Source organism: Apibacter muscae, from assembly GCF_007845595.1.
Lineage (GTDB): Bacteria > Bacteroidota > Bacteroidia > Flavobacteriales > Weeksellaceae > Apibacter > Apibacter muscae.
Map to the genome: position 1 here is coordinate 1 of NZ_SELI01000026.1, position 112,577 is coordinate 112,577.

Annotated in this window: 94 protein-coding genes, 1 tRNA gene and 1 pseudogene; 49 read left to right on the plus strand and 47 right to left on the minus strand. The window is 28.5% G+C overall.

Annotated elements, in window-relative coordinates; all coding sequences use genetic code 11:
- Nucleotides 1–292: 292 nt before the first annotated feature.
- Nucleotides 293–814 (minus strand): hypothetical protein, encoded by a 522-nt coding sequence (locus ETU10_RS10550; RefSeq protein WP_146312123.1) that lies wholly within the window; start codon nt 812–814, stop codon nt 293–295.
- Between the two features lies 1 nt (nt 815).
- Nucleotides 816–1,571, minus strand: coding sequence for a hypothetical protein (locus tag ETU10_RS10555; RefSeq protein WP_146312125.1), 756 nt, complete (start codon nt 1,569–1,571; stop codon nt 816–818).
- Nucleotides 1,572–1,824: 253 nt separating this feature from the next.
- Here ETU10_RS10555 and ETU10_RS10560 point away from each other — a divergent pair, with 253 nt between their 5' ends.
- Genes ETU10_RS10560 through ETU10_RS10570 form a run of 3 tightly spaced genes read left to right on the plus strand, consistent with a single transcriptional unit; the run spans nt 1,825 to nt 6,439 of the window.
- Nucleotides 1,825–2,571 (plus strand): hypothetical protein, encoded by a 747-nt coding sequence (locus ETU10_RS10560; RefSeq protein ID WP_146312127.1) that lies wholly within the window; start codon nt 1,825–1,827, stop codon nt 2,569–2,571.
- 12 nt (nt 2,572–2,583) lie between these two features.
- Entirely contained in the window at nt 2,584–5,538 is a 2,955-nt protein-coding gene (locus ETU10_RS10565) for a TrlF family AAA-like ATPase (protein WP_146312129.1), read from the plus strand.
- Nucleotides 5,539–5,566: 28 nt separating this feature from the next.
- The gene (locus tag ETU10_RS10570) at nt 5,567–6,439 is read left to right on the plus strand and encodes an AbiTii domain-containing protein (protein WP_146312131.1); all 873 of its coding nucleotides are present in this window, start codon (nt 5,567–5,569) and stop codon (nt 6,437–6,439) included.
- 36 nt (nt 6,440–6,475) lie between these two features.
- On the opposite strand, the pseudogene ETU10_RS11445 reads toward ETU10_RS10570, so the two are convergent.
- The 7 genes and pseudogenes from ETU10_RS11445 to rseP form a co-directional block, all read right to left on the minus strand.
- Nucleotides 6,476–7,338 (minus strand): annotated as a pseudogene (locus ETU10_RS11445) (DUF3871 family protein).
- Nucleotides 7,339–7,527: 189 nt separating this feature from the next.
- Nucleotides 7,528–8,151, minus strand: coding sequence for an AAA family ATPase (locus tag ETU10_RS10580; RefSeq protein ID WP_246118465.1), 624 nt, complete (start codon nt 8,149–8,151; stop codon nt 7,528–7,530).
- Between the two features lie 9 nt (nt 8,152–8,160).
- The gene (locus tag ETU10_RS11335; RefSeq protein WP_246118466.1) at nt 8,161–8,415 is read right to left on the minus strand and encodes a hypothetical protein; all 255 of its coding nucleotides are present in this window, start codon (nt 8,413–8,415) and stop codon (nt 8,161–8,163) included.
- Between the two features lie 490 nt (nt 8,416–8,905).
- Nucleotides 8,906–11,404: a DEAD/DEAH box helicase family protein gene (locus ETU10_RS10585; protein WP_146312133.1), complete on the minus strand. Its 2,499-nt coding sequence runs from the start codon at nt 11,402–11,404 to the stop codon at nt 8,906–8,908.
- Nucleotides 11,405–11,456: 52 nt separating this feature from the next.
- Nucleotides 11,457–12,665, minus strand: a complete 1,209-nt coding sequence (locus ETU10_RS10590; protein ID WP_146312135.1) for a site-specific integrase — start codon at nt 12,663–12,665, stop codon at nt 11,457–11,459.
- A 198-nt stretch (nt 12,666–12,863) separates the two neighbouring features.
- Nucleotides 12,864–12,937: transfer RNA gene (locus ETU10_RS10595), tRNA-Asn, on the minus strand.
- 55 nt (nt 12,938–12,992) lie between these two features.
- Complete coding sequence (gene rseP, locus ETU10_RS10600; RefSeq protein ID WP_146312137.1) at nt 12,993–14,321, minus strand: RIP metalloprotease RseP; 1,329 nt, start codon at nt 14,319–14,321, stop codon at nt 12,993–12,995.
- Nucleotides 14,322–14,446: 125 nt separating this feature from the next.
- On the opposite strand from rseP, the gene ETU10_RS10605 reads away from it, so the two are divergent.
- From ETU10_RS10605 to obgE, 4 genes are all read left to right on the plus strand, one after another.
- On the plus strand, nt 14,447–14,893 hold the full coding sequence (locus tag ETU10_RS10605) for a universal stress protein (RefSeq protein ID WP_146312139.1): 447 nt from the start codon (nt 14,447–14,449) through the stop codon (nt 14,891–14,893).
- A 58-nt stretch (nt 14,894–14,951) separates the two neighbouring features.
- On the plus strand, nt 14,952–15,494 hold the full coding sequence (gene hpt, locus ETU10_RS10610) for a hypoxanthine phosphoribosyltransferase (RefSeq protein ID WP_146312141.1): 543 nt from the start codon (nt 14,952–14,954) through the stop codon (nt 15,492–15,494).
- 10 nt (nt 15,495–15,504) lie between these two features.
- Complete coding sequence (locus ETU10_RS10615; RefSeq protein ID WP_146312143.1) at nt 15,505–16,083, plus strand: adenylate kinase; 579 nt, start codon at nt 15,505–15,507, stop codon at nt 16,081–16,083.
- Between the two features lie 84 nt (nt 16,084–16,167).
- Nucleotides 16,168–17,154, plus strand: coding sequence for a GTPase ObgE (gene obgE, locus ETU10_RS10620; RefSeq protein WP_146312145.1), 987 nt, complete (start codon nt 16,168–16,170; stop codon nt 17,152–17,154).
- Nucleotides 17,155–17,388: 234 nt separating this feature from the next.
- On the opposite strand, the gene ETU10_RS10625 is transcribed toward obgE, so the two are convergent.
- The 7 genes from ETU10_RS10625 to ETU10_RS10655 form a co-directional block, all read right to left on the minus strand.
- Nucleotides 17,389–18,741, minus strand: a complete 1,353-nt coding sequence (locus ETU10_RS10625; RefSeq protein WP_146312147.1) for a UDP-N-acetylmuramate--L-alanine ligase — start codon at nt 18,739–18,741, stop codon at nt 17,389–17,391.
- A gap of 71 nt (nt 18,742–18,812) precedes the next feature.
- The gene (locus ETU10_RS10630; RefSeq protein WP_146263230.1) at nt 18,813–19,625 is read right to left on the minus strand and encodes a lysophospholipid acyltransferase family protein; all 813 of its coding nucleotides are present in this window, start codon (nt 19,623–19,625) and stop codon (nt 18,813–18,815) included.
- A 654-nt stretch (nt 19,626–20,279) separates the two neighbouring features.
- Nucleotides 20,280–21,374, minus strand: coding sequence for an AI-2E family transporter (locus tag ETU10_RS10635; RefSeq protein WP_146312149.1), 1,095 nt, complete (start codon nt 21,372–21,374; stop codon nt 20,280–20,282).
- Nucleotides 21,375–21,383: 9 nt separating this feature from the next.
- Nucleotides 21,384–21,725: an FtsB family cell division protein gene (locus ETU10_RS10640; RefSeq protein ID WP_146263206.1), complete on the minus strand. Its 342-nt coding sequence runs from the start codon at nt 21,723–21,725 to the stop codon at nt 21,384–21,386.
- A 331-nt stretch (nt 21,726–22,056) separates the two neighbouring features.
- Nucleotides 22,057–22,983 carry a dihydroorotate oxidase gene (locus tag ETU10_RS10645; protein WP_146312272.1) on the minus strand — a complete coding sequence of 309 codons (927 nt, stop codon included), beginning with the start codon at nt 22,981–22,983 and terminating at the stop codon, nt 22,057–22,059.
- Nucleotides 22,984–23,056: 73 nt separating this feature from the next.
- Nucleotides 23,057–23,533, minus strand: coding sequence for a hypothetical protein (locus ETU10_RS10650; protein WP_146312150.1), 477 nt, complete (start codon nt 23,531–23,533; stop codon nt 23,057–23,059).
- A gap of 38 nt (nt 23,534–23,571) precedes the next feature.
- On the minus strand, nt 23,572–23,976 hold the full coding sequence (locus tag ETU10_RS10655) for a hypothetical protein (RefSeq protein ID WP_146312152.1): 405 nt from the start codon (nt 23,974–23,976) through the stop codon (nt 23,572–23,574).
- A 149-nt stretch (nt 23,977–24,125) separates the two neighbouring features.
- On the opposite strand from ETU10_RS10655, the gene typA reads away from it, so the two are divergent.
- Nucleotides 24,126–25,886, plus strand: coding sequence for a translational GTPase TypA (gene typA / locus ETU10_RS10660; RefSeq protein WP_146312154.1), 1,761 nt, complete (start codon nt 24,126–24,128; stop codon nt 25,884–25,886).
- Between the two features lie 46 nt (nt 25,887–25,932).
- Here typA and trxA read toward each other — a convergent pair whose 3' ends face one another.
- Nucleotides 25,933–26,253, minus strand: coding sequence for a thioredoxin (gene trxA, locus ETU10_RS10665; RefSeq protein ID WP_146312157.1), 321 nt, complete (start codon nt 26,251–26,253; stop codon nt 25,933–25,935).
- A gap of 417 nt (nt 26,254–26,670) precedes the next feature.
- Here trxA and lipB point away from each other — a divergent pair, with 417 nt between their 5' ends.
- The 3 genes from lipB (at nt 26,671) to ETU10_RS10680 (ending at nt 31,062) form a co-directional block, all read left to right on the plus strand.
- Nucleotides 26,671–27,381, plus strand: a complete 711-nt coding sequence (lipB, locus tag ETU10_RS10670; protein ID WP_146312159.1) for a lipoyl(octanoyl) transferase LipB — start codon at nt 26,671–26,673, stop codon at nt 27,379–27,381.
- Nucleotides 27,382–27,495: 114 nt separating this feature from the next.
- Nucleotides 27,496–29,376, plus strand: coding sequence for a DUF349 domain-containing protein (locus ETU10_RS10675; protein WP_146312161.1), 1,881 nt, complete (start codon nt 27,496–27,498; stop codon nt 29,374–29,376).
- Nucleotides 29,377–29,433: 57 nt separating this feature from the next.
- Entirely contained in the window at nt 29,434–31,062 is a 1,629-nt protein-coding gene (locus ETU10_RS10680; RefSeq protein ID WP_146312163.1) for a M1 family metallopeptidase, read from the plus strand.
- A 20-nt stretch (nt 31,063–31,082) separates the two neighbouring features.
- On the opposite strand, the gene gldD is transcribed toward ETU10_RS10680, so the two are convergent.
- The 3 genes from gldD to mutY are packed head-to-tail and all read right to left on the minus strand — an operon-like array spanning nt 31,083 to nt 33,114.
- Complete coding sequence (gldD, locus tag ETU10_RS10685; protein WP_146312165.1) at nt 31,083–31,664, minus strand: gliding motility lipoprotein GldD; 582 nt, start codon at nt 31,662–31,664, stop codon at nt 31,083–31,085.
- 41 nt (nt 31,665–31,705) lie between these two features.
- Complete coding sequence (locus tag ETU10_RS10690; protein ID WP_146312167.1) at nt 31,706–32,080, minus strand: single-stranded DNA-binding protein; 375 nt, start codon at nt 32,078–32,080, stop codon at nt 31,706–31,708.
- Between the two features lie 38 nt (nt 32,081–32,118).
- Nucleotides 32,119–33,114: an A/G-specific adenine glycosylase gene (gene mutY / locus ETU10_RS10695; RefSeq protein ID WP_185145102.1), complete on the minus strand. Its 996-nt coding sequence runs from the start codon at nt 33,112–33,114 to the stop codon at nt 32,119–32,121.
- A 97-nt stretch (nt 33,115–33,211) separates the two neighbouring features.
- On the opposite strand from mutY, the gene ETU10_RS10700 reads away from it, so the two are divergent.
- Complete coding sequence (locus tag ETU10_RS10700; RefSeq protein WP_146263195.1) at nt 33,212–33,505, plus strand: HU family DNA-binding protein; 294 nt, start codon at nt 33,212–33,214, stop codon at nt 33,503–33,505.
- Between the two features lie 274 nt (nt 33,506–33,779).
- Nucleotides 33,780–35,336, plus strand: coding sequence for an Rne/Rng family ribonuclease (locus ETU10_RS10705; RefSeq protein ID WP_146312172.1), 1,557 nt, complete (start codon nt 33,780–33,782; stop codon nt 35,334–35,336).
- Nucleotides 35,337–35,355: 19 nt separating this feature from the next.
- Here ETU10_RS10705 and ETU10_RS10710 read toward each other — a convergent pair whose 3' ends face one another.
- Nucleotides 35,356–36,393 carry an acyl-CoA reductase gene (locus ETU10_RS10710; protein ID WP_146312174.1) on the minus strand — a complete coding sequence of 346 codons (1,038 nt, stop codon included), beginning with the start codon at nt 36,391–36,393 and terminating at the stop codon, nt 35,356–35,358.
- Between the two features lie 66 nt (nt 36,394–36,459).
- Between ETU10_RS10710 and ETU10_RS10715 the strand changes: the two genes are divergently transcribed.
- The 4 genes from ETU10_RS10715 to ETU10_RS10730 all read left to right on the plus strand — a co-directional run bounded on the left by ETU10_RS10715 (nt 36,460) and on the right by ETU10_RS10730 (nt 40,199).
- Nucleotides 36,460–36,807: a 4Fe-4S dicluster domain-containing protein gene (locus ETU10_RS10715; protein WP_146293256.1), complete on the plus strand. Its 348-nt coding sequence runs from the start codon at nt 36,460–36,462 to the stop codon at nt 36,805–36,807.
- An 81-nt stretch (nt 36,808–36,888) separates the two neighbouring features.
- Nucleotides 36,889–37,953: a 3-phosphoserine/phosphohydroxythreonine transaminase gene (gene serC, locus ETU10_RS10720; protein WP_146312176.1), complete on the plus strand. Its 1,065-nt coding sequence runs from the start codon at nt 36,889–36,891 to the stop codon at nt 37,951–37,953.
- A 16-nt stretch (nt 37,954–37,969) separates the two neighbouring features.
- Entirely contained in the window at nt 37,970–38,923 is a 954-nt protein-coding gene (locus ETU10_RS10725; RefSeq protein ID WP_146263190.1) for a D-2-hydroxyacid dehydrogenase, read from the plus strand.
- A 25-nt stretch (nt 38,924–38,948) separates the two neighbouring features.
- Nucleotides 38,949–40,199 carry a DUF1015 domain-containing protein gene (locus tag ETU10_RS10730; protein WP_146312178.1) on the plus strand — a complete coding sequence of 417 codons (1,251 nt, stop codon included), beginning with the start codon at nt 38,949–38,951 and terminating at the stop codon, nt 40,197–40,199.
- 41 nt (nt 40,200–40,240) lie between these two features.
- On the opposite strand, the gene ETU10_RS10735 is transcribed toward ETU10_RS10730, so the two are convergent.
- Genes ETU10_RS10735 through ETU10_RS10745 form a run of 3 tightly spaced genes read right to left on the minus strand, consistent with a single transcriptional unit; the run spans nt 40,241 to nt 42,767 of the window.
- Nucleotides 40,241–40,858: a DUF4230 domain-containing protein gene (locus ETU10_RS10735; RefSeq protein ID WP_146312180.1), complete on the minus strand. Its 618-nt coding sequence runs from the start codon at nt 40,856–40,858 to the stop codon at nt 40,241–40,243.
- A gap of 3 nt (nt 40,859–40,861) precedes the next feature.
- Nucleotides 40,862–41,464 (minus strand): hypothetical protein, encoded by a 603-nt coding sequence (locus ETU10_RS10740; protein ID WP_146312182.1) that lies wholly within the window; start codon nt 41,462–41,464, stop codon nt 40,862–40,864.
- A 31-nt stretch (nt 41,465–41,495) separates the two neighbouring features.
- Nucleotides 41,496–42,767 carry a mechanosensitive ion channel family protein gene (locus ETU10_RS10745; RefSeq protein WP_146312184.1) on the minus strand — a complete coding sequence of 424 codons (1,272 nt, stop codon included), beginning with the start codon at nt 42,765–42,767 and terminating at the stop codon, nt 41,496–41,498.
- 387 nt (nt 42,768–43,154) lie between these two features.
- Between ETU10_RS10745 and ETU10_RS10750 the strand changes: the two genes are divergently transcribed.
- The 3 genes from ETU10_RS10750 to ETU10_RS10760 are packed head-to-tail and all read left to right on the plus strand — an operon-like array spanning nt 43,155 to nt 46,187.
- A complete protein-coding gene (locus tag ETU10_RS10750) occupies nt 43,155–43,805 on the plus strand; it encodes a DUF4290 domain-containing protein (RefSeq protein ID WP_146312186.1) in 651 nt (216 codons plus the stop codon).
- Nucleotides 43,805–45,115, plus strand: a complete 1,311-nt coding sequence (murA, locus tag ETU10_RS10755; RefSeq protein ID WP_394344708.1) for a UDP-N-acetylglucosamine 1-carboxyvinyltransferase — start codon at nt 43,805–43,807, stop codon at nt 45,113–45,115. The genes ETU10_RS10750 and murA overlap by 1 nt, the downstream gene beginning before the upstream one ends.
- Nucleotides 45,116–45,131: 16 nt before the next feature.
- Complete coding sequence (locus ETU10_RS10760) at nt 45,132–46,187, plus strand: glycosyltransferase (protein ID WP_146312190.1); 1,056 nt, start codon at nt 45,132–45,134, stop codon at nt 46,185–46,187.
- Between the two features lie 60 nt (nt 46,188–46,247).
- Here ETU10_RS10760 and gap read toward each other — a convergent pair whose 3' ends face one another.
- Both gap and pfkA read right to left on the minus strand, forming a co-directional pair.
- Nucleotides 46,248–47,258: a type I glyceraldehyde-3-phosphate dehydrogenase gene (gene gap / locus ETU10_RS10765; RefSeq protein ID WP_146263182.1), complete on the minus strand. Its 1,011-nt coding sequence runs from the start codon at nt 47,256–47,258 to the stop codon at nt 46,248–46,250.
- Nucleotides 47,259–47,290: 32 nt separating this feature from the next.
- A complete protein-coding gene (gene pfkA, locus ETU10_RS10770) occupies nt 47,291–48,286 on the minus strand; it encodes a 6-phosphofructokinase (protein ID WP_146263181.1) in 996 nt (331 codons plus the stop codon).
- A 284-nt stretch (nt 48,287–48,570) separates the two neighbouring features.
- On the opposite strand from pfkA, the gene ETU10_RS10775 reads away from it, so the two are divergent.
- Complete coding sequence (locus tag ETU10_RS10775) at nt 48,571–49,059, plus strand: YkgJ family cysteine cluster protein (RefSeq protein ID WP_146263180.1); 489 nt, start codon at nt 48,571–48,573, stop codon at nt 49,057–49,059.
- On the opposite strand, the gene ETU10_RS10780 is transcribed toward ETU10_RS10775, so the two are convergent.
- Genes ETU10_RS10780 through ETU10_RS10790 form a run of 3 tightly spaced genes read right to left on the minus strand, consistent with a single transcriptional unit; the run spans nt 49,054 to nt 52,459 of the window.
- A complete protein-coding gene (locus tag ETU10_RS10780; RefSeq protein WP_246118467.1) occupies nt 49,054–49,482 on the minus strand; it encodes a hypothetical protein in 429 nt (142 codons plus the stop codon). The genes ETU10_RS10775 and ETU10_RS10780 overlap by 6 nt on opposite strands.
- A 2-nt stretch (nt 49,483–49,484) precedes the next feature.
- Nucleotides 49,485–49,868 carry a RidA family protein gene (locus tag ETU10_RS10785; protein WP_146312194.1) on the minus strand — a complete coding sequence of 128 codons (384 nt, stop codon included), beginning with the start codon at nt 49,866–49,868 and terminating at the stop codon, nt 49,485–49,487.
- 11 nt (nt 49,869–49,879) lie between these two features.
- Entirely contained in the window at nt 49,880–52,459 is a 2,580-nt protein-coding gene (locus ETU10_RS10790; protein ID WP_146312197.1) for a putative LPS assembly protein LptD, read from the minus strand.
- A 57-nt stretch (nt 52,460–52,516) separates the two neighbouring features.
- Here ETU10_RS10790 and ETU10_RS10795 point away from each other — a divergent pair, with 57 nt between their 5' ends.
- Nucleotides 52,517–53,806: an N-acetylmuramoyl-L-alanine amidase family protein gene (locus ETU10_RS10795; protein WP_146263176.1), complete on the plus strand. Its 1,290-nt coding sequence runs from the start codon at nt 52,517–52,519 to the stop codon at nt 53,804–53,806.
- Here the strand turns inward: ETU10_RS10795 and xerD are convergent.
- A complete protein-coding gene (xerD, locus tag ETU10_RS10800) occupies nt 53,803–54,735 on the minus strand; it encodes a site-specific tyrosine recombinase XerD (protein ID WP_146312199.1) in 933 nt (310 codons plus the stop codon). The two genes, ETU10_RS10795 and xerD, sit on opposite strands and share 4 nt — an antisense overlap.
- A 267-nt stretch (nt 54,736–55,002) precedes the next feature.
- On the opposite strand from xerD, the gene ETU10_RS10805 reads away from it, so the two are divergent.
- The 12 genes from ETU10_RS10805 to asnB all read left to right on the plus strand — a co-directional run bounded on the left by ETU10_RS10805 (nt 55,003) and on the right by asnB (nt 71,614).
- Nucleotides 55,003–55,329, plus strand: a complete 327-nt coding sequence (locus ETU10_RS10805) for a nucleotide pyrophosphohydrolase (RefSeq protein WP_146263174.1) — start codon at nt 55,003–55,005, stop codon at nt 55,327–55,329.
- Nucleotides 55,326–56,519, plus strand: a complete 1,194-nt coding sequence (locus ETU10_RS10810; protein ID WP_146312201.1) for a 3-phosphoshikimate 1-carboxyvinyltransferase — start codon at nt 55,326–55,328, stop codon at nt 56,517–56,519. Before ETU10_RS10805 ends, ETU10_RS10810 begins: the two co-directional genes overlap by 4 nt.
- Before the next feature lie 21 nt (nt 56,520–56,540).
- The gene (locus tag ETU10_RS10815) at nt 56,541–57,506 is read left to right on the plus strand and encodes a glycosyltransferase family 2 protein (protein WP_146312203.1); all 966 of its coding nucleotides are present in this window, start codon (nt 56,541–56,543) and stop codon (nt 57,504–57,506) included.
- Between the two features lie 3 nt (nt 57,507–57,509).
- A complete protein-coding gene (locus ETU10_RS10820) occupies nt 57,510–58,661 on the plus strand; it encodes an EpsG family protein (protein ID WP_146312205.1) in 1,152 nt (383 codons plus the stop codon).
- Between the two features lie 2,017 nt (nt 58,662–60,678).
- Nucleotides 60,679–61,842 (plus strand): glycosyltransferase, encoded by a 1,164-nt coding sequence (locus ETU10_RS10825; protein ID WP_146312207.1) that lies wholly within the window; start codon nt 60,679–60,681, stop codon nt 61,840–61,842.
- 205 nt (nt 61,843–62,047) lie between these two features.
- The gene (locus ETU10_RS10830; RefSeq protein WP_246118468.1) at nt 62,048–63,022 is read left to right on the plus strand and encodes an MraY family glycosyltransferase; all 975 of its coding nucleotides are present in this window, start codon (nt 62,048–62,050) and stop codon (nt 63,020–63,022) included.
- The gene (locus tag ETU10_RS10835) at nt 63,015–64,124 is read left to right on the plus strand and encodes a DegT/DnrJ/EryC1/StrS family aminotransferase (RefSeq protein ID WP_146312211.1); all 1,110 of its coding nucleotides are present in this window, start codon (nt 63,015–63,017) and stop codon (nt 64,122–64,124) included. The genes ETU10_RS10830 and ETU10_RS10835 overlap by 8 nt, the downstream gene beginning before the upstream one ends.
- A 2-nt stretch (nt 64,125–64,126) precedes the next feature.
- Complete coding sequence (locus tag ETU10_RS10840) at nt 64,127–65,173, plus strand: polysaccharide biosynthesis protein (protein WP_146312213.1); 1,047 nt, start codon at nt 64,127–64,129, stop codon at nt 65,171–65,173.
- 27 nt (nt 65,174–65,200) lie between these two features.
- Nucleotides 65,201–66,007: a polysaccharide biosynthesis/export family protein gene (locus tag ETU10_RS10845; protein ID WP_146263166.1), complete on the plus strand. Its 807-nt coding sequence runs from the start codon at nt 65,201–65,203 to the stop codon at nt 66,005–66,007.
- 12 nt (nt 66,008–66,019) lie between these two features.
- Complete coding sequence (locus tag ETU10_RS10850; protein WP_146312215.1) at nt 66,020–68,533, plus strand: exopolysaccharide transport family protein; 2,514 nt, start codon at nt 66,020–66,022, stop codon at nt 68,531–68,533.
- 52 nt (nt 68,534–68,585) lie between these two features.
- Nucleotides 68,586–69,779, plus strand: coding sequence for a BaiN/RdsA family NAD(P)/FAD-dependent oxidoreductase (locus ETU10_RS10855; protein WP_317129724.1), 1,194 nt, complete (start codon nt 68,586–68,588; stop codon nt 69,777–69,779).
- Between the two features lie 173 nt (nt 69,780–69,952).
- Nucleotides 69,953–71,614, plus strand: a complete 1,662-nt coding sequence (asnB, locus tag ETU10_RS10860; RefSeq protein ID WP_146312220.1) for an asparagine synthase B — start codon at nt 69,953–69,955, stop codon at nt 71,612–71,614.
- A 113-nt stretch (nt 71,615–71,727) separates the two neighbouring features.
- Here asnB and ETU10_RS10865 read toward each other — a convergent pair whose 3' ends face one another.
- Nucleotides 71,728–72,240 (minus strand): gamma carbonic anhydrase family protein, encoded by a 513-nt coding sequence (locus tag ETU10_RS10865; RefSeq protein ID WP_146312222.1) that lies wholly within the window; start codon nt 72,238–72,240, stop codon nt 71,728–71,730.
- A gap of 77 nt (nt 72,241–72,317) precedes the next feature.
- On the opposite strand from ETU10_RS10865, the gene ETU10_RS10870 reads away from it, so the two are divergent.
- Nucleotides 72,318–73,190 carry a NifU family protein gene (locus ETU10_RS10870; protein WP_146312224.1) on the plus strand — a complete coding sequence of 291 codons (873 nt, stop codon included), beginning with the start codon at nt 72,318–72,320 and terminating at the stop codon, nt 73,188–73,190.
- Between the two features lie 46 nt (nt 73,191–73,236).
- Here ETU10_RS10870 and ETU10_RS10875 read toward each other — a convergent pair whose 3' ends face one another.
- The 3 genes from ETU10_RS10875 to ETU10_RS10885 form a co-directional block, all read right to left on the minus strand.
- Complete coding sequence (locus tag ETU10_RS10875; RefSeq protein ID WP_246118469.1) at nt 73,237–73,695, minus strand: low molecular weight protein-tyrosine-phosphatase; 459 nt, start codon at nt 73,693–73,695, stop codon at nt 73,237–73,239.
- Entirely contained in the window at nt 73,692–75,122 is a 1,431-nt protein-coding gene (gene dnaA / locus ETU10_RS10880; protein ID WP_146312226.1) for a chromosomal replication initiator protein DnaA, read from the minus strand. Before dnaA ends, ETU10_RS10875 begins: the two co-directional genes overlap by 4 nt.
- Before the next feature lie 289 nt (nt 75,123–75,411).
- Entirely contained in the window at nt 75,412–76,032 is a 621-nt protein-coding gene (locus ETU10_RS10885) for an IMPACT family protein (protein ID WP_146312228.1), read from the minus strand.
- Between the two features lie 134 nt (nt 76,033–76,166).
- Between ETU10_RS10885 and ETU10_RS10890 the strand changes: the two genes are divergently transcribed.
- Entirely contained in the window at nt 76,167–77,558 is a 1,392-nt protein-coding gene (locus ETU10_RS10890; RefSeq protein ID WP_146293278.1) for a type III PLP-dependent enzyme domain-containing protein, read from the plus strand.
- Between the two features lie 13 nt (nt 77,559–77,571).
- Complete coding sequence (cmk, locus tag ETU10_RS10895) at nt 77,572–78,255, plus strand: (d)CMP kinase (RefSeq protein WP_146263157.1); 684 nt, start codon at nt 77,572–77,574, stop codon at nt 78,253–78,255.
- Nucleotides 78,256–78,319: 64 nt separating this feature from the next.
- Here the strand turns inward: cmk and guaB are convergent, their stop codons facing one another.
- The gene (gene guaB / locus ETU10_RS10900) at nt 78,320–79,780 is read right to left on the minus strand and encodes an IMP dehydrogenase (RefSeq protein WP_146312230.1); all 1,461 of its coding nucleotides are present in this window, start codon (nt 79,778–79,780) and stop codon (nt 78,320–78,322) included.
- 223 nt (nt 79,781–80,003) lie between these two features.
- Nucleotides 80,004–81,323 (minus strand): C4-dicarboxylate transporter DctA, encoded by a 1,320-nt coding sequence (dctA, locus tag ETU10_RS10905; protein WP_146312232.1) that lies wholly within the window; start codon nt 81,321–81,323, stop codon nt 80,004–80,006.
- Between the two features lie 237 nt (nt 81,324–81,560).
- On the opposite strand from dctA, the gene ETU10_RS10910 reads away from it, so the two are divergent.
- Nucleotides 81,561–82,481, plus strand: a complete 921-nt coding sequence (locus ETU10_RS10910) for a ribonuclease Z (RefSeq protein WP_146312234.1) — start codon at nt 81,561–81,563, stop codon at nt 82,479–82,481.
- Nucleotides 82,482–82,580: 99 nt separating this feature from the next.
- Complete coding sequence (locus ETU10_RS10915) at nt 82,581–83,453, plus strand: DMT family transporter (protein ID WP_146312236.1); 873 nt, start codon at nt 82,581–82,583, stop codon at nt 83,451–83,453.
- 21 nt (nt 83,454–83,474) lie between these two features.
- On the opposite strand, the gene ETU10_RS10920 is transcribed toward ETU10_RS10915, so the two are convergent.
- The 11 genes from ETU10_RS10920 to ETU10_RS10970 form a co-directional block, all read right to left on the minus strand.
- Complete coding sequence (locus ETU10_RS10920; protein WP_221410386.1) at nt 83,475–83,999, minus strand: methylated-DNA--[protein]-cysteine S-methyltransferase; 525 nt, start codon at nt 83,997–83,999, stop codon at nt 83,475–83,477.
- Between the two features lie 79 nt (nt 84,000–84,078).
- Nucleotides 84,079–88,449 carry a DNA polymerase III subunit alpha gene (gene dnaE / locus ETU10_RS10925; RefSeq protein WP_146312240.1) on the minus strand — a complete coding sequence of 1,457 codons (4,371 nt, stop codon included), beginning with the start codon at nt 88,447–88,449 and terminating at the stop codon, nt 84,079–84,081.
- 259 nt (nt 88,450–88,708) lie between these two features.
- A complete protein-coding gene (locus ETU10_RS10930; protein ID WP_146312242.1) occupies nt 88,709–89,617 on the minus strand; it encodes a DMT family transporter in 909 nt (302 codons plus the stop codon).
- A gap of 182 nt (nt 89,618–89,799) precedes the next feature.
- On the minus strand, nt 89,800–90,519 hold the full coding sequence (locus ETU10_RS10935; protein WP_146312244.1) for a lycopene cyclase domain-containing protein: 720 nt from the start codon (nt 90,517–90,519) through the stop codon (nt 89,800–89,802).
- The gene (locus tag ETU10_RS10940; RefSeq protein WP_146312246.1) at nt 90,516–90,974 is read right to left on the minus strand and encodes a sterol desaturase family protein; all 459 of its coding nucleotides are present in this window, start codon (nt 90,972–90,974) and stop codon (nt 90,516–90,518) included. The genes ETU10_RS10935 and ETU10_RS10940 overlap by 4 nt, the downstream gene beginning before the upstream one ends.
- A gap of 1 nt (nt 90,975) precedes the next feature.
- On the minus strand, nt 90,976–91,443 hold the full coding sequence (locus tag ETU10_RS10945) for an SRPBCC family protein (protein WP_146312248.1): 468 nt from the start codon (nt 91,441–91,443) through the stop codon (nt 90,976–90,978).
- Between the two features lie 78 nt (nt 91,444–91,521).
- Entirely contained in the window at nt 91,522–92,358 is an 837-nt protein-coding gene (locus ETU10_RS10950) for a phytoene/squalene synthase family protein (RefSeq protein WP_146312250.1), read from the minus strand.
- Nucleotides 92,359–92,363: 5 nt separating this feature from the next.
- Nucleotides 92,364–93,833 carry a phytoene desaturase family protein gene (locus tag ETU10_RS10955; RefSeq protein WP_146312252.1) on the minus strand — a complete coding sequence of 490 codons (1,470 nt, stop codon included), beginning with the start codon at nt 93,831–93,833 and terminating at the stop codon, nt 92,364–92,366.
- A 317-nt stretch (nt 93,834–94,150) separates the two neighbouring features.
- Nucleotides 94,151–95,230, minus strand: coding sequence for a peptide chain release factor 1 (prfA, locus tag ETU10_RS10960; RefSeq protein ID WP_146312254.1), 1,080 nt, complete (start codon nt 95,228–95,230; stop codon nt 94,151–94,153).
- A gap of 77 nt (nt 95,231–95,307) precedes the next feature.
- Nucleotides 95,308–95,769, minus strand: a complete 462-nt coding sequence (locus tag ETU10_RS10965; RefSeq protein WP_146312256.1) for a CvpA family protein — start codon at nt 95,767–95,769, stop codon at nt 95,308–95,310.
- Between the two features lie 4 nt (nt 95,770–95,773).
- A complete protein-coding gene (locus tag ETU10_RS10970; protein WP_146312258.1) occupies nt 95,774–96,601 on the minus strand; it encodes a prephenate dehydratase in 828 nt (275 codons plus the stop codon).
- A 73-nt stretch (nt 96,602–96,674) separates the two neighbouring features.
- Here ETU10_RS10970 and ETU10_RS10975 point away from each other — a divergent pair, with 73 nt between their 5' ends.
- The 10 genes from ETU10_RS10975 to ETU10_RS11020 all read left to right on the plus strand — a co-directional run.
- Nucleotides 96,675–97,370, plus strand: a complete 696-nt coding sequence (locus ETU10_RS10975) for an ABC transporter ATP-binding protein (RefSeq protein ID WP_146263141.1) — start codon at nt 96,675–96,677, stop codon at nt 97,368–97,370.
- Nucleotides 97,371–97,798: 428 nt separating this feature from the next.
- Nucleotides 97,799–99,718 carry a type VI secretion system Vgr family protein gene (locus ETU10_RS10980; RefSeq protein ID WP_146263140.1) on the plus strand — a complete coding sequence of 640 codons (1,920 nt, stop codon included), beginning with the start codon at nt 97,799–97,801 and terminating at the stop codon, nt 99,716–99,718.
- 9 nt (nt 99,719–99,727) lie between these two features.
- Nucleotides 99,728–100,849, plus strand: a complete 1,122-nt coding sequence (locus ETU10_RS10985; protein WP_146312260.1) for a polymorphic toxin type 44 domain-containing protein — start codon at nt 99,728–99,730, stop codon at nt 100,847–100,849.
- On the plus strand, nt 100,846–101,352 hold the full coding sequence (locus tag ETU10_RS10990; RefSeq protein ID WP_146312262.1) for a hypothetical protein: 507 nt from the start codon (nt 100,846–100,848) through the stop codon (nt 101,350–101,352). Before ETU10_RS10985 ends, ETU10_RS10990 begins: the two co-directional genes overlap by 4 nt.
- Nucleotides 101,353–102,595: 1,243 nt before the next feature.
- Nucleotides 102,596–102,949 carry a hypothetical protein gene (locus ETU10_RS10995; protein WP_146312264.1) on the plus strand — a complete coding sequence of 118 codons (354 nt, stop codon included), beginning with the start codon at nt 102,596–102,598 and terminating at the stop codon, nt 102,947–102,949.
- 1,004 nt (nt 102,950–103,953) lie between these two features.
- Entirely contained in the window at nt 103,954–104,838 is an 885-nt protein-coding gene (locus tag ETU10_RS11000) for a hypothetical protein (protein ID WP_146312266.1), read from the plus strand.
- Between the two features lie 11 nt (nt 104,839–104,849).
- Complete coding sequence (locus ETU10_RS11005) at nt 104,850–109,028, plus strand: PAAR-like protein (protein ID WP_146312268.1); 4,179 nt, start codon at nt 104,850–104,852, stop codon at nt 109,026–109,028.
- A gap of 12 nt (nt 109,029–109,040) precedes the next feature.
- Entirely contained in the window at nt 109,041–110,336 is a 1,296-nt protein-coding gene (locus ETU10_RS11340; RefSeq protein ID WP_246118470.1) for a hypothetical protein, read from the plus strand.
- A gap of 21 nt (nt 110,337–110,357) precedes the next feature.
- Nucleotides 110,358–111,803, plus strand: a complete 1,446-nt coding sequence (locus tag ETU10_RS11015; RefSeq protein WP_146312270.1) for a CHAP domain-containing protein — start codon at nt 110,358–110,360, stop codon at nt 111,801–111,803.
- A 15-nt stretch (nt 111,804–111,818) separates the two neighbouring features.
- Nucleotides 111,819–112,577: hypothetical protein (locus tag ETU10_RS11020; protein ID WP_221410387.1), on the plus strand; the 759-nt coding region annotated here is incomplete at its 3' end.

The following is a 112,577-nucleotide window of genomic DNA, read 5'->3' on the forward strand; positions in this document are numbered from 1 at the left end:
TTTGTTTTCTAAAATAAGTGGGGGTGTTTTTTATAGGGACACTTACTCTCTCTGTTTTGAAGATAACTAAAATTTTTTAAAATTTTATTTTGTAATAAAATTCAGATTATTCCGAGAATAAGTTAGCTGTCATTCCAATTAATTAACTGGATAAATAAGAGAGGTAAATGGAAAGATATAATAAAGCCTGTAGTTTATCTTCAATCATTAGTAAAAATGGACAAGATACAGGGTTTACATATTATTTTATCTCTTAAAAAGTTTAATTTCCATCTATTAAGCAGATGAATCCTTATAATTTACAAGTATAATACCATTTAAAATATGCAATAAAATCTATTGTACCCAGACTATCTAATTCATATAATTTTTTATCTATTTTCCATAATTTAAAATTAGAAGTCATATATATAGTATCTTGTTCATTTTTAAATATTAACGCTGATTCATAAGGGAATCCATCACCATTTTTTTCATTCTCATATACTCTTATGTAATAAGGATTTTGTACTGATTTTAAGTTTTTTTTCAAAAATTTTTTAAGTTTTGTTTTGTTGTTGTTTTTTAGACAATAAATTGAATCTATAAAATAGCTCCCTTGCATATATTCAGGAACTTCATTTTTTAATATATGGGTTAACCACACCTTAGAATACATTCTACCATGATAACTTTTTCCTTTTTGTAAATCAGCATTATGTAATTCCACATTACAAGCAGTTTCTCTATATTCATCTTCATATGCTTCATAGTGCTTTTTATTTGGAATACAGCTAAATAATATAAAAAACAAACATATATATACTGTTTTCATTTTATTTAATAGAAAATACATCAGAAACTTTAATGTCGTTAGCTGAATAATTATTTCTTTTTGTCTCATTTAAATTCTCATTAATTTGATTTGAAAGATCTGTTGTATATACTTCTTCTTCATTGGGAAAGCCATCATTAAATGGTAATTTACTTGGATCATGTTTATTAATCATATATTGTTTTTCCTTTCTTAATAAATAATTTTCATGGTCAAGTAAATCATTATATACATGTATCATCTCATGTCCAAAAATTGCTACAGGAGAATTATATCCCATTTCTTTTGAAAGAACTCCATCTTGTATTTCTAAATGAAAACTTATTCCAATATTAGGATTAAAAAAGATTGTGTGTAAATCAGGATTATAAACACTTGATGAAAAATCAGGTAATCTCTTTATATAAACTTCTCTATATATATTTTTAATTACTTCCCTTACAATATTAACTTTCTTATCTCCAATAATAATATTTCCTGCTCCTTCATACAATTTATCCAGCACTAAATAACAATTTTTCAGAAATCCGCTGTCTATACTATTATAATTCCTGTTTGTTTCATATTCATAAAGAATTTTCTTACCATTATCAATAATCACTAAAAAGCTAATACTTTCATATACTTTTAAAGGTGCTTTTACATTTCCAGCCTTTGCTACAAGTGTAGTATATCTTCTTCCTGTTTCTCCTGGTTTTCTAGGAAGAAAACTTACAAGTATTTTATAGCTTCCATCTTCATTTTTTTCTACTTTCATAATATAAAAAAGAATTTTTTTAATTTATGATTTACCAATTAAAACTTTAGCAAAGATAAGATAAAATAAAAACAGGTAAGAAAAAAGATAAGGGATTTGTCATATTTGGCAAGTAAACTATAAAATGTAAGATATTAAATGTACACATTCCTCTAAACTTAAAAATTTATGTATATATAAATCTGAGCTTATGACTTTATATATTTAACTCTATAGTGATTTTAGTTAATATATAAGATAATTCCAGAGAAGAATGTTTATAACTTCTGAATATCTTTTTATCTTATTTGAAATTCAGCAAAAATTACTTTGTAGCTTTGTGTTTTTAGATAAAACATTTAATTATGAATGCCTTATGAATGCTCTTTTAGATAAATATTTAGTAAAAATTAAAACAGATCCCAATCACAGATATAAATCTTGGGAGCATTGCTTTTATGCTTTTGGAAAACATAAAGCAGAAACTGATCTATTGTGTCTTCATTTAGCTTTTTATTTGGCAAGTTGGGGTATGATGAGAGGTTCTTGTGGATTATTGCAAAAAGATTATTTAGTGCATAAAGAAGCTATAAACATCTTAAAACAATCCAAATTTTACAAATTGTCTAAACATGATGTTCATATTGAAGATATTCCTATCATTATAGAATTAAAAGATGAATTAATTAATTACTACAAAACAATTGAATATATAGATTCAAAAGAAGAAGTTAAAGCCTTATCAGTAACAGATACTTTATTATCTAAAATAATGTTAGGTACTTTAGGCTGTACTCCTGCTTTTGATAGGTATTTTCTGAGTGGAGCAAAAGAGTTAAAAGTCAGAATTAGAGGATTAAACACTAAATCATTTGAATATATCTTTCATTTTATTAAAAATCATAAAATGAATGAAGTTCAAAATGAGCTCATGAAACAGGGATTTAAATATCCTATTATGAAAATTGTTGATATGTACTTATGGGAAATAGGATTTGAAACTAAAAATAATTCTAATTAAAATAATAATATCATGACTAATAATAGAGGTTCTGAATGTCGGAAATGGGATTTACATATACATACCCCAATTTCATTATGCTCAGAGTATGGAGGGCAAACAGATGAGATTTGGAGAAAATATTTTGAAGAATTAGAACGATTATCAAATGAAAAACATCTAAAAGTTATAGGAATAAATGATTATCTATTTATAGATGGTTATGAAAAAGTACTAGAATACAAAAAAAATGGTGGTTTAAAAAATGTAGAACTGATATTACCTGTTATAGAATTTAGATTGAAAGAATTCGTTGGAAGTAGAGAATTAGGTAGGTTAAATTATCACATAATATTTGCAAACGAAGATGCATTACAGTTACAACAGATTAAAACACATTTTCTATCTGGATTGATAGGAAAAGGAAATTTAGATATTGAAAATCCTGAAGGGTATACTTGGGGAGGTGTTATAACAAAGGATTCATTAATAGAATTAGGTAATCACATAATAGAATCTACCCCTAAAGATAAAAGGACATCTATGAGTCCTCTTGATACAGGTTTTAATAATATAAACTTTGAACATTCTAAAATTTTAGATTTATTAGGTGAAGGAGCTGAACCTAATACATTTTTAAAAAATAAATATTTAAAAGCTATTGGAAAAGCTGAATGGGAAGATTTTAGATGGGACTCTTCGCCATTGGAAAAGAAAAGTATTATAAATTCTACTCATTTTGTTTTTTCAGCATCATCAACAGTAGAACAAGCAATAAAAGGAAAAGGAGCATTAAAAAATCAAGGTGTTAATAGTAGGTTATTACATTGTAGTGATGCTCATAATTTTGCAGAAGATTGTAATAAAACGAAACCTAAAGAATTAGGACATTGTTTTAATTGGATTAAAGCTCATCCTACTTTTGAAGGATTAAAACAAATTATATATGAATACGATGAAAGAGTAATAATCCAAAAAGAAGAACCTGAATCTGAAAAACTAGATAATTTATTAATTGATAAGATTAGTTTTAATTGTTCGGATAATAAATTTACCCAAGAACCTATACGATTTAATAAAAATTTAAATGTTATCATCGGAGGAAAATCTTCAGGTAAATCCATCCTGCTTTATATGATAGCCAAAACTTTATATAATAAGATAGATGATGAAATTTTACAATATAAAGATCCTGATGATGGGAAAATTAAAGATTTATATAATTTAAATAAGGATAATAATGATTTTGATTTTAAGGTAACATTATTTTCAGGAATAGAAGAATCTTTGTCACAAAGGAAAAATGGAAAATCAAGTATTTTGCCAGATATAAAATATTTCCCTCAAAATTATCTTTCAAATTTGGTTGATAAGAGTAGAAAAAATGGAAAAACACTCAAAAGCTTAATTAGAAATTTAATTTTAGAAAAACCTATTTCTAAACAAAGTTATGATAAATTTATAGAGCATTTGAAAAAAAATGATGCTAGAAGAGAGCAAGAGATAGATTATTATTTCTTATTAAAAGATGAAATAAAAAGTAAAAAAGATGAACAAAACAAAAAAGGGGATATTGAAGCTTTAAAGAAAGGAATAGATATAAGCCAAGAAAAAATCAAACAATTAAGTGGAAAATTTACTAAAGAAGACTCAGAAAAATATAATAATTTAATAAGTGAAAAGAATGAATTAATCATTAAAGAAAATAACATAGAATCTGATTATAAAAAGATAAAAGAATTTAACGAAGATATAAAAACTTCCCTTACAGAGCTAATTAGTAAAAAACAATTATTGATTAGTTCTTTAAAAAATGATTCTCTAGTAAAAGAATACAATGATAAATATAAATTTATAGATGAGTATAGAGAAAATATTAGACAGATATATAATGAGCTAGAAATAGACGAAAATAACAATTTCATTAATGAAAATAAGATTAGAAGATTATTAGAAACAATAGAGACTGATAAAGAAAAAAATGAGCGAGAATTAAAACCTTATGTGAGTAAACTAGAAAATGTCAATCAAATAGAAGCACTCCAAAAAAGTGTTTCTGAAGATATGGCAAAGCTTAATGAGATAGAACAACTAAAAGGTGAAATAAAGGCTAAAGAAGAAATTTATAATCAACTCAAAGAAAAGATTTTTTCTGATTATGAAGAAAATTATAAAGAATACAACAAGATATTGAGTATTTTAAATTCCAGAATTGAGGAAATAGAAGAAGATGATGATAAAATAAAAATAATAGGAGACATAAAATATAACTTTCCTAGGTTTAGAAACGAAATAAATAATATAAGTGATGGAAGAAGCTTTAATAATCAAAATTTTGAATATCTGTATCAATATGAAAACGAAAAACCCAAAACTGCTCTAGAAAATATTGATTTTAATAAAATAAAAGAATCTTTAATTACAGTATTCGACAAAATAGAAAATAATCAATTTGTATTAAAAAAGGTATCACAAAAAGAAGCATGTAAAATAATTTTAAGAGATTATTTTTTTGATCATTGGGATGTGATATCAGATAACGATAATATTCACAATATGTCTACAGGTAAAGCTAGTCTTGTCCTTTTGAAAATAATAATAAAACTTAGTGAAAATAAAGGACCTATATTAATAGATCAACCAGAAGATGATTTAGATAATCGCTCTATTTCTAAAGAATTAGTAGAATATTTAAAACTAAAAAAGAAAGAAAGACAGATAATTTTGGTTACACATAATCCTAATATTGTAGTGAATGCTGATGCTGAAAATATAATTGTAGCTAACCAAAAAGGACAAAATGGGGATGAAGAAGAAAGTCAATATCAATTTGACTATGTAAATGGAGCATTAGAAGATACAAAACCTAAAAATGAAAAAGAGAAAAATTTGTTACAAAGTATGGGAATTAGAGAACATATTGCAGAAATAGTAGAAGGAGGAAAAGAAGCATTTAAGAAAAGAGAAGAAAAATATGGTTTTAAGTAAAAATATGATAATGTAAAATAAAAATCAAATGATAAAAGATTTAATTAAGGATTTGTCTTCTGATAATATTTCAATTTCTCAAGCATTAACAAGAGCTAAAATCATAGCCTATAAAATTAACAATAATGAATTTAAAACATGGATTAATTTAGAGTTAAATGGTTATAAATCAAATGAATTACCAACTTATAGAAAAATAACATGTGAAGTACTTGCTGAAATTAGTAATCCTTTTCATGGTACACGTACAATCCCCTTTGATGTTAGTAGTTTAAATGAAAAATTAAAAGAAAATTCATTTTATGAAATGAATATTACTCAAAGTATTCCTACCATGGAAGAAGGTTTAAGAAAAGATAAAGATGAAGTCTATGGATATGAATATCTACCTATAGACTTAGTACAAACACTAAAACAAATGTCAGAAGATGGACATTGGGTAACAGCAGTAAAAAGAAGAATACAATTTAGTGAGATTAAACATATAATACAGATTACAAAACAAAAATTATTAGATACTTTGTTAGAATTAAATGATGTTTTTCCTAACTTAGAAAATGACTTCACTAATAATGCAAAAAATAATGAGCTTACTAGAACAATAATTAATCATAATATTTATGGAAATCATTCTAATTCAAATATTGCTGTCGGAAATAATATAAATCAAGAAATAAATAACAAAAATAACATCAAGCAATTTTTAGATGACATAAAAAAATTAGGAGTTGAAGATGATGAAATTAAAGAAGTAAAAGTAATATTAGAGAAAACAAGTGAAAAGAAAGAACTAGGAAAGAAACTGTTGAATTGGGTAGGTAAAGTTTCTTCAAAAGCAATAGAAAAAGGAATTGAATTACAGATTCCTTTATTAATAGAAAAGGTACAAGAGTTGCTATAAACAATCTCACCCCTATTTTTAGGGGTGAGCATATAGTTAACTCAAAAACCAATGATAGTTTGAATTATCATTGATAGCTTTAACAATGCCTTTGTTAAACTCAAAAGCATTCAGGTTTCTTTCTAAAAAAGTATCAATATAACTGCTTTTATTAGCCTGGGTAAACAGATTGTAAACTGATCACAGGGATATATCACCAGTACCTTGTTCCCTGCTGAAACTTTCATCGCTATAATAATCTTTAGCAATGGTGTTAAAATGCCCATCATTAAAAGTTAATTCTGGGATTTCAGCTTTCAGCTTTTTAGGTAAATGCTGATATAGTCTTGCTTTTCCTACCAAAGTAGCAAATTGATGTTCAGTAAGGAATATTGGGTAAAATCTTTTATCTACTTTAAATGGTTTTCTGCCTGATAATTCTGGATAACTTCTAAAATCTTAGTTTGCAGTTCCTGATAAGAACTTACCCTCATTTCTGATACAAAGCCATCAGAAGAAACACACATATTACAGCAGACTAAATTCTGGAATCCAATAAAGAACTTAAATTTTTCAAAACTCTTTTTATTGTACAGATTTTCCTGATTGTAAACCCTTACTCCCCCTATAGTTAAATAAAGCTCATTTCCGTTAATAACATTAGATATACCAGTAATTCTGATAATAAAATCCATCCTTTCATAATGAATGGTTTTCTCCTGGTCTAATAGATCCTTGGCATTTTTATGGATTGCTTCGGGTATTCTTCCTTTAATTGGGTGAGATACCCGTATTTCTGGGGTTTCTATACTTTGATAAGGAAAAGCTTTAGATACACACTCTTGTGTTATTTCTATAAACTTCTGATGGGCTATAGTTTTTTCATTATCTTTTTGAAAATACGGGTATAATACAATCATTTTTTTAGATGATAGAGGGTTGCTTTTTCTGTATTAACTTCTATAAAAGGCTTGGGTTGATTATTTGAGAAAATAAATTATTATTATATTAACATTATTATAAATAAATTATTTTCAGATAAAGATTTCTCTATTATGTTAGTATTTTTTATAGATTTAATGTAAAAAGCTTCTTCTAGGGAAATTGGTTTAGTAATTTTGAGTATATTTCCCATTGGTTAAAAAGTTTTGAGGATTGGTTAATTGGGATAATAGTTTTTTCTTTTCCATAAATACATTGTTTAGATTATTCTGGTATTCAGGATATTCTTTATACAATACAGATAAATCTGAGAGGCTGGTGCAGGATTCTATTTTGTAGTAGAGTTCATTTTCAGATAGTTTAGGAGAAGGCTTTATTGGTAATGAGCCTTGATTACACCATTCCAGAATTCGTTTTCCTGTGTAGGTATTGATAACAAATTCAGGTTTTCCCATAAACAATCCTGTCCTGTCTTTAGAGGAAACTGCAAAATGCTTAATATCTACATCAAAAACTAGAGTAAATTCGAAATCTAGCCCATCTCTTTGAACTGCTTTTAAGCCTACTTTCTCTGGGATAAACTTGCCATCTTTTTGGTTGAGTACATAATCTTGTTTGGTTCTCATGGTAGCAATAATATGCGCATTGGATTGAAGTATTTTATCAATAAATAGTTTCTCTAATGGTTTAATTTTAGCCCAATTGGTAAAGCTATTTCCTGTTAAAGAACTATAATAATCTAACAGATAATCCCAACAATGAGAAATACTATCTAATATTATAACATCCATTCCTGCTTTTTAGCATACCTCAATAGCTTCTACATACTTTTGAGGTGTGAATGGTGGCTGTAAAGAAAGTATATTATAATTGCCTAAATGAGCATACAAATCTGCACTTCCATTTTTTGTGTCTATAATGGCTACTTTAGAGAAATCATCATTAGTTAAACCTTGTACAAGCAGTAAACTTGAGTAAGTTTTTCGGCTGCCTGCACTTCCTTGAAGAGCTAATTTGATTTTAGCTTTCTTCCTTTCTGATTGTCTTAGTTGCATAATTTTATAAAATTTATTGGGTTGAAAATTGATTTTTTTTGTTGAGTAAATACAATTTGGCTATTAGCTCTATTATTTATGAATAGAGCTAAAACACTGGATTTTGTCATTTATTTTTTGTAGCTTTGTGCATCAAATCAATTGACACAAAAAACTACAACAGAGTTGTCCTCCTCTAAATTCGTGCGTTGTTAAATCAAAGATTTTATAGGGTGGGATGATTTATAAAGAAACCCTATGAGTTATGAGGTGGCTTACCAATATTCCTTCTAGACTTCATATGTGTACTGTAAATTACTTCATAGAGCTAGCTCCATAAAGATACTTTATGAATCTAGCTCCACAAAATATTTTATGTTTCTATAACTATAGAGATATTATTTTAACACTTTTTTCTATACATAATGTCTCTAGGAGAAAAAGAGATAAGTTATTTGAGTATAAATTTTCGTCCTGTTTTGGTTATTTCCTTATACTATATTAAACCAAACTAGGACAATTTGAAATTTTCCAAAGATTCTCCCCAAATATCATATATTGTTGGTTGATGTTCTTCAAAAATTGGGTCTAATCCTGCTGGAGAAACTAAATCTAATACTCCATTACTAGGAGGAATTTCAAAAGTATTTAAAATGATTTTTACATTAGGTCTAGAGCCTGTAGATAATTTAAAATCTTCTGTTACAAAGAAATCCTTCAGCAGCATATTATAGAAAGATACTTTTTTTGTCTTTAGAGCAATAGTTGGCTCAAATCTTCTTTTAAATTCAAAGATATTGTTCTTTAAAAAATAATCATTTTCAGATAGCTCTGTAATCATAGCTTCAAATCTTGGAAGTTCTTCTGAAGTAATAAAATCTCTGAAAGGTGTTTTGGGTAAATAATCAAAGATCTCTCTATTTCTTGTACTAGATTGCTGAAAGTTATCTATCAACTTATTTCTAAAATAATCTAATGTTCTAAAGGTATTGATTCTAGAGGTAAATGATTCATTAAGACCAAATTCATCAATATTGAAGTTATTTGCATGAGATATACAAGCCATAAAATAATCACTCCTGCTGTAGCTATAGTCTCTAAATTGCCCCAAATTGTGATACTTCATTCTAAAGTATGGATTATTAGGGTAGCGTTTCCTTTGTATAAAACCTAATAATTGAACTTCAAAGTTTTTGTGTGTATAAGGCTTTAATGGTTTATAATCTTCATCAACTTTTAGCCTTACTTTGTGCTTTTTAAACAGCTCATTTTTAAATTCTAAATAGTAATAAAAATCATTGAGATGTACATATAGACCATTGAATAAGTCAATATCCATATAATCCTTATAATATATTTCTAACTGCAATTGCATAAAACCTTCTTGAAAAACCTTTATAGATTTAAAAGATACACCTTCCAAATTGCAGTTAATAAACTGGTTAGTAGAAGCACAATAAGTAATAAATGCAGATAAATCACTTCCAAAAAATGGGTAAGTATTGGCTAAATATTTTTCTCCTTTGTTGAGTAGATATAACTTATACTCTGGAAAATCCAACCTCACTTTTAAAGGTCTTTCTATACTGTCAATATATGATATTTCTTGCTCTATATTGACTTTTAAAGTATTTTCATAGAAGTCTTTAATAAGCTCATTTTGAGTGTTGAAAGAGTAATATTTAACTACATTAGTTGGGGTATAGTCACTAACTTTTTTATAAAACTTTATGAATTTTTTCTGTTGTTTTTCAGTTTTAAAAGGTATACTTTCATAATCCATCATTGCTGGTGGTGGTATAATAATATGTATTTCCCCACCTCTTTTTCTTTGTCTTGCAAGTGCTTGAATAACTGATATTATCCCATTAGAGAAAATTCCAAAAGCATTTTGAAAAGGTAATTTTGTTCCACTTGGTGGCATTATTATCACAAAAGCATGATTGGTTTTTTCAATACTTACTCCTGTTTTAAAATTAGTTCCTACATTACATTTTTCATTATCATATCTGTTTTGAGGCTCTAATTTGTTTAATCTTTGATTTAAACTTAATTCAGAAGTACAGTTGTTTATTTCAGTATATTTTTTATACAATTCTTTTCCTATTCCCTCATTTTTGTTTTCTATAATGCTTTCTGACAGTGTTTTAGAATAGCACAATATATCAACTGCTTTATCATTATTTATGAGCTGTCTTACAATATTTACAATGTCATCATTATTATACTTGTAATATTTAGCATTATTATAATGTAGGAAGAGCTTGCTTTGATTTTTAGGGATTCTTGTCCTTTTAGATTCAATAATTTGAATCTTATTATCAGTTAATTCTGCTAGATATTCAATGACAACTTTAGAAGCCTCATTGAATGTAGCACTAATAACAAAATTTTTGTGTATTACATTCCTCCATTTCCAGAGATTAAGAATGTATTCTTCTTTGAAATTATGTATAGCATCATGTATTTCATCATAAATTATAACTACTTTTTTGCCTGTAGATTCGCAATGTTGCTTTAAATTATTGAGATATTCTCTTTTTGCTTCTGAGTTTATAAAAGCATCATCACCTGGATTTCCTAAAAGTCCATTAACAGTAATAATCTGTATCTTTTTATTTGTATAGTTTGTTTCAGGGTGGTCTCCAATATTTTCATATCTATAGATTTGACTCTCAGGAATACCTAACTTGATTATTTCCTTATAATACTGTTGCACCAGACTTACAAAAGGAGATGCAACAAATATTAAATAATCTTGTTCTGCCTCATAATATCTTTTTAAGATTCTAATAATTGAATAGGTTTTACCTTGCCCTACTGCTGCATTGATGACTACAGTATTTTTTTCTTCTAAATTAATGTTCTCTTGTAGCACTTCATTAATATAGCCTTCCTCATTAGGGGCAATTACAATCTTTTCTCTAACTTCAAAATGAGGAAAATCACTAGGATTAATTTCTTTAAACTCAATAGGAAAATCTTGAAAATGTATATTTGGTAACTCCATAAAGTAAAATTTAACTGCTTTGTAAAAATACTACAAAGCAGTTAATATCAGGTTATACTAATTTACTTTTCAGCTTATTAAGTTGCTCACTCAGCTTTTCAGGCATCAGTTCTGTATAATACTCCTGTGTAGTAGTGATTTTAGAATGACCTAAAAGTTTAGATATAACTTCTATAGGAATATCATTGTTCAATAATACTGTAGAAGCAAAGGTCTTTCGCCCAGTATGATGAGTAAGGTTTTTAGAGATTTCCAATGCAGAAGCTATCTCTTTAAGTAACCTATTGAAATACTGATTGCTTACTCTGGGTAATAGGTACTCACTTTCAGATGAGTATTTTTCTATTACTTCAAGGGCTTTTGGAAGTATCAGAGGTACAAAGAAATTTCTCCCTGTCTTTTCCCTTTTTTTGTAAATCCATGTAGTTCCATCAGGTTTAATAATCAAATCTTCTTTCCTAAGTTCAAACATTTCTTTGTAAGCTAATCCTGTGTAACAGCAGAATAAATAACAGTCCTTTACTTTGTTTAAAACATCAGATTGGAATGTATGATTTTCTAAACTGTTCAATTCTTCCTGCGTGAGAAATATAATTTTGGGGTAAACTTTTTTAGGCTTATGCTCTACAAAAGGATTAGATTCTAAATATTTCTGAATGACTGCCTGTTTAACTACTTTTTTAAACCTTTGCAAAGACTTGTTAATAGTAACTTGCTGATGCTTTAATTTAGTTTTGGAATAGTATTCAAATTCTATGATAAAGTTAAAATCCAAATCTTTTAGCTTAATATCAGATTTTTTATAATAGGATTTGATAAACTCTTTCACATCATCTTTGATATAGCTGAATTTATCCCACGTATGTTGCTTAATTTCTATTCCAATAAGCTTTTCCAACCTGTTTAAATAAAGCTGATAATATTCCAATACTCCATATTCTTTGATAGAAACCTTTCCCAAGTATTGAGCATATATACCACCCACATCAAAATTTTCATCTTTGACTTGAAGCAATAAAAAAGCCTGATTAATTTTTTGTTTAATCAGGCTTAACTGTATGTTAATGCAAGTGTTTTCTTTATTAGGTGACTTTACTTTTTGCTTTTTATTTTCCCAGTTTTTAGGATTAATAAATAAACCTGTAGAAAATATTTTCCTTTCTTTTAGATAAGTAATTCTGCATCTTAATGGAGCTACACCTTTTGAATTTGTATTAATTTTATCTAATACAAATAATATGTGTAATTTACTGTTATTCATATTATTATAAAATTTATAGGGTATGCCTTTTAATAAATTAGGGTATGCCTTTTTCTATGTCTAATTTGATAGAAAATAGATAGGGGATTTAAAATTTAGGAAGTATAGGAAATTTATAAGAATATTGCAAATTCCTTTGCAGTAGCTATATAAAATAAAAAAGCACCTATATAATTATAGGTGCTTGGTATTGAACAGCTCCTCCTGCTGGGCTCGAACCAGCGACCCTCTGATTAACAGTCAGATGCTCTAACCAACTGAGCTAAGGAGGAATTTGCCTTTGCGGTTGCAAATATATGTATTTTTTTTTATAACAACAAATTTTTGTTATTTTTTTATTATATTTTGAATAATATTCCAAATGTCATTTCCAAAGACTAAAACCATTAACGAAAGAAGTATAATAACCCCAACCATTTGAACTTTTTCCATAGCCTTATCGCTGAGCTTTCTTCCTGTTATCATCTCAGCAATTGTAAATAAGGCATGTCCCCCATCCAACCCTGGTATAGGTAATATATTTAAAAAAGCCAACCAAATGGAAAACATTGCGGTAAAACTCCAAAAATGTAACCAATCCCACTCTGGTGAAAATGCTTGATATAAACGCAATGGACCGCTTACATGTTTATAAGCTTCAGTTTTAGGGTTTAAAACTATTTTAAATTGTTTAATCTGCATCAACAACATATCCCAAGATAATGATGGTGCCCTTTGCAAGGCTTGTAAAAATGAATATTTTTTATAAGCGGTTGCATTCTTAAGGATGTTAGCGCTCGGTATAAATCCTAAAACAGCGCTGTCAGGCACATAAATTTTTTCAATAACTTGTTTTTCACCTCTTAAAATACCTAATGAAACGGTATCTTTTTTATGTGTAAGTAAATCTTTTTTTAGTTGATCTAAATATTGAATAGGCATACCGTTAATACTAACTATTATATCTCCTTTTTTTAAGTGTTTAGAGGCTACACTTTTGGGAGTTATAGAATCAACATCTGAAATTATCCTTGGAGAAATAAAACTTTTTCCTTCACTGCTTAACACATATTTTTTAGCCTCCGGAAGAAGATCTAAGTGAATAATTTTTCCATTTCTATTCACACTTACTTGATCGCCAAACAATATGGATACGGGTAGGTAATTTAAGGTAGGAATTGGTTTATGATCAACTTCAAGTATTACATCCCCATCTTGAAAACCTAATTTTTTTCCAGCTTCAGAGAACACGTAACCATCCTTTAATTCTTGAGTGTTAATGGTTTCTTCGCCAGTGGTATAAAGTATACCGGTGTATATAACAATAGCTAAAATAATATTAACTATAATACCAGCCAACATAATAATTAAACGTTGCCAAGCAGGTTTAGAGCGAAACTCCCAAGGTTGAGGATCTTTTTTCAACTGTTCGGTATCCAAACTTTCATCAATCATCCCAGAAATTTTAACATATCCTCCTAAAGGCAACCAGCCAATCCCATACTCTGTTTCTCCTATTTTCCTTTTAAATAAAGAAAACCAAGGATCAAAAAATAAATAGAATTTTTCAACTCTACATTTAAAATATTTAGCTGCAAAAAAGTGTCCGGCTTCGTGTAAGATTACTAAAATTGATAAGCACAATAACAATTGTGATATTTGAATGAATAATTCCATTTTTATTTTTAAAGAATTTCTAAGATTGCAAAAGTAGTAAAATTTATCATAAAATTGTTTCTCAATTGTATGTTATAATTAAAAATAAGAGTATATTTAAAAGAAATTATTAAAAATCTTTATTTATGAACACTATTCTTGTACCGATTGATTTTTCGAATTTAACCGATCATTTATTAAACGAGGCTATAGATTATGCAAAAGATACCCGAAGTAAAGTTTATTTATTACATGTGGCAAGTTTGGATTTAGGTTTTGTTATAGGAGATTTAGGGTTTCAGTATTTACCAGAGCTTGAAGATGCAGGGATGAAAGAAGAAATATTTGAATTAAAAAAATATGAGAGTAAATTAAAAGCTGAATCAATTGATGTTGAAATCATTATTAAACAAGGGATTCCCTCAGAAATTATTTTGCAAGAAGCTGAAAAATTAAATGTTCGTATGATTGTAATGGGTTCACACGGAAAAGGACTTTTTATGGATGTATTATTAGGAAGTGTTTCTAACGAAATTATAAAAAAATCTAAAATTCCTGTATTAATTATTCCCTCTAAAATATTGAATAAATAACAAACTTTTTAGTAATTCTTGTAATATCATTATATTTGTCGTCTTGAATAGACTAAATATGGTTGAAATTAAAATTCACGATAAAACTTTCGTTCCGTTTATAGAATCAAAGGATATTGAACAATCCATAGAACGAATGGCTAATACTTTATATCAGGAATACGAAAATAAAGTTCCTGTTTTTATTGGTGTTCTAAACGGTGTCATTATGTTTTTCAGTGATTTTTTAAAGTATTATAAAGGAGATTGCGAAATTGGTTTTTTACAATTATCTTCTTACAAAGGTATACAAAGTACAGGGGATATCAATCTACTCAAAGATATTTCTGTAGATATAACCAATCGAGACATTGTAATTTTAGAGGATATAATAGATACAGGAAATACTTTGGAATATTTATACAAATTACTTGAAGCTAAACCTGTAAATAGTATAAAAATTATAACCTTATTTTTTAAACCTGAAGTTTATACCAAAGATCTTAACATTGATTTAATAGGCATGAATATCCCTAATAAGTTTGTTATTGGTTATGGATTAGATTACGATGGATTAGGCAGAAATTTAAAAGATTTGTATCAACTTAAAGAAAACATTTAAAAATATATCAATGGATATAATTGTATTATTTGGACCTCCGGGAAGTGGAAAAGGAACCCAAGCAGAAATTTTATCAAAAAAATTCAATTTAAAGCATATTTCAACCGGAGATTTGTTTCGCTACAATATTAAAAATGAAACTTCTTTAGGAATTCAGGTTAAATCCTATATGGATAAAGGAAATTTGGTACCTGATGAACTTACTACGGAAATGCTAAAGGACGAATTAAAAAGAAACTATGACCAAAAAGGATTTATTTTAGATGGTTATCCTAGAACAACAAGTCAAGCAGAAGCATTGGATCTTTTATTGAAAGAATTATTTGAAACTAATGTAAGTTTAACCTTAGCTCTATATGTAGAAGATGAAATTCTTGTACAAAGAATTTTAAAAAGGAGTATTGAAAGCGGACGAACCGATGACGCTGATGAGTCTATTATTAGAAACAGAATTAAAGAATATTACGATAAAACAGCCATTGTTTCTGAATATTATAAAAACCAGAATAAATTAAGAGAAATTGCTGGGGAAGGAACTATTGAGGAGATTACAAATTCTCTATCTACTGAGATTGAAACAGTGATTTAATCATCATAAAAATATTAAATAAATTTAAAAGAGGATTATTACTGCAACTGATAATAGTCCTCTTTTTATAAAATATAAAAACGTATGCAGTCTAACTTTGTTGATTATGTAAAAATCTATTGCAAAAGCGGACATGGAGGTGCAGGGTCTGCGCATTTACATAGGGCTAAATATATCCCCAAAGGTGGACCAGATGGTGGAGATGGCGGTAGAGGCGGTCATATTATCCTTAGGGGAAATGCACAATTATGGACATTACTTCCTTTAAAATATTCTAAACATATACGTGCAGAAAATGGTAAACCTGGGGGTAAACAGGAATTAACCGGCGCAGGTGGTGAGGACGTTTACGTAGATGTTCCTGTGGGTACTATAGCTAAAGATGAGTTGGGTAATGTTTTAGCTGAAATTGAGGAAGATAAACAAGAAATTATTCTATTACATGGCGGTAAAGGCGGTTTGGGAAATTCACATTTTAAATCTCCCACCAATCAAACACCACGTTACGCTCAGCCCGGGCTTCCTGGTGAAGAAGCTACTATATTATTGGAGTTAAAATTGTTAGGTGATGTTGGTTTAGTAGGATTCCCAAATGCGGGAAAATCAACTTTATTATCCGCATTAACCTCAGCTAAACCTAAAATAGCCAATTATGCATTTACAACCTTAGTCCCTAATTTAGGTATTGTTGAATATAGAAATTTTCAATCCTTTGTTTTGGCTGATATTCCCGGAATTATAGAAGGTGCATCTGAAGGAAAAGGATTGGGATATAGATTCTTGAGACACATTGAACGAAATTCTGTTCTTTTATTTTTAATTCCTGCAGATACAGAAGATTATTATAAAGAATACCAAATATTATTAAACGAATTAGAGAAATACAATCCGGAGCTGGTGGATAAAGATCGATTAATTGCTATTTCTAAATCAGACTTATTGGATGAAGAATTAGAAAATGAAATTAGAAAAACCTTCCCTGATAATTTTAAACTCATTTTTATATCTGCAGTCACACAGAAAAATTTAGTAGTTTTAAAAGATGAACTTTGGAGTTTATTACATCCATAGATAGTTAATTTATAACTTTTTGAAATTTTATATAGAAAATTTAAGATTAATTTGTAAGTAACTTAAGATTTTTAGATATTAGGTTTTAGTTGATGTATAATCATTACTTACATTCAATCAAAACGTTAACTTTCAAAGCATTGAAAGTTATCGCTGTTAAAATCTTTGGATTGAATTCATATTTTTATAAAAATTGAAGATTTTTTTTAATATATTATTTTAAATTTTAAACTTTCATTTACTTATAAATATACTATCTAAATCCATACCTGCATAACTTCCTGAACTCATCATTAAAAAAACTGTATTTGTTTTATCAAGACTTGATAAATAGTTACTTAATGTTTCAGAATCCGTAAAAATTTTAAGTTTATTGTTTTGAAATGAATTTTTGATTAATTCTTCTGAAATTGGTTGTAATCTTTTTATTTTAATAGCTTCCTGACTATAAAAAACAATAGCTTCATCTGCATCATCTAAAGCTCCACAGTATTGATTTAAAAACTCTGGATTTAATGAACTGTAGGTATGCAATTCTAAACAAGCAACTAAATGTCTATTTTTATAATTTTCTTTAACTGCTTGAACAGTTGCTGCAACTTTTGATGGTGCATGTGCAAAATCTTTAAAAACTAGAAAATTTTCATTTTCATAGATTTTTTCTAATCTTCGAGAGGCTCCTTTAAAACTCATTATGGCTTCGTAGAATTCAATATCTTGTATTCCTAATTGGTTACAAACTAATCGTGCTCCTTCTAAATTGATTAGATTGTGTCTCCCAAATATTGACAATTGTACCTCGCCTTCATGCGTTTGAAGATATACTTTTTCATTCTTTATAAAGAAATCAGGAGTCTTATATGGAAATTTTTTAATGTATTTATCTGTTTTTTCTACTACTTTCAATACTTCGGAATCTTCTTCGTTGTAAATTAATCCCCCCCCATCACTAATTGAGTTTACAAATTCTATAAATTGTTGTTTATAATTATCAAAAGTTGGAAAAACATTAATATGATCCCAAGCGATACCACTTAATAAAGCTATATTGGGTTTATAATGTAAAAATTTGGATCTTCTGTCTATAGGCGAAGATAAGTATTCATCACCTTCCAATAGTACAAAATCATTTTCTTTTGTTAGCTTTACCATCGTATCAAAGCCTTCTAGCTGGGCTCCAACCATATAATCTACATTTTTATCGTGATATTTTAATACATGTAATATCATTGAGGTGATGGTAGTCTTACCATGTGAACCGGCTATAACAACCCTAGTTTTATTTTTTGTTTGATCAAATATAAATTCAGGATAAGAATATATTTTAAGACCTAATTCTTTCGCTTTCTTTAATTCAGGGTTATCTGGATGGGCATGCATTCCCAATATTATTGCATCTAAATCTGAAGTAATTTTATCTGGATACCAACCTAACTCTTTAGGCAAAATTCCATGATTTTTTAATCGGGAAAAGGAAGGCTCAAAAATTGCATCGTCCGATCCTGAAATTTCATATCCTTTTTGTGCTAATGCTAATGCTAAATTGTGCATAGCACTACCTCCAATTGCAATAAAATGTATTTTCATCAAAATTAAATCTAAACAAATATAATAGTAAAAAACTAAGAACTACGATTAATTATTTTATTTAATAAAAATTAAAATTCAAAAAATGGACGTGTTTTTTCTTCTTCTCTTTCCGCCTCTAATTCTTCAACGGTTTTAACTTTTAAGTATTTAGGATCTTGTTCTATTGCATTCATAATTTTATCTAAAATCATGTTTGCATCCTCATTTTCATAATCAATTTCTATGGGAGCCTTAAAGGTCATCTTAGGTTCTACTCCCCTCTTTTTTACAATCAAACCTTTTTTATCAAAAGCTCTTCTAAATCCATCGATAACAACAGGTATAACTATAGGCTTATTTTTTTGTATAATTTTTGCAGAACCTTTTCTACCGGGAGACCATGGTTTAGTCGTTCCTTGAGGAAAAGTTATCACCCAACCACTATCCAATGCTTTTAGAATATTATCAATTTCAGACATGTCCACCATTCTATTAACACTTTTGCCAGCATCTCTCCACGTTCTTTTTACAGTAATAGCTCCCGCTAATGCAAATAATTTGGACAATATTCCTTTATTCATGGTTTCTTTAGCGGCAACATAGTATAAATCCACTTTTGGATCAAGTAAGTATATCGGATTTTTCAAGGTATCTATATAGCCATGTTTTACCGCGCAAAATACATGGTACATGGCAAAAACATCTGCAAAATAAGTTTGGTGATTAGATACAAAAAGAACATTTCTATCAGGCAAATTGACTAAATTTTCCGTCCCTTTTATTTTTAGTTTATTAAATCCATTGAAACGATTATAAGATATTGTTCCAAAAACGAATATTAGCAATCTTTTAAATATAAACCAATAACCAAAGGCATCTCTAAATATTCTTTTTTTCTTTATTTTCTTTTCCATTTATATCGTGATATTCTTAAAAGGTTACAAATATATTACATTATTTATTGATTTTAAATTCAATAAAATTTAATCAACTACCATATTTTTGTATCTATATTGTTAATATTTAAGATATACATTATTATATAATACAATATATAATTATCTGTTATTTTTTCATTAGTGATTTTACATATATATTTTTATAAATTTATTTTTATTCAATTTAAGATCAATCAATAAAACTGGTTTTAATAAATATAATCCTATTCTAATTCCTTAAACTTATTTTTCAAAATTACATGTATATTTCTTTCTAACTATTTCATGTTTGGTTATTAATATAACGTATAAATTTGAATTTAAATATGTTGAGGGAACTCTATTTGGCTTGAATGCCAAACGTAATTTATCTATTAATATAAATAATATTATAAGATTTAATTTGCTTGTATTAAAACATGATTTTAAGTCGTCATTCAATTGAAATGAATAATTTACCCAATTTGTTAAGATATAATTGAAAAACTGTCAAGAATTCACACAGGCTTTAGTTTCTTTACTAAGATGGTTAGATGCTTTAAATATGGAAGATATATTATCAATGAATATAACAAATGTTATATTCATTACAAATTAATTAAAATTTAATAAAAAAAATTATAAATTTTTAGTAATTGCTTGAACAATTTTAAACCTACTAAAAAAACTTTTAAGGATTACTCTTAAAACTGTATAGCCCGGAATAGCAAAGATTACTCCTAGAATTCCAAAAAGAACCCCAAATATTAACATAACTAAAAAAATCTCTAAAGGGTGAGATTTTATACTTTTCGCATAAATCAATGGTTGAAAAATTGCATTATCCAACAATTGAGCAATAAAATAAAGAATACTTATCCAAAAAATATTAGTGGTGATCTGTGTATTAAAATCCATTCCTAATGAAAACATACTACTAATGCTTAATAAATTTATTACAAAAAAGCCTATCAAAGGCCCTAAATAAGGGATTAAATTTAAGGTTGCACAGAACAAAGCAATAATAATCATATTTTCAACTTTGAATATACCTAATATGATTATATACAATATAAACATGGAAAATGTTTGTAGGGATAATCCTAAAAAATATCTGGTTAATAAAGTTTTAATATTTGTAATTGCTTCAACTACTTTATCATTATCATTAGTAGGTGCTGCACCTATAATAATTCTATTAAATAAATCTTTCTCTCTCAAAAAGAAAAAAGTAATAAATATGATAGAAAAAATTGACACTCCAATTTCTGCTATAAACGAAAAGCCACTTTGAAGTGTTTCTTTGTGAATTTTAAATGCATATTGTGGCATAAATAATTGTCTATAATTCCCATCAAACAAATAAATATGTTTACTTTTTAAAGCTTCATCAATTAACTTAATCTGTTTAGTTATGGTATCTTGCAATTGATTGGTATCCAACAAAGAGAGATTCCCTGCTTGATTTATTGCCAATGGTATAAACAAACTAAAAAATATGGTTAAAATACCTAGCATAACAAACATGGTTGTAAATGCTGAAATAGTTTTAGATATATGCAATTTTTCATTAAAAAAATTCATTAAAGGTCTTCCCATTAACGAAAATGCGAATGAGATAAATATATATCCAACAATATAACGAACTTTCCATAACAGAAACACCAATAGAGTAGAAATTACTATAACTGTAAACGCACTTAATATACCTTTACTAATTTCTTTATAATTCATATAGATAGATTATTTTTTTATTGTATTTGAGTCTTGAATAATTATAAAGATGTCTTCATTTTTACGTTTAAAAAAATAATTCTCTCTAGCATATCTTTCCCTAGCATCTTTGTTATATTTTAAATTCGTGTATTGCGCATGCTCTGAATCTAATTTCGATTTATAATAAGATTTTTCATGTTTTATTTTTGATAGCTCCTTATTAAGCTCCCTGTGTGTTAAATAGGAATTCGTATCAAAAAATATCATCCACACAATAAAAATTGATAATAATATAATGTAGATACTTGAGTACCATTTTTGGGAACCAGATACGTATCTTCTATATAATTTATGTCTAATTTTTTTCATAATTCAATCGGCTCCTAATCAGGTTATTTATCTTTTAATTAAGAATATTTTAAATTCAAAATCTGTTTATAAAATTATAATTTAAACATTTACAATGTATAAGTGAAATCGTAATCATTTTAAATAATTACATTTCAATCATATTTAAACTTAAAATAAACCTTGTTATTGCTACAATAATTAAGTATAATTAAATATTATTTTAAAAAGTAAATACCTAAAACACTTTCATTCTTTAATTAAATGTAACTTTAGGTTGATTTATAATTGATTTAAATTAATATTTAAATCAATTTCTTGAAAATATATAATCTTTAAATACTCTAAGGAATTATAGTTCTTTAAGCTTTCCTCTAAAATCTTCGATATTATTATAGCCCTTAGTTTGCATAATTTCTTTAAGTTCCAAAATTAATCTTTGAAATGCATCAGTTCCTTCTTTCATTAATTGTGTCCCTACTTGTACCATAGAGGCGCCACATAATAGATGCTCAAAGACATCTCTACCGTTTTCTACTCCTCCACATCCAATTATAGCTATATCATTTCTCAATAATTTATAAAACATTCGGACATTGGCTAAGGCAGTAGGCTTTACATATGCACCACCAATTCCTCCAAATCCACCTTTAGGCTTTATTACAACAGTCTCATCTTCAATAAAAAGAGCATTTCCAATACTATTAATACAGGTTACAAATTTTAATGGAAATTTATTCAATATTTCAGCCATCATTTCAAAATGAACCATATCAAAATACGGTGGTAATTTAACTCCCAAAGGTTTTTTATATAATGAAAACACCTCTTCTAAAACAACTTGCGTTCTATCAAAATCATAAGCGGTTTGTGGTTTACCAGGTATGTTTGGGCATGACAAATTTAGTTCTACTAAACCCTTAAAGTCTAAATTTTGAATTTGCTTTAACATTTCCATATTTTCTTCCAAGCTTAAACCAGCTAAAGAAAAGAAAACATTTTTATTGTTACGATTATTCTCGTTCAAAACATAATCTAGATAAAAATCAAAACCTAAATTTGGCAATCCCATGGAATTTATACTACCTAATTTTAAATCTATATATCTAGGTGATGGATTTCCTTCACGCGGCTGAAGTGTACAACTTTTAGTTATAAATGTACCAGATTCTGAAGCTCCTAAAACCTCTAATTCATCAAAAGTCATACATTTAACCCCGGAGGCATTCATTAAACAATTAGTGAAGATTCTTTCGGAGATTATAGATTCTAAATTTATCATTGATTTCATTTTTGCAAATATCTAAAATATAATTTTTTATATTTAAAAAACTTATTAAATATTAAATAATTTATTGATAATGAAATACAGTTACATAAATGGTAAGACTTTCCCCCTCTGAAGTTCTTGAAAATTTCTCAACCCCTGATTCCAATTTATAATCTACATTATTTAAATAATTTATTATTTTTTCTTGATCTTCTTTCTTCAAAAAACCAATATCATATCCTTCTTCGTTTAATACTAATATAGTATTTGAATTCCCTCTTTTTTCTAATTCAAAAGATACCTCACTATAACTATTCATATCCATTAAAAGCATTTGTCTGTTCCTACTCGTTTTTTTTGCTCCTTCTAATGAACCTTCAATCCTAAATTGATGTTCTTCTATCTCTACAAAGCTCTTCTCTTTTAAGGGTATGTTAATGCCCTCTTTTGAAACTTCATTATTTAACTGAGATGAATTCTTTTTTTTGGTTCTCTTAAATAGAAAAAATATTAGAATTCCAAGTAATAATAAAATTCCTAAAACACTATAAATTTGCATGAATTAATTTGTTTTATAAAACAATACCATCTATAAAATCAATAAGCAGCACTTTCCACCAGTTTCATGTACCAATTTTCTAATTGCTTTTGTTCAGAGTTAGATAATTTACTTTTTATTTGTAAAAATTCTGTATCAATTTCAATAGATTTATGTTGAAGCTCAATTTCTTTGTCTAGATTTTTATCTTTAGCTGCTTTATAAACTTCTTCGTAATAAGTTTTTGTTTTATTAATAAATTTATTGACCTCGGCATTTGAAAATTGTGGAACTTCAGAAATAATTGGGTCTAGAGCAATTTCACTATGAGAGATATTGAGTTCACTAGAATCTTTATTTTCAGATAATTTTTCTACTTTATTTTCCTTAATAATAGTTTTTTTTTCACAGTTAAAGAATAGAAAAAAAAAGACCGTTAATAAATAAGCGTAAAATATTTTCATATCTATAATTAATTTTTTAATCAAAAATACGTAAAAAGAATGAATCAAATTTTTTATAAATTCTAATTAAAAATACTAAAATTAAAGATATATCAAACTTTATTTAGCAATAAAATATACTACATTTGCATTGAATTTTAATTATATATATGCAATCAATCAGAAATGTAGCAATTATTGCCCACGTAGACCATGGAAAAACAACTTTAGTAGATAAGATTATTCAGGCCTGTCACGTAGTCGAAAAAAATGACGGAGATTTAATTTTAGATAATAATGATCTTGAGAGAGAAAGAGGCATTACCATTTTATCTAAAAACGTATCAGTGAATTACAACGGAGTTAAAATTAACATTATTGATACTCCTGGACACGCTGATTTCGGAGGTGAGGTTGAAAGGGTATTAAAAATGGCTGATGGAGTGCTACTCTTAGTAGATGCTTTTGAGGGTCCAATGCCTCAAACACGATTTGTACTTGGAAAAGCAATAGAATTAGGTTTAAAACCAATTGTTGTAATAAATAAAGTTGATAAAGAAAATTGTCAACCGGAGCATGTTCATGATCAGGTTTTTGAATTGATGTTTAATTTAGATGCTACAGAAGATCAACTTGACTTTCAAACGGTATATGGATCATCCAAACAAGGTTGGATGTCTGGAGATTATAAACAACCTACAGATAATATTACCTATCTATTAGATAAAATTATTGAATTAATACCTGAAGCGCCTTACGTAGAAGGTACTCCTCAAATGCAGATAACTTCTCTAGATTTTTCAAGCTTTGTAGGTAAAATTGCTATTGGTAGAGTTTATAGAGGAGATTTGGTTGCTGGCAAAGATTATATTTTGTGTCAAGATAATAATCAAAACAAAAAAATACGCATAAAAGAGTTGCAAGTTTTTGAAGGCTTGGGTAGAAAAGCAGTGGAAAATGTACGAAGTGGAGACTTATGTGCTATCGTTGGTATAGAAAGTTTTGATATTGGTGACACCATTGCGGATTTAAATAATCCTGAAGCTTTACCTAGAATTTCCATTGACGAACCAACCATGAGTATGTTATTCACTATTAACACCTCTCCATTCTTTGGTAAAGAAGGTAAATATGTTACCTCTAGACATTTAAGAGATCGTCTTATGAAAGAGACGGAAATAAATTTAGCTTTAAGAGTTGAAGAAACAGATTCTGAAGATAAATTCAACGTTTATGGTAGAGGGATTCTTCACTTATCAGTTTTAATTGAAACCATGAGAAGAGAAGGATATGAATTGCAAGTGGGTCGGCCTAGAGTTACTATAAAAGAAATTGATGGAATTAAACAGGAGCCATACGAACATTTAGTTATAGATGTACCTTCTGAAGTTTCAGGAAAAGCAATTGAATTAGTTACCCAAAGAAAAGGGGAATTAAAAGTAATGGAGCCTAAAGGAGATTTACAACATTTAGAATTTGATATATCTTCAAGAGGATTAATCGGTCTTAGAAATTTAATATTAACGGCTACTTCTGGCGAGGCTATCATTAATCATAGATTTAAAGATTACCAACCCATGAAAGATATAATACCTCAAAGACAAAACGGATCATTAGTATCATCAGAAACCGGACAGGCTTTAGCTTATGCCATAGATCGTTTACAAGATAGAGGTAAATTTTTTATTGAACCTGGAGATCAAATTTATAAAGGTCAAATTGTTGGAGAACATTCCAGAGATAATGATTTAGAGGTTAATTTAATAAAAGGAAAAAAATTAACCAATGTTAGGGCTTCGGGAACTGATCAAGCAGCCAAAATATTTCCAAAAGTAGAGTTTTCTTTAGAAGAATCTATGGAGTATATAAAGGATGATGAGTATCTTGAAATTACACCAAAAAGTCTAAGAATGAGAAAAATTAATTCCTAGTATAGAACTATAAAAAACACCTGATAAATCAGGTGTTTTTTACTATTTACTTAATAATATTTTGTATTTTTTCAACTAAAGCCTCTTTGGGTTGTGCTCCTACTACTTTTTCCACTAATTGACCATTCTTAAAAAATAATAAAGTCGGAATATTTCTAATTCCATATTCTACAGGAGTATTTTGATTAGCGTCAATATCAATCTTCACAACTTTTAATTTACCTTTAAATTCTTCAGACAATTCATCAATTACAGGAGATAAACTTCTACAAGGACCACACCATTCAGCCCAAAAATCTACCAATACAGGCTCATTGGAGTCTATTACTTCATTTTTAAATGTTTGATCATTAATTTCTAAAGCCATAATCTTATTTATTTTTAGTTTATAATATAATTTTTGCTAAACAAATATAACTTAATTTAAAATAATAAGTTATATAATTTATAAAGTTGCCTTAACTCAATTTTAAATCATGGGATTTATCATGAATACGCAAGCCTTAACAAGATTATAAATTTATTTAGTAAAAAAAATGTTTTATTTTTATTTGTTTATTAAAAATTTAGTTATATTTGCACCAATAATTAGTCGTTCTTTAATAAAGTTTTTTAGTGTTAATTAAGCCCTTTCAATTTTTATTGAAAGGGTTTTTTTATTCGTTTTTAGAATTTCTCAACCTTGTTTAACAAAAAACTTAAATTAATAAAATAAAAACTTATTCATAGTAAAATACCATAATTATAAACACCACATATTAATTTGTATTATTATTTTTGTTAGATGAACATTATTAAAAACCATGAAGTCTGCTATAAAGATTTAGAGTATATAAGTTATTCGGATGCCCTATTACAACAGGAAAATTTTTTGAATTCAATCATTGAAAAAAAAATTTTACGAAAAAAAGAAAATTTAGTAAATCTTATTACTCCAAATTATTTTTTATTCGCCATGCATCCGCATGTATATACACTTGGAAAAAATGGTGATATTTCAAATTTATTAATTAATCATCAGCAATTAGAAAATATTCAAGCTGAATTTTATAGAACGAGTAGAGGTGGCGATATTACCTATCATGGTCCAGGGCAGATTGTTGGATACCCTATTTTAGACTTGGATAATTTTTTTAATGATCTTCATAAATATATGCGATTGTTAGAAGAAGTTATTATTAAAACAATCAAAGTTTATGGTATAAAAGGAGAAAGATCCTCAGGTGAAACAGGAGTTTGGATTGACGCAGGAAAACCTTTTGCTAGAAAAATTTGCGCAATAGGCGTACGTATCAGTCGTTGGGTTACAATGCATGGTTTTGCATTAAATGTTAACCCAGATTTGTCTTATTTCACAAATATTGTTCCCTGTGGTATTATAAACAAGGGGGTAACTTCTATAGAACAAGAATTAAATAAAACACTTGATTTACAAGAAATAAAAAATAACATCAAGAAAAATTTTTCTGAAGTTTTTGATGTTGAATGGATATAATATTAACACAATAATATTTTCTTTTATATTATAGTTTAAATTATTTTCAAATAACACTAAATTAGTTTCATAACTTATACATATTTTTTTTATTTTTGTTTAAATTCGTAAAAATTGAAAAAAATCATGGGAACTGAATTGGATAGCCTGCAAAATGCAGAAGATAATGTGTCTAAAGATTTAAATTCTAATACTTCTACCAACGAAAATCTTGACAATCTTAATTATGTAAGAGAATCTAACAATGATAAAGAATGCACAATATCTGAAGAAGAATATGAAACATTCCCATTAGAAAAATTAATTGAAAAATTTCAAGAACTAATAAATAAATTTCCAATCCATAAAATTGGTGAACCTGTTAACATTATCAAAGAGATATTTTTAAAAAAGTATGAGGAAGAGGAAAAGGATCGTAAAGAAAAATTTATTCTTGCTGGTGGAGATGAGTTAAATTATCAACCCAATACTATTTTAAAAAGTAGATTTAATTCAATTTATAATGATTATAAAACTACACTAAACTCTTTCTATAAAGATCAAGAAAAAATTGAACAAGTAAATTTAGATAAGAGGTTAGAAATAATTGAAAATTTAAAGGATCTTTATACCCAGCCCATTGAGTCTATTGGTACATTTTTTAGAAAATTTAAGTCTATAAAGGAGGAATGGCACAACGCTGGTAGAATTTCTAAATTAAAAGCTGGAGATACATTTAAAACCTATTTTCACCATCTAGAAAATGTTCATGAATTTATACGCATGAATAAGGAGTTGGAGGAACTAAATTATGCACATAATCTTGAACAAAGAAATGCAATTATTAATAGAGCCAAAGAACTAATAACTGAACCTAGCATTCAAAAAGCACTAAACGAGCTTCAATACTTACATAAACTTTGGAAAGAACAAGCCGAACCAGTTTCTGAAGAATTTAGAGAAAGTACTTGGATTGAATTTAAAGAAATTACTCAAATAATTCACAATAGAAAATCTGAGTTGTTTGAAAAATTAAAACTTGAGCAAGAATCTAATCTTAAAATCAAACAATCTATAATTAAAGAATTAGAAAAAATAAATTCTAATGATAGTAATAATCTTACCTTTTGGAATAATAATGCAAAAAAAATTGAAGAATTAAGAGAAAACTTTTTTTCAACAGGTAGAGTACCCAAAGAATATAGCACTGAAATCTGGCAACAATTCAAAAAAATAATACAGGAAATCAATCATAAAAAAAATATTTTTTATAGAAATTTAAAAAAAGTTCAGCAAGAGAATCTTTTAAAGAAGAATGAACTTTTAGAAATAGCTATGGCTAATAAAGATATTGAAGATTGGGAGACTGGATTAAACTTATTTAAAAAAATTCAAGAAGATTGGAAAAAAATAGGTCATGTACCAAGAAAAAACTCTGATCAAATTTGGAATGATTTCAGAGAAAATTGCAATTATTTCTTTGAAAGATATAAACAGCGAAATATCAAAGTTAACGAAGAGTGGATTGAAAATCTCGAAAAAAAGAAGTTATTACTTAATGAATTGAACGAATTAAATAATAATACTGATTCTGAGAATATTTTATCTAAAATTAATGATTTTAGTATTAAGTGGAATTCTATAGGCAAAGTTCCTAAAGAAAATATAAATATAAATTCAGAATTTAATAAAACGATTAAAAGCATCATTAAAAAGTTTGATATTGAAAAGAATAAGGTTGATGAAATGTTCCTAAATATTAAAATTGAAGAATATAAAAACATTAACAATTCCAAACAATTTGACGATAATTTAAAGTCTTTAAAAAAGGAAATTCAAGATTTAGAACAGGAAGTTGTTCAGTTAGAAAATAATTTATCTTTTTTCTTAAATGCAAAAACGGATAATCCTTTGTTGAAAAATGTTCTTGGAAATATAAATTCAAAAAAAGATAAAATTAAAGAACTAAAATTAGTATATACTAAATTATTACACACAAATCCAGAAGATAACTAAATTTTAACCATTTTTTTAAGTGATTGATTTTAATATTAGGGTATTAAATTTTTATTAATGAAAAAAATATTTTTATTATTACTTATATTACCATCAATAATATATGGACAAAATATTTCTCATTCCTATACAAAAATTGATACTCTAATAGGATCAAATACTGAATACAGAGATTGGTGGGACGTAAAAAAATATATCTTAACAGTTGAACCTGATATAATATCGAAATCACTTCAGGGAACTAACGAAATTATTTTTGATAGTAAAGCTGTTGGAACTATGCAATTAGACTTGCAAGAACCTATGCAAATCGATGAAATTTTTGCTGATAATAATACAAAACTATCCTTTACTAAAGATGGAGATATTTACCTAATCAATCTTAAAGGACATATAAAAGATTATTCTTCAAATAATAAAATTATAATTAAATTTAGCGGTAAACCTAAATTAGCCAATAATCCACCCTGGGATGGTGGATGGATATTTACAAATGATAATGATAATAATCCTTGGGTTACTGTAGCTTGTGAAGGTATAGGTGCTAGTGTATGGTTTCCATGTAAGGAATATCTTGGAGATAAAATAGATGGAGGTATGGAACTATCCATAATCACGAATCAAAAAGGAGTTGGTAATGGAAAGTTAATATCTAATTCTAGCATTAATAAGACAAAAAATATATACACCTGGAATATTTCAAACCCTATAAGTAATTACAATATTATTCCATATATAGGAAACTATATGAATTTTTCAGATTCCTATAATGGCTTAAAAGGTAAATTAACTTTAAATTATTGGGTTTTACCTTCTAATTTAGAAAAAGCTAAAAATCATTTTTCTCAAGTTAAAAAAATGCTAGAAGCTTTTGAATATTGGCTTGGCCCCTACCCTTTTTACGAAGATGGATATAAACTTGTTGAAACCCCTTATTTAGGCATGGAACATCAAAGCGGTATAGCTTATGGAAATCAATATCTTAATGGTTATTTAGGCAATGATTTAAGTAATACTGATATAGGTTTGAATTGGGACTATATAATAGTTCATGAATCTGGTCATGAATGGTTCGGAAATAACATTACCTGTAAAGACCTGGCTGACATGTGGATTCATGAAGCATTTACAACTTATACAGAAACTTTATTTACAGAATATTTTTATGGTAAAGATAAAGCTAATGAATATATCATCGGACAAAGAAACTTAATTGAAAACGAACATCCAATAATCGGTAATTATGGAGTAAGGGAGAAAGGAAGTGTTGATATGTATTTTAAAGGTGCTAATATGATACATACAATTCGACAAGAAATAAACAATGATTCCATTTTTAGAGATATACTAATCGGGCTGAATAAAGAATTCTATCATCAAACGGTAAGCTCCAAGCAAATAGAAAATTATATATCTGAAAAATCCGGAATAGATTTTTCTAAGGTCTTCGATCAATACTTACGTACAACGAACATTCCAACATTAGAATATTATCAAAAAGGAAATGAATTAATTTATAGATGGAACTATGTTGTTCCGGAATTTACAATGAATATTAAAACTTCATTAGGTAATTTAAAACCCAGTTCAAATTGGAAGAGGATGAGAATGCCTAAGAATTCATCTTTATATGATTTTAAAGTTGATAAAAATTACTACATAAATACAATAAATACAACTAGGTGATTTATAATTTAAAAATTATACTATTTCCAAGTAGTTGTTTCAATCATCTTAATAATATCTCTTTCCACATAATCAATAGCAGGGCTTAAAGAATCAGGTTTTGGTTGAACTCTGAAGTAAAGATTTCCAGAAATAAAATTATGTATACTATCTGTCACATAAAATTGAATATTAGAAGCTGATTCCCCACCTATCTTATATAAATTTCCATAAACTTTTTTATCAGGATACATAAAAGATTTAGTATTGATTGAATTAGCTTTAATCGTGTGTTCATAGACTAAACGCTGAGCTTCTTTAATTAAAGAGTTTAAATCATTATTTACACTAGAATAAGTTATATATACGGTCGCCTTCATATTAGGATAATAAAAATTAAACCAACAAGGTTCCTTTCTATCCTTAATAACTAATAAATCTGAATATTCAAATTCAAAGGGACAATTGGGAGGAGAAAATAATTTATATTTAGGATTAGGATATTCTAAACGTACTTGCCCTATAGGTTTTGGTATATAATCATGATCCTTACAACCGTTAAATACAAATACTATTGCAAATAATACAACTAAATTAAATTTAAATTTTTTAGATAGACACATTATAAGATTTAAATTCTTATTAAAAGTAACAGAAAATTTTATTAATCATCTAAATCCATTGAATTTTCTAAAGGTTTACCGATTAAATTGGATAAAAAAAGTACATTATCTGCAATTACTTCAGTAACATGTTTAGTAACGCCATTATCATCAAACTTACGGGTTTTCAATTTTCCTTCGATATAAACTTTACTTCCCTTTTTTAGGAATTTTTCACAAAGCTCAGCCAATTTATTTCTAGCAGTAATGTTATGCCAATCCGTAACATCTACTTTTTCACCAGTCTCTCTATTAATATAGCTTTCAGAGGTTGCAACAGGAAAATTAACAACCATATTGCCATCACTAAATTTATGCGACTTTACATCAGTTCCCAAATTACCGACTAGAATTACTTTATTAACGGATGTACTCATTATATAATTTTGTAATAGGAACAAATGTAATAAAAATATTAGTTGTAAAATAAATAATTTTCTAATGGCTTAGGAAATGCTAAACTATTTATCTCATTTTTACAAATAATTTTAGATTCTAAAATTTTGGATAACTTAAAAAATTCATTTTCGCTTAATCTTAATATATGTATATAAATGTATAGATCTATATGACTTAACTGATGTTTAATACTGTATATACCATCTGAATCAAAATTTTCAAATAAAGATTTTTTATAAATAGGAAATTCATATAAACCTTTCCAAATTGAACTATTGTCTCTTTTAATTACTAATAATTGATCATTACAAGTGATGTGAACGTAATTTATTATTTTTTCTGTTCTCTTAATCACCGACTTATTAATGGGTAATATATTTTGATTGGAATTTTTAAAAGCCAAACATTCCATACATATAGGACAAATTTCACAATTTGGCTTTTTAGGTATACAAATTAATGAACCAAAATCCATGATTGATTGATTAAAATCACCAGGATTATTTGGCATTACTGCTTTTAATAAATTAAAAAAATAATTGAACGTCGTTTGTTTTGAAATATCTTTATCAGAATTAAATATCCTAGAATAAACCCGAAAAGCATTTCCATCAATCGCAGGAATCTTTTCATTAAAAGATATTGAAGCTACAGCTGCTGCAGTATATTTTCCTACTCCTTTTAATTTTAAAATTTCTTGAAATGTACTAGGGAATATATTATTTAAATCTTTAAAAATATATTTAGCTGATAAATGTATATTATGTGCTCTTGAATAATACCCTAACCCCTTCCATTGATTTAAAACTTGATCTTCAGATGCATTCGCTAAGCTTTCGATATCTGGAAAAGTAGATATAAAATTATTATAATAATCAATTCCTTTATTTACACGCGTCTGTTGTAATATTATTTCAGAGATCCAAATGTTATACGGATGAGTAGTTTTTCTCCAAGGCAACTGTCGTTTATTTGTCTGATACCACTTATCTAAAAGACTAATAAAATTCACTCTTTTAAAGATTTATACATTTATTTTTTCAAAAATAATATTATATTTGCAAACTCAAAATTAAAACTTAAGTAAAGAAAAATAATATTTTTGAAGAATGACAAAAGCTGACATCGTAAATTCAATTTCAAACAAAATTGGTCTCGAAAAATCTGAAATCCAAAAAGTTGTGGAAGTTTTTATGGACGATATAAAAACTGCAATGGCCAAAGGAGATAATGTTTACCTTAGAGGTTTTGGTACCTTTTTAATTAAAAAAAGAGCTGCTAAAACAGGTAGAAATATCTCAAAAAACACTGCTATAAAAATACCTGCTCATAATGTCCCAGCTTTTAAACCATCAAAGTCCTTTGTAGATAACATTAAAACCAATGTAAAGGTTACAAATTAAAATAAGTATAATCATAAATTCGTAATATTATGCCAAGCGGAAAAAAAAGAAAACGTCATAAGGTAGCAACCCATAAAAGAAAAAAGAGAAGAAGACTTAACAGACACAAAAAGAAAAATAAATAATTTTTCCTTTTATTTTGTAAAGACATTTCACGTTTTTAGTTTAATAAAATATTAAAGCATTCTTTACTAAAATTAATTATAGTTTAAGTAAAGAATGTTTTTATACAAACATATCTTTGTAATACAATAACTGTGGCGTAATTTAAAGAATGAGTAAAGAATTAATACTATCGTACGAAGAAGATAGAGTTAGAATTGTAATTTTAGAAAATGGTAGAATACAAGAATTGCATGAAGAGAATGTAGACGATCATTTTTCTGTTGGAGATATAGTTTATGGTAAAGTAAAAAAACTAGCTCCAAGTCTCAATGCTTGTTTTGTAAATATCGGTTACGAGAAAGATGCCTTTCTTCATTATCATGATCTAGGTCCACAAATTAAATCATCATTAAAATATTGCAAAGGTGTTTCACAAGGAAAAATAAATTCTCCCAAACTAAATTCTTTTTCTTTTGAAGAGGATATCGATAAGGATGGTGTTATACAAGACATTTTATCACCCAATCAAGAAATATTAGTTCAAGTAAGTAAAGAACCTATATCTACTAAAGGTCCTAGAATTTCTTCTGAAGTATCTCTTGCAGGAAGATATTTGGTTTTAATTCCTTTCTCTTCTAAAACTTCTATTTCTAGGAGCATTTCTACTCAAGAAGAAAAAAATAGATTAAAATCTATAGGTGAACAAATTCGTCCTAATGGTTTTGGATTAATTATACGTACGGTTGCAGAGAATAAAACGGTTGCAGAGTTACAATCTGATTTACGTTATCTTCTGAATAAATGGAACAACATATGCTTTAAAAATATTAAGAAAGGAAAACCACCGGTTAAAATCCTAAGCGAATTAGATAAAGCATCCTCCATACTTAGAGATAATTTTAACGAAGACTTTGTAAATATTGTTTGTGACAATCAAGATTTAGTTGATGAAATCAAAGACTATTTAGAAATAATTGCTCCAGAAAAAGTTAAGCTGGTTCAATACTATGATTCTCATATTCCTATCTTTGAGCACTACAATATTGACAAACAAATTAAGCAGCTTTTTGGTAAGCATGTAAATATTTACCAAGCTAAAGGCGCTTACTTAATTATAGAACATACAGAAGCACTTCATGTCGTTGATGTAAATTCTGGAAATGTTACTGCAAGCCTAAAATCACAGGAAGATTCAGCCCTACACATCAATAAATTGGCGGCCGCTGAAATTGCTAGACAATTAAGACTTAGAGATATTGGGGGTATTATTGTTGTTGATTTTATTGATATGACTTCATCTCAACACAAAAAAGAACTCTATGAGTATTTAAAAGAGGTAATGAGCATTGATAAGGCAAAACATAAAATCTTACCTCCTAGTAAATTTGGGTTGGTACAAATTACTAGACAAAGGGTAAGACCTCAAAAACAAGTAAATACTTTAGAAAATAATCCTAATCCTGATGGTAAAATTGAATCCCCTATTGTATTAGTAGATAAAATTCAAGATCAAATACAATCATTGGTTCATTCCAAAAATAAACTTTTTCTACATGCCCATCCATTTGTATGTGCCTATTTAACCAAAGGAGTTAAAAGTATTAGAAACCAGTGGTTTCTAAAATATAAAAAATGGATACGTGTAATTCCTAGAGATGGATTTAAATATCTAGAATTCCAAGTACAAAATGACAAAAAGGAAATTTTGTACCAACATTCCAATTAATCATCCATGCAATAATTATTTAAATTTCAAGTAAAAATTTAATAGTATCTATACCGTCAGAATAATTATATAATTCAGGTTTTTGGGTATATCCGAAAGGAACAGTTTCTAACCCATTAATCTCATTGTTTAAAGATACAATACATTGTATATCATTAATGTTTTCCCTAATATAAGTATTTATCTCGTTATGATCTTTATAAAATTTAACATTCAAACTACCTATTGCACTGTATAAATTGTCTGATTCTTTTAATAAAATCAAATTATTATCCCAAAATTTATCTTTATTTAAAAGGTATATAGCCTTATTATAATCGTAATTATTTGAGTACTTGTTATGTCTAATCAAATCTTTGTAAGATAAGAAAGATTCAAACAATTGATTTAGATTGTAATCTGCAGGAACTAACAATTGAGTTACATTTCTGCATCCTAAGCCAAAATATGTAAATACATCCTTAGCTAATTTTTCAAGATCCTCTTGTTTTTCGTTACCATTAATCACAGCGATTGAGGTTCTATTTTTTCTTATGATATGTGGAATATCCTTAAAGTAATATTCAAAATATCTAGCAGTGTTATTACTCCCTGTAGTAATAACAGCATCACAATCTTTAATAATTTCTACAAAACTAAAATCCAGATCATTACATGTTTCTTTCCATAGATTTAAGAAGAAAGGTATTAACACATTATCTTTAGATGAAAGTTTTATTTTTGTTTTATAACCTAATAATAAACAACATAAGCAATCATGGAATCCAACCATTGGAATATTCCCTGCTAAAACTAATCCAATAGTTTTATTTTTATTTTCATTTAATGAATATCTCGATAACCATTGATTTACGTTACTCTCTTCTAAAACTTTATCCCAATAATTTAATGCGTTAAAAATATTCTCTTGGGTAAACCAAGAATTTTTTTGTTCAGCCATAGAAATAACTCTATCAAAATCTTGAAATCTAGGGTTACCAGTATTTAAATGATTAAGGAATTGATTTAAAAAATTTCTTATTTCTGATATTGACTTAATTCTTGATTCTAAACTCATTTGCATTATAATCTATGTGAAAAAAAATGTATATTTTTGTACAAAAATAGAACTAAATAATTAAAAATGTCTATAATAATTACTGATGAGTGTATTAATTGTGGAGCTTGTGAACCTGAATGTCCCAATAATGCTATATATGAGGGGGCTGTAGATTGGAAAATGTCAGACGGTACAGATCTTTCCGGGCATGTTATAACTCCATCTGGACTTTCTATAGATGCTGATGCTCCTCAAAAACCTATTTCAGACGATGTTTATTTTATCGTGTCTGACAAATGTACAGAATGTCACGGATTTCATGAAGAACCTCAATGTGCAGCTGTTTGTCCAGTAGATTGTTGTATACCTGATGACAACCATAAAGAAACGGATGAACAACTACTTTCTAAGAAAAATTTCTTACACTCTTAAATTGTAAAGTGTAAAAATTGTTATTCTTATTTAAGCAAAGAATAACTATATTTAATAATTTTAAAAATTTCTCTGAATCATATGAAAAAGTATAATTTTAGCGCTGGACCTTCTACCTTACCAGAAGAAGTTCTTCAACAAGCAGCAGAAGCTGTTTTAAATCTTAATAATAGTGGAACCTCATTAATAGAGATTTCACATAGAAGCAAAGATTTTATTGCTATCATGGATGAAGCTAGATCTTTAGTTAAAAAACTAATGAAATTAGACGATAACCATGAAGTTCTATATTTACAAGGGGGCGCTAGTTTACAATTTTCAATGATCCCTTACAATCTATTAAAAAATAAAGCTGCTTATATTGACAGTGGAAACTTTGCATCATCTGCAATAAAAGAAGCAAAAAAAATAGGTTCTATTGAAGTTCTTGCTTCATCTAAAGATGATAAATATACCTATATCCCTAAAAATTTTGAAATACCTAAAGATGTAGATTATTTACACTTAACTTCCAATAATACGGTATACGGAACCGAACTAAAGGAATTTCCTGAAACAGATGTTCCTTTAGTTTGTGATATGTCTTCAGATATTTTAAGTAGAGATATTGATTTTAATAAATTTGGATTGATATACGCTGGAGCCCAAAAAAATATTGGTCCTGCAGGCGTAACTTTAGTAATTGTTAATAAAAACTTGCTTGGCAAGACAAATCGAAATCTTCCTTCATACCTAGACTATCAAGTTCATATTGAAAAAGAAAGTATGGCTAATACTCCACCAGTATTTGCCGTATATGCAACTTTACTTAACTTAAGATGGTTAGACAAACAAGGAGGTGTATCCGAAATTGAAAAGAAAAATAGAGAAAAAGCAGCGCTTTTATATGGAGAAATAGATAGAAACCCTTTATTTAGAGGAGTTTGTGTTGAAGAAGACAGGTCTTTAATGAACGCTTGTTTCTTTTTAAACGATGAAGCTACATATAAAGCTAAGTTTGATGAGTTGGTTAAACAAGCAAACATTATTGGAATTAATGGATATAGAACCGTAGGTGGGTATAGAGCTAGTATTTACAATGCCATGCCGTTAGAAGGAGTACAAACCCTTGTTAATGTAATGAAAGAATTAGAAAAAATCGCTTAAAATAATTTTATTAAATATGAAAATATTACCCAACGACGGTATTTCTTCAAATGCCATTGAAGCTTTAGAAAAAGCTGGGCATGAAGTTTTAAATCAAAAAGTTGCTCAAGAGCAATTAGTTAAATATATTAACGAAAACGAAATAGATGTACTTCTTGTTCGTAGTGCCACTAAAGTAAGAAAAGAATTAATCGATGAATGCCCTTCAATAAAAATTATTGGTAGAGGTGGTGTTGGAATGGATAATATTGATGTTACTTATGCTAAAGAAAAAGGTATACATGTAATCAATACCCCTGCAGCATCCTCACGTTCAGTTGCAGAATTAGTTTTTGGACATATGCTTTCCCTTTACAGATATTTGCAAGATTCCAACAGAAACATGCCTTTAGAGGGAGATAAAAATTTTTCTGCTCTTAAAAAATCTTATGCAGGAGCTATGGAACTGGGCGGAAAAACCTTAGGTGTTATAGGTTTCGGAAGAATTGGAATTGAAGTAGTAAAATTAGGGTTAGCCTTTGGTATGAAAGTTTTGGTTGCAGATGCGGTAGAGATTACTAAAACTGTTACACTAGATTTTTATGATGGGCAAAAAGTAAATTTTGAAATAACTACAGTTCCTATGGATGAGTTATTGAAAAATTCCGATGCTATTTCAGTGCATGTTCCTAAACAACCTAAATACGTTATAGGAAAAGATGAGATTTCTAAAATGAAACCTAATGCTATAATAGTAAATGCGGCTAGAGGTGGAGTTATTGATGAAGTAGCTTTAGTTGATGCATTGAAAGAAAATAAATTATTTGGTGCTGCACTTGATGTATTTGAAAATGAACCAAATCCTGAAATTACTTTATTAATGGATCCAAAACTTTCATTATCTCCACATATTGGTGGCAATACTAAAGAAGCTCAGGAAAGAGTAGGTTTAGAGTTGGCAGAACAAATAATTGAATTAGCAAAAAAATAGTTATAAAATTAAGCTTTACTGTTAAATGTTAATTTTTAAACCATTCAAAGGAATACATATGAAAGATACTTCTCTAAGTAACTTTCCTATGTATTCTCCTGATAAATATACAGAAGAACAAATAAAAGCTAAATTAAGGAATAAAAATCCCTCATATATTGATATTATTAAACCTACCTTCTTTAAAGGTGAAAGTCCTTTAGAAAATAGATTTAAAAAGGTAAGAAAAAGATATGAGGAATACATCAATGAAAATTTACTTGAAAGCGATCCTTCATCCATTTATATTTACGAGCAAACTAAAAGGAATGGATTAACGTTTAGAGGTGTTATAGGATTAGTTGATGTAGAAAATTTTAAAAATAACGATATTAAAGTCTCAGAAAGAGCGAATGAACAAAAGCAAGAAATTTTTTCAAAATTTTTAGACCTTACCTATCTTCAAACCAATCCTGTAATTCTTAGCTATAATTCTAATTCTAAATTAGAGGTTATGATTGATTTAGAAATTAAAAGTAAGCCACTAATTAATATAGAAGATGAATTGGGAATAACTCATAAACTTTGGAATGTAGAAAACCGACTTAAAATCGCTCAATTTAAAGAGACTATTGAAAATTTACCTTCACTTTATTTAATTGATGGATGTTATCGTATGGCTGGAGCAATTGCACATTCAGATAAAATTAAAGCAAAAAATAAATCTAAGGACCTTTTATTTGATAATAACCATTACATAATGTCATTAATTGTTTCTAGTCAATCCATTAAAATTAGCGAATACAATTACCTTATAAAAAGTTTAAATGGTTTAACTAAAAAAGATTTTTTTGATAAATTAGAAACTCATTTTACGATTAATAGAAAAGGCAATAATCCTTATTATCCATCTCATAAACACCATATAAGTATGTATTACAATGGTGAATTTTACGGTTTATATATTAAGCATGAATTTAGGAATATTCCTGAAGGTTTAGGATGTATGGATAACTATTTATTTAGAAAATTTATTGTTGAATCTATCTTTAATATCCAAACTCTAAAACAAGAGAAAAAACTGATCACTTATCTTCAAGGTTCTGGTGATATAAAAGGAATTATGGATTTAAAAGCTGCTGTAGACAACAGAGAATATGCTGTTGGATTCGGCTTCTATCCTGCAAACTTTCAAGATTTACAAACGGTGTCTGATTTAGGAAAAAAAATCCCGTTTAAAAGTGCTTACATTGAACCAAACCTACTTTTAGGCTTACTAATGTTTGACATGAAATAATCTCTGATTATCATAAATAACTTATTATTTGATTAACTATATCAATCATTTAAAGGTATTAGGTCTTTAGCATAAGGAGTATCGTCTTGTATTTGCCAGCGATAAAGTTTAGCCATTGAATATAAATCTTGTAAATTAGATATTAGCTGTTTTTTAGCTAATGATTTTATATTAGATTTTTCAACTTCTTTATAAATATCTCTTTTCCCCTCTTCCATCACAAGATTTAAATCTGATTTGCTAAATCTATTAAACATACCATCTTCCATACTATAAATTTCTACATTTGGAAAAACTTCAACCTGTGGTTCCGGAATCGATAAAATATGTATTTTTTTATTAATTGAATCTACCTCTACTTTCATTTTCTTCATATCGTACACCACTTGTGCTTTTGCTGTAATATACAGAACTATATTCTTATTTAGGAAATCTAAATATTTACTATTAAACTTATTAAAATCCTTAGTTCTAAAAGCAGAATAATTCTGCTCAATAACAATCATTTTATTTAAGCGTTCAATTTCATGATTTATAATCCTAGTATCTGCAACTATATTATCATTAGAATCACTTCTAACATTTATAATAAAGTATAAAGCTAAAATAACTATAATTATAGATAGAACAAATGAGATTTTTTTCCAAATTTTAAACATATATTAATAGTTTAAATTTTTAAATTTTTTAAGTTTTTTCTTTGATTTTTTATGCTTAGCACCAAAATTATCAATATAATTATATATATCTTCTTCTAATTTTTTAGACGGTTCTTTAATAATTCTCCCTACCTCTCTTCTTATGCCATTCTTATCATCGTAATTTCTATAAATAATAATTGTTGGAATTTCAATAATTTTTTTTTGAACATCTTCCCCATAAAAACTTTGTTTCTTTTCATTGACCGCATACATTTTTAGTTTTTTTTCTGGATAGTGCGATAATTTTATAATTTTCAATAGGTCTGGAATTAAGACTTTAGATTCCTCTGACCAAGTGCCGTAAAATACCTCTATGGTATATAGGTCAATTCTATTCTTTAATTTTTTAATAATTTTTGAATCTGGTATATACGAATTGTATTCATCTAAATACCAATCTGAAAAATCTTTATGTAGCAAAGCATCTGGAGTTGTTCTACCAATTAATGTTGGAAGACTATCAGAATTTATATATTTCTTATTTACGGCTGTGGTTTTATTAGATTTACAACCTACGATTATAAATAAAGAAATGAGTAAAATAATTGAGCTAATTTTTTTCATATCAATAATCTAAATCTTTTTAAATATTTTTTTAATTTTTAGTGGTACTTAAATTTACATTTAATGAATCATTGCCTGCAGTAACTTCAAAAATTTCTAATTTAAAATAATCCAAACTGTAATAAACTTGATTTAAAACTTCAGCGGAAATACGTTCATACTCTATCCATTGCACTGTGTTAGTAAAGAAATAAAGTTCAATTGGTATTCCTGAAGATGTTGGAGCCATTTGTCTTGCCATACAAGTATAGTCTTGACGAATTTCTGGATTGCATTTTAACAATGAATTAATATAACTTAAAAATAAATCACAGTTGGTGATATGATAACCTCTTAATTTAGATGTTTCATTCACTTTTAAATGATTGTTTATTTTTGCATAATGTTTTCTTTTTTCTTTAATAAATTCTGATAATATTGGTTCTTTTTCATATTCATCCAATTCACTCTCGGAAAGTAGTTTTATATCTCTTTGCTTTACATAAAAAGAACGTTTTACTCTTCTCCCACCACTTTCTTGCATTCCTCTCCAGTTCTGAAAAGAATCTGATATTAATGAATAAGTGGGTATGGTTGTTATTGTTTTATCAAAATTCCTTACTTTTACTGTACTTAAGTTAATTTCTTCAACAGTACCATCAGCTCCATATTTATTCATGGTTATCCAATCACCGATCAAAACTATACGATTGGTTGAAATTTGTATACTACCAACAAAACCCATAATTGTATCTTTAAACATTAACATAAGAATGGCTGAGGCTGCTCCCATTGCAGTAAAAAATACAGTTGCAGATTTACCAGTAACAATTGAAAATATAGCTACTGCTCCAAATATATATAATATAATTTCTATAATTTGGATATAGCTCTTCATGGGTCTATTTTTTAAAGTAGATCTTTCAGCCAATACATTTAATAGAGATTTTATGACTGACATGATGATCCAAATCATCACAAATACAAAAAATATATCCGCAAATTTTAGTATAATTCTACTTATGTGTTTTTTAAATATTAGATCTGGAACTATATTAACGAACAATACGTAAGATAAAATATAAGCTAAGTAGTTAGATATTTTATTCTTTATTAAATGATCAAAAATACTAAACTTGGTTACTGAATATATTTTTTCTAAAGAATAATTAGTAACTTTTTTAAAAACCGTAACTAAAATTATGGCAATTGCAATAATAACTATTATTGCAGTTATATTAATCCATTCCTCAGAAACACCTAAACTCCTTAGAAAACTATAAATTTTTAATGTAAAAAATCGAATTGGGCTATATTCTTGCATGAACTTTTGTTAAATTACTTTTCACAACAAAGGTAAATAAAAATTATACTTATATAATCTGGGCAGTTAATCCTAAACTTTATTTTTTTATAATCAAATTATCCATGATTCAAATTCATAAAATATCTTTTATAAATAAAATATTTTATATTTGTAAGGTTTTTTGTAATTTGAAGTCTTTCCATGTAGTTCAAAAATCAAATATCAAAAACTAATTAAAAATAATTTAGTTTTATTATTCATATATATGCTTCCAATTTTAATAAGTAATTATTTTACAAAAAACTTTATTTTACAAATCAGAACTAATATTATTAATATACACAAAATTATTAATAGAAATACTTAATAAAAAAAAATTAAGTAATCTTAAATTTAATAAAAACCATGGAGTACAATACTCAAAGAACGAAATTAATTATTCCAGAATATGGACGATACATACAAGCCTTAGTTAACCATTGTTTAAACATTGAAAATGATGAAGACAGAAATAAATTTGCAAGATCTATAATTAAAGTTATGGGAGATTTAAATCCTCATTTAAGGGATATTCCTGATTTTCAACATAAATTATGGGATCAATTATTTATTATGTCAGAATTTAAGTTAAAAGTGGATTCCCCTTATCCGATAATATCTAAAGCTGAAATTCAAATACCTCCCAAAAAAATGGAATATCCTAAGAATGAATCCAAGTTTAGGTATTATGGAACTAATATAAAAAAAATGATTGAGGTTGCTAAAACCTGGGAAGAAGGCGATCGTAAAGAGGGTCTTAAATATGTCATAGCAAATCAAATGAAAAAAAATTATTTGAAATGGAATAAAGATCAGGTAGAAGATTCTGTAATTTTCTCTCATTTAGAAGAAATGTCAGAGGGTAATTTAAAAAGTACCGAGGGAGATCCATTAATGACAGTAATAAATTCCAATAATACAAATACTATTTCCAATAATAGTAAAAATAGGAATAGAAATAACAGAAATAATAATTTTAAAAATAAAGTAAATTATTCTAAAAAGAATAGTAAATAATGAATACTTTCAGAATTAAAGGGGGACAAACTCTCAGAGGTGATTTTTACCCACAAGGAGCTAAAAATGAAGCTTTACAAGTGATTTGCGCTGTTTTATTAACTTCTAAACCCGTTAGAATTAAAAATATTCCTGAAATACAGGATGTTTTAAAACTGATAGAAATACTTGAGACTTTAGGGGTGAAAATTACAAAAAATGCTAAAGGGGATTACACATTTTGTTCTGAACATATAGACTTCGACTATTTAAAAAGTAACGAATTCAGGAGAGACGGTGCGAAATTAAGAGGTACTATTATGATACTTGGACCTTTACTAGGAAGATTTAAGGAAGGGTATATACCTATTCCCGGCGGTGATAAAATAGGTCGAAGAAGGCTTGATACCCACTTCCAAGGATTTAAAAATCTTGGCGCTGTATTTACTTATAAAGAAGAAGAAAAGTTTTATTCAGTAGTAGCTAAAGAATTGCAAGGATGTTATATGCTTTTGGAAGAGGCCTCCGTTACGGGTACTGCAAATATAATAATGGCAGCCGTACTTGCAGAAGGACAAACACAAATTTATAATGCCGCTTGCGAGCCCTATATTCAGCAGTTATGTAAAATGCTTTGTTCTATGGGGGCTAAAATAAACGGTATAGGTTCCAATCTACTTACCATTGAAGGTGTAAGTCAATTAGACGGTACAGAACATACTGTGTTGCCTGATATGATTGAAATTGGCAGCATTATAGGTTTAGCTGCAATGACACAATCTGAAATAACCATTAAAAATGTTAGTTGGGATAATTTAGGTAATATACCTGATACATTTAAACGTTTAGGCATTCGAATCGAACGTAAAAACGACGATATGTTTATACCTTCGCAAAAACATTATAAAATTCAAAATTTCATTGATGGATCCATCTTAACAATATCTGATGCTCCTTGGCCTGGTTTTACTCCTGATCTAATAAGCATAATTCTAGTTGTGGCAACTCAAGCCAAAGGAAGTTTATTAATCCATCAAAAAATGTTTGAAAGTCGTTTATTTTTTGTAGATAAATTAATTGATATGGGGGCACAAATTATTTTGTGTGATCCTCACAGAGCTACCGTAATTGGAATGAATCAAGAAGTTCCCCTACGTGCTACAAATATGGCTTCTCCAGATATTAGAGCCGGAATTGCTTTACTTATTGCTGCAATGTCAGCAAAAGGAGAAAGCTTAATAAGTAATATTTATCAAATAGATAGAGGTTATGAAAATATTGACGTTAGGTTAAGAGCTTTAGGTGCTGATATAGAAAGAATAACTACATAATCTGACGATTAACTTTATGTTCGGTGATTTCAATCTACGTTTATCCATTATCATTGCTGTATATAATCGAAAGGAAGAACTTAAAGAACTACTTAATAGTCTTGCAAATCAAACCGACAAAGATTTTGAAATTATAGTAGTTGATGATGGTTCTACAGATAATCTAGAAGTTATTGCTTTAGAATACTTAGATAAATTAGATATTAAATATTTTTATCAAAAAAATACTGGTGCTGGATATGCTAGAAATATGGGAGTTTCAAAATCTTCTGGAAATTATTTAATTTTTTTAGATTCTGATTGTATAGCTCCAAAAAATTATATTTATAATGTTAAAAAGGAGCTTAAAGTAAATTTTGTTGATGCATTTGGTGGTGCTGATTCTGCCAGTTCTGATTTTAATAATTTACAAAAGGCTATCTCCTACTCCATGACTTCTTATCTTACCACGGGTGGAATTCGAGGTAACAAAAAAACTGTAAGCCGATTTCAACCTAGAAGCTTTAACATGGGAATTTCTAAAATAGCTTTCAATGCTATTGGCGGATTTTCCGAATTACGTATTGGGGAAGATCCTGATCTAAGTTTATGCCTATGGGAAAATAACTTTGAAACACGGTTCTTTCCTTCTTGTACGGTTTATCATAAGAGGCGTACTTCTTTATTAAAATTTTCCAAACAAGTATACAAATTTGGAATTGCAAGACCCATATTAAATCAAAGACATCCAAAATTTAAAAAATTAACTTTTTGGTTTCCTAGTATATTTTTAATTTATACTGTAATTTCAATTCTACTATTATTGTTTGTATTGTTCTATTATATTTTCAATTCTAAGTTCTCATTATTTTCAATACTTTGCTTATTTCCATTTATTGGTTTAATTCTATATTGCGTTGTCTTGTTTGTTGATTCCTCTAATAAAAACAAAAGTTTAAAAATTGGTTATCTTTCGTTAATAACTACGTTTACACAATTTTTTTCATATGGATTTGGATTTCTACAATCTTATTTTGCTTTAAACATTTTGAAAAGAAAGGCAGAGAAAAGTTTTCCTTCACATTATTATTAAAATTTTATATAAAAAAAAAGCTACCTAAAAAGGTAGCTTTTTTTAATATACTATTATATTTTAAGCATTTATTTTTGCCATTCTAGTGATTAACTCAACTACTTTGTTAGAATACCCCCACTCATTGTCATACCAACTAACAACTTTAACAAATGTAGGACTTAATTGAATTCCTGCTTTTACATCAAATATTGAAGTTCTTGGGTCTGATATAAAATCTGAAGATACAACTTCTTCATCTGTATATCCTAATACTCCTTTTAATTCTCCTTCTGAAGCGTCTTTCATAGCTTTGCAAATTTCATCGTATGAAGTTTCTTTGGCTAAACGTACCGTAAGATCAACTACAGAAACATCTAAGGTTGGAACCCTAAATGCCATACCCGTAAGTTTACCATTTAATTCAGGAATAACTTTTCCTACAGCTTTTGCGGCCCCTGTAGAAGAAGGAATGATATTTCCTGCTGCTGCACGACCTCCTCTCCAATCTTTAACTGAAGGACCATCTACAGTTTTTTGAGTAGCTGTAGTTGCATGTACTGTAGTCATTAAACCTTCAAGAATTCCAAATTTATCGTTTAATACTTTTGCAATAGGAGCTAAACAATTGGTAGTACAAGATGCATTAGAAACAAATTGTGTGCCTTTAGCATAAGTACTATCATTTACACCACATACGAACATTGGTGTATCATCTTTTGAAGGTGCAGACATTACAACATATTTAGCACCTGCATCAATATGTCCTTGTGCTTTTTCTTTAGTTAAAAATAAACCTGTAGATTCAACGATATATTCTGCTCCTATATCTCCCCATTTTAGATCAGCAGGGTTTCTTTCTGCTGTAACTCTAATAGATTTTCCATTTACTACTAGTTTACCATCCTGAACCTCAACTGTTCCATTAAATTTACCGTGTATGGTGTCATATTTTAGCATATAAGCCATATATTCAACATCAATTAGGTCATTTATTCCAACTACTTCTATAGCATCGTTGTGCTGTGCTGCACGAAATACTAATCGACCTATTCTACCAAAACCGTTGATTCCTACTTTAATTTTAGACATAATATTTAAGTGTTTTTATTATTTATGATTATTTATTGCATTGATAAAATATTAGATACTTTTATCAATTCTTTATCTATTTCGTTGTGTTTTTTTATTGCCTCTTCAATAGGGGTAAAAACTATTTTACTAGATTGCATTCCAGCCATTACGCAACATCTACCGTCAATTAATCCTTCCACTGCTGCAACTCCTAGCCTAGATGCAAGAACTCTATCAGCTACAGTTGGGCTACCTCCTCTTTGAATATGTCCCAATACAGTAACCCGAACATCAAATTCAGGATATTTCATTTTGGTAAACTTAGCTAAGTCGTAAACCCCACCAAGTTTATCACCTTCTGCTACTACAATTATGCTTGATGTTTTGCCTTTTTTCTTTGCATTATCAAAGGATTGAAATAAATCTTCAATACTATCCTTTTCTTCTGGAATTAATATATCAAGTGCTCCCGTTGCTATTCCAGTATTTAAAGCTATAAAGCCCGCATCTCGTCCCATTACTTCAATAAAAAACACTCTATTATGAGAGGTAGCAGTATCTCTAATCTTATCAATAGCCTCAGCAACCGTATTTAGTGCTGTATCGTAACCTACAGTGTAGTCAGTACCAAAGATGTCATTATCTATAGTCCCTGGAATTCCAATGAAAGGAACGCCTTGTTCTTCATATAATTTCATAGCACCTGTAAAAGAGCCATCTCCACCTATAACTACTAATGCTTCAATTCCATGCTTTTTTATAGTCTCAGCTGCCTTCTTTCTTCCCTCAACAGTTCTAAACTCTTCAGATCTCGCGGATTTTAGTTCAGTACCTCCCTTATTAATAAGATTTTTTACTGAACGTGGTCCTAATTCTACTATATGATCGTTGATGAGTCCATCGTACCCCATACGAATTCCATAACAATTAATATCATAATAATTACATGTCCTTACTACTGCTCTTAGAGCTGCATTCATTCCAGGGGAATCTCCTCCTGAAGTTAAAACTCCTATTTTTTTGTATTTATTATTGTTTTCAGGCATGGATATAAATTAAATGTTTCACACAAATATAGCAATCATTTGTGAATTTTAAACATTATTTTTGTCATATAAACTTGTAAATATTACTATAAAATCATTTTATTTGTAATCTAAATAATTTTTAATAATATTTTTTTTAAAGTGTCTTATATATGAAATCTAGCTATATTAAAAACTGATTTTATGGTAAATTTCTTATTAAATTTTAGATAATTTTCATTTAGAATACTTAATAAAATAATTTTCATAATTAAAAATTAAATAGAATTATTAGATTTAAATTCATGAATCTTGAAAAATATAAACAGGAAGCTATTAATAAAACTAATGAACATAAAAAATACTTAAACAAGTTAAAGAATAAAAAACCTAAAAAACTTGATGAAACTTTATTTGAAATACATGAGGAAGTATTTAATAATATTAATTGTTTAAATTGTGCCAATTGTTGCAAAACCACAGGTCCTTTATTTACAGAAAAAGATATTGATAGGATTTCTAAACATCTACGTTTAAAAAGCACCACTTTTATAGACCAATATTTGTATATGGATGAGGATAATGATTGGATACTCAAAAATCTTCCCTGCCCCTTTTTAGATAATGAAAATTATTGTCTAATTTACGAAGTAAGACCTAAAGCTTGTAAGGAATATCCACATACAGATCGTAAAAAATTTTATCAGATCAATAAACTAACTGAAAAAAATATTATTATATGTCCTGCCACTTATGAAATCGTTAATTCGCTTATGAACAAGTTACCTCTATAATTTTTTCTTTTCTTTATTTGATTTTTTTTGTAAAGATTCTACAATTTGTGCACCCAACCATGAACTAGGAAAAAATACAAAAAAGGAACTTAAAATATACCAAGTTGGAAATCCTTTAAATATTAAAACATTAGCTATAGCAGTTAATAAAAGTATAAATCCTATAAACATCGCATAAGCCTTTTTAGCTCTTTTTACAATCAGTGCACAAACCACCCCTCCTAATAATGATGCTACTCCAGAAGAAATTAATAAAGCTACAAAAAATTCTTCTTTAGCTGTCTTTACCACTGATCGCCATGCCTCAATCGGTACTCCTTTATAATCATAGGGTATCCAATAGGAGTTAATCATTAATGAAAATGTTATAATTGCTAGTGCAACTAAAAGCCCTAATAAAACAGCAAGTGTATTTCTTAACATATTTATTTTTCTTCAGAAGCAATTACAGATATTTCAACGGACACATTTTTTGGTAATGCAACAACCTGAACACATTCTCTTGCAGGAAAAAAATTAGAGAAATAGGAGGCATAAATATCATTAACTTTCGTGAAATCATTCATATCTGTTAGATATATTGTTGATTTTATCACATTATCCCAATTCAACTTTGCTTCTAATAATATTGCTTCAATGTTTTTCATTACTTGATGCGTTTGTTCTTCAATTGTTGTGGGTATAGAATTAGTAATAGGATGAACAGGGATCTGACCAGAAATAAACAATAAATTATCTGTTTTTACTGCTTGTGAATATGGACCGATAGCCTTTGGTGCTTGCTCTGTATTTATAATTTGTTTTGCCATTCGAAATATTTTTAAAAATTTGTTTGATCGTTAAAATTTTTTGCTTCGTACTTAAGTGCATCTTTTAGTATTGCTGCTTTAAGACCTATATAAAAATTCCATGTTTTATTAAATCCAGCCGAAATTGGGACCCAATTAAAATTAATATTAAAGCTTCTTAAATCTCTAGAAAAACCTAAACGGGTAAATCCAAACTCTTTACTTTCTAAGTCATAATTTGTAGAGGCTGTTAGTTTCCAATACGGTGCTGGTGAAACTTCTCCATTTAAGTTAATAGTTGCAGATACGTTAGAAACCTTATTGAATTCTTTGGTTGAAGTATAATTAAATCCTATATCCAAACGCCATGGAATGTCAAAATGTGCATATCCATCATTATCAAAATAATAATTTTCATAACGTATAGTTCCCCTTCTTTTATATTTATCGCTGGCTTTTTCACCACCAAAAATTGATGAATCTAAGCCAAGATTTAATCCCATGGTAAAACTAGCTACGGAAAAATTCAATTTATCTACGGCATACCCTACGGTTGATGTTGGAGAGTCAAATTGAATTTTATAAGGATTTATCCTCATTGCATAATTAATTTTCATTCTTGAGTTAAATAAGGGGGTTGAAGCTGTTATATTAATGGGATTAAGTTTTAATGAATCTGCAGCAAAATTATAAGAGGTATTTACATTGAACGTCTCAAAAATTTTGATTTTTTTCACTCCGCTATCCTCCTTACTACTTCTAACTTTCATCTCCAAATTGTTAGCAATGGATAAATTTAATGAACTATTTTCATAATTAGAAGGAGATCCCATAACATTACCTTCATAATAAGAATATTTTATTTTTTTTCCTTCTTCATTTGTGTAAGATCCATAATAACCCCATGTGTCGGTTGAGAAATCTGGCGCATATTGATAACTAATTGTAGGAGTCATCATATGTCGGACCGCTTGTATCATTGCTCCTTTTTTAAACTGAGCTATTCCATATAAGGTTGTAGTTAAGCTTAAAGCTCCCCCAAAGGTTCTGTAGGCACTAAAATCATTTTTATCATTTGAAACTACAGTTTTAGTCGTAGGATCAAAGTCTTTCCTAATTGTTTTCGTTGTCCAAACTTCTTTATAATTAACATTGATCCCAAATTGAAAATAATTAAAAATAGTGGAGGTTGTTCCAAAGCTGGAAGAATTACTCATGCCATTGTTTGAATTGTCAAACATTTTTGAACTAAACATATCTTCAGTGGTGGTTGTTATAGAATTCTGAAGATTCATTTTATAATCTAAATACAGATTATGAAAAATAGTTCTTTTAGCACCATTTTTAGGCTTAAATGGATAAATTTGAGGCATAGTAACGGAAAGATTAGGTAGAACCATTGAAACTAGTCCCGTTGAAATATTTTGGGAAGCAGATGCATTTAATGAAATTGTAAACGGATTATTATTAAATCTTTTTACCAATGATATAGATGAAGAGGTTTGATTGTTTGTTACATTACCATTAATAGCGTTATAATTATAGATACTGTTATTGTAATAGTTTTGACTTAAGAAATTTACGGTGGAATTAAACGATAAATTTGGATTTGCTTTAGGATCTTGTATATGATTCCAAATAAACCTATAATTGTTTGATTCTGAATAATCACTTAAGCCTTTAGTTCCTGAAATATTCTTTTCATAAATATATTCTAGATTACCGTTATATCTATATCTTTTATTGTATCGTAATTTATTATCTATCATCCAACTTCCTTTGGTATATACCCCAAAGCGAGTTTCTAAATCTAAATATTCACCTATGGGTACATAAAATCCCCATCTTTCTAAATAAAATCCTTTATTTTGTCTTTCTCCGAAACTTCCTATAAGTATTCCCGCAGATCTTTTTTTACCTGAAGCTGGTAAATATAAAAATGGCAATATAAATGGTGTGGGAATCTGTTCTATATACATTGTAGTAGGACCAGCAATTAGGTCTTTACCTCCTTGAGGTTTATTAATAAGCTTTAGTTTATTGGTATGAAATTCTACATCTGCGAGTGAGTCTTTTTTTGCTTTAAAATATTCATCTGGAGTCATTAAACCTCTTCTCATATAATACTCACTATCATTCATTCTTTTAGCTTTTTCTGCAATTATGACCATTTCTTCTTCTTCCGTCCTCACATTATATGCTGTACCTTGCTTGGTGTTCATATTGAATACTGCTTCCGTATATTCAAACTTTTTACCTCCTTGTGTGAAGGTTATATTTTCAATTATTTTCCCTAAACTATCTACCTTACCTCTGGCAAAAATATCTCCTGAATTCCAATCCATTACTATATAATCTCCTTCAATAATCATATCCTCATATTTTACCTTTGCATTGTGTATAAGATAAGTAGTATTTTTAGAAAAAATATTTCTAATTTCATCTCCTTGTGTATCCACAATATCTTGCAAAGATTCTTTATTCACTCTTACAAGCGTATCAGTAGGGGGGGTAATTGAGTCTATTACTTGTTTTCTACCCTCTTGTGCTAAGAGAATGTTAAAAATTAGAAAGAGTAAACAAAGTATGTTATATTTGGATTTTGAATTCATTAAAATGTATAAATTCAGAAAAAATTCGGTTTCAAAATTAATCAAAAAAAAGATTTAATGAGAGTTTTAACAATATTTAACTTAAAATATATATTGATTTTTTTTTCGTTCTTTTTTATAAATTCAATACATTCTCAAAATAAAGATTTTGTATTGGTTTTAGATGCTGGACATGGAGGACATGACTCTGGTGCAAGAGGTCCATATGCAAATGAAAAAGATGTTACTTTATCTTTAGTAAAAAAAATTGGAGCTCTAATCGAAAATAATAATAAAGACGTTAAAGTTATTTATACGCGAACTACGGATGAATTTATTCCTCTTATGACTCGTGCTAATATAGCTAATAAAAATAAAGCCAATCTTTTTATTTCCATTCATTGTAATTCTAGTTCTAAAAGTGCTCCTTACGGCACAGAAACCTTTGTACTGGGTACGCATCGTAATCAAGACAATTTCGACGTTGCTAAGAGAGAAAATGAAGTGGTATATATGGAAAAGGATTATAAAACTACTTATGAAGATTTTGATCCTTCTTCTCCTGAATCAATGATTGGTTTAACCTTAATGCAAAATACATATTTAGAAAATAGTCTTAAAATAGCTAGTTATGTAGAGAATAACTTTATTAAAGAAAATAGACTATCCAGAGGTGTTAAGCAAGCTGGATTTTTAGTTCTTGTTCAAACGGCTATGCCTGCTATCCTTATTGAAACAGGATTTATCTCAAACTATCAAGAAGGTCAATATTTAGCATCAGAAGATGGACAAAATACGATTGCTAAAAATATTTATGATGCATTTATCAGTTACAAAAAGGCTTTTGATGAAAAGTCTGGAAAAGAGAATTCTGCTAAAGAAACTATTAATATAGCTGAAAATTTACCTGTTGATACGGATACTTTTTATAAAGTACAATTCCTATCTTCCTTCAGTAAATATACACCTAATTCTTCTCAACTTAGAGGTTTAAAAGACATTGAAATTATTAAGTATAAAGGAAAATATATTTATTATTCAGGATCTTCAAATCTTAAATCTGATGCTGAATTAAACCAAAATTTGGCGAAAGAAGCTGGATTCAACAATGCAACTATTGTAAAACATATTGAAAAAGAAAATCTTAATGATGAATATTATACCATAGAATTATTTTTATCTCCTAAAAAGTATAAAGAAAAAGATTCAATTTTTAAGGGTTTGAATAATATTGTCAGACAAAAGTCAAATAATATATATATTTATACAACAGGAAAGGTTAATAATTATGTATCTGCTAAAAGATTATTAGAAAATATTAAAAAGTTGGGTTTTTCAGATGCGGTAATATCTAGGGTTTCAGCTTAAATTTTATTTTCATCTGTTTTAAAATCTTTATTTATATTAAAAGGATGGTATTTTTCTATGGCTTCTCTTAACTGTTCACGGTCTAAATGAGTATAAATTTCTGTGGTTGTAATGCTTTCATGCCCCAACATTAGTTGTATGGATCTTAAATCTGCTCCATTTTTTAATAAAACAGTTGCAAATGAATGTCTAAAAGTATGTGGAGAAATATTTTTATTAATACCGGCATTTCTACTCAATTTTTTTACTATTATAAATACCATTTCTCTGGTCAGTTGCCCCCCTCTCCGACTTAAAAATAATATATCTTTAAATTTTGGATTAATGGTTTGATGTAATCTAATTTCGTTGATATATATATTTATGTATTTGATAGTCCAATCTGAAATTGGAACCAATCTTTGTTTATCTCCTTTTCCAGTAACTCTAATTAAATTTTCATTAAAAAATAAATCTGATAATTTTAAATTAACCAACTCTGAAACCCTTAAACCACATCCGTACAATGTTTCAATGATGGTTCTATTTCTTTCACCTTCAGAGGTAGATAAATCTATGGATTCAATTAATTTCATAACTTCATCATGCTCTAGTGTATCTGGTAAATAAAGACCAATTTTTGGACTTTCTAACAATTCAGCCGGATTATCTTTTCTTATATCTTCCAATTGTAAAAACTTAAAAAATGATTTTATTGATGATATTAATCTTGCTTGAGATTTTGAAGATTTGGATTTTTTAGAATAATCGTAAATAAAATCTTGAACGTTTTCTTTATTGATTGTATTAGGAGTTATAAAATTATCTTTGTTAAAATAGTATTTAATTTTTTTTAAATCCCTAATATATGCTAGTTGTGTATTTTTAGACAAACCTTTTTCTAAAAATAAATATTCATTGTACAGAGTTATCAGTTCCTCCCAATTCATTTAAAAAAATTTATCAATTATAATGTTAGTATTATAAATTTAATTTTACGAAATAATGTAGAAATTTAACACATTTTTTAAGAATAATAAAAATATGCTATTTTAATTAAACATATTCGTATTCAAAAACAAAAGCAATAATTATTTAAACACATTTAAAATAAAATTAGTTGATCAATAAATGGTTAAAAATTATTATTTTAATAAAATAAAACACAATAAAATTTTATATTTATTGTTTTAATTAATTTAGACTCTAAAATAAATATGGGATTAAATGATACTCAATTAAAAGTTAATGAATGGATTGAGGAATATGGAATAAGATATTTCAATGAACTTACTAACTTAGCTCAACTAACTGAAGAAGTGGGTGAAGTTGCTAGAATAATTTCTAGAAGATATGGAGAACAATCAGAAAAAGAATCTGATAAAAATAAAGATTTGGGTGAAGAACTTGCTGATGTTATCTTTGTAGTTTGCTGTTTGGCTAACCAAACAGGTATAGATTTAGAAGAAGCTTTTAATAAAAAAATTTCTATAAAATCACTGAGAGATAAAGACAGACATAGTAATAACAAGAAATTAAAATGAAAAATATTTCTATAAACCTTTCCGGATCAAAAAGTATAACAAATAGATTATTAGTATTAAATTCATTATATAATAATTCAATAATTTTAAAAAATTTATCTCTTAGTCAAGATTCTAAACTTATGGCAGAAGCTTTAGCTTCAAATCAGGAAATCATAGATATACATCATGCTGGCACAGCAATGCGTTTTTTAACTGCCTATTATTCAATTTTCAGTGATAAAAAAACAATTTTAACAGGCTCGTCTAGAATGAAAGAACGTCCAATTGAAATTCTAGTAAATGCACTAATTGATTTGGGGGCAGATATTTCATACTTAGAAAAAAAAGGATATCCACCGTTACTTATTAATGGTAGAGAATTATACAAAAATACTGTCAAATTATCTGCAAGTATAAGTAGTCAATACTTAACTGCTTTATGCTTAATTGGTGCTAAATTAAAAAACGGATTAAATATAGAAATTATAGGTAAAATTACATCATTTCCCTATTTAAATATGACTCTTCAGATTCTCAAAGATTTGGGAATATCTGCTTGTTTTGAAAATAATATTATAAAAATTTCATATTTTGATCATCTAGAAAAACAAGAATACACAATTGAAAGCGACTGGTCTTCAGCTTCTTATCATTATTCTCTTTGCGCTTTAGGAAATGAACTAACTATAAATATGAAATATTTATTCGAAAATTCTTTACAAGCTGATAGAAGAATAGAATCAATTTTTAAAGAATTTTTTGGAGTCAATACTATATTTAACAATGGAGAAATTAAAATTTATAAAAATACTGATTTTAAATATCCGAACAATATTGAAATAGATATGAACGATTGTCCTGATATTGCTCAAACAGTAGCTGTAACAGCTTTTGGCCTAAAAATTCCAATTAAAATTACTGGATTAGAAACTTTAAAAATTAAAGAAACAGACCGATTGCAAGCTTTGAAAAATGAACTTGGAAAATGTGGGGGTGATGTTGAGATAAGCAACTCAAGCTTAGAACTAAAGAATAATTTTAATTTTAATAAAAACCAATCAATTAAAACATACAATGATCACAGAATGGCTATGAGTTTTACACCTTTAAAATTAGTGTTTCCATTAAACATTGAAAATCCAGAAGTGGTAGAAAAATCCTACACAGAATTCTGGAATGATATGTCTTTGTATGGATTATATCATTGAAAAATTAATTTATAATTGTTTATGAACTATAAAGTTTCAGTAATTATCCCTGTTTATAATGTTGAAATTTATTTAACCAAATGTTTAAACTCTATTATATCACAAACTTTAAAAGAAATAGAAATAATATGTGTAAATGATGGATCTACTGATAATTCACTTTCTATTTTAAAAAAATTTGAAAGTGAATATTCAAATATAAAAATAATCAACAAAAAAAATGGAGGATTAAGTGATGCGCGAAACACCGGTATTAAAAATGCCTCTGGTGAATATTTAGCTTTTGTAGATAGTGACGATTGGATTGATAACGATATGATGTTTAATATGTATCATCTAGGAACTAAATACAATGCTGACATCGTTATTTGTGGATTAAAGAAAGTTAATGAATTTGGAAAAATAAAGAAATTAATGCCACAATTTCAAAATTTATCTGAAAAAATAAATTTAAGTGAGCATTTCTATATATTTGGTGAGATTGAAAACTTTGCATGCAATAAAATATTTAAAAAAGATTTGTTTCAAGAAATTATGTTTCCTGTAGGATTACATTTTGAAGATAATGCAACTATACCTCGTTTAATTCTACGTTCAACAGTCATAGCTAAATCTAATAAATATTTCTATAATTATTTTGTAAGAAAAAACTCAATAAGTCAAAATTTTTCAATAAAAGGCTTAGATATGCTAAGTGCTATCGAAATTGTAAGAAAAGACTTTACAGCATCAATTTTTAAAAAGAACACTTCTACATGGAAAAATTTTATAATATTTCAAGGTTTTTATTGCTTTCTGGCTTATTATGGCAAAATAAAAAATGATGAAGTAAAAAAAATGATGTTTTTAAGTCTTAAAAAATTAGTTGTTCGTGAAAATATAAATATTATTGATATTATTTTATTTAAAAAATTTAATAAAAATTATTTGTTAAGTCTGAATATAAAAAAAATATTATATTATGCTGTACAATTAGCTAAACTTTAATAGATGTTACATCCCATATATTACTTAATATTAATTATTCTTACTCTTTTAAGCTTCAAAGAAATAAATAAAACTAAGCTTAGCAAGTCAATATTTATCTTTTTTTGTGTGATTTTTATCTTATTAGCAGGCCTAAGAGTAGCACAAGGAGCTGATTATTGGCCATATTTTCACTTATATATGGCATCGAATAGTTTAATACCTTGGAATGAAGTGTTTAGTAGAGCATTAGGTATCGAACCCTCTTACGTAATAATATCAAAATTTATCGGCATTTTCCTATTGCCTTTTAATGTTTTTTTATTGGTTTATGCAGGAATTTCAATTTATTTGAAAGGTTTTTCGATATATAACTTTTCACCTCTACCATTTTTTTCACTTTTATATTTTTTCATGCCAGGTTTTTTTGTAAGTGATATGGGGCATATGAGGCAAGCATTAGCTGGATCTTTATGTATGTATTCTTTTCAATATATTAATTCTAGAAAGTTGTTGCCATATCTGATTTGCATGCTTGTAGCTTATAATACTCATAAAACTTCAATTGCGTTTATACCTGCTTATTGGATAGCAAATTTAAATATTTCAACATATAAAGCTATTTTTATTGTCATATTAGGGTTAATTTTATGGCCATTAAAACCATACATATTGATTGGTGAATGGGCAAACTCAATTTCATCAGATAGTTTAGCTGCAGAATCATTTAATTCTTATGCAAATTTTGGTGAAGATACTGGATTTACTTTAACTGAAGTAGTTAAGATTATATTATTCATAATAATTATTGCTAATGATAAAAACATTCTAAAAAATGATTTAGACGGTAGCTACATGAAAGTTAGGAACTTAATTATTGCCTTTTTTTTCATTTATTACTCATTTCACGGAAATCCTATATTTTCAATTAGACTAGCAGCAATATATCAAACATATGAATGTATATTTGTTGGTATGTTAGTCTTTTATTCTAGACGTAGTAAATTAATTTATACATATTTTATTATCTATGTTTATTTAATTAGCATTAGATATTGGAATAATGCTCAAGCAGTAGGTTTTGATAAATTTAATACAGTATTTAACGCTAAAGAATTCAATTTAAAATATTTCACGCCCCAACCATACAGTACCAATAATCGAACCAAAAATTAATTTTCTATAATTATGGATAAAAAAAATAAAACAAATTTTATTTTATTTAGTATTGTATTTCCAACAATACTTTCTATTATAACATATTTAGGATTTGGTTCAAAGTATACGTTAATACATTCAAAAATTAATCATTTACCTGAACTTTATTATAAAGGCATATACAACTATAGGTTCTTATCACGAGAAATTTTAGATTTTTTGCACATTTATACCAATAATTATTTATATAATTTAAATAAATATTTTGAAATAGATTTAAAATATATTGGAAGCAATTATTATATTTTGACTATAGTATATAATTCAATATTTTTTATTTTAACTTGCTCAATATTATATAAAATATTATTTAGTTACTGCATAAACTTATACATATATTGGGTATACTTTTTTATTATATTAATTTTAACCTTTTCTCAATATGTTATAACCCCATTTGATAATTTATCAAACTTTTTATTTTTATTATCTATTAAATATATCTTAAGTTTAGATTTAAAGTTTGATTATTTAAAATTAATTATGTTATCGATGATAATAACTATATCAACTTTAAATAGAGAATCTTCAGCATTAATAATTTCATTTTACGCTTCAGTTGTTTTTAATAAAAATTTAAAAAAATTATTTAATTGCAGTACTATAATAAAATACTTGAAATATTTATTTATACCTATTTTAAGTTTTATTATAACTTACATCGGATTAAGAGTTTTTATAAACACTAATAAAACCTCATTTATTGAAGGTTTTTATTTCTTTAATAATTTTAAAGAAATAAAAAATGTTATAGGTATTATATTTTATATTTTAATGACTATAATATCTTTTAAACTTTCTACTTTTAAATCTCAAAAAGAAAATATAAAAAAGTTTATATTTTTTTCTTTACCATATATAATAACTTTATTAGTTGCGGGAATCTTATTTGAAATTAGATTATATATGCCTTTATTATTAGGGCAATTTATACTTGCTGTATATAAAAAAAATAATATTAAATTAGTTTAAAATGGATAATCAAAATAATAAATTTAATTTTTTTATTTATTGCATATTATTACCTACTATTCTTTATAGCATTATTTATTTAGGTTTTGATCCTCTAAATAGCCCATTAAATTCAAGAACTTATAATCCTCCATCATTATTTTTTGAAGGTAATAACATTTATCGTTTTTTATCTAGAGATATATTTATATTTTTTTTAAAAATTACATTACCGTTACTACAATCGCTTAAAAAGTATCCATTATTTGCTCCTATGAATACTATTGGAACTAATTTTTATTTAGCCATAGTAATATTCAATACTTTTTTTTATATATTAACATGCACAGTTTTATTTAGAATCATTAATAATAATTTAAAAAATAGTTTTAAAAACTCACTTTTTTTGTATTTATATTTAATATCAATAATAGCAATTTCTCAATATTTTATTACAATATATAATAATATTGGGATACTATTATTGCTCTTATCTATAAAATTAATTTTTAATATTAAATATAATTATTCAGCAAAAAATATTTTTTTACTTTGTTTAACCGTAATTATTGCAACCTGTAATACAGAATCAATTTTTTTAATCATTCCTTTTTATATTTCAATTTTATTAAATAAAAATTTGAAGTTTATTTTAAATATGGTTGAATTTTTAAAAATATTTAAACATATCTGGTTGCCACTTTTAAGCTTTTTATTAACGATAATATTTATAAGAGTCAACATTTCGGGAATCTACAATAATACATTTAATCATTTGATTTCAAATTTTATAAGTATTAAAAACATAATTGGGTTTTTATTATACATAATACTTTCATATCTTAGTTACGTTACATGTAAAAATAAAATTCAAAAAATAAATTTATTAAATTTTATAATTTTAGCCATACCATATATAATATATCTTGCATGTACTGAATTTTTATGGGAGATACATTTATTTACACCATTAATTTTAATTCAATTTATTATTTCTAATTATAATACAGATAATCTAAATTAAATGAAAAATTGCTTATTATTTTTAACCCGATATCCATATCCACCCGTTGGAGGTGATAAAGTTAAAAGTAAGAATCTGGTTGAGATTTTATCCAAAAATTTTAATTTAACTATCGTTTTAATAACGGATGAATCCTATAATGAAGTCTCAGAAAATTTTTTAAAAAAAAACACTACTAAATATTTTGTTTATAGATTTCCTAAATATAGATTTCTTTTAAATTCAATTAGAGGAATTTTAAAAAAAGACCCTATACAAGTTTCATATTATTATTTTAAATCTATTAAAGATAAAATAAATCTAGAGATTGAAAATTGTGATTTTATAATTAATAATCTTATTCGAACTAGTAAATATGTTCAAGATTCAAAAAAAATTAAATTTCTTGATATTGTTGATTCTATCGGGCTTCATTATTTAGAAGCTCAAAAGAAATCCACATCAATCTTCTGGAAATATATATATAAAATTGAAGGAAAAAAGGTTTTAGAATACGAAAAAAAAAACATACTTGAATTTAATAATACTTTTTTTGTAAATAAATATGAATCAGAATTTTATACTAAATATGGAAAAACAACTTGGATTCCAAATGGAGTTAATCCCGAATTATTTAGATATAGTTTAAAAAAAAATACAATTTCTAAAAAAGTCGTTTTTTTTGGCAAAATGGACTACCAACCAAATATTGAAGCTGTACTGTGGTACATAAGAAATGTTCATCATCTAGTCAAAAGTGATTACGAATTTATTATTTTAGGCGCTTATCCCTCCAAAGAAATAACTAAGTATAGTAATAAGTATAAAAATATTTCCGTTACTGGTTATATTGATAATCCTTATGATATATTAACATCATGTACTCTTGTGGTATCTCCCATGCAGATCGGTGGAGGAATTCAAAATAAAGTGCTAGAGTCTATGGCATTAGGACAAATAAATATACTAACCCATAAAGTAGCAAGACCTATCACTTTTGGTATTCCTAATGAACATTATTTAGTTGAAGATGACCCTGTTAAAATGTCAATATTAATTGACGATATATTATTAAATCGGGAAAAATATTCTCGAATTGGTCTGAATGCAAGAAAATTAATTAAAGAAAAATACACATGGGATAATTATGAATTAAAATTATTAAGATTAATTAATAGTTATTAAATATTATTTAAATTTATAAATTTGCATAATTCTGATGCAATATTCAGAATAATATAAAATGGAAGAATTCGATATTAGACATATTAAATATTTATTTGGTATAAATAGTTTTTTCTTAAGATGTGTAATAGGTTTTTTGGGTACGTTTTTGTTAACCTATATTTCAGTTCCCAAAATAATTAGAGTTTCGTATAAAAAAAACTTAATGGCTACTCCAGGCCAAAGAAGTTCTCACATAAGGAAGACACCTAATTTAGGTGGAATTGCAATCTTTTATTCTATAGTTGTAATGTCTTCCATATGTGCATATGAACTATTTACTAGTTACATATTTTTATTTGCAGCTATTATAATATTATTTTTTATCGGATTAATGGATGATATATTGGTTGTTGCTCCAAATAAGAAGTTTTATACACAAATTATAACCGCTATTATGATTAGTGTAGGCTCAAATGTTCGTATTGGCCATTTTTTTGGAATAATGGGAATTAATTTAATTCCTTATTGGTTAAGTATTATTTTCACCGTATTTGTATTTATTTTCCTTATTAATGCATTTAATTTAATCGACGGCATAGATGGTTTAGCCTCTGGTATAGCCATATTGGCCTGTTGCGCATTTATATTTACCTTTTGGAGGTTAAGTACTAATATTAACTACGCAATGATAGTGTTAGCCTTAACTATCATAGGCAGTCTTCTAGCATTCTTAAAATTTAATTTTTCAGTTAAATATAAAATTTTTATGGGAGACACAGGTTCTATGATTGTGGGTTTTTTACTTTCATTTATGGCTGTAAAATTTTTAAATTTATTTTTGTTAAAAAATGCTGAAGGTGGTCCTATGTATAATCTTCAATCTGCACCAGCAATTGCGATGGCAATTTTAATAATTCCCATTATTGATACTCTTTGCGTTTTTTTAATTCGATTATACAATCGAACCCCTCCTTTTAAAGCTGATAAAAACCATATGCATCATAGATACCTTAAACTGGGTTTAACACATAAACAGGTATCAATGATTTTAGTAATTGAAAATGCATTCATTATAATTGTCGCTTACTTTTTACGCCATTTGAACGTTAATATTTTGTTAGTTATTATTCTCTTTTTAGGATTTGTATTTTCATTTCTGCCCCTTATTTTAAAGAAAGATTCTAAAAATTATGGATGAAAAAATTTATTTATCTCCGCCAAACATAGACTACAAAGTATATAATAATATAAAAAAAGCACTTGATAGTGGATGGATATCTCCAGTGGGATCTTTTATTGATGACTTTACTAATAAACTTAATTCATACTTCAACAAAAAAATATTATTAACCAATAGCGGAACGTCATCTTTACATTTAGCATTAAAAATTGTTAATATCCAAAAAGATGATTACGTATTATGTTCAAATTTTACATTTGCTGCTTCTGCATTTCCAATTTTATATGAAAAAGCCATACCTATATTTATTGGAAGTGAAGAACAGACTTGGAATTTATCTCCCGATTACTTAAACTTAGCTATTGAGCAATTAAATAAAAAAAAAATAAAACCTAAAGCTTTAATATTAGCCCATATCTATGGTATGCCTGCACAGCTAGATGAAATAATTAAAATTTGTAATCTTAATAAAATTGTATTAATAGAAGATAGCGCAGAGGCATTTGGTTCTAAATATAATGATCAACCTTTAGGCGCATTGGGGAAAATAGGGATTTTATCTTTTAATGGTAATAAAATTATAACTTGCTCTACTGGAGGTGCTATAATACTTTCAGATATTGAATCTCTTGAATACGCAAAAAAATTATCCAATCAATCAAAGGAAAATACCGATTATTATTTGCATAATGAATTAGGTTATAACTACGCTTTAAGTAATGTATTAGCTGCCATTGGAGATTCACAAATTGAGAAGTTAAATTTAAAAGTTAATAAAAGAAGAGAGATTTATAAGCATTACTTTAAATTCTTAAAAGAAAAATTTGATATCCAACATCAATATGAATCTTATAAAAGTTTTTCAAATCGGTGGTTAAGTTCATTTATATTTCCAACAAATATAAATCATAAAATTAAAAACTCTTTAGCTTTTAATAATATTGAAACAAGATATTTATGGAATCCATTACATAATCAAAAAGCTTTTGCAAATTCTCTATATTTTGGAAATAAAATTTTGGATAATTTCTTATTTGAAAATGGTTTAAGTCTACCATCCGGTGATAATCTTACTTTAGATAATTTAGAAAAGATTATTAATATTATAAAAAAATTATAGAAATGTTTGATTTTAAAAAAGAGGATTCAATAATAATTAATAGTAAAACTGTTTTTTTTGACGAATTATTCAAAAAAAAAATTGATTATTCAATACTAAATTATTCTTTTTTTGAAAACAAAATTATTTTAGTAACTGGAGGTGGGACAATAGGATCTTCTCTAATTAAATATCTATTACTACAAAATGTAAAAAAAATAATATTAGTTGATCATTCAGAATATGCTATTTTTAATCTTCATTTAGATTTAAAACAAAATATAAATCTTAATAAGATAAAGTTTTTACTAGGTGATATTAGAAATACATCATTTATAGATGAAATATTTAAAAAATTCACCATAAATATTGTTTATCATACTGCCGCATATAAGCACATCAATATATTAGAAGATAACATGACTGAAGCTATTACTAATAATATTGATGGTACGATTAATCTTTTAAATATTTCATTAATTAATAATATTGATCAATTTATTTATATATCTACAGACAAGGCTGTGAACCCTATTAATAAAATGGGTATTACTAAAAGAATTGCTGAATTAAAATTATTAGATAAAATAATTTATACAAACAATTCGTTTATTAAGATAATTCGTTTTGGTAATGTGTTTAACAGTAGTGGATCTGTATTTCCAATATTTAAATATCAAATTGAAAATAATAAAAATCTAACCATAACTGATTCAAATATGAAAAGATATTTTATTTCAAAATTTCAAGCCGCAAGAGGTCTAATGGAAATATCTAATCCATCTAACCCCTCAGGTATATATTTATTAAATATGCAGGAATCACATAAAATATTAATTCTTTTGTTAGAATTACTTAAGAAATTAGATTTAGAATATCTTACAAAAAATATATATATAACTTCAAATACAAAAGACCATGAAAAATTGGAAGAAGAACTATACTATCCTTATGAATTAATAGAAAATTGTAATAATTCATTCAGCAAATTAAAACTTGAACTTGAACTTAATTCTAAAAATGAAATAAATGCCGAATTAATTAACTTATACGGTATTTTAAAAAAATAAATTACTTTTGTAAATCAATAATCTATCATGAAAATTAGCCATATATCAGTCACACTATTTATTTTATTATTTTTTAATTCCTGTATAGGCATAAAAGACTTAAAATATTTACAACCAAGTGAAGATTTGCAATTGAATGAGTACGGCTTAATCCCCGTTGTATATGAAAATTATAGAATAAAAAAGGATGATATTTTAGCAATGACTTTAATAACAACAGATCAGAATGCTGCTAAATTTCTAGCCTCAGAAAATACAACACGGTTTAAAGGGGGTATTACAGGAAATGATAACTCACTTAGAATGACTGGATTAATTGTTGACCCTAATGGCTATATATCTATTTATGGTTTAGGAGAATTTTATGTATACGGTTTAACATTAAGAGAAGTAACTGAATTAGTTCAAAACAAGTTAAATGAAGTCCTTTATAACGAAGGGAAAGCGGAAGTTCGTATGAATTTAGGTGCTATTCGTTACTATATGATCGGTGAAATTGGTGCGCCTGGTGAAAAATTAGAACAGTCTAATCGAGTTGATTTATTACAAGCTATTGCTAAATCTGGAGATTTAACAAGATTTGCTGATAGAAGACACATAAGAATTATTAGAGAATATCCAGAGGGGAAAAAAAATATTGTATTAGACGTTACACGAGAAGATATAATGAATTCCCCCTATTTTTACTTACAGTCTGGAGATCAAATCATAATAGATCCTCTTAAGGAAAAAATATCTGGTTTAGGAGGTGGAACAACTATTGGAGATGTTACTCAATTTTTATCTGTGGGAATACAAGCTATAACAACTTATTTATTCTTCAAAACATTATAATTTATTTATTGTATGGATTCCACTAAAGACAGTCAAAATGTTTCACAAAATAAACTAAATCAGAAAAAAAATTCTGATATATTAGATAATAATTTTTTTAGTATTGAAAGATTTATTAGAAGATTAATAAAAAATTGGTACTGGTTTGTTATTGCTTTTATCATAGGATGGGTTATTGCTTTTTTAGTAAATAGATTTTCAGACAGATTTTACCAAACTTCAGCAACAGTTAGTATTTCAACGGGTACATCAAGTGTTTTAGCCCCTAGTCAATCCATTAACTTTATTTGGGGAGGTGGCGGAGGAGCTACTCAAGGTATATTTTATAAAAAATTACTTACTTCAAGAACTCACAATGAAAATTTAGTTAAGTCGTTAAATTTATATATCAATTATTATCGTAAAGGAAAAATAAAAACTACAGAAATAGATTATGTTGATTTACCTTACAAAATAGTTATAGATACAAGCTATGCACAAGCTTTAAACACAAATGTTAATGTTCAATTGCTACCCAATCAAAAATTTAAATTAATATTTCCTGAAGAATTGAATGAGAGTTGTTATTATTTTAATTCAGAGAAGTATATTCATAGGAAAGATCAATATAAAAATGAGTTAATTGCTCCTTTAAATACTTGGATAAAAACCAATAATTTAAAATTTAAATTTGTAAAAAACGATGATTATCAAGATAAATTTGGTATGAATCCAATTAATCTCGACTATTATTTTTATTTATCAGATATTAATTCAGCTGTATCAAAAATACAATCTTCTATAAATATAAATTTTGATCAAGACTTACCTTCTATTATGATTATTACTAAAACAGGTTTGAGTCTACACGGAACTATAAATTTTTTAAATAAATCCATTGATGAATTAATTAAGAGAAGAATTGAAGATAAAAATCAAGTTAATTTAAATACGATTAAGTTTATTAAAGATCAGATTAAAATAACCAAGACTAAATTAGATAGTGCATCAGCTTCTTTTAAAAAAGTACAACTTGAAAATAAAGTTTTTTCAAAGAATGATGTTAGTACTGATATTTTACTTTCAAAAATACAAGGATTAGATCAACAAAAAGAAGAACTCAAATCCAAGCAATTAGTTTTTAGCAGATTGAGAGGATCAGTCTACAATAGTAATGAATTGATTGATGGTGAGTTTATGGGAATTGAAAATTCCACTTTCAATTCAGCCATTCAAACCATTGAATCTTTAGAAAAAGAAAGAAAAGAAAAATTATTGCTCTACAGAGAAAATTCGGAACCCATAAAAGAGTTAAATTATCAAATTAACAATGCTAAAAATAAAGCAATTTCAAGTTTAAATAGCTCCTCCAAAGAGCTAAATAATAAATTAATTAGTATCAATGAGCAAATTAAAAATTTAGAACTTGATATTGATGCCTTACCTGAAAAAGAACAATTGTTTATTAACGCTCAAAGAGGTTATTTATTAAATAATAGTATTTATAATACACTTTTAGATAAGCTTTCTGAAGTTGAAATGCGAAAAGCTACAACTATTTCGGATATTACAGTATTAGATAAAGCAAAAAATATTGGTCAAGGTCCAATTACTCCAGATATTAAAAAAAATAAATTAACTTATATAGGAGGCTCATTAATAATACCTTTTATTATTCTTGTACTAATTGAATTATTGGATAATAAATTAAAATTAATTTCAGATTTAAAATCTGCTACCAAAATACCTATTATTGGAGCAATAGGTTCTAAAAACACTGAAAATAATCTTGCTGTTTTTCAACGTCCTAAGTCCAGCATTGCAGAAAGTTTTAGAGCCATTCGGTTTAATATGAGATTTCTTTTTAACGAAAAATCAATACAAGGAGGTAAAGTATTTTTAATTACCTCGTCCATTGGTGGTGAAGGAAAAACTTTTATATCTATAAACATTGCATCCGTATTAGCTTTAAGTGGTAAAAAAACAGTTTTAGTCGGTATGGATTTAAGGAAACCAAGAATCTTCGATGATTTTAAAATTAGTAACAAAATTGGTTTATCCGGATATTTAGCCGGAAATAATACATTGGATGAAATAATTAAGAAAACTGAATATGATAATTTAGATATAATTTCTGCTGGTCCAATTCCTCCTAACCCAGGAGAACTTCTAATTAGTGATGAAAATGAACAATTAATTCAAACACTTAGAGAAAGGTATGATTATATAATTATTGACTCTCCACCAGTAGGACTAGTAATTGATGCCTATGATTTAATGAAATTCTCGGATGCTAGATTATATGTTACCAGATGCAATTATACCTATAAGCAATTGTTAAAAAGTATAAATGAAAAGTATAACAATGAAGAAATTGACCATATAGGAATAATATTCAATGATTATGTAAATCCAGGTGGTTATGGGTATGGATACGGGTATGGATACGGTTATGGTTATGGTTATGGTTATGGTTATTTTGAAGAAGATGAAAATTATGATAATTCTTTGCTGTCAAGAATTAAACGCATAATTAAAAAAAATTAAGATAATGGTTAGAGTATTTCTAACCTTTTTTGTATAAATAAATTATATTACATTGAAACATCTAATTATAATTGGAGGTGGAGCTTCAGGCTTTTTTTTATCTTCAAATATTAAAACTAGTAATTGGAATATCAGCTTATTAGAACAGAGCAAAAATCCATTACAAAAATTAAAGATTTCTGGAGGCGGTAGATGTAATATTACAAATGCCTGCTACAAACCTAAAGATTTAATTAAAAATTACCCTAGAGGAAATAAAGAACTTTTAAGTTTATTTTCAAAATTTCAGCCTTTAGATACCTTTCAATGGTTTGAAAAACGAGGCATTCATTTAAAAATTGAAAATGATTCAAGAGTTTTTCCTGAAACTAATTCTTCACAAACAATTATTGATGCACTTTTATCTGAAACTAAAAAAAATAATGTCGTAATCCACTATGAAACAACAGTTTTAGAAATTAATTATACAAATAATAAATTTGAAATCTTGACAAACAAAGACATCTACTATGCAGATGCAGTTGTTATAGCTACAGGTAGTTCTAAAAAAATTTGGAATACTATTGAAAAACTTGGTCATAAAATAATTCCACCAGTCCCTAGTTTATTTACGTTTAATTGTAATCATCCACTGATTGAAAATCTTCAAGGCATTTCATTAGCGGAAACAGATCTTAATATACTAAATACACCTTTTAAAGAAAGTGGTCCGTTATTAATAACTCATTGGGGATTAAGTGGCCCTGCTATACTAAAATTATCCTCTTGGGCGGCTAGATATCTTGCAGATTTAGATTATAAATTTCAATTAAGAATCAATTGGATTACAGAAAACTTTGATGATGCAAGGGAATTACTTACAAATTATAAAAATGCTCATCCAAAAATGGATATTTATAATATAAAAATTTATAACCTTCCTCAAAGATTTTGGTTGAACCTTCTTAATCATTTAAACATTATAAAAAAACCTCTGTTTGAAATATCTAAAAAAGAAATAAATAGAATTGCTGAATCTTTAACAAATTCCAAACTAGATATAATAGGCAAAAGTACTTTCAAAAATGAATTTGTAACATGTGGAGGAGTTGATTTAAAAGAAATAGATTTTAATAATATGCAATCAAAACTTATACCTAATTTATTTTTCACAGGGGAAGTTTTAAATATTGATGCAATTACTGGTGGATTTAATTTTCAAGCATGTTGGAGTGAATCATATATACTTAGCAAACAATTCAATTAAATTTACAATTAACTAACTTAAAATTTTAAACAAAATCTAAATTCAAATCTAATATAGATTTATAACATTAACTATATTTTTAAATTTAGTTAATATATTTAATTAAAAATACTTTTTTTATTTTATAAAATAACACATAAATATAATTTTGAAGTAAATTTAAAAATTAAATTATGTGTGGATTAGTAGGTATTTTTAATATAATTGAGGATAAACAATTGCTTAGATATAAAGCAATTAATATGTCTAAAAAATTACGTCATAGAGGTCCAGATTCATCAGGAATTTATTTTAATGATAACGCCATAATGGTACATGAAAGATTATCCATCGTGGATGTATCATCCGGTCACCAACCTTTATACGATGAGAAAAAAAATTTAATTCTAATTGCTAATGGTGAAATATATAATTACAAAGAATTAAAATATGATTTAAAAGATAATTATTCTTTTCAAACAAATTCTGATTGTGAAGTTATTTTAGCATTATACAAAGAAAAGGGTTTAAAATTATTTGACTACATCTCCGGTATATATGCTTTTGCTTTATATGATAAAGAAAAAAATACATTTTTAATTGGTAGGGATCATTTAGGTATTATACCCCTTTATATAGGATATGATGAATATAAGCAACTTTATATTGCAAGTGAATTAAAAGTACTTGAAGGAATTTGCGATGAAATAACAGAATTTGAGCCTGGTTGCTACTACTATAGTCCCGAACCAATAATAAAAAAATGGTATTTTAAGGATTGGGATAAATATAACAACGTTAAAGATAATATTTCAGACATTCAAAAATTAAAAAAAGGATTAGAAGATGCTGTAATAAGGCAAACAATGTCTGAGGTACCCTATGGTGTTCTCCTTTCTGGAGGATTGGATTCTTCAATAATATCTGCAATAGCAAAAAGAATTTTTAATGAAACATCGAACGATAAATATTCAAGTATTAGAACAAATCAATTACATTCTTTTGCCATAGGGCTAAAAGGAGCTCCTGATTTAATCGCAGCTAAAAAAGTTGCTGATTATATTGGAACCAATCACCATGAAATTCATTTTACAATAGAAGAAGCTATGGATGCTTTAGAAGATGTAATTTATCATATTGAAACTTATGATGTAACCACTATTAGAGCATCTACCCCTATGTACTTGTTAGCAAGATATATAAAATCCTTAGGGATAAAAATGGTGCTTTCTGGGGAAGGTTCAGATGAATTGTTTGGAGGATATTTGTATTTTCATAAAGCACCCAATGCCAAAGAATTTCATGAAGAAACAGTTAGAAAGTTAGAGAATTTGCACCTTTATGATTGCTTAAGAGCCAATAAATCGCTGATGGCTTGGGGAGTAGAAGGAAGAGTTCCTTTCTTAGATCAAGAATTTATTGATATTGCAATGAATTTAAATCCAAAGGATAAAATGTGCGGAAATGGAAATATTGAAAAATACATTTTAAGAAAAGCATTTGAACAATATTTACCTGAAGAAATTTTATGGAGACAAAAAGAACAATTTTCAGATGGTGTAGGTTATTCATGGATTGATTCTTTAAAAGCAACTGCTGATAAAAAAATTTCTGACAATCAAATGAAGTTTGCAAAAGAACAATTTCCAATCAATACCCCAAAATCGAAGGAAGAATATTGGTTTAGAACAATTTTTGAAAAACATTTTCCTTCTCAAGCAGCAGCTAAGACAGTTCCATCTATACCATCCATAGCGTGCAGTTCTGCTACAGCTTTAAAATGGGATAAATCCTTTCAAAATAATCTAGATCCCTCAGGAAGAGCTATAAAATCAATACATGTAAATGCAATATAAAATTATTAAATAAAAAGGGAAATAATATTTTTCCCTTTTTTACTTATGTCATTAATATCTATAAATTTAATTATACTAATCCTTCAATGGAATGGTGAAATAAATATATAATATTATTTATACCAACTACTATATTCAACGTAATTAGCAGCAATTCTATTAATCTCATTATCTTTTAATTCCGTTGAAACTTCTCCAATTTTTTTGGCAGGAACCCCAGCCCATATTTCTCCAGATTTAATGTGTTTGCCTTGAGTTACAACTGCACCAGCTGCAATGATAGAATTACTTTCCACTAAAACATCATCCATTACAATTGAACCCATCCCAACCAATACTTGACTTTTTATAGTACAACCATGTACAATAGCTCTATGACCTAAAGATACATTATCCCCAATAGTTGTACTATATTTATTATATGTACAATGAATAATAGCATGATCTTGAATATTTACTCTATTACCAATCTTAATAAAGTTTACATCACCTCTTATAACAGCTCCAAACCACACAGAGCATTCATCACCTAATATAACATCCCCTACTAAAACTGAGTTTTCTGCTAAAAAACAATCCTTTCCCCATAGTGGAGTTTTATCTAAAATTTTCTTAATTATAGCCATATTTTTATACAATCTTACATTTTACTTTAATCATAAGAACAAGTTACGTATTTTTGATTGTTAAAAATAAATATTTCATGGAATTAAAAATAGAAAATACACCTAATAAAGATATCATAAAATTTGTTGCCCCACATACTTTGGTAGAAGGCAGTTTTGAAATTTCAAATTTTGATGAAGCTAAAAATATACCTTTAGCACAAGAATTATTGAAATTTTCATTTATAACTAAAATTTTAATAACTGCAAATTTTATTGCTCTGCAAAAAAATGAAAGTATAGATTGGGAACTTGTAAAAAACGAAATTAAAGAAATTATTATTGATGAATTATTAGCAAATCCATCAATTATTATTAAGCCTCAAAAGAATCCAATAACTGTTTATGCAGAATCCACTCCTAATCAAGAGGTAATGAAGTTTGTTACTAGCAGAATTTTAGTAGAAGGAATTATTGAGATAAAAGATGTTCATGAAGCAAAAGATGTTCCGCTAGCGCTATACCTTTTAAGTTTTCCTTATGTAAAAGAAATTTTTATTTGTGATAATTTTATTTCAATAACAAAAAATAAGGATTTTGACTGGCAAGAAATAGCCATGGAAATACGTACCAATATTTCTGAATACTTGAAGGATAATAAAGACATCAGTTATTTAAATGAATTAATTGTTAAAGAAAGCATTGAAAATTCAGATAGAAAAGAATATACTCCAATTGAAGAAAAAATAAAAAAAATTCTTGATGAATATGTTTTGCCAGCAGTGTCTGGAGATGGTGGAAATATAGATTTGGTATCTTTTGATGAGACAACTAAAACGGCTAAAATGATATTACAAGGAGCTTGTAGCGGATGCCCATCATCGGTCATAACTCTAAAGAATGGAATTGAAAACTTATTAAAGCAGATGCTTCCTAACGAAGTTGAAAATGTTGAAGCAATCAATGGATAAATTAATATCCATTGATACAAATTAATTTTATAGAAATTTTAATTAATTAATTAGCACTTAAGAGTTTTTCAGCAATTGAAGTGCAAGCTAAATCTAATTGTTGAAAAACTTTTTTAAAATCATTTTCATCACCATAGTAAGGATCGGGAATGCTTTGTTGTTTTTGATTTTCGTAAACATCCGAAAGTATCATTCTAACCTTTTTTTTATCTGCTTCCTTCCTTGCTTTAAAGATTATATCTCCAAAATTAGCATGATCCATCACATAAATCAAGTCAAAATCATCAAAATCAGAAGGCAAAAATTGTCTACCTTTTAAATGAGATATATCAATATTATGTTCCTTACAGATTTCAATAGCTCTTTTGTCTGGTTTATCATTAACATGATAATCTGCGATACCAGCACTATCAACAATAAAATTTTCCGGCAGTTTAGATCTTAAAATACCTTCTGCCATAGGTGAACGACAAATATTCCCTAAACAAACCATTAATATTTTCATATATTCGAAGCTAATTTTTTATTAAGATCATCCACATAGGTTTTAAACATCCTATCTGTTTCAAATAAATTATCTACTGTTTTACATGCATGAAGTACGGTAGCATGATCTCTCTTTCCAATTTGATTCCCAATGGAAGTTAAGGAAGCATTGGTATATTTTTTAGCAAAATACATAGCAATCTGTCTTGCCTGTACAATATCCCTCTTACGTGTTTTAGATTGTAATAAATCTATAGGAACTTTAAAGTAATCACAAACTAATTTTTGAATAAAATCAATGGTTATATCTTTTTTAGAATTTGTTATTAAGCTATCTAAAGTTTTTTGTACAAGTTCTAAAGTAATCTCTTTCTTATTAAAGGTGGCTTGCGCAATAATTGAATTAAGAGATCCTTCTAATTCTCTAATATTAGTTTTAATATTCTGAGCAATGTATTCAAGTACTTCTTCTGAAAGTTCAATACCATCAAATTCCATCTTTTGTTTCAAAATCGCCAATCTTGTAGTATAATCAGGCACCTGAATTTCTGTAGATAATCCCCATTTAAAACGGGAAATTAATCGTTGCTCTACATCCTGAATATCTACTGGAGATTTATCAGAGGTTAAAATAATTTGCTTGCCACTTTGATGTAAGTGGTTAAAAATATGAAAGAAAACTTCTTGGGTTCCTTTTTTACCTGAAATAAAATGAATATCATCTACAATTAAGACATCTATCATTTGATAGAAATGAATAAAATCATTTCTATTGTTAGATTTTGTAGCTTCTTGGAACTGTTGACAAAACTTTTCCATGGAAACATACAAAACGGTCTTACCTGATTGAAGCCTTTTAACTTCTAGCCCAATTGCATGTGCCAAATGAGTTTTTCCTAACCCAACACCACTATAAATAAAAAACGGATTAAACGAAGTACCACCAGGTCTTTTAGCTATTTGCTTACCAGCAGAACGAGCAAGACGGTTAGATTCTCCTTCAATAAAATTATCAAATGTATAATTTGTATTTAGTTGACTATCTATTTTTAATTTTTGTAATCCTGGGATTATAAATGGATTTTTAACTCCTCTTTCAACAAAGAGCGGAGCATCAACTTCCTGAACTTGTATTTTAGCTTTTTGCGAACTTGAAATATTAACGGTATAAGGTTCCTCAGTCATTTGTTTTTTTTCCATCATAATGGAATAAACAAGCTTAGCATCTTTACCTAAATTTTTAGTTAATGCACTTTTTATAATTTTAATATAATTCTCTTCTAAATATTCATAGTAAAACTTACTAGGTACTTGTATGGTTAATACATTCTCTTGTAATTTAACTGCCTTTACAGGTTCAAACCATGTCAAATAAGATTTCTCAGAAATATTATCTCTGATATATTGAAGACAAGAATCCCAAACAGAAATCGAAGTTTTTGACATTTTTATACTGATTTTTTTTTATAGAAACGAATGTATAATCTTCTTTCGTTTACCGTGCAAAAGTCCTAATTTATTTTAAAAAAAAAAAGATGATTTCCTGTTGCTTTTAAAAAAATTTATTGCTATTAAATAATGAAATTACAACTTTAAAAAATATTTGTTTATAAAAAATGATTGTTAATACAAATTACTTTATAAATAAATATTTAAGATTAAAACTAAATATGCATAATATTGATTTTTTTATTCATTTATATGAAGCAGAGAAAATTTTATTAATAATTAAATTCTAAGCTAATAATTTATAGCTAACAAATTTTTGCAGAAATAATGGATTAAACTTATCAAGAAACGAATCTCTTTTTTTTACGGGAACTTCAATCTTAACACTACAATTTTCTAAGAAGTTAAAGGAAATTGGTTCTATTTGTAATTTTTTTAAAAAATTCATAACTAAGGATTGTTTATCGTAATTAAAAATTAATTCATAACACTCATATATTTCTTTCTCAATAATATTAGATTGACTAATTGTTTGAAGTGAACATTCTTTATATGCTTTTATTAAACCACTTACCCCTAACTTAGTTCCTCCGTAATACCTTACAACAATTAATAAAACATTAACTATATCTGCGGATAATAATTGATTATATATGGGTAAACCAGCGGTTCCTGAGGGTTCTCCATCGTCATTAACTCTAAATCTTTCCCCTTTAACCCCGATTCGGTAAGCATAACAATAATGAGTAGCTTGTGGATATAGAGCTTTCGTATTTTGTAATAGAATATTTAAATCATTTTCATTCTCCATGTAGAATAATAATCCATAAAATTTACTCCCTTTAACCCTTAGAAGAAAATCCGTTATAGGCTTATCAATGGTACGATATTGGAAAATTTTTAACATGCTCTAATTTATTTTTTTAATAATTTTATAAATAATGCAATTCAATATATTACAAAAAATAATATTTTACATTTATTACTTTAGAATTACAAATTTTAAAGATATTTGTATAATAAATTTTTCGTAAATATAAAATGAAAATAAAATACTACGATTTAATACAACAAACTTTTGATTTTCCTCAACCTGAATTTAAAGTAAATGATGGAAATCTACTTTTTCACGATATTCCATTGATGGATCTCATTGAAAAATTTGGAACTCCATTTAAATTTAATTACTTACCCAAGATTTCTGAAAATATTTTGCAAACCAAAGAATGGTTTAAAAAGTCTTTTAAGGAAAATGATTATAAAGGAGATTATAAATATTGTTATTGCACTAAATCTAGTCATTTTTCATTTGTTGTAGAAGAAGCTTTAAAAAATAATATAAGTCTAGAAACTTCTTTTTCTAATGATATTGAAATTATAAAAAAGCTATACGAAAAAGGTTCGGTGGATAAAAATATTGAGGTTATATGCAACGGATTTAAAACTGAGGAATACCTTAAGAATATAGCAGAAATGATTAACGGTGGATTTAGTAATATAATTCCTGTTTTAGATAATTTTAAAGAGCTAGAACGTTTATCAGACAGTATTGATAGTAATTTCAATGTAGGAATAAGAATTGCTTCTGAAGAAGAACCTAAGTTTGAATTTTATACCTCCCGTTTAGGAATAGGATATAAAGATATAATCCCTTACTATGCACAAAGAATTCAAAATCATCCTTTTGCTAGATTGAAAATGCTTCATTTTTTTATCAATACTGGAATTAAAGATACTTCCTATTATTGGAATGAACTTTATAAATGCTTACGTGTTTATGCTAGATTAAAAAAAATTGCACCAGAAGTAGATTCCCTTAATATCGGTGGTGGATTTCCTGTAAAAACTTCATTGTCTTTTGATTATGATTATTATTATATGATTAATGAAATCACCTATCAAATTAAAAAATTCTGTGAAGGAGAAGGGGTTGAAGAACCTACCATTTATACTGAATTTGGATCTTTTACCGTAGGTGAGAGTGGTGGTGTAGTATATAAAATATTAAGTCAAAAAAGACAGAATGACAGAGAAAAGTGGAATATGATTGATAGTTCATTCATGACGACTTTACCAGATTCTTGGGCAATATCCCGTCGTTTTGTAATGCTACCTATTAATCGGTGGGAAGATTCCTACGAGAGAGTCTTTCTTGGCGGATTAACTTGCGATAGCGATGATTATTATAATTCAGAGCAACATGTAAACGCTATTTATCTACCTATATTTAATGAAGAAAAGCCTTTGTATATAGGATTTTTCAATACCGGTGCTTATCAAGATTCTATTAGTGGTTTTGGAGGAGTACATCATTGTTTGGTTCCAGGACCTAAACATATTCTGATTGACAAAGACAAAGATGGTAAATTAAATTATAAAGTTTTTAGAGAAGAACAGAGCCATAAAGAAATATTGGATCTTTTGGGTTATTAAATGATTTATAAAAATGATATATACCATAGCTATTGACGGGCATTCTTCCACCGGAAAAAGTACTTATGCTAAATCTTTAGCCAAAGATCTGGGTTGGACACATATAGATACGGGAGCTATGTATAGAGCAATAACTCTTTATGGTTTAATTAATTTTAATGAAGGTCATTCAATAAATGAAAAAAAAGTAATAGCTGCACTTAAAAATATTCACTTAAAATTTATCTATAATCCTATAACTAATACGAATGATATTTATTTAAACGATGAAAACTTTGAACCCAAAATTAGAGATTTAAAAGTATCAGAATCAGTTTCAACCATAGCAAAAATCCCTGAAGTAAGAAGTTTTCTAGTTGAAAAACAAAGAGAATTAGGAAAGAGCGAAAGTATTGTTATGGATGGTAGAGATATTGGTACTGTAGTATTTCCAAACGCTGATTTAAAATTTTTTATTACTGCTAGTATTGATATAAGAGCCCAAAGAAGATATTTAGAATTAAAAAATAAATCTTCCATTATTACCTATGAGGAAGTCAAAGAAAATTTAATTAAAAGGGATTACATTGACGAACATAGAATATTGTCTCCTTTAAAAATGGCTGAAAATGCCTACTTAATAGATAATACTTTCCTAGATAAAGAACAAACATATCGTAAAATAAAACAGATAGTTATCTCAAAAATAAATTTGTAAAATTGACTATAATTTAAATTGTAAAAAAAGCTTCTTAAAATATTAAGAAGCTTTTTATTTAGTATTAATTTGTATAATTGGGTGCCTCTTGAGTAATTATAACATCATGAGGATGACTTTCTTTTAATCCAGCTGAAGAAATTTTCACCATTTTACTATCTCGCTTCAACTCTTCTAAATTTTTTGTTCCACAATAGCCCATACCAGCACGAATTCCTCCGCACAATTGATACACAACATCAGATATTTTACCTTTATAAGGAACTCTACCTTCAATCCCCTCAGGAACTAATTTTTTAGCCTCTGATTGGAAATATCGATCTTTACTTCCTCTTTTCATTGCTGATAGTGAACCCATTCCTTGGTAACTTTTAAACTTTCTTCCTTGAAAAATTATTTCATCCCCGGGTGCTTCTTCCGTTCCAGCAAATAAGGAACCTAACATAACACATGATGCTCCGCTAGCTATAGCTTTCACTATATCCCCTGATAATTTAATACCTCCATCTGCTATAACCGGAATATTGTGTTGTGAAGCATATTCAAAAACGTTATTTATCGCCGATAACTGAGGAACACCTACCCCTGCAACTACTCTTGTCGTACAAATAGATCCTGGACCTACTCCCACTTTGAGTGCATTTGCACCTGCATCAATTAAATCTTTGGCTGCTTCTGCCGTAACTATGTTTCCTCCAATAACATCCAATTCAGGGAATGAATTTTTAATTTCTTTAATTTTATTAATAACATTTATGGAATGTCCATGCGCAGAATCTACAGCAATGATGTCTACACCTGCTTTTACTAGAGCATCAACCCTATCCAGTGTGTCCACTCCAACTCCTACACCTGCCCCTACCCTTAATCTGCCATTAGAATCTTTACAAGCATTTGGGTATTCTAACAAATTATCAATATCCTTGATAGTTATTAATCCAATTAATTTGTTATTTTTATCAGTAATAGGTAACTTTTCAATTCTATTATCTAAAAGAATTTGTTTTGCTTGCTCTAATGAAGTATCTTTAGTTGAAGTAATAATATTATTTTTGGTCATTACCTCATCCACCCTTTGCTCTAAATTCGATTGATATTTTATGTCTCTATTGGTAATAATGCCAACAAGAGTATCATCCTCTTCAATCACAGGTAAACCTGAAATTCTATACTCCTGCATTAAACTTAAAGCTTCTTTTAAACTATGTTTTCTACTGAGTGTTATAGGATTAGAAATCATTCCATTCTCTGATCTTTTTACCCGATTTACTTCTGAAGCTTGTTGTTCAATTGGCATATTTTTATGTATAAACCCTAAACCTCCTTCCCTAGCTAGAGTTATAGCTAAACTAGATTCAGTAACTGTATCCATGGCTGCAGAAACAATAGGAATATTTAACTCTATTTTTTGTGTTAAATTTGTTTTTAAGGATACTTGAGAAGGTAAAATTTCTGAATAAGCAGGAACAAGAAGTACATCGTCAAAAGTGATGGCCTCTTCAATAATTTTTTTACTAAGTGACATATGGGCTTTTGCGATGCAAATTTATAGTTTTTTAATTATTAAAAAAATTATATTGATTACATATTTATTAATAAATGACTTTATATTAATTCATTTAAGATTTTATTATCTATAAAAAACGCTTTTAAAGCTATATTTTTTATAAAAATTTTAAATAATAAAAAAGAGATAATTCAATAACTATCTCTTTTTTATTAAGTAAAGTATAAATTTTCACCTATTTTTAACTTGCTTTAGCAACTTCACTGGATATAAGGATTTCTTTTGCCATAGATGCATCAAACTCATTTTCTCTCCTTGCTACCACTATAGTTGCTGCTGCATTTCCAATAATATTTGTTAATGCACGTGCCTCACTCATAAACTTGTCAATTCCAAAAATTAAAGCTACAGATTCAACTGGTAGATGTCCTACCACTGGCAATGTAGCTGCCAAAGTTATAAAACCACTTCCAGTAACTCCTGCTGCCCCTTTAGATGTTAAAAGTAAAACTAGTAACAATGTAATTTCTTGACCAATGGTCAAATGCGAATTCAATGCCTGAGAAATAAATACGGCTGCCATGGTTAAATAAATTGAAGTTCCATCTAAGTTAAATGAATAACCTGTAGGAATAACTAATCCAACCACTGATTTTGCACAACCAATATCTTCCATTTTTTTCATTATGCCTGGTAAGGCTGATTCAGAAGAAGAAGTTCCTAAAACGATAAGTAATTCTTCCTTTATATATTTAATGAATTTAAAAACATTTATTTTATTGTAATAAAGTACAGCTCCAATAACTCCAAAAATAAATATTATACATGTTAAATAAAAACATAGAATTAACATACCTAAATTGCTTAAAGAAGATAATCCATATCGACCAATGGTATAAGCCATGGCACCAAAAGCACCTATAGGAGCTAAATACATTATCATTTTAATAATTGCAAATAGCCCATCAAGAAAGGATTGTAAAACAGTTAATACTGGTTTAGAAGCTTTAGGACCAATTTTAGTCATTGCAAAACCAAATAGTACAGCAAATACCAATACTTGAAGTAAATTATTAGATGAAAGAGATGCAATTACATTATCCGGAATCATTCCCATTATAAAATCTACGAGAGCATTTCCATCCTCATGATTAGCCTTATCTATGTAACCAGATACGGATGATGAATCTAATTCCTTAGGATCCACATTCATTCCATTCCCAGGTTTTAGTATATTTACGAATAACAATCCGATGATTAAGGCAATTGTTGTCATAATTTCAAAATAAACAATCGCAGTAACTCCTACTTTACCTACTTTCTTAGTATCTTCCATACCTGCTATACCGATAACAATGGTACAAAAGATTAATGGTCCAACAATCATTTTAATAAGCTTAATAAAACCATCGCCCAGAGGTTTTAATTTTTCAGCAAAACCAGGTATATTTTCATTTACGCCATTGATAACTTCTGAATGACTTGGATAAAAATGTCCTATAAGAATACCAACAATAATAGCAATTATCACTTGTACATATAGACTTTTTAGTAATTTCATATTTCTCAATTTTTGGTTTTTCAATATATAAATTATCTGAATATAAAATTGACAAAAATTTAAAAAAATTAAATAATTCTGCTCAGTATATATTCATCCAATTGATTTATAGTATATTATAAGTAAAATAATTAATTGTTTTATGTAAATATCTATCAAAATTTTTTTTTTAGTATGTAGTCAATTATATATTTATTATTTTTAAGAACAATTAAAGAATTATTAATAAAAAATCTTATGAAACTTACAATCCTTGGTTTTAATTCTGCAATACCCACCATTAATTCTCATCCTAGTGCACAATTGCTAGATATCCAAGAAAATTTATTTTTAATTGATTGTGGTGAAGGTACACAGGTACAGTTAAGAAGAGCAAAAGCTAAATTTTCTAAAATCAATCATATTTTTATATCTCATTTGCATGGAGATCATGTTTTTGGTCTTATAGGTCTCATATCTACCTTTTTATTATTAGGAAGAGAAAATATTTTAAATATTTATGGCCCTAAGGGTATTAAAATGTTTATTGAAAATCAATTGAGTTTAACTGAAAGTTACCAAATTTTTAAGTTAAATTTTGTTGAACTATCCTCTAAAGATTCTCAATTGATCTACGAAGACAATAAATTGACAGTACATACCATTCCTTTGGATCACCGTGTATATACCAATGGTTTTATATTTAAAGAAAAAGCCAAGCCTAAAAGACTTAATATAGAAAGTATAAACCAATATCCACAAATTGAGGTTTGCGATTATCATAATTTAAAATTAGGTAAAGATTGGGTAAGCGAAGATGGCAAAACTACTATATCGAATGAAAAACTCACTTATGAAGCCAAACATTCTTATAGCTATGCCTATTGTTCGGATACCTCATATAAACCTGATATTATCGATTTAATTAAAGATGTAGATGTATTGTATCATGAATCTACATTTCTTAACGATTTAGAAGATCTTGCACGTAAAACTAAACATAGTACTGCTCTTGAGGCAGCAAAAATTGCTAAGAAAGCAAAAGTGAAACACTTAATTTTAGGACATTTTTCCAATCGATATTCTGATTTTTCTGTATTTAAAGAAGAGGCTGAAACCATTTTTCCTTCCACCTTGCTACCTAGAGAATTAGAAACATTTGATTTTGAAAAAATGTAATTTTTGATAAAGTTAAATTCATCCTATACATTTTATAATAGAAATAGGTTTTAACAGTAATTCTTAAATGATATATTTGCGGATTGTTAATTTTATCTTATGAAAATTCCTGCTTATATCCAATTGCAATTTATTGTTCTGATGTGGGGATTTACCGGTGTTATTGGTAAATTAATCACTTTATCTTCCATACCCTTAGTTTGGGGAAGAACCTTAATTGCAACCGTATTTCTATATATTTATTTACGCTTTATTGTCAAAGAAAATTTTATTATTAAAAAAAAATTAATTTTACAATTTATAGGCTGTGGTTTTGTAATAGGTATTCATTGGGTACTATTTTATGGAGCTATTAAAATTTCCAACATTTCCATTGCTACTTCTACATTATCTACCGGAACCTTATTTGCTGCGTTGTTGGAACCTATTTTTTTAAAGAGAAAAATTAAAATTTCAGAAATATTTATAAGTATAATTATTATTCTATGTATTTTCTTAATATTTAAAACTGAATTTCAATATTGGAAGGGTATTCTAATGGGAGTAAGTTGCGCTTTACTTTCTGCCTTATTTTCTGTCATCAATGGTAAACTTCACTCAAAAAGTAACGCTACTGTTCTTACTTTTTATGAAATGATTGGTGGGTTCTTAATTCTAAATTTATTTATTGGGTTTGGAAATAATTTAGATCAAATCATCCATATTAAATTCATGGACATATTCTGGCTAATCATATTAAGTTGTATATTAACATGTTTACCAATGATTCATACTATTAAATTAATGAAATTTCTTACACCATTCACCATTATGCTATCCATAAATTTAGAGCCTGTATACGCAATACTAATAGCCTTTTTGATTTGGAGTGATGCTGAAAAAATGAGTTTAACTTTTTATATTGCTACTGCAATTATGATTTTAGCCATTTGCACCAATGGTTATTTAAAAAATAGAACTTCTCAACGTTGATTTTAAATTTGTAAAATAATTTTAAAATAAAGTGGTTTGAATAAATGGGGCTTCTAATTCGAGTAATTTTTTTTTAGCTTTTAAACCACCTGAATAACCGGTTAATCCACCATTAACACCAATTATTCTATGACAAGGAATTAGTATTGAAATGCCATTAGCTCCATTTGCGTTCGCTACCGCACGAATAGCATTTATATTTTTTATATTTTTGGACAATTCTAAATAACTTGTTGTTCTACCATATGGAACATTCATTAACTCTGTCCAAACTAATTTTTGAAATTCACTACCGCAAAGTAATATAGGAATGTTGAATGTCTTACGTTCTTTATTGAAATATTCTTTTAATTGAATAATTGTTTGATCAATTACCTCTGATTTACTGAAGATAAAATCCGCTTCTAAATAACTTTTTATTCTACTATCAATTACTTCTCTTTTTTTTCTATATAACCAATCACACAAACAAATTTTTTCCTTATAAGCACCTATTACAAGTTTTCCAACCGGAGATTTATAGTATTGAATTTTTATATTACTCACTAAATGTTTTAGATTCAATTTAAGATGCATAGATATTATTTTCTACAAAATAATTTCTATGAAGATTAAAATTTTTTAGCTAATTTAATCTAAAATCTAAATATAATTCGTCTTTTAACTGATCTAGTACTTGTTTAGATATGTTTATTCTTTTATTCATTGAGGCAGATTCTAAGAAAAGATTATTTTTTTTATCTAAAATTTCAAAATGAATATCTTTAGTTCCAGAATTTTCATCGCAAATTTTATTTAAAGCTATTAAAGTCTTTTCATCTAAGTCTTCCAAATTAATTTTTATGGTTAATTTTTTGGTATGTTTATCTATGATTCCGCTTAATTCTTCAATGTTTAAAACATTTATGTATACAAAACCATTATCTTTAATCATTCCTACTGTTATTTTAACTAATACAAACAAATTTTTAATTAAATACTTTTGTAAGTCCAAGTAATTCTTCTTTAACTTAAGTGAGAGGGTTCCTGTTTTATCTTCAACATCAAAATAAGCTATGCGGTCTCTTCCATCATTAATTTCCTTATGTTCAAAGCGAGAAATAATTCCAGCAATAAACAGTTCCTTACCTACATATTTTTCTTTGTTTTCATTGATCTCAACGATGTCCATGGGTTTTACTAAATCTAATTCATATTTGTAATTATCCATGGGATGTGCTGAAATATATATTCCAACTACTTCTTTTTCTTTTCCAAGTTTATACATGGTGGTCCACTCATCCGTTTGAGGGATATTGGGCTTCATGATCTCTAAACCTTCATCACCTAAATCTCCAAATAAAGAATTTTGGGCAGAATTTTTATCTTCTTGATAAGCTATACCATACCTTACTAGTTTTTCTAAGGTAATGGAGCCATTTTCTTCTGTAAAAAATTGAGCTCTATTACCATCTGCTAAATCATCAAATGCTCCTGCCAATACAAAATTTTCAAGAACTTTCTTATTTATATTTTTAAGATCTACTCTTTCAAAAAAATCAAATAGATTTTTATATTTTCCTTTTGTATTTCGTTCATTAACAACAGCTTCAACCGCATTTTCTCCAATCCCTTTGATTGCTCCCATACCAAAACGTATGGCTCCTTTTTCATTTACGGTGAATTCATAATCACTTTCATTTACGTCGGGTCCTAGTACTTCCAACCCCATGTTTTTACATTCTTCCATAAAAAATGTTAGTGTACTTAGATTATTTAAGTTATTACTTAGCAATGCGGCCATAAACTCTGCGGGAAAATGTGCTTTTAAATAGGCGGTTTGAAAGGCAATAAAAGCATAACAGGTTGAATGCGATTTATTAAATGCATATTGTGCAAAAGCCTTCCAATCTTCCCATATTTTTTTTAAAACCTCTTCCGGGTGTCCTTTAGACTTAGCTCCATCCACAAACTTAGCTTCCATTTTATTTAGGACATCAATCATTTTTTTTCCCATTGCTTTTCTCAAAACATCGGCTTCACCCTTGGTAAAACCTGCAAGTTTCTGAGAGAGTAGCATCACTTGTTCTTGATATACCGTAATTCCATAAGTATCAGCTAAATACTCTTCCATATCCGGTAAATCATAAGTAATGGGTTCTTTACCATGTTTACGATTAATAAAGTTCGGGATATATTGCAAAGGACCTGGTCGGTATAAAGCATTCATGGCTATTAGATCTTCAAACTTGTCAGGTTGAAGTGCTTTTAAGTGCTTTTGCATTCCAGGGGATTCATATTGGAAGATACCTACTGTATTTCCATTTTTAAATATTTCATAAGTTTTTTCATCATCTAAAGGAAATTCATCTGGATCTATTTTATTTCCCGTTCTCTTTTTAATAATTTCTACAGCATCCCCAATAATAGTTAAAGTTCTTAAGCCTAAAAAATCCATTTTAAGCAATCCCGCACTTTCAACCACTGAATTATCAAATTGTGAAACCAATAGGGAGGAATCTTTGGCTACAGCCACCGGGATAAGGTTGGTTATATCTTCGGGTGTAATAATCACACCGCAAGCATGAACCCCAGTATTCCTTATACTTCCTTCAAGTAAAGAAGCATTTTGTATAACTTTTCCTTCAAGATCATTGGATTTAAATTTATGCTTCAATTCTAAAACAGGTTGAGCGTCTTCTTTTCCAAAGTCTTTCTGTATATCTGCCTCTGATTTATTTTTGAGTTTTGTTAAATTTAAAGTTGCCGGTAAGTTTTTAGACAAACGATCGGTATCGCTCAATGGTAGCTCCAATACTCTACCTGCATCTCGTATTGCAGATCGTCCGGCCAATGTCCCATAAGTAATAATTTGTGCAACTTGGTTTTGTCCGTATTTTTCTACTACCCATTGAATAATTTTTTCCCTGCCCCTATCATCAAAGTCAATATCAATATCTGGCAAAGAAACTCGATCTGGATTTAAAAAACGCTCAAAAAGTAAATCGTATTTTACAGGATCTATATTTGTAATTCCTATACAATAGGCAACTGCAGATCCGGCTGCTGAACCCCTACCAGGTCCTACAGCAACTCCCATTTTTCGGGCTTGAGAAGTAAAATCCTGAACAATTAAGAAATAACCGGGATATCCTGTTTTGGCAATAATTTCTAATTCAAATCGTAACCTTTCCTTAGTTGATTCTTGAATATTCTCTCCATACCTTTTTTTAGCTCCTTCCCAAGTTAAATGTGCTAAATAGGCATTTTCTCCTCTTTTACCGCCATCTTCATCGTCTTTTGGATCTTTAAATTCCTCAGGTATATCAAATTTAGGCAATAGAACTTCTCTAGCTAATTGGTAAGGTTCAAATTTTTTTATAAAATCTTTAAAATTTTCAACCGCTTCGGGGATATCAGCAAATAACGTAGCCATTTCCTCTTGAGATTTAAAATTATACTCCTCATTAGGCAATCCATATCTTTTTCCAAAGCCCTTACCTTTAGGCGTGGATTGTTTTTCACCATCTTTTATACAAAGAAGTATATCTTGCGTTTCAGCTTCTTCTTTATTAATATAATACGTATCATTTTGGGCTAATACTTTTACTTGATATTTTTCTGCGAATTTTAAAAGTACTTGATTTAAATGATCTTCTTCTGCTAAATGATGTCTTAATAACTCTACGTAAAAGTCTTCTCCAAACAATTGATGCCAATATACAAAGGCTTCTTCTGCTTGCTTCTCTCCAACATTCAGTATTAAGCTAGGTATTTCTGAAGATAGTCCACCGGTGGTAGCGATAAGATTTTCTTTATATTTTTCAATAAGATCTTTACCAATTCTTGGAAAGCCGGCATAATAACCTAATTGATATCCTAATGTTGATAACTTTGACAGGTTTTTAAATCCCTGATAATTTTTGGCTAGTAGCACCTGCGTATATCTACGATCTGGATTGTCCTTAGTGAATTTGTTTTGTAAATAATTTTCAGATATATACAATTCACATCCTACGATGGGAAGAATTTCTCTTTGCAAAGGTTTATGAATATCTCCTCCATTAATCTTAGCGTTTTGATCTTTAATTTTCCCATTGACTTTTTTTATTTCATTTAAAAAAGCAAAAGCTCCCATTAAATTTCCAGTATCTGTAACACCTAGCGCAGGCATGTTAAATTCAAGAGTTTTTTGAATTAGATCTGAGTGTTTACTGGTGGAAGTTAATATTGAAAATACGGAGTGATTATGAAAATGAAAATATTGAGAATAATCAATCTCATCAATTGACCTTTTATGATCTTTTCTACTTTCTTTTAATTTCTCATTAAAATCCTTAACCTGCTGCCGTACAACAATATCAAAAGGTTGAAAAGGATTTGGGTGATTATTTATAAAGTTTACAAGTTGTTCTGGTGTAAAACCTAATTTTTTAGGTTCTATCTGATTTAAACGAACCAACTCCCAAAAAGCTTGGGCAGTTGCATTTACGTCTGCAGCTGCATTATGAGCTTCATCAAAACTATAACCAAAAAGTTTTTCGTACAATTCAGACAATTTGGGGTATTTAAACCCACCTCCTATTCCTCCAGGAATAGCACAAAAATTTGTACCCTCTTTGGCTGTATCTACTAAATCTAAATCGGCTATATGGTTATCAATTGATTTTCTATAGAATTCAGCACCTACAATTGGAATATCAAAAGCTATATTTTGCCCTACAAGAATTGGTTTTTGTTCTAATACTTTGTTAAATTTATCCAGTATTTCTTTTAGATCATACCCTTCAGCTAACGCTTTTTCAGTACTAATGCCATGAATTTTTTGTGCGTTAAAAGGTATATCATAACCTTCCGGTTTAATTATATAATCATAATTTTCAATTAAATTACCATTTTCGTCGTGCAACTGCCAAGCAATTTGCACCATTCTCGGCCAATTGTCAGAGTCTGAAACTGGCGCACTAGCATTGGCAGGAAGACCGGTAGTTTCGGTATCAAATACTAAAAAATTCATATTACAAAGTTAGATAATTTATGAAAACATATCCGTAAGTGATTTTTAAGTTTGTGGTAAAAGGGTTAATGTTTTAATATATGATTTATAATTGATCTATGAATGTTATTCGCATCAACAAATCATACTATTACATAACAAATATTTCATTAAACGAAAATATATTTTATATCTATAATTATTTACAATAAATTAATATAGATATATTCACAAATATTATTTCCTTATAGATATACTAATATTATTTATTCTTTTTAAATCAATTACTAGTTTTATTGGATCTCAGCAAAGGAATATTTAAAAAAACTACCGACAATAGAATTAATAGTATGCCCATCCATTGTATATAATTTATATTTTCTGATAAAATTATTTTAGCAGCAATAACTGAAGTCGGTAGCTCTAAAGAGGCGACTATGCTACCTACCCCAATACCTACCACAGGCATATGACTTGAAAATAAGGAAGTAGCTAATATAGTACCGAAAAAGGCAATGATTAAACCCCACTTATAAAAAATGGATGGATGGAACGGTTCGTTTACCAATTCATGGCTCCAAATTAAACTAACCATAAGGCTCGCCCCAAATAATAAACAAGCAGGCCTTAGTGTTGGAGGTACATTTACGCTAATTTTATTGGTAGAAAATAAGGAAAAGGTATAGGATACGGCAGCTAAAAAGCCAAAAGTTAATCCTGAAAAATTTAGTTGTTCTTTCTTGTGCTCTAAAATGTTTGTAGCTAAAAAGGTACCCACCAATATGGTTAAAATTGCTATAATTTCAACAATCGAAGGTTTTTTCTTATTCACTATAAAATCTACTACTGAACCCATCCATACTGCTTGCATAAGTAGCACGGTACAAATGGCTACGGGTATTCCAAAACGTACGGCTTGATAAAAAAAAGTATTGGTAAATGCAAATGAGCAGCCACATATCATTAGCTTTAAAATATCCTTTTTTGTATATGAATAGTTCTTATATTTATTTTGAGAGATAAAATAAACAAGAAAAAGTCCTAAAAAACCTATAAGTGCTTGAGAAATGATTATTTCAGCAGTGTTATAATGTTGTTGGTATGCCAACCTTACAAAAATTGCTACCATTCCATAACATGAAGATGCAAAAGCTACACAAAGTAAGGATTTAATGTATTTTAAATTCAAGGAGTTAATTTTATTTTATACAAATTTATAAATAAAATTTCCGTAACCAATTTAATTGATATCTATAAATTTTTAGATTATTTAAATATTTATTAACCAGGTATTTATATTTAAAAAATTTCCACTCATCTAAATACATTATTTATCTTATTTTTATTATGATTATTTAGTTTAAAATTTATTTACTCATTAGCTTCAATTTTCAGCATCTTTAGATTTTTTTTGCTTAAAAATTTTTTAAAAAAATACAATACCCATAAAAACTGTGTATAACCGTAAATTGCATCTTCTATTGGAATTGTACCCATTCTTACGCCCATATAATCTTTAGGATTATAATTCACAATGGGGTGATCCAAACCAAATCCTGTAAGAATTCCATTCACAGGAAAAAAACCAAGCATTAATATTGTAAATACAAATGATGCTTGAGAAATCCAATATGCACGGGCTATAAAATGTAAAAAAATAAGGGTAAGAATCGTTGCTAGTGTTGTTATTAAGGTATATATTTTTGGACTATATAATAAAGCTATAAGAGAGCATGTAACAATACTAAAAAAAACAATCATATTATTAAAACCTCTAAGCCATCGTATATTAAAAAATTTATCAATGCAGTAGTAGGTAAATATACAGGAAAAAGGTATACAAATAAAAAACAACCATTCCTCTATAGGTAAACCGGCTATAGTTATTCCCAGGGTATAACGGGTATCAAACCACCAAACACCTAAATGAGTAAAATAAACATCCCACAATATAAAGGGGATTGATGCGCATATGGCTGATTTGATAAAAACTCCAAAATATTTATTAAATTTTATTAAAGGATTAAATGAGGCTATCAAACATATTATTACAGTAAAAAATAAAACAGTTATGTAAGTATAGGTAATCATTGATTGTCAGATTTAGAATACATCTTAAAATATTTTATTGGTACAAATAAAAAACCAAAACATTCACCCTCATACTTACCTATATGTTTATGATGCTGTTTATGAGCCCTTCGAAGAGCTAGAAAATAGGGATTTTTAGTGTGCTTGAAAATTTTAATGCGTTGATGTATAAATATATCATGAACAAAAAAATACGTCAAACCATACAACATAATTCCTAATCCTATATAAAAAAGAATATTAAAATTATTCAGACTTCCAAAGTACATAAGTGCTATGGTAGGAAGAGCAAATATGACAAAGAAATAATCATTTTTTTCTAAATTCCCAGGACTACTATGGTCGTGATGATCTTTATGTAATACCCACAAAAAACCATGCATTATATATTTATGTACCACCCAAGTAAATCCTTCCATGGAAAGAAAGGTTATAAGAACAACAAAAAAATTCATATTAGTTTAAATTTGAATTAAAAATTTTTTCCAGAATATTAAAACGATATTCAAAAATGCTTTTCAATTTATTTTTTATAAATATGTTATGAGCAAAAACTCCTAAAACTCCTAATGGTAGTTCGTAATCAACAGTATCTTTCATCAATACCCCTTGGCTTTTAGGGATGAATTCATGAAAATGATTCCAATACTTATAAGGTCCTTTTTCTTGAAAGTCAGTAAAGCTTCTTTGATAGTCCACTTGTGCAATTCTTGTTTGCCATTTCAAAGGAATATTTAACAATGGTGAAACTTTATAATTGATAATCATCCCTTCATAAATTTCATTATCTTCAAACTTGGTTAAAACCGTCAACCCTAAATCTTTAGGAGTAATTAAAGATAAATTTTTAGGTGATGAAAAAAATTCCCATGCTTCTTTGATATTACAATTTAGGTGTTGTTCTCTATAAAGTTGGTAATTCATGATCTATTTTTAAAGTTTTTTAGTGTCTATGATTAAAGCTTTCTTTAAACGTAATCCTTTTGCTATTAGTAAATTATCTTAATAAAAGGTTGTTTTGTGCCGTAAATAACTTTTAAATGCTACCCATGCCTTCTCTGTGTTCGGCACTCTTATTCTTTGAATTAAAATTTCATTGGAAGATTTACTTTTAATTTTTTGAAATAGAGAAATATAATATTTATAAGATAAATAAACCCCAAATAATGATGAATGAGGAAGTTTTTTTATACCAATTAAAGCTTCTTTAAATTCATTTTCAATTTCATTTTCAATTAAAACTTTCACTTTATTGTTAAATGCCATTACGTTAAGATTCGGAAAATATGTTCTCCCTAATTCTCGGTAATCTTTTTTTAAATCCCTAAGAAAATTTATTTTTTGAAATGCAGAACCTAGCTTCATGGCGTAAGGTTTTAAATCTTCATAAATTTTTTGATTTCCTTCGGTAAACACTTTTAAACACATTAATCCTACCACTTCCGCAGATCCATGGATGTAAGTTTTATAAAGGTTGGAATCATAATTTATTTTTTTTAAATCCATTTCCATGCTTTGTAAAAATTCATCAATTAAATTTTTATCAATATCATACTTATGTACGGTTTGTTGAAAAGAATTAAGTATAGGATTAAGAGAAATTTTTTCATTCAAGGCTTCCTCAGTTTCTCTTTTTACATTCTGCAACATTTTTTCCTTATTAAAATCATGAAAACTATCCACAATTTCATCTACCAATCTTACATATCCATAAATCGCATAGATCGCTGAACGTATAGAAGGTTTTAGAGCTAAAATACCCATGGAAAAACTTGTACTATACTTTCTAGTAGTTAGTTTACTAATAGAGAATGAAAGTTCGTCGAACAGGTGTTTCATAAATTTTAAAATTTAAGTTTTGATAATTCATGGGCGGCGATCTTTCCTGATAGTATACAGGGAGGAACTCCAGGGCCCGGAACTGTTAATTGCCCAGCATAGAATAGATTTTTTAATATTTTATTTTTTATTTTAGGCTTTAAAACAGCCGTTTGTTCAAGCGTATTTGCCAATCCATAGGCATTGCCACCGTAAGCATGATAATCAGCAATAAAATCACTTACACAATAACTTTTTTTAAACTCTATTTTATTTTGTAAATGGCTAATGCCTGTGTATTTTTCAATTCTCTGCAACATAATTTCTAAATACTTTTCCCTTACAGCTTCATTATCCTTTAATCCTATAGCTAAAGGCATCAACAAAAAAAGATTTTCTTTCCCTTCTGGAGCTACATGACTATCTGTTTTTGAAGGGCAGGAAACATAAAACAAAGGTTTTTCTGGCCATCTTTTCTCATTGTAAATAGTATCTATGTGTTCGTCCAATTCATTTTCAAAAAAGAGAGTATGATGTTGTAATCTTGGTATTTTTTCATTGATCCCTAAATAATAAATTAAACAAGAAGGAGCAAACGTCTTTTTTTTCCAAAAATTTTCTGTATAATTATTATATCTTGGATTTAATAATGTTTCTGTGTGATGATAATCCGAGGAAGCTATAACCGCATCAAACTCATGAATTTTACCATCAATAATTAGTGATTTCACAAGATCATCTTTGGCATGAATGGCTTCAACGGTATGATTAAAATGAAACTTCACCCCTTGCTTTTCAGCTATTTCTTTCATAGCTAAAATAAGTTTGTAAAATCCCCCTATGGGATACTTGGTTCCCAATGCATACCCCCCATAATTCATTAAACTATACAGGGCAGGAATTTTTTCGGGCGATGCACCCAAAAAAATTACAGGAAATTCCATTAAGGTTCTTAATTTTTTATCTTTAAAAAATTTACTTACATAACTTCTAAAATTTTCAAGTAAATTTATTTTTAAAGTACTTTTAAGGATTCTAAATGATAAAAACTCCAACCACGACAGGCAAGGTTTATTAACAAACTCTTTCATCCCAACCTCATATTTAAATTTTGCTTCTCTCATAAATTTTCTTAATTGAGCTGCTCCCCCCGGTTCATGGCTTTCAAATAAGTCCTCAAGTTCCTTTATGCTTTTAGGCACTTGTACAGTTTGGTCTGAAAAAATGATTTCAAATTGGGGGTCCAATGAAATTAGAGTGAAGAAATCAGAGGTTTTACAGTTAAAATCCGTAAAAAAATCTTCTATAAGGTCAGGCATCCAATACCAACTAGGTCCCATATCAAAAATATAGCCTTCCTTACTTTTAAATTGTCTTGCCCTACCCCCGGGCTGCGAATGTTTTTCAAAAACATGTACCTCGTAGCCTTGTCTAGCCGCATAAGCAGAAGCCGATAATCCAGAGATCCCAGAACCTATAATTGCTACTTTCTTCATTGGTAAAATTTTATATTATTAACCCAGCAATAAACTTTACGAACTTATTTTAACTTTCAATTCTTGATTAACCTTATTAAAATCCACGCGTAAAGGTTATTAAATAAAATAAGCTTACTAATTAAAAATATTTTAATTTTATTTCATAAAACTAAATATTAATAGATATTAAATTATATTTTGGGATAAATATAAAGATTTTATTTTATACTTATAAAGAATATTCGTAAACTAATTAAAATAAAAAAAGGCGAAATAAAATTTCGCCTTTTTTTATTTGCTTCTGTTTGAATATATTAAATAGAAGATGAAACTTCTTATTCCTCCTCTCCTTTTAATTTTTCTGCATTTTCTGCAATTTTTAAAGAGTCAATCATTTCTTCAATATCCCCATTCATGAAATTATCCAAATTATATATAGATTTATTAATTCTATGATCAGTTACCCGTCCCTGCGGGTAATTATAAGTCCGAATTTTAGCCGATCGATCTCCGGTCGAAACCATAGTCTTTCTCTGAGAAGATATTTTATCTAAGTGTTCTTGCAGTTTAATATCATACAATTTATTTCGGAGCATTTGCAAAGCCATTTCTCTATTGGCGTGTTGCGAACGTGCTACCTGACATTGAATCATTATACCCGTAGGTTTATGAAACAACTGCACTTTAGTTTCAACCTTGTTTACGTTCTGTCCTCCAGCACCACTGGAACGAGCCGTTTGAAATTCCAAATCAGCGGGATTGATTTCAACATCGACCTCTTCCGCTTCAGGCAATACTGCCACTGTAATGGCAGAGGTATGTACCCTACCCTGGGATTCTGTTTCCGGAACCCTCTGCACTCTGTGTACACCAGATTCAAACTTCATGGTACCAAAAGCACCTTCCCCACTAACATTGACAATCATCTCCTTGTAACCTTTTACACTACCTTCTGTAGCATCTACTACTTCAAAATTCCAACCCTTTTGTCTCCAATACATAGAATACATACGAAAGATATCTTCAACAAAAATAGCAGATTCATCTCCACCAGTTCCGGCTCGCAATTCCACCGTTATATTTTTATCGTCTTCCGGATCCTTAGGAATAAGCATAAATTTTATATTCTCCTCCATAGAAGGGATCAACCCTAGGGCAGAATTTTTTTCTTCTTTCGCCAACTCTACCATTTCCGCATCTGCACCTTCTTTAATAATTTCATCTGCATCTGAAATTGTATTCAGAAGAGTTTTATATTCTTTATAAACATCTACCAGCTTACCTAAATCTTTGTATTCTTTATTAAGTTGTGCGTATCGTTTTTGGTCGGAGATTATATTGGGCTGAATGATTAAATCGGCAACCTCGTCAAAACGTTGCTTAATCGCTTCTAGTTTGGGTACTAAATCTGACATATGTTATGAATTCAATAAGTTCGCAAAGGTACAAAAATATCTGAACTGGAATTTGTTTTCCTTGGGGGCTGTTGGGATTATTTTAGGTAAGACCATAGAATGGAACGAAAAAGCCCCACCCCATCCATAAAATTTTGTGAAGTATTTTTCTCTGAAATAATACCAACCATTATCAACAAATAAGACACGAATAAACCTATAAGCAAGAACTTAAATCCTCCCAAAAGAAAACCAGCAATTCTATTGGTAAAGTTTAAACCTATCGCTTTTAACATATTTTCAATCCCCTTGGATAAAAATTTCACAGACAGGTAAATAACTAGAATTAATAGTATAAATGTTAGAGTTGTTGAAAAATCTGATGATAAAATTTTTTTTTCTACCAAATATTTATGAACCGGAGATAAAAATAAGCCAGCAGCAAAGTAGCCTAAAAATAATCCTGCTAGGGTGGAAATTTGTCTTAACAATCCTTTGGAATAGCCAAGAATCCCTCCCAAAATAACAAAACCTATAAACACCAATTCTGTTACACCCATGGAATTAAATTTTAAATTGTTTATACTCTCCTAAAACGTGAAGAAAACCGGTCACCTTTTTTATCTCTTCCAAAGCTTTGTAATAATGATCGTATCCTTTTTTATCGGAAACTACATCTACATGAAAGGAATATTGAAAGACAGATTCCGGCAAAGGCACCGATTGTATTTTGGTAATGTTCATCTCATGTTCAGCTAAAAGATTCAACACTTGGGCTAAACTTCCCATTTTATGGTTGGTAGCAAAATAAAGCGAAGCCTTATTAAAATGTTCGATTTCTTCCTTACGTTGGGAAAGCAAATAAAACCGAGTATAATTGTCCGCAACATCGTGAATATTTTTGGCAAGTACTTTTAGGTTATATCTTTCCGCCGCCAATTGTGAACCTATACCTGCTACCCCTTTCCAGTGGTTTTCAGAAATATTTTTAGCACAAGTAGCCGTATCGTCCTTGGCCAATTGCTTCCAATCTTCGTGTTTTTCTAAAAAATTTTGGCACTGCAATAAAGCCATCGGGTGCGTTTGCACTTCGCGGATCGTTTCTAGAGTTTCTGATTCTAATGCTAATAAATGATGATGAATGGGGATAACAACTTCCCCAACGATGTATAAATTATTTTTGGTAATTAATGTATAATTCGGAAGAATACTCCCTGCAATAGAATTTTCAATAGCCATCATTCCATAATCGGCCGTTCCTTGTATTATATCTTTAACCAAGGTATTAAAGCTAGGACTATCCACAATTTCCACCTCTTCTTCTTTAAAAAATTTTACCACAGCCTCATGGTGAAAAGATCCTTTAATTCCCTGTATCGATACTGATTTCATAAATATTTATTTATTCTTTTTTGTTTTATTAATATCTTTACAAAAAATATTAAATTTTATCTTTTAACTAAAAATGTCTGTAAAAATACAAAATCTTAAGAAAAGATATAAAGATCAGTGGGCTTTAGAGGATATTAATTTAGACATTAAGAAAGGAGAAATTGTAGGTTTGCTAGGACCCAACGGAGCCGGAAAAACTACTATGATGCGTGCCATCACCGGTTCCTTATCTATAGATGGTGGAAAAATTTGGATTCAGGGCTTAGACAACCAAGAAGAAGCTTTTAAAATTAAATCCCTTATTGGTTACTTACCCGAAAATAATCCTTTGTATACAGATATGTATGTAAAAGAGTACTTAACCTTTGTGGCAAATATACACCGTATAGATCCTAAAGAAATTGAAGGCGTTATTGAAAAGGTAGGTTTATCTCCCGAAAAGGGAAAGAAAATCAGCCAATTGTCTAAAGGCTACAAACAAAGAGTAGGCTTAGCACAAGCCATAATTTTTAATCCTGAAATATTAATTTTGGATGAGCCTACCAATGGGCTAGATCCTAACCAAATTATTGAAATCAGACAACTTATTCAAGAACTAGGTAAGGAAAAAACGGTCATACTTTCCACCCATATCATGCAGGAAGTGGAAGCTTTATGTTCTAGGGTAATTCTGCTTAATCATGGAAAAATAATTCAAGACAAATCCATTGAAGAATTTCAAAGTAAATTTACCAATCTAGAAGAAGCTTTTTTTGAATATACTCGTTAATTGGTAAGGAGCATTCGTAGTATTATTACTTTCCTTATTTGTATATAGATCCTAATCATATTCGTGATTAATTAATATGCAATAAGAGAAATACGCCCATTGGAGTAAATTAAGTTTTACAACTGCGAGTATAATATGCTTATAAAAACCAATAAAACTAAAAATCATATAATTTTTTGAGTATTAAACTTATAGTTATATAAAGTTAATTTTTGATTAGCTATATTCTTCTAAAACTTCTCATCTATAAAATTTACGAAGACTATATTTTGAATTTTAATCCCTAACTTATACATTATAGTTTAAATCATTAAAGAAAAATAAATGCCTATTTTCTTTAAAATTTACATATTTTAATTATATTTGCGATAAATAAACATTTATTTTATTTTAATTCCATGTTTTATTAATTTAAAAAAACAATTACTATGGCAAAAAAACCGGTCTTTGGTGACGGAAATCGTATGCTAACCGAAGAGGAAGCAGATTTACTACGCCACATCAGCCACAAGATCCCCACCTATGGAGGCAGCAAATCCAATTTATTTGAAAATTCATCCCTGGTTTCAGTGAAAGTGTTAATCAACGGCAAAGAATGTTTCAACGATACACATATAGAACTAGAACTCAAACAGTCCATTGGACACCCACATTCCTTTGAATTGATATGCGATCCGGATGAATTTCAAGAGAACGAAGCCTACTTGTTAGAAAATTCTCGCTTAGTTTTGGGCAAGCGCATAAGTTTTATGTTTTACCAATACGGGAAAGTACAACAAATGTTTACAGGAATCATTTCTAGAGTACAAACCAAAGTAGTTGAAAGCGTACGCCATGTTATCTTAAAAGGTTCCTGTCCCTCCGTATTAATGGAAAACGGCCCACACTGTGAAAGTTTTGAAGAAGTAACTTTTGAGCAATTACTAGCAGGAATAGCCACAAAATATCCCCAAAATTTGGTGCAGTTCAAAGTAAACCCCAATTTTAAAGGAAGCATACCCTACCTTAGTCAGTACCACGAAAGCGACTACGGATTTATCCAACGATTGGCAAAACAATTTGGCGAATACTTTTATTACAACGGCGAACAATTTGTATTTTCCGCCTGGGGAAGCAAGATTATAGAAATGATGGAAGGCGAAGACATCTACGATTTTGAATTAGGTATGGAAATGGGCACACAAGGATTTTCATACACTGCCTATGATCCTAAGCACGGAGAAGAAATACAAGTAGATTCCAAGAGTCATCCGGTTCAAAAAAGTGTAAATCCCTTTGAACAGTACGCCGACAATGTTTCCGAAGATTGGTTCAACCGAGTATCTCCCCAACAGCATTTGTACCCTAGCCTTTTGCCTAAAGGCAAAAATGGAATGGTGGAGGCCGCCGAAAGAGAACAACGCAGAAACCAAGGACTGGTTCGTATGAAAGCCAGAGGCAATAATCCCTCCCTACGCGTAGGAGATGTAGCCAAGATGTTTGTTTGGATGCCCGGGCATAAAATCTTTAAAAACGGTAGAGTTCCGGCAGAGAGTTATAAGGTTATTGAAATTGTCCATAAGTTTATAGACGGACATGGGTACGAACACCACTTTGTAGGAGTCCCTAAGGATGCGATAGTTCCACTAAACTACAACCCAACCGCCTACCCAAAGGCAGAGTTGCAACATGCCAAGGTTATGGATCATAAAGACCCACTGAAAATGGGCAGGCTACGCGTACAGTTTTCTTGGCAAAAAGCCAAAAACAGCCAAACCCCTTGGATACAAGTAATTCAGCCCCATGCAGGTTCTGGTAAAGGTACATATTTTACTCCCGAAATTGGGGAAACGGTATTGGTAGCTTTCCAAGGCGGTAACCCGGATGCACCGGTGGTGCTAGGAACAGCCTACAATGGCGGAGAAATTGCAAGATATTACACAGAAGGAAATGATATTAAGGTGATTGAAACCCGGAGTGGAACCCGGATTGTGTTTAATGATGCGGAAGGAAAAGGTAGTATTTTAGTGGAAGATCCTAGTGGTAATCGTGTATTTTTAGATGGTAAAGGGAATATAAAAAGCGTAGCTCCAGAAACTATTTTTATGGAAGCTAAAAACATAGTCCTTTCTGCCTCCCAGAACATAAGCATAAGTGCCGGAGAAAATATTTCTACCCTAGCAGCCGAAGATTATAATCTAGCCGCTGGTAATATTTATGAAAGTGCTGGAGAAACACGTGAAAGCACAGCCTTAAATTTTAGCGAAACTTCTAAAAAAAGTGCCTATACAAGCAAGGAAGATGTAATTCATTTAGAAAGTGGTACCCTAGTAAAATCTAACAGTGCAAATCAAACCAGTTTGCATTAATAAATATTTATGGTTATGCATAAAGGAAATATCATACGAACTATTGGAGGAGAAAGTATAAAAAAAGCTAAAAAATCAATAACCCTTACTGCCACCCATGGAGATTTAACCTTTAATTCTCCCACCCAGGTGATTATGACTGGAAAGCAGGGAGGGGTACAATATTTGAGTGATTATACACCACCGTTACCTTTACGCGTAATGAAATTGGATGGTCCATATGATGAAAATGGAAAAAAGGTTACTATACTAGAAAAAGAAAAATGGTATAAATATAAAGTAATTCAGTTTAATCGCGCTCCCAAAGGATCTGAAATTAAAAATTTAAGATGGGCAAACCAATATGACGATAATAAAATAGATACTTATTTTCCTACTGTAATAGGTAAAAAAGAAGTTAGTTTTAGAATTCCTAATAAAGCAATAGTTTCAAAATTTACAGTTTATGCTTATTTTAAGCAACCAACTATTTCTGTTAGCGTAAGCACTTATGTAGAAAAACATAGTTGTAATTACATTGATGCAAATATTATAGCAGAATATATGGCAAAGGAGATGAATACGAATATTAAATCATCACATTGTGATTTAATTAAAATGTTTAATAATAAGTATTCAAACACCTATAATCTAAAGAAAAAATATGATTATTTTAGAAAAGCTTGCGTTTTATGGAAATCGCTGGTAAAGAAAGGTGCAATATGGGATCATAAAATCATTTTATTAGATATGCAAAATAAGAAAAATTGGTCTTGTGATAAAAAGTCATCAAAAGCTTTATTATATAATTATGATGTTTGGTCAAATATACATTATGGTTTTGTAGGTAAGTACGTTGGATTTTCAGAGTTCACTCTTATAAATGGAGCTGGATATGCACAAATTGGAGATAATAACAAACCTCTAGATGAATGGAAAACATGGAAAGAATATCTTAAAAATAGAATTGAAGACTTTGGAGATTCAGATATTCTTGGAGGATTTGACGATCCTTCAGATCAACAGGCAATTAAAATAGGATTTCGTTTATTTGACAAACATATTGAGAATATACAGGCCAAAGATTTATTGGATGAAATTCAAATTACATTAGAAAAAAAGAAACCTTTATCAGTAAAATTATGTATTTGATAAGAAAAATTTTTATTCTATTTATATTTATAAGTATAATAATATCTTGTCATAGTAAAAAACAATCACAAATACCTTCAGATAAGGAAATGATTGATTCATTTTTATTGAGGGAAAATGAGTTTAATAGTTTTAAAGAATATATATTTAATGACTCTGGTTTTAAAAATTATCCTCTAGTGAGAAATTTTAAAGATAGTTTAAAAATTAAGAATTTAGACTATGTAAAAAAAGTTAAGGAAAATTTAAATATTATAAGAGTATACAAAATAGATGATTATATAGAAATTACAACTTTTGAAAAAGGAAATTCTACTTGGGGCATTGAAAAAGGATATTATTATAAGAAAGGGAAAATGGATGATTTTCAAGACAAATATAATTCTGAAAAAGTAGTGGAAGGAGATCTTTGGGAAGAATGTAGAAAAATTGGTGAAAATAATTTTACTGTTTATAAAAATATAAAAGGAAATTGGTATTTATTTTTAAGATATGATAAATAAATTCTACATCTTTCTTATATGTAAGTATAATTCCATGAAAGTTATATAGGGATTTTTGTAGTTGTTGCAATCGCAGAGATAGTATTAGTTTTTCATTTGTTTCTAACAGTAAAAAATATCAAAATGAATAAACAGTAAATATATCGCAAAAATTAAAAAATATATAGTTTTTTTTTAATAAAGGGTATATTTATAGTATTTGATTTATTAATTCTTCAAATTCTTTATTTTAGAAAATATAAATATTAGCGAAAGAAGATAATATATTTGATAATAGAAATTTATTATTAATTTAATTTTTTTTTACCATTGATGAAATTTTATAAAAATATATTATTATTTATTTACCTATATGGTTTATTGTGTTTTACCACATATCTTTCTATGTATGCATATTCCAGTGAGATATCCTCCTCCTGTTTAAAATGCTCTTATGAAAGAGATATTCTTTTATCCTCTTTTTATGTAAGTTTCCTTTTTTTACCATTAATTATTTTTCATAAAAAGATAAATAAATGGTATCATAGATTGGTCTTTGTAATCGTTTTTATACTGTTGGTTTTACTTAATAATTATAATATTTTTGTAGATCGGGTTTCTTCATGGAGTAGTTATAGTTTTTTAGATGAACTTTTAAGTATATGGTCAATTTCATATCCGTACTTAACTATTGGATCTCTATTAGTATTTTTTTTTTAATGAAATTATATAAACTTTAAACCAATAAAACAGAAAAATTTAATAAAAAGCAATAGATTCAAAAGAGGTTATACATGAATAATAAAAACTCTAAAAAAATTATACTAATTATTTTATTATTTTTTTTATTTATAATTAGCGTAATTGCAACAATACTAATTGTTTATAATTGGAATTCTTTTTTTAATCAGGAGAGTAACATAGGTGAAGAATCTATGGGGATTATATTTTTTCAACAAGGAATTCTTCTTTTTGTTATTGATTTTATATTAATTTTATTTCTTACGTTCTTATACAGAAAAATAAGAAAAAAAGAGAAAAAAGAATGATTTAACGACGATAAAAACCTAAAACTATTTTCCCTAAAGTGGATATAGTTACGGTTCTATGGTTCATTTAGAAGGAGATATAACCACTTATGTTGTTGGAATGGATGAAGATGATCCTAATAAAATTACAGATCCTACCAAATACTTTAAGTCCATTTAGGAAGCTCTTAAAAATTATTTTGAAAAAAAAATGGAATAAATGAACCTATTATTTTATGGCTATGTTAGGAGAAGTAATAAAAAAAGATACAATATATTATTTCAAGGAAAAATTAATTGAAAAATGTGCTAATAAATTTGAAAATTTTGCTACTCCATCTCTAACTTTAAGAGATGCGAAAAATTTACCTGAAGCAAGTAATTTCTTTAATCCTACATCTAAGGAAATTGCTTCAATTTTTATAAAGGGATTAATACATGTTATTAAAAATTCTAAAGATAGGATCACCGCTTATACGGATCCTGATCCCAAGCCTAAAGTTATAACATTTAAAAGTAAAATTTCTGTTAAATCGAAAGAGTATTATAAAAAAATTAAAGAATATGGAAAAAATTTAAAAATAAATTAAAATTTTAATTTACATGAAAAAAATATATTTATTTAAGTTGATTTTTAGCATTTTATTACTTTTCTTAACTTTTTTTCTTATAATAGATACTTTTTATTTACAAAAATTATTTTTAACAGGATTAATGCCCTATTTATTGTTTATAACCATAATATGGATATTTTTATTAATAATTGTTTTTATTATAAAATTTTTCATTAAAAAAAATAAAAAACTTTATTTTATATCCATCTTAATATCCATTATTGCATTATTCGTTCAATATGTATTCTTATTTATATTATCAGGGATAGCTTCAATATCAGATTGGTAAAATGAAAAAAAAGGGAATATTATACTTTTATTACTTGTTCTATTCATAGTATCTAGAAATTTTATTTTCAATTTTTTTATTTCATAAAAAGAAATTGAATCCTCCAATAACAATAAGAATAGATCGTAACTTTAACAATTTTTAAATCCTAAGGGTAAACAATACAGGAGTAGCTATCCATATTTATCCCCTAAAAATGGCATAAAACACCCTCCTCCTACCCTATTTAACTTCAACTTACCCATCTTTAGTTAATTTTACTATTTGGGTGATGGTTGCACTAATCGTTAACTTCTAAAGGAATCCCTCCCAATCATCTTCCTTAAAACCTAGAAATTGAATATTCCCAGCCGATCCACTTGTCTTAAAAGTATAGGAAAAATTTAGGATTACCGCCTTTGGTGTATTTCCGATGGTTGGTATACAGCATAGCAAAATTTACTCTAGCTTTCCACTGAAGTATATCATAAGAGCGATAAGATTGTATACTAGTCCAAACCAACGGTCGAGAAAAGTAAATATTCTACCTTCTCCGAGAAGATAAAAAAAATCTTATTACCCGTATGGGAGAAGAAAATACCGAATAAACGATATGAATAAAAAAAATTTTTGTTTAATTTTATAACAAATTATAAAATTCCTCGTTTATATGTCTTAAAAAGACTATATTTATGTAAAACTATTGTGTACTATGAAAGTTAAAGACTGGAAAAATACCCGAATGTACAAGGTAAGCCATACGGTTAAAGTAAAGGAACGTTCTACCCTACTAAAAAGTGAAACTACTTACGATTTAGGGATTCATTGTTCTACCCATCCGGAACTCAAACGCCGAATCTTTTCTAAAGAAAACCTGCACCTGAATGGGGCTTGGCCAAAAGATGCTACCATACGTTTGTATGCACAACTGGAACTAGCCACCTATCCTTTAGAGATAGAGGTAGACGAAGAGGAAAATTTCCTTACATTGCCTACGTACCGTTTGTGGTTGACCCATTGGAAAAAGAAAGCCGATGCTTTGCTCTCGGAGCAGTACCACGGAGATTTTGCAGAAAGCCTGAAAGAGAATTTCTTGGTAACCATGGACACCGAAGAAAAACTAAAACAAAAACTGCAACAAGAAGCCTTTTGGAACCTGTTTTTCTTGAATTGCAACGAGGAAGATACACATCGCTTACGATGGAATTTTTTAAAGCTGGGAAACGCAATTTTTTCAGGAAATTCCAAGGAAGAATCTGCCAAAGAAACCTATGGATTTCGGTTTCAAGGGCAGTTGGAGGAGATAAATGAAGATTTTACAAAGGCCCTAAACGAAAAGTTGAAATTCCCTTGGCTTTCCAAAAATTATATACACGCCATAGATTTACAGAGCGAATGCAACGTTCTAAGCCTTCGGGAGAAAGAAAATGGAAGATTGGAACACAAAAGCGCAGAAATTATTTTAAAATCTAAAAACAATCAGTATTTTTATAACGAAAAAATAAAAATGATACATCAGGGAATTAGCTTACGGAAAATAGAGCCTTCCCATGCTTTTACTTTTTTCCTCTCGGAAAAAGATGAAGAAACTAACTAAAGCGAAATACTATGCCTGAAAAATCAACCCAAGGAGAGATCGTTGTAGAGGGAGCCCAGTTGTTTTGCTCCCAAGGAGTAACCTCTAGCTTTCTTCAAGTGAGCCATGCCGAGGACGATAAATATTTAATCAATAATAAAAAAATAGCTACCTGGAACGAAGACAGTATCCAGCACATGAATTTTGGTGCTTGTACCCGCAGTTCCCCTCCACCCCAGTGCACCCCCAAAATCCAATGGACAAAATACTACGAAAATGCTGAGTTTGGAAAACGTAAAATTCTTATTGATAGTTCCGTGGGCAACTGCACCTGTGGAGGGGGGAAAGTAGAAATTAAGCGAAGCGGACAAAAGTTGCAACCGTCGCGCGTAATGTATAAAAAGGTTAACCAAAATACTTACGACCTTTATGTTTTGAATGCAAAGGTAGCATCCAGTAAAGGAAAAATAGCACCTGCAGTTACCCAAGTCCTCATCAAAAGTCCGTTAGATTTACCCATACCCGAAAACCGTGAAGTAAAGGTAGAAATGGGGGGACTTATAAGCAAAATAGTCTTAGAAGCACAGGTAAAATCTGGAGGAGATCCCGGTTTGGTCAATTGGGTAGTTTATGAGGGTGACACCCAAAAGAAGCGTAGAATGACCTGGTTGGAACACGGCAAAGAATTTATGGTTGATGTAAACCTATACCCTGAAGGGAAAACTACCTTTTACGCCTACGGCAAAACCCCTACGGGCAATGCCACCAAAGTAGTGATGCATCGTTTAAAAAATCAGTTGGAAGGAATTTCGGGCAATTCCACTGTACCTAAACATAATGTAAATACTTTTTCACCCCAATATACTTTTAAGAGATCGTTATTCTCATTCATCAAACCCATATGGAGGATCAAACAAGGGGAGCATGTAATTTTTAGCTCTGTTTGGCCCTTGTTACTCAACAACAAAGACCATATAAACGTAGCTATAGACCCCAATAGCCAAGCTTTATCGGTCTCATTTACCAACTCCGGCGACTACACACTGGAATTGGAAGATTCTGACTCTAAGATCACTCGTTCGCTTTCGGTTAAGGTAAAAAACCGATCGATTGACAGTATAGAAAACTTAGGTAAATCTAAAATTCGTAAAACCGAAAAAATACATTTAAAATGTACCGGTATTCGCTATACCTATGCCGGGCTGGGCAACCGTGGGTTTTGGTACGCACGCAAGGACAACGGTACGGTTGTAGAACTGGGATTATTAGAAAGCTTGCAATATACAATCCCCCAACTTCAATCGGTACTTGCTTCCAAGGTTTCCAACGAGGTAGAAAAAAATAAGATCCTCTCCTCTCCTTTCGGGATGTATAACTTTAGTGTTTTTGGAGAGAAGCAAACCCATGTAAGCAAAATTTCCTTTGGTTCCTCGGCAGATGTGGCACACATAGAAGTAGGAAAAAACCGCGTGGAAAGCATAGAGGGTCCTAGTGTACTACCGTTAAAGGCCAAAGCCAAATTTAAGGTACGTACCTTTCTGCCTTTAATTCCGGAGGAAAGGGTGGAATGGCAATTGCTCGATCCTGCCTTGGTGCAAACTTCTACCCCGGGGGTTGACGAGGTTTTTATACAGGCTTTGCAACCTACGGAAGCGGAGATCAATGTCTATTTACGCGGGGCGGAGGTCTCCCACGCTCCTTTGCCCACACCTTGGAAAATTAAAGCCAGCCACTTGCTTTTCAACCAAGCTTTGTGGTGTTATGCCAACGGAAAGAGAAGAACGGAAACCGGTTGGGACGAGGAAAATTATATACATCTTTCTTTGGAAGGCTTCCCTCTTCTTCCGGTGAAGTTTAAAGTGTTTATTAAGTTCCCCAACGTTCCTTTAGAAAACAGTTTAAGTAACAGCTATTGCTTTCTAAAGGAAATAGAGGCTACATTGAACGATAAGGGTAGTTGCCAGGTTTCTTTTACGGCGGACGAAGAAATAAAAAAGAAGGTGGAAGACTACGGGAGCTTTTATGGTTTTACGGATGCTCGTCTCTTTTTTACGGTGGAACTGGGTAAAAATGATTCGCTAGACCTTACAGAGGTAGGTTTGTACCACAAGGACAACCCCGAACAAGCCCTACCATCGGCTCAAGTAGAGGGTAAAACCCTATTTTTTGTTTTAGACCCGAACGAAGATCTGTTGCTTCCTGCTCCGGAGCGTATAACCGCTATAAACTTTTCCAACGAGGCGCAAGACGACATACAAGTAGGTGTTACCCAATACGGCATTACCCACCGCATTTGGGTGAATACCGTAGGCATGCCCAAAGCCAAACTAACGGTAAAGGTGTACAAAACTTTGTTACCGGTGGATATGAAGGAAACCTACCACCCAGAAAGCCAAGCTTTCCAGACTGCCCAAGAGGTAAAAGCCTATCCGGAAGAAGAAGTAGGCACCGACGGACTACTAAACCTAGAGTTTACGCCTAAAAAAGAAGATGCCGACGGGGATCCTCAAATGTTTTTTGTTAAGGTTTTTAAAACAATTACCCTAGAGGATTCCTCCACTCGTTTAGAGCCGATCGGCTCTCAATTGGATATCAACCTTTCTTTACCTTTTGTAGAAGAAATTTCTAAGGACTGCGAACGCTTGGGCATTTCCCTGCCTACTCTAGAAGAAGGGCAAGACCCTACCGAAGAGCAATTGAAGGAAATTATGGGTAAGTTTATGCATTTTAAAAACCCGCTCTATGTCTCCGAAACCGGTACCATTACCGACCGAGATATTATTTCTCCCGTTTTGGTGGAACGTGGGGACAGTACTAAAACAAGAACCTGCTATTGTGATAGAGATTTTACAGAAGAGGAAGTTAAGTCTTTAGTAAAAACCATAAAAGGAAAGGAAATAATTTGGGAAGGACTAACTGAATCATGTTTAATAGAAGATAAAAGTTTTAAGAGCTTAACATTTGAACTAAATAAAATGTTTCGTAAGTATAACATTAATAAGTGTATACAAAAAATCACTTTTTTAGCACAAGTAAATGCAGAAACTGGATTTTTCACATTATCCCATGAAGAAAAAAGTAAATTTAAATCAAGTCAATCTATTTATAAAGGAAGGGGGTTAATACAATTAACAGGAAATTTGAATAAATCTAAGACTGCTTATGATGAACCTGGAGTTTATGAAACTTATGGGAGCTATTTGGGAGATAAGAATAAATTTATAAAAAACCCTGATTTAATAGCTACTAATTTACATTATACTGTAGATAGTGCCGGCTGGGAATGGGAAGTATCAAAAAAAGTTCCTAATTGGAATGATGACCCTAACAAGGACACCAAAGTGACAAAAGAAATCAAAAAATGGAAACGAAAAAATTTCTCCAAAGGATTAGGGAAAAGTTTAAATGGATTAGCTTTAGTTATGGAAGAAACAGCGGAAGAAGAAAAATATTTTTGGTTACAATCAAAAATGCTAAACGGTTATACTTTAACTCATAAAGATAAACCAGATCCTCATGGATGGGATAAAAGAAAAGAAGCTCTACAAAAATTAAAGACTTGGTTCAAATATGATAAAAAGGTTTGTAATGAAGAAAAATCTTTAATATTTAATCATATTGGAGGAGATATGCCACCTTGGATGAAAATTGCATGGGGAGAATATAATAATTATAAAGGTATTAATAATAAACAATCTCCATTAAAAGAAAGAATTGTTGAATATTTTAAAAATACTGATTTTAAGACTGGTACCAATACTGATAATTGGTGTGCTGCTTTTGTTTCTTGGTGTCTTTCAAAATCAGAACAAAATTACTCCCCTCCTTCGGGATATGGTGCTGTAAGAGCTAGAGCTTTTACTCCTGATGGGGTATACAAATCTGATCATTACTGGGAAAGTGGTAAGAGTACTAAAGATAATTCACCTGCATATGGAGCTATAGCCATGATAACTTGGAGTGGAGGGGGAGATCATGTGGCTTTTGTAATAGGAAAAACTGAAGGAGGTAGAATTGCTGTTTTAGGAGGAAATCAAGGAATTAGGGTAAATGGAGTTAAAGTAGGTAGTGGAATAACAAAATCATCTGCTAGTACCTCTGAAATAAAAGCATTTATGTATCCTAAAGATTATAATCCATCTGAATCCTTTTATAATTTATCTTCAGAAGATATTACAGATAAACTAACCTCTGAAGATACTCATTTATAATAAAAAATAGTTATGAAAAAAATATCATTATTCATTCTTTTGTCTTATTTTATTTCTTGTAATGGTCAGAATAAGAAATTACCCTTGGTTAATAATGAAAATATTATCAACAATAATAGTAATATGGTAGAAAAATCTTTAAAAAGACAGTTAGAATTTGGAAGTTCCATCTATAATAATGTAACAGATATTGCATATTATAAATATGATAAAAATGATGTAGATGCATCCTTTGAAGTTATAAGTAAAATTCTCAATCAAAATGGATATAAGCAACTATCTGTAGATAGTTTTACAAAAAAAGTTAAAAACATTTTTGGAGATTTAAAACAATTTGGAAATATTTTATTTTTAAGCAAACAAGATAAATGTCTAAAACCAACTGAAATAAAATATTATGATGAGGATGGTTTTTCATTAAATATTTACTTTGATCTTAAAAATGGATTAATGGTAGAACAATACAAATTGCCAGAATTAATAGATTATCAAAAAGAATATCCAGAAATTTCAAAAATAGAAAATACACTCAAAACCAAAAAAGTTGTAAATGGAGATAGTGTCTTTATTCAAAGATGGAAAGATGTGCCTGACTTAGCTGAGCAGAGACGCTTTAATAAACAACTATTAATTTCTAGGAATAAATATTTATTTAATGATGATAAAAGCCAATTTGCTTGGTTAATAACTAACGATGCACAATTTATGCGTAGTTTAGTAACTACTTTTGGCTATACCGAAGATAAGAAATTATTAAATTGGGTAATAGATAATACGGATTTAGACTTATATTCTTTAAAAAATAAAGGGAAATTTAATTATGAAGAATTTGGGAGTTTATTTTGGACCAAAAAATGTAATGGAGTTTTAAAACTTCATTCCAATACCTTCAAACTTTTACAAGAATTATATAAACCCAATGATAATTCTACTATGCGTTTTTTATTAGATAATATTAAAGAATATTTAAATTATCTATTTAATGATAAAATTTATAATGGTATACTAACAAAAGAAGAAAGATTAAAAATAGGAGCCAATTTGGTTTATTTTGCAGAACAATATAAGTATAATACTGATTACAATAGTAATGAAAGGATGATGGGGAGATTACGTTATTTTTTAGATGATGATAGTGTGGGAATTTTAATGAAAAATAATTATTATAATCTTCCTAAGTTTAAACAATGGTGGGATAAAGCTTTGTATGATCAGGATTATGTGATTGAATGTGAATATGATGGTGTATGTGGTAGAGATAATCCTGGTCCTGATCCTAGGGATCCTAAGTATAAATATTCTTTTTAATAGCTTATTTCTCCCGTATTAGTGGAACGTGGGGATGTTCAGCATCTTTCCTGCCCTAGGTGTAAGGCTCCTGTTACCAAGGATCAATTAAAAAAAATCTTCCCCAAAGCAACCGATGAAACCTTAACTATTGTTGCTACTTCTTACACTAAATACATGGAAGATTTACAGATGGATACCTGTTGGAATAAAGCTCATTTTTTTGCACAGGCAAAAGTTGAAGGTGGAGAAAAAATAGAATTAAAAAAAGGCGAAAGTATGGATTATAGTGCTGAAGATTTATACAAAGGTAGATGGAATCCTAAAAAGAATAAATATGTAACACTTTTTAGCGCCTTTAAAGGGAATTATGAAGATTCTTATAATTATGGTAGAAGTTCTAGAAATAATTACACTGCAAATCAGAAAATGATTGCTAATATCGCTTACAGTAACAGAAAAGATTTAGGTAATTTGGGTGGAGATGATGGTTGGAATTTTAGAGGTAAAGGATTAATTCAGTTAACCGGTAGAGATAATTATTCCAAAGCCAATGTTTTTACAAAAAAATATGAAAACGTTGATATTTTAGCTAATTCTGACTTAGTTGCTCATGACTTAAAGATTGCTGTTTTATCTTCTATGGCTTTTTTTGTCTTTAGAAATATTAATATTAAAGCCAATGGTACAAAAAATGTTATAAATGATATATGTCCTCTGGTGGGCAATGATGTAACCTTAGCGGGTGGTAAAACAAACCATAAAGAAAAACAGGATGCTTTTGATAAGTATACTTCTGTAGTTTTTCAGATTGATAAATGTTTATGGGGGAAATTGGATAATTCTCTAAAGCATATGGATGGTAGGGGTCCTTGGATGAAAATTGTTTTAGATGAAGCCAAAAATTATGGCGGATACAATGAGGGAAGTAATAAAAATCAAACAAAACTTACAAAAAGAATTAAAAATGCTTATTTCTCAATAAAAAATGAAGCTGCTAGTTCTAGTAGTGATCCTAGTTCTATTTCGTGGTGTGCTTGTTTTGCTAGTTGGTGTCTACAACAAGCAGGTTATGGAAATCCTAGTTCTTGCAGAGCTTTAGAATTCGATCCTAATTACATACATGAAGGTCCAGGAAATCCAGAAAAAAAACCGGCTCATATGCGAAAAATATCTGAGCCTGTATATGGATGTATAATAGTATGGAAAAATAATAAAAAAGCAGGAGGTCATGTAGCTTTTTATTTTGGGAAAACGAAAGAAGGTAATGTAATACCTATAGGAGGAAATCAAGGACAAAGTCTTCAATTTAGCAATAGGAATCCTAATGGAGATTATGGACAAAAAATAGTGGGATATTATTTACCGGATGATTATGAAGAAAATCCAAAAGATAAGTTTACTGATGATGAATTAAAGTTAGATCCAGTAAAATTAAATAAAAGTGATCTATTAGCTAAGAACGGTTTTGTAAGTGGTGCAACATAAAAATATTAACAAGTTATGTTTAAAATAAAATCAATATTTTATTTAATATTTATAATTCCATTAAATATTAAATGTCAATCAAAAATAGATAAAAATACTAATGAAGTTATGGGAAATAATGATAGTATAAATAGTTATACAGAAAATATTCTTTGGAAACAACTTAAACAGGGTTTTGATTATTATTATATAGAGTCTGGTGTTGAGGGTTCTGATGAGTATAATAAAGATGATTTGCAAGCAGCTATTTATAAAATAGAGCAGATGCTTTTTAATAATAATTTTAATTTTATAGATAAAAATTTATTTAATAAAAAAATAAAAAATATTTTTGGAAGAACTATAGATGTATCTTCAAATTCAGAATATTTATATGTTAACTTCTTCAATAAGTGTAATAAAAATATTGTTTATCACCCTAATGATATAGATTATCAAGGAATATTTATTATAAAGAATAAGAATTTTATTATGGATTTTTATTTATTACCTCGTATAATAGATTATCAAAAAGAATATCCAAAACTATATGAGAAAGAAAAACGTTTAACTGAAATCTCCAATAGGGAATTTGGAATAGCGAAGGTTCGTTATTGGAAAGATATGTTCAGTTTAAATGAAAAAAATAAAAATGTTTTAACTTTAGTTAGTCGAAATAAATATCTTTTTAATGACGATAAAAGTCAATTTGCTTGGTTGATTAACAATGATTCTTTCTTTATGGAAAATCTGGTTACTAATTTTGGTTACACTGAGGATAAAAAACTGCTGAAT

Excerpts from the sequence above, each read along its gene's own strand:
- ETU10_RS10850 (WP_146312215.1), top strand. The coding sequence starts at position 66,020 with ATGGATTCCACTAAAGACAGTCAAAATGTTTCACAAAATAAACTAAAT.
- ETU10_RS10975 (WP_146263141.1), top strand. The coding sequence starts at position 96,675 with ATGTCTGTAAAAATACAAAATCTTAAGAAAAGATATAAAGATCAGTGG.
- gap (WP_146263182.1), bottom strand. The coding sequence starts at position 47,258 with ATGTCTAAAATTAAAGTAGGAATCAACGGTTTTGGTAGAATAGGTCGA.
- ETU10_RS10985 (WP_146312260.1), top strand. The coding sequence starts at position 99,728 with ATGGTTATGCATAAAGGAAATATCATACGAACTATTGGAGGAGAAAGT.
- ETU10_RS10735 (WP_146312180.1), bottom strand. The coding sequence starts at position 40,858 with ATGTTTAAAATTTGGAAAAAAATCTCATTTGTTCTATCTATAATTATA.
- ETU10_RS10690 (WP_146312167.1), bottom strand. The coding sequence starts at position 32,080 with ATGAGTACATCCGTTAATAAAGTAATTCTAGTCGGTAATTTGGGAACT.
- pfkA (WP_146263181.1), bottom strand. The coding sequence starts at position 48,286 with ATGCCTGAAAACAATAATAAATACAAAAAAATAGGAGTTTTAACTTCA.
- cmk (WP_146263157.1), top strand. The coding sequence starts at position 77,572 with ATGATATATACCATAGCTATTGACGGGCATTCTTCCACCGGAAAAAGT.
- ETU10_RS11005 (WP_146312268.1), top strand. The coding sequence starts at position 104,850 with ATGCCTGAAAAATCAACCCAAGGAGAGATCGTTGTAGAGGGAGCCCAG.
- ETU10_RS10845 (WP_146263166.1), top strand. The coding sequence starts at position 65,201 with ATGAAAATTAGCCATATATCAGTCACACTATTTATTTTATTATTTTTT.
- guaB (WP_146312230.1), bottom strand. The coding sequence starts at position 79,780 with ATGTCACTTAGTAAAAAAATTATTGAAGAGGCCATCACTTTTGACGAT.
- ETU10_RS10780 (WP_246118467.1), bottom strand. The coding sequence starts at position 49,482 with ATGTTAAGAAATACACTTGCTGTTTTATTAGGGCTTTTAGTTGCACTA.
- ETU10_RS10555 (WP_146312125.1), bottom strand. The coding sequence starts at position 1,571 with ATGAAAGTAGAAAAAAATGAAGATGGAAGCTATAAAATACTTGTAAGT.
- ETU10_RS10885 (WP_146312228.1), bottom strand. The coding sequence starts at position 76,032 with ATGTTAAAAATTTTCCAATATCGTACCATTGATAAGCCTATAACGGAT.
- ETU10_RS10760 (WP_146312190.1), top strand. The coding sequence starts at position 45,132 with ATGTTCGGTGATTTCAATCTACGTTTATCCATTATCATTGCTGTATAT.
- ETU10_RS10700 (WP_146263195.1), top strand. The coding sequence starts at position 33,212 with ATGACAAAAGCTGACATCGTAAATTCAATTTCAAACAAAATTGGTCTC.
- ETU10_RS10945 (WP_146312248.1), bottom strand. The coding sequence starts at position 91,443 with ATGAATTACCAACTTTATAGAGAACAACACCTAAATTGTAATATCAAA.
- ETU10_RS10950 (WP_146312250.1), bottom strand. The coding sequence starts at position 92,358 with ATGAAACACCTGTTCGACGAACTTTCATTCTCTATTAGTAAACTAACT.
- ETU10_RS10890 (WP_146293278.1), top strand. The coding sequence starts at position 76,167 with ATGAAAATAAAATACTACGATTTAATACAACAAACTTTTGATTTTCCT.
- rseP (WP_146312137.1), bottom strand. The coding sequence starts at position 14,321 with ATGGAATTATTCATTCAAATATCACAATTGTTATTGTGCTTATCAATT.
- ETU10_RS10835 (WP_146312211.1), top strand. The coding sequence starts at position 63,015 with ATGGATGAAAAAATTTATTTATCTCCGCCAAACATAGACTACAAAGTA.
- ETU10_RS10825 (WP_146312207.1), top strand. The coding sequence starts at position 60,679 with ATGAAAAATTGCTTATTATTTTTAACCCGATATCCATATCCACCCGTT.
- ETU10_RS10745 (WP_146312184.1), bottom strand. The coding sequence starts at position 42,767 with ATGCAAGAATATAGCCCAATTCGATTTTTTACATTAAAAATTTATAGT.
- ETU10_RS10915 (WP_146312236.1), top strand. The coding sequence starts at position 82,581 with ATGAAAATTCCTGCTTATATCCAATTGCAATTTATTGTTCTGATGTGG.
- hpt (WP_146312141.1), top strand. The coding sequence starts at position 14,952 with ATGGTTGAAATTAAAATTCACGATAAAACTTTCGTTCCGTTTATAGAA.
- ETU10_RS10730 (WP_146312178.1), top strand. The coding sequence starts at position 38,949 with ATGTTAATTTTTAAACCATTCAAAGGAATACATATGAAAGATACTTCT.
- typA (WP_146312154.1), top strand. The coding sequence starts at position 24,126 with ATGCAATCAATCAGAAATGTAGCAATTATTGCCCACGTAGACCATGGA.
- ETU10_RS10635 (WP_146312149.1), bottom strand. The coding sequence starts at position 21,374 with ATGAATTATAAAGAAATTAGTAAAGGTATATTAAGTGCGTTTACAGTT.
- ETU10_RS10970 (WP_146312258.1), bottom strand. The coding sequence starts at position 96,601 with ATGAAATCAGTATCGATACAGGGAATTAAAGGATCTTTTCACCATGAG.
- serC (WP_146312176.1), top strand. The coding sequence starts at position 36,889 with ATGAAAAAGTATAATTTTAGCGCTGGACCTTCTACCTTACCAGAAGAA.
- ETU10_RS10815 (WP_146312203.1), top strand. The coding sequence starts at position 56,541 with ATGAACTATAAAGTTTCAGTAATTATCCCTGTTTATAATGTTGAAATT.
- ETU10_RS10590 (WP_146312135.1), bottom strand. The coding sequence starts at position 12,665 with ATGAATAACAGTAAATTACACATATTATTTGTATTAGATAAAATTAAT.
- ETU10_RS10550 (WP_146312123.1), bottom strand. The coding sequence starts at position 814 with ATGAAAACAGTATATATATGTTTGTTTTTTATATTATTTAGCTGTATT.
- ETU10_RS10560 (WP_146312127.1), top strand. The coding sequence starts at position 1,825 with ATGTTTATAACTTCTGAATATCTTTTTATCTTATTTGAAATTCAGCAA.
- ETU10_RS10585 (WP_146312133.1), bottom strand. The coding sequence starts at position 11,404 with ATGGAGTTACCAAATATACATTTTCAAGATTTTCCTATTGAGTTTAAA.
- ETU10_RS10625 (WP_146312147.1), bottom strand. The coding sequence starts at position 18,741 with ATGAAAATACATTTTATTGCAATTGGAGGTAGTGCTATGCACAATTTA.
- dnaA (WP_146312226.1), bottom strand. The coding sequence starts at position 75,122 with ATGTCAAAAACTTCGATTTCTGTTTGGGATTCTTGTCTTCAATATATC.
- prfA (WP_146312254.1), bottom strand. The coding sequence starts at position 95,230 with ATGTCAGATTTAGTACCCAAACTAGAAGCGATTAAGCAACGTTTTGAC.
- murA (WP_394344708.1), top strand. The coding sequence starts at position 43,805 with ATGAATACTTTCAGAATTAAAGGGGGACAAACTCTCAGAGGTGATTTT.
- ETU10_RS10795 (WP_146263176.1), top strand. The coding sequence starts at position 52,517 with ATGAGAGTTTTAACAATATTTAACTTAAAATATATATTGATTTTTTTT.
- ETU10_RS10955 (WP_146312252.1), bottom strand. The coding sequence starts at position 93,833 with ATGAAGAAAGTAGCAATTATAGGTTCTGGGATCTCTGGATTATCGGCT.
- ETU10_RS10965 (WP_146312256.1), bottom strand. The coding sequence starts at position 95,769 with ATGGGTGTAACAGAATTGGTGTTTATAGGTTTTGTTATTTTGGGAGGG.
- ETU10_RS10995 (WP_146312264.1), top strand. The coding sequence starts at position 102,596 with ATGGCTATGTTAGGAGAAGTAATAAAAAAAGATACAATATATTATTTC.
- ETU10_RS10605 (WP_146312139.1), top strand. The coding sequence starts at position 14,447 with ATGAACACTATTCTTGTACCGATTGATTTTTCGAATTTAACCGATCAT.
- ETU10_RS10785 (WP_146312194.1), bottom strand. The coding sequence starts at position 49,868 with ATGGCAAAACAAATTATAAATACAGAGCAAGCACCAAAGGCTATCGGT.
- gldD (WP_146312165.1), bottom strand. The coding sequence starts at position 31,664 with ATGTGTCTATCTAAAAAATTTAAATTTAATTTAGTTGTATTATTTGCA.
- ETU10_RS10680 (WP_146312163.1), top strand. The coding sequence starts at position 29,434 with ATGAAAAAAATATTTTTATTATTACTTATATTACCATCAATAATATAT.
- ETU10_RS10865 (WP_146312222.1), bottom strand. The coding sequence starts at position 72,240 with ATGGCTATAATTAAGAAAATTTTAGATAAAACTCCACTATGGGGAAAG.
- ETU10_RS10775 (WP_146263180.1), top strand. The coding sequence starts at position 48,571 with ATGAATCTTGAAAAATATAAACAGGAAGCTATTAATAAAACTAATGAA.
- ETU10_RS10940 (WP_146312246.1), bottom strand. The coding sequence starts at position 90,974 with ATGAATTTTTTTGTTGTTCTTATAACCTTTCTTTCCATGGAAGGATTT.
- ETU10_RS11335 (WP_246118466.1), bottom strand. The coding sequence starts at position 8,415 with ATGCAACTAAGACAATCAGAAAGGAAGAAAGCTAAAATCAAATTAGCT.
- ETU10_RS10875 (WP_246118469.1), bottom strand. The coding sequence starts at position 73,695 with ATGAAAATATTAATGGTTTGTTTAGGGAATATTTGTCGTTCACCTATG.
- obgE (WP_146312145.1), top strand. The coding sequence starts at position 16,168 with ATGCAGTCTAACTTTGTTGATTATGTAAAAATCTATTGCAAAAGCGGA.
- ETU10_RS11340 (WP_246118470.1), top strand. The coding sequence starts at position 109,041 with ATGAAAAAAATATCATTATTCATTCTTTTGTCTTATTTTATTTCTTGT.
- dctA (WP_146312232.1), bottom strand. The coding sequence starts at position 81,323 with ATGAAATTACTAAAAAGTCTATATGTACAAGTGATAATTGCTATTATT.
- ETU10_RS10565 (WP_146312129.1), top strand. The coding sequence starts at position 2,584 with ATGACTAATAATAGAGGTTCTGAATGTCGGAAATGGGATTTACATATA.
- ETU10_RS10980 (WP_146263140.1), top strand. The coding sequence starts at position 97,799 with ATGGCAAAAAAACCGGTCTTTGGTGACGGAAATCGTATGCTAACCGAA.
- ETU10_RS10910 (WP_146312234.1), top strand. The coding sequence starts at position 81,561 with ATGAAACTTACAATCCTTGGTTTTAATTCTGCAATACCCACCATTAAT.
- ETU10_RS10790 (WP_146312197.1), bottom strand. The coding sequence starts at position 52,459 with ATGAATTCAAAATCCAAATATAACATACTTTGTTTACTCTTTCTAATT.
- ETU10_RS11000 (WP_146312266.1), top strand. The coding sequence starts at position 103,954 with ATGAAAGTTAAAGACTGGAAAAATACCCGAATGTACAAGGTAAGCCAT.
- ETU10_RS10870 (WP_146312224.1), top strand. The coding sequence starts at position 72,318 with ATGGAATTAAAAATAGAAAATACACCTAATAAAGATATCATAAAATTT.
- ETU10_RS10725 (WP_146263190.1), top strand. The coding sequence starts at position 37,970 with ATGAAAATATTACCCAACGACGGTATTTCTTCAAATGCCATTGAAGCT.
- ETU10_RS10805 (WP_146263174.1), top strand. The coding sequence starts at position 55,003 with ATGGGATTAAATGATACTCAATTAAAAGTTAATGAATGGATTGAGGAA.
- ETU10_RS10820 (WP_146312205.1), top strand. The coding sequence starts at position 57,510 with ATGTTACATCCCATATATTACTTAATATTAATTATTCTTACTCTTTTA.
- ETU10_RS10640 (WP_146263206.1), bottom strand. The coding sequence starts at position 21,725 with ATGAAAAAAATTAGACATAAATTATATAGAAGATACGTATCTGGTTCC.
- ETU10_RS10740 (WP_146312182.1), bottom strand. The coding sequence starts at position 41,464 with ATGAAAAAAATTAGCTCAATTATTTTACTCATTTCTTTATTTATAATC.
- trxA (WP_146312157.1), bottom strand. The coding sequence starts at position 26,253 with ATGGCTTTAGAAATTAATGATCAAACATTTAAAAATGAAGTAATAGAC.
- ETU10_RS10655 (WP_146312152.1), bottom strand. The coding sequence starts at position 23,976 with ATGAAAATATTTTACGCTTATTTATTAACGGTCTTTTTTTTTCTATTC.
- ETU10_RS10710 (WP_146312174.1), bottom strand. The coding sequence starts at position 36,393 with ATGAGTTTAGAATCAAGAATTAAGTCAATATCAGAAATAAGAAATTTT.
- dnaE (WP_146312240.1), bottom strand. The coding sequence starts at position 88,449 with ATGAATTTTTTAGTATTTGATACCGAAACTACCGGTCTTCCTGCCAAT.
- ETU10_RS10705 (WP_146312172.1), top strand. The coding sequence starts at position 33,780 with ATGAGTAAAGAATTAATACTATCGTACGAAGAAGATAGAGTTAGAATT.
- ETU10_RS10650 (WP_146312150.1), bottom strand. The coding sequence starts at position 23,533 with ATGCAAATTTATAGTGTTTTAGGAATTTTATTATTACTTGGAATTCTA.
- ETU10_RS10840 (WP_146312213.1), top strand. The coding sequence starts at position 64,127 with ATGTTTGATTTTAAAAAAGAGGATTCAATAATAATTAATAGTAAAACT.
- ETU10_RS10580 (WP_246118465.1), bottom strand. The coding sequence starts at position 8,151 with ATGGATGTTATAATATTAGATAGTATTTCTCATTGTTGGGATTATCTG.
- lipB (WP_146312159.1), top strand. The coding sequence starts at position 26,671 with ATGAACATTATTAAAAACCATGAAGTCTGCTATAAAGATTTAGAGTAT.
- xerD (WP_146312199.1), bottom strand. The coding sequence starts at position 54,735 with ATGAATTGGGAGGAACTGATAACTCTGTACAATGAATATTTATTTTTA.
- ETU10_RS10615 (WP_146312143.1), top strand. The coding sequence starts at position 15,505 with ATGGATATAATTGTATTATTTGGACCTCCGGGAAGTGGAAAAGGAACC.
- ETU10_RS10935 (WP_146312244.1), bottom strand. The coding sequence starts at position 90,519 with ATGATTACCTATACTTACATAACTGTTTTATTTTTTACTGTAATAATA.
- ETU10_RS10750 (WP_146312186.1), top strand. The coding sequence starts at position 43,155 with ATGGAGTACAATACTCAAAGAACGAAATTAATTATTCCAGAATATGGA.
- ETU10_RS10810 (WP_146312201.1), top strand. The coding sequence starts at position 55,326 with ATGAAAAATATTTCTATAAACCTTTCCGGATCAAAAAGTATAACAAAT.
- ETU10_RS10570 (WP_146312131.1), top strand. The coding sequence starts at position 5,567 with ATGATAAAAGATTTAATTAAGGATTTGTCTTCTGATAATATTTCAATT.
- ETU10_RS10830 (WP_246118468.1), top strand. The coding sequence starts at position 62,048 with ATGGCTACTCCAGGCCAAAGAAGTTCTCACATAAGGAAGACACCTAAT.
- ETU10_RS10715 (WP_146293256.1), top strand. The coding sequence starts at position 36,460 with ATGTCTATAATAATTACTGATGAGTGTATTAATTGTGGAGCTTGTGAA.
- asnB (WP_146312220.1), top strand. The coding sequence starts at position 69,953 with ATGTGTGGATTAGTAGGTATTTTTAATATAATTGAGGATAAACAATTG.